Annotated in this window: 104 protein-coding genes and 1 tRNA gene; 53 read left to right on the top strand and 52 right to left on the bottom strand. The window is 68.4% G+C overall.

All coding sequences use genetic code 11. The annotated features are described in order from the left end of the window. Positions 1-92: 92 nt before the first annotated feature. Complete coding sequence (locus Q0P60_RS05780; RefSeq protein WP_294989550.1) at positions 93-1,796, bottom strand: glycosyltransferase family 39 protein; 1,704 nt, start codon at positions 1,794-1,796, stop codon at positions 93-95. A gap of 130 nt (positions 1,797-1,926) precedes the next feature. On the opposite strand from Q0P60_RS05780, the gene Q0P60_RS05775 reads away from it, so the two are divergent. Both Q0P60_RS05775 and Q0P60_RS05770 read left to right on the top strand, forming a co-directional pair. After that, entirely contained in the window at positions 1,927-2,640 is a 714-nt protein-coding gene (locus tag Q0P60_RS05775; protein ID WP_294989547.1) for a response regulator transcription factor, read from the top strand. Then, positions 2,627-3,919, top strand: a complete 1,293-nt coding sequence (locus Q0P60_RS05770) for a HAMP domain-containing sensor histidine kinase (RefSeq protein WP_294989544.1) — start codon at positions 2,627-2,629, stop codon at positions 3,917-3,919. Before Q0P60_RS05775 ends, Q0P60_RS05770 begins: the two co-directional genes overlap by 14 nt. 69 nt (positions 3,920-3,988) lie before the next feature. On the opposite strand, the gene Q0P60_RS05765 is transcribed toward Q0P60_RS05770, so the two are convergent. Next, positions 3,989-4,378, bottom strand: coding sequence for a VOC family protein (locus Q0P60_RS05765; protein ID WP_294989541.1), 390 nt, complete (start codon positions 4,376-4,378; stop codon positions 3,989-3,991). 157 nt (positions 4,379-4,535) lie between these two features. Between Q0P60_RS05765 and Q0P60_RS05760 the strand changes: the two genes are divergently transcribed. After that, positions 4,536-5,786 (top strand): DUF819 family protein, encoded by a 1,251-nt coding sequence (locus tag Q0P60_RS05760; RefSeq protein WP_294989538.1) that lies wholly within the window; start codon positions 4,536-4,538, stop codon positions 5,784-5,786. Positions 5,787-5,898: 112 nt separating this feature from the next. On the opposite strand, the gene Q0P60_RS05755 is transcribed toward Q0P60_RS05760, so the two are convergent. After that, positions 5,899-6,123: a CstA-like transporter-associated (seleno)protein gene (locus Q0P60_RS05755; protein WP_135274731.1), complete on the bottom strand. Its 225-nt coding sequence runs from the start codon at positions 6,121-6,123 to the stop codon at positions 5,899-5,901. Beyond that, positions 6,123-8,204, bottom strand: a complete 2,082-nt coding sequence (locus Q0P60_RS05750) for a carbon starvation CstA family protein (protein ID WP_294989532.1) — start codon at positions 8,202-8,204, stop codon at positions 6,123-6,125. The genes Q0P60_RS05755 and Q0P60_RS05750 overlap by 1 nt, the downstream gene beginning before the upstream one ends. 215 nt (positions 8,205-8,419) lie before the next feature. On the opposite strand from Q0P60_RS05750, the gene Q0P60_RS05745 reads away from it, so the two are divergent. Further along, positions 8,420-9,271 (top strand): pirin family protein, encoded by an 852-nt coding sequence (locus tag Q0P60_RS05745; protein WP_294989529.1) that lies wholly within the window; start codon positions 8,420-8,422, stop codon positions 9,269-9,271. A 125-nt stretch (positions 9,272-9,396) separates the two neighbouring features. Here the strand turns inward: Q0P60_RS05745 and Q0P60_RS05740 are convergent, their stop codons facing one another. The 4 genes from Q0P60_RS05740 to Q0P60_RS05725 all read right to left on the bottom strand — a co-directional run bounded on the left by Q0P60_RS05740 (position 9,397) and on the right by Q0P60_RS05725 (position 14,335). Continuing rightward, entirely contained in the window at positions 9,397-9,855 is a 459-nt protein-coding gene (locus Q0P60_RS05740; protein ID WP_197594652.1) for a hypothetical protein, read from the bottom strand. 197 nt (positions 9,856-10,052) lie between these two features. After that, positions 10,053-10,772, bottom strand: a complete 720-nt coding sequence (aqpZ, locus tag Q0P60_RS05735; RefSeq protein ID WP_294989524.1) for an aquaporin Z — start codon at positions 10,770-10,772, stop codon at positions 10,053-10,055. A 121-nt stretch (positions 10,773-10,893) separates the two neighbouring features. Beyond that, positions 10,894-11,757: a pirin family protein gene (locus Q0P60_RS05730; protein WP_197594650.1), complete on the bottom strand. Its 864-nt coding sequence runs from the start codon at positions 11,755-11,757 to the stop codon at positions 10,894-10,896. Positions 11,758-12,271: 514 nt separating this feature from the next. Beyond that, positions 12,272-14,335: a 3-hydroxyacyl-CoA dehydrogenase NAD-binding domain-containing protein gene (locus Q0P60_RS05725; protein ID WP_294989519.1), complete on the bottom strand. Its 2,064-nt coding sequence runs from the start codon at positions 14,333-14,335 to the stop codon at positions 12,272-12,274. A 235-nt stretch (positions 14,336-14,570) separates the two neighbouring features. Here Q0P60_RS05725 and rpoE point away from each other — a divergent pair, with 235 nt between their 5' ends. The 9 genes from rpoE (at position 14,571) to recO (ending at position 23,239) form a co-directional block, all read left to right on the top strand. Beyond that, positions 14,571-15,191 carry an RNA polymerase sigma factor RpoE gene (rpoE, locus tag Q0P60_RS05720; RefSeq protein WP_006462516.1) on the top strand — a complete coding sequence of 207 codons (621 nt, stop codon included), beginning with the start codon at positions 14,571-14,573 and terminating at the stop codon, positions 15,189-15,191. Continuing rightward, positions 15,188-16,069 carry an RseA family anti-sigma factor gene (locus Q0P60_RS05715; RefSeq protein WP_294989514.1) on the top strand — a complete coding sequence of 294 codons (882 nt, stop codon included), beginning with the start codon at positions 15,188-15,190 and terminating at the stop codon, positions 16,067-16,069. Before rpoE ends, Q0P60_RS05715 begins: the two co-directional genes overlap by 4 nt. Positions 16,070-16,143: 74 nt before the next feature. Continuing rightward, positions 16,144-17,679: a DegQ family serine endoprotease gene (locus Q0P60_RS05710; RefSeq protein WP_294989511.1), complete on the top strand. Its 1,536-nt coding sequence runs from the start codon at positions 16,144-16,146 to the stop codon at positions 17,677-17,679. A 180-nt stretch (positions 17,680-17,859) separates the two neighbouring features. Then, entirely contained in the window at positions 17,860-19,653 is a 1,794-nt protein-coding gene (gene lepA / locus Q0P60_RS05705; protein WP_294989927.1) for a translation elongation factor 4, read from the top strand. Between the two features lie 54 nt (positions 19,654-19,707). Then, complete coding sequence (lepB, locus tag Q0P60_RS05700; RefSeq protein ID WP_014038087.1) at positions 19,708-20,502, top strand: signal peptidase I; 795 nt, start codon at positions 19,708-19,710, stop codon at positions 20,500-20,502. 52 nt (positions 20,503-20,554) lie between these two features. Further along, the gene (locus tag Q0P60_RS05695; protein ID WP_294989506.1) at positions 20,555-20,938 is read left to right on the top strand and encodes a DUF4845 domain-containing protein; all 384 of its coding nucleotides are present in this window, start codon (positions 20,555-20,557) and stop codon (positions 20,936-20,938) included. Continuing rightward, complete coding sequence (gene rnc, locus Q0P60_RS05690) at positions 20,928-21,608, top strand: ribonuclease III (RefSeq protein WP_294989503.1); 681 nt, start codon at positions 20,928-20,930, stop codon at positions 21,606-21,608. Before Q0P60_RS05695 ends, rnc begins: the two co-directional genes overlap by 11 nt. Next, positions 21,605-22,501 (top strand): GTPase Era, encoded by an 897-nt coding sequence (gene era / locus Q0P60_RS05685; protein WP_294989500.1) that lies wholly within the window; start codon positions 21,605-21,607, stop codon positions 22,499-22,501. Before rnc ends, era begins: the two co-directional genes overlap by 4 nt. 18 nt (positions 22,502-22,519) lie before the next feature. Beyond that, on the top strand, positions 22,520-23,239 hold the full coding sequence (gene recO, locus Q0P60_RS05680) for a DNA repair protein RecO (RefSeq protein WP_294989497.1): 720 nt from the start codon (positions 22,520-22,522) through the stop codon (positions 23,237-23,239). Between the two features lie 40 nt (positions 23,240-23,279). On the opposite strand, the gene Q0P60_RS05675 is transcribed toward recO, so the two are convergent. Then, on the bottom strand, positions 23,280-24,008 hold the full coding sequence (locus tag Q0P60_RS05675; protein ID WP_294989494.1) for a hybrid sensor histidine kinase/response regulator: 729 nt from the start codon (positions 24,006-24,008) through the stop codon (positions 23,280-23,282). 127 nt (positions 24,009-24,135) lie between these two features. On the opposite strand from Q0P60_RS05675, the gene rlmD reads away from it, so the two are divergent. From rlmD to Q0P60_RS05630, 9 genes are all read left to right on the top strand, one after another. Continuing rightward, positions 24,136-25,470: a 23S rRNA (uracil(1939)-C(5))-methyltransferase RlmD gene (rlmD, locus tag Q0P60_RS05670; protein ID WP_294989491.1), complete on the top strand. Its 1,335-nt coding sequence runs from the start codon at positions 24,136-24,138 to the stop codon at positions 25,468-25,470. Positions 25,471-25,611: 141 nt separating this feature from the next. Beyond that, complete coding sequence (locus Q0P60_RS05665; protein ID WP_294989488.1) at positions 25,612-26,097, top strand: CYTH domain-containing protein; 486 nt, start codon at positions 25,612-25,614, stop codon at positions 26,095-26,097. A gap of 112 nt (positions 26,098-26,209) precedes the next feature. Further along, complete coding sequence (locus tag Q0P60_RS05660) at positions 26,210-26,908, top strand: DsbA family oxidoreductase (protein ID WP_294989486.1); 699 nt, start codon at positions 26,210-26,212, stop codon at positions 26,906-26,908. Positions 26,909-27,082: 174 nt separating this feature from the next. Continuing rightward, positions 27,083-28,090 (top strand): beta-N-acetylhexosaminidase, encoded by a 1,008-nt coding sequence (gene nagZ, locus Q0P60_RS05655; RefSeq protein ID WP_294989484.1) that lies wholly within the window; start codon positions 27,083-27,085, stop codon positions 28,088-28,090. Beyond that, a complete protein-coding gene (locus Q0P60_RS05650; RefSeq protein WP_005410592.1) occupies positions 28,090-28,644 on the top strand; it encodes a hypoxanthine-guanine phosphoribosyltransferase in 555 nt (184 codons plus the stop codon). The genes nagZ and Q0P60_RS05650 overlap by 1 nt, the downstream gene beginning before the upstream one ends. A gap of 82 nt (positions 28,645-28,726) precedes the next feature. Next, positions 28,727-29,473: an S-methyl-5'-thioinosine phosphorylase gene (locus tag Q0P60_RS05645; protein ID WP_294989480.1), complete on the top strand. Its 747-nt coding sequence runs from the start codon at positions 28,727-28,729 to the stop codon at positions 29,471-29,473. A gap of 88 nt (positions 29,474-29,561) precedes the next feature. Beyond that, positions 29,562-29,768 (top strand): cold-shock protein, encoded by a 207-nt coding sequence (locus tag Q0P60_RS05640; RefSeq protein ID WP_005410590.1) that lies wholly within the window; start codon positions 29,562-29,564, stop codon positions 29,766-29,768. A gap of 98 nt (positions 29,769-29,866) precedes the next feature. Continuing rightward, complete coding sequence (locus Q0P60_RS05635) at positions 29,867-31,135, top strand: NAD(P)/FAD-dependent oxidoreductase (RefSeq protein ID WP_294989476.1); 1,269 nt, start codon at positions 29,867-29,869, stop codon at positions 31,133-31,135. Between the two features lie 183 nt (positions 31,136-31,318). Further along, on the top strand, positions 31,319-31,588 hold the full coding sequence (locus tag Q0P60_RS05630) for a hypothetical protein (protein WP_294989474.1): 270 nt from the start codon (positions 31,319-31,321) through the stop codon (positions 31,586-31,588). Between the two features lies 1 nt (position 31,589). On the opposite strand, the gene pdeM is transcribed toward Q0P60_RS05630, so the two are convergent. The 4 genes from pdeM to Q0P60_RS05610 are packed head-to-tail and all read right to left on the bottom strand — an operon-like array spanning position 31,590 to position 37,279. Beyond that, positions 31,590-32,231, bottom strand: a complete 642-nt coding sequence (gene pdeM / locus Q0P60_RS05625) for a ligase-associated DNA damage response endonuclease PdeM (protein ID WP_294989472.1) — start codon at positions 32,229-32,231, stop codon at positions 31,590-31,592. Continuing rightward, positions 32,221-34,680, bottom strand: a complete 2,460-nt coding sequence (locus Q0P60_RS05620; RefSeq protein ID WP_294989470.1) for a ligase-associated DNA damage response DEXH box helicase — start codon at positions 34,678-34,680, stop codon at positions 32,221-32,223. The genes pdeM and Q0P60_RS05620 overlap by 11 nt, the downstream gene beginning before the upstream one ends. After that, positions 34,677-36,284, bottom strand: coding sequence for an ATP-dependent DNA ligase (locus Q0P60_RS05615; protein WP_294989467.1), 1,608 nt, complete (start codon positions 36,282-36,284; stop codon positions 34,677-34,679). Before Q0P60_RS05615 ends, Q0P60_RS05620 begins: the two co-directional genes overlap by 4 nt. Beyond that, complete coding sequence (locus Q0P60_RS05610) at positions 36,281-37,279, bottom strand: ligase-associated DNA damage response exonuclease (protein WP_294989464.1); 999 nt, start codon at positions 37,277-37,279, stop codon at positions 36,281-36,283. The genes Q0P60_RS05615 and Q0P60_RS05610 overlap by 4 nt, the downstream gene beginning before the upstream one ends. A 113-nt stretch (positions 37,280-37,392) precedes the next feature. Here Q0P60_RS05610 and Q0P60_RS05605 point away from each other — a divergent pair, with 113 nt between their 5' ends. Continuing rightward, entirely contained in the window at positions 37,393-39,030 is a 1,638-nt protein-coding gene (locus Q0P60_RS05605; RefSeq protein ID WP_294989461.1) for an acyl-CoA dehydrogenase family protein, read from the top strand. 104 nt (positions 39,031-39,134) lie between these two features. Here Q0P60_RS05605 and Q0P60_RS05600 read toward each other — a convergent pair whose 3' ends face one another. The 3 genes from Q0P60_RS05600 to Q0P60_RS05590 form a co-directional block, all read right to left on the bottom strand. Further along, positions 39,135-39,545 (bottom strand): hypothetical protein, encoded by a 411-nt coding sequence (locus Q0P60_RS05600; protein WP_294989458.1) that lies wholly within the window; start codon positions 39,543-39,545, stop codon positions 39,135-39,137. Positions 39,546-39,702: 157 nt separating this feature from the next. Continuing rightward, a complete protein-coding gene (locus Q0P60_RS05595; RefSeq protein WP_004153024.1) occupies positions 39,703-40,044 on the bottom strand; it encodes a hypothetical protein in 342 nt (113 codons plus the stop codon). Between the two features lie 122 nt (positions 40,045-40,166). Beyond that, entirely contained in the window at positions 40,167-41,342 is a 1,176-nt protein-coding gene (locus tag Q0P60_RS05590) for a thiolase family protein (RefSeq protein WP_294989453.1), read from the bottom strand. 183 nt (positions 41,343-41,525) lie between these two features. Here Q0P60_RS05590 and Q0P60_RS05585 point away from each other — a divergent pair, with 183 nt between their 5' ends. Next, entirely contained in the window at positions 41,526-44,375 is a 2,850-nt protein-coding gene (locus Q0P60_RS05585; protein WP_294989450.1) for an autotransporter serine protease, read from the top strand. Positions 44,376-44,419: 44 nt separating this feature from the next. Here Q0P60_RS05585 and Q0P60_RS05580 read toward each other — a convergent pair whose 3' ends face one another. After that, positions 44,420-45,517 carry a Glu/Leu/Phe/Val dehydrogenase dimerization domain-containing protein gene (locus Q0P60_RS05580; RefSeq protein WP_294989447.1) on the bottom strand — a complete coding sequence of 366 codons (1,098 nt, stop codon included), beginning with the start codon at positions 45,515-45,517 and terminating at the stop codon, positions 44,420-44,422. 279 nt (positions 45,518-45,796) lie between these two features. Here Q0P60_RS05580 and Q0P60_RS05575 point away from each other — a divergent pair, with 279 nt between their 5' ends. Continuing rightward, positions 45,797-46,873: an HDOD domain-containing protein gene (locus Q0P60_RS05575; RefSeq protein WP_294989445.1), complete on the top strand. Its 1,077-nt coding sequence runs from the start codon at positions 45,797-45,799 to the stop codon at positions 46,871-46,873. A 3-nt stretch (positions 46,874-46,876) separates the two neighbouring features. Here the strand turns inward: Q0P60_RS05575 and Q0P60_RS05570 are convergent, their stop codons facing one another. The 3 genes from Q0P60_RS05570 to Q0P60_RS05560 form a co-directional block, all read right to left on the bottom strand. After that, positions 46,877-48,442, bottom strand: coding sequence for a phospholipase D family protein (locus Q0P60_RS05570; RefSeq protein WP_294989442.1), 1,566 nt, complete (start codon positions 48,440-48,442; stop codon positions 46,877-46,879). A gap of 99 nt (positions 48,443-48,541) precedes the next feature. Then, positions 48,542-49,240: an RNA pseudouridine synthase gene (locus Q0P60_RS05565; RefSeq protein WP_294989439.1), complete on the bottom strand. Its 699-nt coding sequence runs from the start codon at positions 49,238-49,240 to the stop codon at positions 48,542-48,544. A gap of 47 nt (positions 49,241-49,287) precedes the next feature. After that, complete coding sequence (locus Q0P60_RS05560; protein WP_294989436.1) at positions 49,288-49,788, bottom strand: M48 family metallopeptidase; 501 nt, start codon at positions 49,786-49,788, stop codon at positions 49,288-49,290. 62 nt (positions 49,789-49,850) lie between these two features. Between Q0P60_RS05560 and Q0P60_RS05555 the strand changes: the two genes are divergently transcribed. Both Q0P60_RS05555 and Q0P60_RS05550 read left to right on the top strand, forming a co-directional pair. Then, positions 49,851-50,408 carry a DUF2058 domain-containing protein gene (locus tag Q0P60_RS05555; protein WP_294989434.1) on the top strand — a complete coding sequence of 186 codons (558 nt, stop codon included), beginning with the start codon at positions 49,851-49,853 and terminating at the stop codon, positions 50,406-50,408. 171 nt (positions 50,409-50,579) lie between these two features. Further along, entirely contained in the window at positions 50,580-50,846 is a 267-nt protein-coding gene (locus Q0P60_RS05550; RefSeq protein ID WP_294989431.1) for a DksA/TraR family C4-type zinc finger protein, read from the top strand. 454 nt (positions 50,847-51,300) lie between these two features. Here Q0P60_RS05550 and Q0P60_RS05545 read toward each other — a convergent pair whose 3' ends face one another. Both Q0P60_RS05545 and Q0P60_RS05540 read right to left on the bottom strand, forming a co-directional pair. Further along, a complete protein-coding gene (locus Q0P60_RS05545) occupies positions 51,301-51,894 on the bottom strand; it encodes a mechanosensitive ion channel family protein (RefSeq protein WP_080355517.1) in 594 nt (197 codons plus the stop codon). A 36-nt stretch (positions 51,895-51,930) separates the two neighbouring features. Continuing rightward, a complete protein-coding gene (locus Q0P60_RS05540) occupies positions 51,931-52,110 on the bottom strand; it encodes a hypothetical protein (RefSeq protein ID WP_110713099.1) in 180 nt (59 codons plus the stop codon). 126 nt (positions 52,111-52,236) lie between these two features. On the opposite strand from Q0P60_RS05540, the gene Q0P60_RS05535 reads away from it, so the two are divergent. The 3 genes from Q0P60_RS05535 to Q0P60_RS05525 are packed head-to-tail and all read left to right on the top strand — an operon-like array spanning position 52,237 to position 54,237. Next, complete coding sequence (locus tag Q0P60_RS05535; RefSeq protein ID WP_294989424.1) at positions 52,237-52,815, top strand: RNA polymerase sigma factor; 579 nt, start codon at positions 52,237-52,239, stop codon at positions 52,813-52,815. Then, positions 52,812-53,345: a hypothetical protein gene (locus Q0P60_RS05530; protein ID WP_294989421.1), complete on the top strand. Its 534-nt coding sequence runs from the start codon at positions 52,812-52,814 to the stop codon at positions 53,343-53,345. The genes Q0P60_RS05535 and Q0P60_RS05530 overlap by 4 nt, the downstream gene beginning before the upstream one ends. A 10-nt stretch (positions 53,346-53,355) precedes the next feature. Then, positions 53,356-54,237, top strand: coding sequence for a DUF4097 family beta strand repeat-containing protein (locus Q0P60_RS05525; protein WP_294989418.1), 882 nt, complete (start codon positions 53,356-53,358; stop codon positions 54,235-54,237). A 49-nt stretch (positions 54,238-54,286) separates the two neighbouring features. On the opposite strand, the gene Q0P60_RS05520 is transcribed toward Q0P60_RS05525, so the two are convergent. The 3 genes from Q0P60_RS05520 to Q0P60_RS05510 form a co-directional block, all read right to left on the bottom strand. Continuing rightward, positions 54,287-54,469 carry a hypothetical protein gene (locus Q0P60_RS05520; protein WP_005410566.1) on the bottom strand — a complete coding sequence of 61 codons (183 nt, stop codon included), beginning with the start codon at positions 54,467-54,469 and terminating at the stop codon, positions 54,287-54,289. A gap of 11 nt (positions 54,470-54,480) precedes the next feature. Further along, positions 54,481-54,774, bottom strand: a complete 294-nt coding sequence (locus Q0P60_RS05515; protein ID WP_294989924.1) for a YkgJ family cysteine cluster protein — start codon at positions 54,772-54,774, stop codon at positions 54,481-54,483. A 228-nt stretch (positions 54,775-55,002) separates the two neighbouring features. Continuing rightward, entirely contained in the window at positions 55,003-56,364 is a 1,362-nt protein-coding gene (locus Q0P60_RS05510; protein ID WP_294989414.1) for an Hsp70 family protein, read from the bottom strand. Positions 56,365-56,546: 182 nt separating this feature from the next. On the opposite strand from Q0P60_RS05510, the gene Q0P60_RS05505 reads away from it, so the two are divergent. Then, positions 56,547-56,882, top strand: a complete 336-nt coding sequence (locus Q0P60_RS05505) for a zinc ribbon domain-containing protein YjdM (RefSeq protein ID WP_294989411.1) — start codon at positions 56,547-56,549, stop codon at positions 56,880-56,882. 6 nt (positions 56,883-56,888) lie between these two features. Here Q0P60_RS05505 and Q0P60_RS05500 read toward each other — a convergent pair whose 3' ends face one another. Further along, complete coding sequence (locus tag Q0P60_RS05500; RefSeq protein WP_294989408.1) at positions 56,889-58,040, bottom strand: transglutaminase domain-containing protein; 1,152 nt, start codon at positions 58,038-58,040, stop codon at positions 56,889-56,891. 229 nt (positions 58,041-58,269) lie between these two features. Between Q0P60_RS05500 and Q0P60_RS05495 the strand changes: the two genes are divergently transcribed. The 4 genes from Q0P60_RS05495 (at position 58,270) to Q0P60_RS05480 (ending at position 61,134) form a co-directional block, all read left to right on the top strand. Further along, on the top strand, positions 58,270-58,872 hold the full coding sequence (locus Q0P60_RS05495; protein ID WP_294989406.1) for a hypothetical protein: 603 nt from the start codon (positions 58,270-58,272) through the stop codon (positions 58,870-58,872). Between the two features lie 43 nt (positions 58,873-58,915). Then, complete coding sequence (locus Q0P60_RS05490; RefSeq protein WP_294989921.1) at positions 58,916-59,095, top strand: oxidoreductase-like domain-containing protein; 180 nt, start codon at positions 58,916-58,918, stop codon at positions 59,093-59,095. Next, on the top strand, positions 59,092-59,709 hold the full coding sequence (locus Q0P60_RS05485; protein ID WP_294989403.1) for a DUF998 domain-containing protein: 618 nt from the start codon (positions 59,092-59,094) through the stop codon (positions 59,707-59,709). Before Q0P60_RS05490 ends, Q0P60_RS05485 begins: the two co-directional genes overlap by 4 nt. Positions 59,710-59,787: 78 nt before the next feature. After that, positions 59,788-61,134, top strand: coding sequence for an AcvB/VirJ family lysyl-phosphatidylglycerol hydrolase (locus Q0P60_RS05480; protein ID WP_294989400.1), 1,347 nt, complete (start codon positions 59,788-59,790; stop codon positions 61,132-61,134). Positions 61,135-61,346: 212 nt separating this feature from the next. Here Q0P60_RS05480 and mprF read toward each other — a convergent pair whose 3' ends face one another. Further along, positions 61,347-63,911, bottom strand: coding sequence for a bifunctional lysylphosphatidylglycerol flippase/synthetase MprF (gene mprF / locus Q0P60_RS05475; protein ID WP_294989397.1), 2,565 nt, complete (start codon positions 63,909-63,911; stop codon positions 61,347-61,349). Between the two features lie 192 nt (positions 63,912-64,103). Here mprF and Q0P60_RS05470 point away from each other — a divergent pair, with 192 nt between their 5' ends. Then, on the top strand, positions 64,104-64,451 hold the full coding sequence (locus tag Q0P60_RS05470) for a RidA family protein (RefSeq protein WP_005418155.1): 348 nt from the start codon (positions 64,104-64,106) through the stop codon (positions 64,449-64,451). Positions 64,452-64,464: 13 nt separating this feature from the next. On the opposite strand, the gene rnfB is transcribed toward Q0P60_RS05470, so the two are convergent. The 9 genes from rnfB to Q0P60_RS05425 all read right to left on the bottom strand — a co-directional run bounded on the left by rnfB (position 64,465) and on the right by Q0P60_RS05425 (position 73,372). Next, positions 64,465-64,917, bottom strand: a complete 453-nt coding sequence (gene rnfB, locus Q0P60_RS05465) for an Rnf electron transport complex subunit RnfB (RefSeq protein ID WP_294989390.1) — start codon at positions 64,915-64,917, stop codon at positions 64,465-64,467. A 25-nt stretch (positions 64,918-64,942) separates the two neighbouring features. Continuing rightward, positions 64,943-65,533 (bottom strand): HAD family hydrolase, encoded by a 591-nt coding sequence (locus tag Q0P60_RS05460; protein ID WP_294989387.1) that lies wholly within the window; start codon positions 65,531-65,533, stop codon positions 64,943-64,945. 78 nt (positions 65,534-65,611) lie between these two features. Continuing rightward, positions 65,612-67,687 (bottom strand): methionine--tRNA ligase, encoded by a 2,076-nt coding sequence (gene metG / locus Q0P60_RS05455; protein ID WP_294989384.1) that lies wholly within the window; start codon positions 67,685-67,687, stop codon positions 65,612-65,614. Between the two features lie 102 nt (positions 67,688-67,789). After that, positions 67,790-68,233: a DUF2147 domain-containing protein gene (locus Q0P60_RS05450; protein ID WP_006462411.1), complete on the bottom strand. Its 444-nt coding sequence runs from the start codon at positions 68,231-68,233 to the stop codon at positions 67,790-67,792. Positions 68,234-68,382: 149 nt separating this feature from the next. Continuing rightward, the gene (locus Q0P60_RS05445; protein WP_294989378.1) at positions 68,383-68,787 is read right to left on the bottom strand and encodes a VOC family protein; all 405 of its coding nucleotides are present in this window, start codon (positions 68,785-68,787) and stop codon (positions 68,383-68,385) included. After that, the gene (locus Q0P60_RS05440) at positions 68,784-69,854 is read right to left on the bottom strand and encodes a serine hydrolase domain-containing protein (protein ID WP_294989375.1); all 1,071 of its coding nucleotides are present in this window, start codon (positions 69,852-69,854) and stop codon (positions 68,784-68,786) included. Before Q0P60_RS05440 ends, Q0P60_RS05445 begins: the two co-directional genes overlap by 4 nt. Positions 69,855-69,871: 17 nt before the next feature. Continuing rightward, a complete protein-coding gene (locus Q0P60_RS05435) occupies positions 69,872-71,812 on the bottom strand; it encodes a DUF885 family protein (protein WP_294989372.1) in 1,941 nt (646 codons plus the stop codon). Between the two features lie 94 nt (positions 71,813-71,906). Then, entirely contained in the window at positions 71,907-72,692 is a 786-nt protein-coding gene (locus tag Q0P60_RS05430; RefSeq protein ID WP_294989369.1) for a queuosine precursor transporter, read from the bottom strand. Beyond that, a complete protein-coding gene (locus Q0P60_RS05425) occupies positions 72,689-73,372 on the bottom strand; it encodes a DUF502 domain-containing protein (protein WP_294989366.1) in 684 nt (227 codons plus the stop codon). The genes Q0P60_RS05430 and Q0P60_RS05425 overlap by 4 nt, the downstream gene beginning before the upstream one ends. 76 nt (positions 73,373-73,448) lie before the next feature. On the opposite strand from Q0P60_RS05425, the gene Q0P60_RS05420 reads away from it, so the two are divergent. Further along, positions 73,449-74,765 carry a hypothetical protein gene (locus tag Q0P60_RS05420; protein WP_294989363.1) on the top strand — a complete coding sequence of 439 codons (1,317 nt, stop codon included), beginning with the start codon at positions 73,449-73,451 and terminating at the stop codon, positions 74,763-74,765. Between the two features lie 8 nt (positions 74,766-74,773). On the opposite strand, the gene Q0P60_RS05415 is transcribed toward Q0P60_RS05420, so the two are convergent. From Q0P60_RS05415 to Q0P60_RS05390, 6 genes are all read right to left on the bottom strand, one after another. Next, the gene (locus Q0P60_RS05415; RefSeq protein ID WP_294989359.1) at positions 74,774-75,490 is read right to left on the bottom strand and encodes a hypothetical protein; all 717 of its coding nucleotides are present in this window, start codon (positions 75,488-75,490) and stop codon (positions 74,774-74,776) included. A 47-nt stretch (positions 75,491-75,537) separates the two neighbouring features. After that, positions 75,538-75,990, bottom strand: a complete 453-nt coding sequence (locus Q0P60_RS05410) for a DUF4442 domain-containing protein (protein WP_294989356.1) — start codon at positions 75,988-75,990, stop codon at positions 75,538-75,540. Positions 75,991-76,067: 77 nt separating this feature from the next. Beyond that, a complete protein-coding gene (locus Q0P60_RS05405; RefSeq protein ID WP_294989353.1) occupies positions 76,068-77,693 on the bottom strand; it encodes a CHASE2 domain-containing protein in 1,626 nt (541 codons plus the stop codon). Then, positions 77,690-79,390 (bottom strand): FecR domain-containing protein, encoded by a 1,701-nt coding sequence (locus Q0P60_RS05400; RefSeq protein ID WP_345780316.1) that lies wholly within the window; start codon positions 79,388-79,390, stop codon positions 77,690-77,692. The genes Q0P60_RS05405 and Q0P60_RS05400 overlap by 4 nt, the downstream gene beginning before the upstream one ends. A 108-nt stretch (positions 79,391-79,498) precedes the next feature. Next, positions 79,499-80,356: a thioredoxin gene (gene trxA, locus Q0P60_RS05395; RefSeq protein ID WP_294989347.1), complete on the bottom strand. Its 858-nt coding sequence runs from the start codon at positions 80,354-80,356 to the stop codon at positions 79,499-79,501. A gap of 129 nt (positions 80,357-80,485) precedes the next feature. Next, entirely contained in the window at positions 80,486-80,737 is a 252-nt protein-coding gene (locus Q0P60_RS05390) for a hypothetical protein (RefSeq protein ID WP_294989344.1), read from the bottom strand. Between the two features lie 157 nt (positions 80,738-80,894). Between Q0P60_RS05390 and Q0P60_RS05385 the strand changes: the two genes are divergently transcribed. From Q0P60_RS05385 to Q0P60_RS05345, 9 genes are all read left to right on the top strand, one after another. Then, complete coding sequence (locus tag Q0P60_RS05385; protein WP_294989341.1) at positions 80,895-81,494, top strand: DUF998 domain-containing protein; 600 nt, start codon at positions 80,895-80,897, stop codon at positions 81,492-81,494. 108 nt (positions 81,495-81,602) lie between these two features. After that, positions 81,603-84,245, top strand: a complete 2,643-nt coding sequence (gene leuS / locus Q0P60_RS05380; protein ID WP_294989338.1) for a leucine--tRNA ligase — start codon at positions 81,603-81,605, stop codon at positions 84,243-84,245. Positions 84,246-84,381: 136 nt separating this feature from the next. Next, positions 84,382-84,966, top strand: a complete 585-nt coding sequence (gene lptE / locus Q0P60_RS05375) for an LPS assembly lipoprotein LptE (protein WP_294989335.1) — start codon at positions 84,382-84,384, stop codon at positions 84,964-84,966. Positions 84,967-84,975: 9 nt separating this feature from the next. Then, the gene (gene holA / locus Q0P60_RS05370; protein ID WP_294989332.1) at positions 84,976-86,013 is read left to right on the top strand and encodes a DNA polymerase III subunit delta; all 1,038 of its coding nucleotides are present in this window, start codon (positions 84,976-84,978) and stop codon (positions 86,011-86,013) included. Between the two features lie 3 nt (positions 86,014-86,016). Next, entirely contained in the window at positions 86,017-86,682 is a 666-nt protein-coding gene (gene nadD / locus Q0P60_RS05365; protein WP_294989329.1) for a nicotinate-nucleotide adenylyltransferase, read from the top strand. 58 nt (positions 86,683-86,740) lie between these two features. Further along, the gene (rsfS, locus tag Q0P60_RS05360) at positions 86,741-87,151 is read left to right on the top strand and encodes a ribosome silencing factor (protein ID WP_053520119.1); all 411 of its coding nucleotides are present in this window, start codon (positions 86,741-86,743) and stop codon (positions 87,149-87,151) included. A gap of 64 nt (positions 87,152-87,215) precedes the next feature. Further along, positions 87,216-87,686 (top strand): 23S rRNA (pseudouridine(1915)-N(3))-methyltransferase RlmH, encoded by a 471-nt coding sequence (rlmH, locus tag Q0P60_RS05355; protein ID WP_294989324.1) that lies wholly within the window; start codon positions 87,216-87,218, stop codon positions 87,684-87,686. A 22-nt stretch (positions 87,687-87,708) separates the two neighbouring features. Continuing rightward, positions 87,709-87,785 (top strand) — tRNA-Asn (locus Q0P60_RS05350). 138 nt (positions 87,786-87,923) lie between these two features. Continuing rightward, complete coding sequence (locus tag Q0P60_RS05345) at positions 87,924-88,883, top strand: alpha/beta hydrolase (RefSeq protein WP_294989321.1); 960 nt, start codon at positions 87,924-87,926, stop codon at positions 88,881-88,883. Between the two features lie 88 nt (positions 88,884-88,971). Here Q0P60_RS05345 and Q0P60_RS05340 read toward each other — a convergent pair whose 3' ends face one another. The 4 genes from Q0P60_RS05340 to Q0P60_RS05325 all read right to left on the bottom strand — a co-directional run bounded on the left by Q0P60_RS05340 (position 88,972) and on the right by Q0P60_RS05325 (position 95,174). Further along, on the bottom strand, positions 88,972-90,393 hold the full coding sequence (locus Q0P60_RS05340) for a basic amino acid/polyamine antiporter (protein ID WP_294989318.1): 1,422 nt from the start codon (positions 90,391-90,393) through the stop codon (positions 88,972-88,974). A 138-nt stretch (positions 90,394-90,531) separates the two neighbouring features. Continuing rightward, positions 90,532-93,369, bottom strand: coding sequence for a TonB-dependent receptor (locus Q0P60_RS05335; RefSeq protein WP_294989315.1), 2,838 nt, complete (start codon positions 93,367-93,369; stop codon positions 90,532-90,534). A gap of 197 nt (positions 93,370-93,566) precedes the next feature. Beyond that, positions 93,567-94,223, bottom strand: coding sequence for an energy transducer TonB (locus tag Q0P60_RS05330; protein ID WP_294989312.1), 657 nt, complete (start codon positions 94,221-94,223; stop codon positions 93,567-93,569). A 213-nt stretch (positions 94,224-94,436) separates the two neighbouring features. Next, positions 94,437-95,174 (bottom strand): SIMPL domain-containing protein, encoded by a 738-nt coding sequence (locus Q0P60_RS05325; RefSeq protein WP_294989309.1) that lies wholly within the window; start codon positions 95,172-95,174, stop codon positions 94,437-94,439. Positions 95,175-95,303: 129 nt separating this feature from the next. Between Q0P60_RS05325 and Q0P60_RS05320 the strand changes: the two genes are divergently transcribed. From Q0P60_RS05320 to tldD, 4 genes are read left to right on the top strand one after another with little or no spacing between them, the layout of a single operon-like run. Beyond that, positions 95,304-95,912: a Maf family nucleotide pyrophosphatase gene (locus tag Q0P60_RS05320; RefSeq protein ID WP_294989305.1), complete on the top strand. Its 609-nt coding sequence runs from the start codon at positions 95,304-95,306 to the stop codon at positions 95,910-95,912. Next, complete coding sequence (rng, locus tag Q0P60_RS05315) at positions 95,905-97,392, top strand: ribonuclease G (RefSeq protein ID WP_294989302.1); 1,488 nt, start codon at positions 95,905-95,907, stop codon at positions 97,390-97,392. Before Q0P60_RS05320 ends, rng begins: the two co-directional genes overlap by 8 nt. Before the next feature lie 30 nt (positions 97,393-97,422). After that, on the top strand, positions 97,423-101,277 hold the full coding sequence (locus Q0P60_RS05310; RefSeq protein WP_294989299.1) for a YhdP family protein: 3,855 nt from the start codon (positions 97,423-97,425) through the stop codon (positions 101,275-101,277). A 60-nt stretch (positions 101,278-101,337) separates the two neighbouring features. Then, positions 101,338-102,783: a metalloprotease TldD gene (gene tldD, locus Q0P60_RS05305; protein ID WP_294989296.1), complete on the top strand. Its 1,446-nt coding sequence runs from the start codon at positions 101,338-101,340 to the stop codon at positions 102,781-102,783. A gap of 41 nt (positions 102,784-102,824) precedes the next feature. On the opposite strand, the gene yjgA is transcribed toward tldD, so the two are convergent. Beyond that, positions 102,825-103,412, bottom strand: a complete 588-nt coding sequence (gene yjgA / locus Q0P60_RS05300; RefSeq protein ID WP_294989291.1) for a ribosome biogenesis factor YjgA — start codon at positions 103,410-103,412, stop codon at positions 102,825-102,827. 67 nt (positions 103,413-103,479) lie between these two features. Here yjgA and pmbA point away from each other — a divergent pair, with 67 nt between their 5' ends. After that, positions 103,480-104,847: a metalloprotease PmbA gene (pmbA, locus tag Q0P60_RS05295; protein ID WP_294989288.1), complete on the top strand. Its 1,368-nt coding sequence runs from the start codon at positions 103,480-103,482 to the stop codon at positions 104,845-104,847. 87 nt (positions 104,848-104,934) lie between these two features. Then, complete coding sequence (locus Q0P60_RS05290) at positions 104,935-105,309, top strand: DUF4870 domain-containing protein (RefSeq protein WP_075677034.1); 375 nt, start codon at positions 104,935-104,937, stop codon at positions 105,307-105,309. Between the two features lie 88 nt (positions 105,310-105,397). Here Q0P60_RS05290 and Q0P60_RS05285 read toward each other — a convergent pair whose 3' ends face one another. From Q0P60_RS05285 to Q0P60_RS05265, 5 genes are all read right to left on the bottom strand, one after another. After that, positions 105,398-106,276: a farnesyl diphosphate synthase gene (locus Q0P60_RS05285; protein WP_294989283.1), complete on the bottom strand. Its 879-nt coding sequence runs from the start codon at positions 106,274-106,276 to the stop codon at positions 105,398-105,400. After that, entirely contained in the window at positions 106,266-106,526 is a 261-nt protein-coding gene (locus tag Q0P60_RS05280) for an exodeoxyribonuclease VII small subunit (RefSeq protein WP_222388629.1), read from the bottom strand. The genes Q0P60_RS05285 and Q0P60_RS05280 overlap by 11 nt, the downstream gene beginning before the upstream one ends. A gap of 36 nt (positions 106,527-106,562) precedes the next feature. Beyond that, complete coding sequence (gene tilS, locus Q0P60_RS05275) at positions 106,563-107,849, bottom strand: tRNA lysidine(34) synthetase TilS (protein ID WP_294989277.1); 1,287 nt, start codon at positions 107,847-107,849, stop codon at positions 106,563-106,565. Between the two features lie 292 nt (positions 107,850-108,141). After that, on the bottom strand, positions 108,142-108,687 hold the full coding sequence (locus tag Q0P60_RS05270) for a WG repeat-containing protein (protein ID WP_294989274.1): 546 nt from the start codon (positions 108,685-108,687) through the stop codon (positions 108,142-108,144). Next, entirely contained in the window at positions 108,684-110,390 is a 1,707-nt protein-coding gene (locus tag Q0P60_RS05265) for an alkaline phosphatase (protein WP_294989271.1), read from the bottom strand. Before Q0P60_RS05265 ends, Q0P60_RS05270 begins: the two co-directional genes overlap by 4 nt. Before the next feature lie 153 nt (positions 110,391-110,543). Here Q0P60_RS05265 and Q0P60_RS05260 point away from each other — a divergent pair, with 153 nt between their 5' ends. After that, the gene (locus Q0P60_RS05260) at positions 110,544-111,878 is read left to right on the top strand and encodes a dicarboxylate/amino acid:cation symporter (protein ID WP_294989268.1); all 1,335 of its coding nucleotides are present in this window, start codon (positions 110,544-110,546) and stop codon (positions 111,876-111,878) included. Positions 111,879-112,203: the final 325 nt, after the last annotated feature.

The raw sequence follows: 112,203 nt of genomic DNA, 5'->3' as shown, positions 1-112,203 counted from the left end.
GGAATCCGCGGTCATGCTCGTCACCTGGATGTCGGAGAAGGGTCGGACGCTCGTTCGTGCCGGGTTAATGTTTGCCCAGCACGTGTCAACGTTCAGTCTTCTTCAGCGGTCGAACCTGTCCGCTCGGCGTGGCATTCCGGGTCCCATGCGGTGCCGGGCAGCAGTTGCCAACGGTTGCGGTTGGCAACGCCGATGTCGATCACCTTGGCCGGGTCCACGCACGGGCTCATCGCATCGTCCAGCACCAGCAGCCAGCGCTTGTCCGGCGCCTCGGCCAGCCACGGGCCGGCGTCATGCCATTGCTCGGCCCAGGGCCGCTTGAAGCCGAACTCGCGCACCGGCCGGTCGGCCTGCAGCAGGTTCTGCTCACGCCAGGCGACCAGGGCCAGTTCGGCATCGGGGCCGATCCGCGCGCCGACCCGGCGCATCAGCGCCGAGGCCGAGGCATAGGGATCCAGTGCCGGAATCAGCACCAGGCCGTACAGCATCCACAGCATGCCGTGGGTCAGCAGCACCAATGTTGCGGCGCGGCGTACCCGCAGCCATACGATCAGCGTGGCCAGGGCGATGGCGAAGGTCAGCAGGCCGTCGCCGAGCACCGGTAGCAGGGTGTCGGGCATGGCCCGGCGTTGCAGCTGCGCCACGGCCCACGGGTGTTCGGTCATCAGCATCACCCCGAGCACGCCGGTGGCCAGCATCAGCACCACGCTGTAGCCGAACAGGTAGCGGCGCACGCACAGCCGGCGCAGCAGCCCCGGCAGCAGCGGGGCGACGGCCAGCGCCATCGCCGGCAGCATCGGCAGCAGGTACACCTCGCGCTTGCCCGGGCTGGCACTGAAGAACACCAGCACCAGCAACGCCCAGCCCAGCAGCAGCCATTGCCGGCGATCGCCCCGGCGCAGGCGGCGCCACCACGGCTTGAACAGCATCGGCAGCAGCAGGCTGCCCGGCAGCCACAGGGTGAGGATCACCTGCAGGTAGTACCAGACCGGCTGCCGATGGTGCCAGGCATTGGCATAGCGGGTGCCGGTCTGCTTGAACAGCAGCTCGTGCGCGTAGGACTGCAGTTCGGCGCTGGGGGTATGCAGCAGCGCCCAGCCCAGCGGCGCCAGCCAGACCGCTACGCCCAGCAGGAAGGCGGGTATCAGCCACAGCAGCGTTGCCGGGTGCGGGCCCTCCACCTGGTGCCCGCGCCGGCGCTGGTACAGCCACCAGCCGAACCAGGGCAGCACCATCAGCAGCGGCAGGAAGCCCACGCCCTTGGTCACCGTGCCGACGCCGGCGGCGAAACCGGCCAGCCACAGTGCGGGCAGGTTGCGGCGTTCGCACAGGTGGCGCAACAGCCCCCACAGGGCCACGGTGGTCATCCCCACCAGCACCATGTCGATCTGCGCGCGCTTGGCCATCAGCCCGAACTGCAGGGTGCAGAACAGCGCGGCCAGGGCGTAGACGGAATGTCGTGGCGACCACAGCCGCCGCGCCAGATCCGACACCAGCCACAGGCTGAGCAGGGCGCCAAGCAGCGACGGCAACAGGAACGACCACTGCCAGCTGCCGACAATCTCGTAGGCGGCTGCCTGCAGCCACATGAACACCGGCGGCTTCTCTGCGTACAGCTCCACGCCCCGGTGCGGCAGCAGCCATTGCCCGCTCTCGACCATGGTCCGGGCGGCAAGCACGAAGCGCGGCTCGTCCGGCGGCTGCGGCTGCCGAAGGCCGATACCGGCGGCCAGCGCAGCAATGATCAGCAGCCACAACAGGGGCAGGTGCCAACGGCGGGGCAGGGCTACGGGCACGGCAGGCTCCGGGAGCAAAACGGCCATTCTGAGGTGGCAGGGGTGGGAAAAGCGTCAGAGGTGGCCAGGGCGACCGCATTCCGACATGGGCAGCGCTACCATGGTACGAACTTCCGTGGATGTTGCGTGCATGCGTCTGTTGGTGATCGAGGACAACCGCCAGCTGGTGGCCAACCTGTTCGACTATTTCGAGTCGCGCGGGCATGTGCTTGACGTGGCTCCGGATGGCATCACCGGACTGCACCTGGCCGGAAGCCACCCCTACGATGCGGTGATCCTGGACTGGATGCTGCCGCGCATGGAAGGCCCGGAGGTGCTGCGCCGGCTGCGTGCCGAACATGCCTCGGAGGTACCGGTGATCATGCTGACCGCGCGCGACGAGTTGCCGGACAAGATCGCCGGCTTCCGCGCCGGTGCCGATGACTACCTGACCAAGCCGTTCGCGCTTCCCGAGCTGGAAGTGCGGCTGGAAGCGCTGCTGCTGCGCGCACAGGGCCGCAACCCGCGCAAGCGCCTGCAGGTCGGCGACCTGGTGCTGGACCTGGCGACCCTGGAGGCGCAGCGCGGCAACCAGGTGCTGCACCTGTACCCGGCCTGCCGCAAGCTGCTGGAAGTGCTGATGCGTGCAAGCCCGGGCGCGGTCACCCGCCAGCAGCTGGAATTCGCGCTGTGGGGTGACGAGCCGCCGGACGGCGACCTGCTGCGCTCGCATGTCTACGAGCTGCGCCGCAGTGTCGATGGCCCGTTCGCCGCGAAACTGATCCACACCCTGCCGCGGGTCGGCTACCGGCTGGCCGTGACCACGGCCGCCGAGGCCGGCAGGGAAGACGATGAAGGCGCGTAAGCCGGGGCCGTTGTACCGGCGGGTGGTGTGGTGGTTGCTGGGCTACCTGGCACTGCTGTCGATCGCGGTGTTCAGCGTCGGCAACTACGTGCACGAGCACGCCGAGCATGCGGCCTGGCGCGCGCTGCTCAATTCCGAACTGGACAGCATCGTCGAGCATACCGAGCACGAGCCGCACTATCGCTGGCAGGACTCGGACACGCTCAGCCTGTTCCGCTTCGACGAAGGCAACATGCCGGACAGCGTGCGTACGCTGCACCCCGGGCTGCATGACGGCATCCCGATCAAGGGGCGGCAGACCGCGGTGATGGTCCGCGATACCGGCTCGATGGGGCGGCTGGCGCTGGCGCTGGACATCTCCGATTTCCATGACCTTGAACAGTTCGCCACGCGCTGGGTGATGCTGGCCGGGGTGATCATGATCTTCGTCACCGTGCTGATGGCCTCGTTCGGCATGGAACGGATGGTGCGCCCGTTGACCTTGCTGGCGCAGCACATCGCCGCGCTGCGGCCGGGCGTGCAGGGCCAGCGCATCGAGGTCGACCCGCGTGGCAGTTCCGAGCTGCATACCATCGCCGACGCGTTGAACGACTACCTGGACCGCAACGAGCAGTTCGTCGAACGCGAACGGGTCTTCATCAGCACGGCCAGCCACGAACTGCGCACGCCGATCGCGGTGATGACCGGTGCCGCCGAACTGGCGCTGGAGCAGCCGGGCCTGCCCGACCGCGCGCGCCAGCAGATGCAGCGGGTGCTGCGCACGGCGCAGAGTGTGGAGCAGCTGATCGAACTGCTGCTGGTGCTGGCCCGTGATCCGGCGCGATTGGCCGCACGTGCCGAGCGCATCGCGCTGGACCAGCTGCTGCCGGAGATCGTGGATGACCACCGCCACCTGCTGGGCGACAAGGACCTGAGCATCGGCGTGCAGGCGGCACCGGTGGACATCGTCGCGCCGCTGGCGGTGGTGCAGGCGGCGATCGGCAACCTGCTGCGCAATGCCATCGAAAACAGTGGGCGTGGCCACATCGAGCTGCGCCTGAGCGCGTCGGCGGTGCTGACCCTGCAGGATCCGGGGCATGGCATGAGCCCGGAAGAAATCGCCGCGATCCATGCGCGCATGGCCCGTGGCGAGCGCGCCGACCGTGGCGGCGGCATCGGCCTGGACCTGATCGCGCGGCTGTGCGAGCACCTGGGCTGGACCCTGCAGCTGGATCCGTGCGAGCCGCGCGGAACACGCGCCACGCTGGACTTTGGTGCCTCGCGTCCAACCTCACGGTAGTGCCGGCCGCCAACCCGGTAGTGCCGGCCGCTGGCGACCAACCCGGTAGTGCCGGCCGCTGGCCGGCAACTAGGTACCCGCCGCTCGCGCCACGTGCTGGTCGATCAGGATCACGTTGCCGTCAGGATCGGCCAGCTGCAGGTAGCCGGTACCCTGGCCATCGGGATCGGTCCGCACGGCCAGTTCAATGCCCTTGGCATCCAGCTCGGCCTGCACCTCGCGCACGTCCTGGAAATGGGACAGCTCCTGCTTGTGCTGGTCCCAGCCGGGGTTGAAGGTCAGCAGGTTGCCCTCGAACATGCCCTGGAACAGCCCGATCACCGTGCCGTTGCTCCGCATCACCAGCCAGTTCCGGGTGGGATCGCCACCGCTGACCGAGAACCCCAGGGCTTCGTAGAACGCACGCGAGGCGGCCAGATCCTTCACGGACAGGCTGACCGAGAACGCACCCAGCTGCATGGGCCTGCTCCGCAACGGCGATGCGGCAATAGTCGTCAATGCCGGGGAGCGCGGCAAGCAGCGCAGCATGACCCAGCGTGAAGACGGTGTTAATCTCGACCTGCGCCGCTTCATGCGGCGCTTTTTTTTCCCGCTCTTTCGATCGACAGAGGATCCCATGCCGACCGAACCCGCTACCGCCCTGATCAGCAACGACGTCGTTGGACTGGGCCTGATTGCCGCCACCCTGGCCCTGATCTTCTGGGCCGCCAGTGGCCCGACCCCCCTGCTGAAGAAGATCTTCGCCTGGGTGCCGGCGCTTCTGCTGTGCTACTTCATCCCCGCCATCTACAACACCGCCGGTGTCATCGATGGCCACAACACTTCGCTGTACAACCCGGTCGCGCGTGATGTGCTGCTGCCGGCCGCACTGGTGCTGCTGACCCTCTCGATCGACCTGAAGGGCGTGATCAAGCTGGGTCCGAAGCTGCTGCTGGTGTTCTGTGCCGGCACCGCCGGCATCATGCTCGGTGCCATCGTCTCGTTCCAGCTGATGAAGCTGATCCATCCGGAGACGGTGGCCGGCGATACCTGGGCCGGCATGGCCGCACTGGCCGGCAGCTGGATCGGCGGTGGCGCGAACATGGTAGCCATGCGCGAAGTGTTCGGTACCGATGCCACCACCTTCGGCCAGTTCGCGGTGGTTGACGTGGCCTGTGCCAGCCTTTGGATGGCGATCCTGCTGTTCCTGGCCAACCGCGCGCAGCAGATCGATACCCGCAACGGTGCCGATACCCGTGCCATCGACGAGATGAAGGCGCGGATCAGCGCCTATGAGGCGCAGAACGCGCGCATTCCCAGCATGACCGACCTGATGGTGATCGTGGGCGTGGCACTGGGCGGCGTCGGCCTGGCGCATGCGATCGCCGCGCCGTTGTCGGGCTGGTTCAAGGCGCATGTCAGCTGGGCCAGCCAGTTCAGCCTGGACAGCCAGTTCGTGTGGGTGATCCTGCTGTCCACCGCGATGGGCCTGGGCCTGAGCTTCACCCGCGCACGCCGGCTGGAAGCCGCCGGCGCTTCGCGGCTGGGCACGGTGTTCCTGTACTTCCTGATCGCCTGCATCGGCATGCAGATGAACTTGCTGTCGCTGCTGGATCGTCCGTGGCTGTTCCTGCTCGGTGCGATCTGGATGGCCACGCACGTGCTGGTGCTGTGGGGCGTGGCCAAGCTGGTGCGCGCGCCGCTGTTCTTCTTCGCGATCGGTTCGCAGGGCAACATCGGTGCAGCGGCTTCGGCGCCGGTGGTGGCTGCGGCCTTCCATCCGACGCTGGCCCCGGTCGGCGTGCTGCTGGGCACGGTGGGGTATGCCACCGGCACCGGGCTTGCCTACGTGACCGGCCTGATCCTGAAGTGGATGGCGACCGGCTGAGGCCGGGCCGGCAGGCAACAGCAAGGGGCCAGGCGCGTTTTCCAGGGGAAACGATCCTGGCCCCAGATGTATCAGGGGTGCCGGGCCTGCGGCCCGGCACCCGCAACGCAGGTCAGCAGCAGCGGCCGCCGTTGCGCCCGCCGTATCGCGCTTCCTGGCGCTCGCGGAAGAACGTCTTGTAATCCATCGGTTGCTGGTCCGGATGCTTCTCCAGCATGTGCCGGACGTAGTTGTCGTAGTCGGGAATGCCACAGCACAGGCGTGCGGTCTGCACCAGGCGCCGCCAGATGCGGCGGTGGGCCTGGTACTGACCGGCTGGAACCAGTTGCGTGCTCATCACAGATCCACCATTTCATGTGGCTTCAGCGCCACGTACGGAGTCTCGCGGTCGCTGCGCTGCGGGTTGCGGCGCGCTGCCAGGATGGTCTTGATCGAATACACCAGCACCGCGCCCACCACCAGCAGGAACAGCGCGGTCAGGCCGGTGTTGACGTAGGCGTTGACCACGATCTGCTTCATCTGCGCCACCGATTTCGCCGGTGCGGTGATGGTATCGGTGGCCAGGGCGGCCTGGAACTTGTGCGCCTGGGCCAGGAAGCCCTGTGCCGGATTGCTGTCGAAGATCTTGATGAAGCCGGCATAGGTGGTGCAGATCAGCAGCCACACCGCCGGCACCGCGGTGACCCAGGCGTAGCGGTCACGCTTCATCTTGAACAGCACCACCGTGCCCAGCATCAGCGCGATGCCGGCCAGCATCTGGTTGGAGATGCCGAACAGCGGCCACAGGGTCTGGATGCCGCCGAACGGATCGACCACGCCGGTGTACAGCAGGTAGCCCCACAGTGCCACGCAGCCGGCAGTGCCGATGATGTTGGCGGTCCACGATTCGGTCTTCTTCAAGGCCGGCACGAAGTTGCCCAGCAGGTCCTGCAGCATGAAGCGGCCGGCGCGGGTGCCGGCGTCCACTGCGGTGAGGATGAACAGCGCTTCGAACAGGATCGCGAAGTGGTACCAGAACGCCATCATCGCGTCGCTGCTGCTGGGAATCGCCTGGTGCAGGATCTGCGCGATGCCCACCGCCAGCGTCGGCGCACCGCCGGCACGATGCAGGATGGTGGGTTCACCGATCGCTGCGGCGGTTGCGATCAGCTGCTCGGGGGTGATGGTGAAGCCCCAGGTGTTGGTGATGTAGTGCGCGGCCGATGCGGCATCGGCGCCGATCACCGCGGCCGGGCTGTTCATCGCGAAGTAGATGCCCGGATCGATGATCGATGCGGCCACCAGCGCCATCACCGCCACGAACGATTCCATCAGCATGCCGCCGTAGCCGATGTAGCGCATGTGCGCTTCATTGGCCAACAGCTTCGGCGTGGTGCCGGAGGAGATCAGTGCGTGGAAACCGGATACCGCGCCGCAGGCGATGGTGATGAACAGGAACGGGAACATGCCGCCCTTCCACACCGGGCCATCACCGCTGGCGGCGAACTGGGTCAGTGCCGGCATCTTCAGCTCCGGCATCACCACGAGGATGCCGATCGCCAGCGCGATGATGGTGCCGATCTTGAGGAAGGTCGACAGGTAGTCACGCGGCGCCAGCAGCAGCCACACCGGCAGCACCGAGGCGACGAAGCCGTAACCGATCAGCATCCAGGTGATCTGGGTGCCGGTGAAGGTGAACGCCGGGCCCCACACCGGGTCGGCGGCGACCTTGCCGCCGTACCAGATCGCGGCCAGCAGCAGGATCAGGCCGACGATCGAGATCTCGCCGATCTTGCCGGGGCGGATGTAGCGCATGTACACGCCCATCAGGATCGCGATGGGCATCGTCGCGATCACCGTGAACATGCCCCACGGGCTCTCGGCCAGCGCCTTGACCACCACCATCGCCAGCACCGCCAGGATGATGATCATGATCAGGAAGGCACCGAACAGGGCGATGGTGCCGGGGACCTGGCCCATTTCCTCCCTGACCAGGTCGCCCAGCGAGCGGCCGTTGCGGCGGCTGGACAGGAACAGGACCATGAAGTCCTGAACCGCACCGGCCAGCACCACGCCCACCACCAGCCACAGCAGGCCGGGCAGGTAGCCCATCTGCGCAGCAAGTACCGGGCCGACCAGCGGGCCGGCACCGGCGATGGCGGCGAAGTGATGGCCGAACAGCACGTGCTTGTTGGTCGGAACGTAGTCCAGGCCATCGTTGTTGATCACCGCCGGGGTGGCCCGGGTCGGATCGAGCTGCATCACCTTGTTGGCGATGAACAGGCTGTAGAAGCGGTAGGCGACGAGGTACAGCGATACGGCCGCGACGACGATCCACAGGGCATTGATGTGTTCGCCGCGACGCAGTGCCACGGTGCCCAGACAGAACGCGCCGAGCAGGGCGAGTACCGCCCAGCCCAGTTTGGAAAACCCTTTCATGAGGTGCTCTCTCCCGGAAAGACAGTCAAAGAGTCCCGCGTGCCTTCGACAGGGTCAATTGGCACAGGACGAATCGGCGGTAGTACTTTGGTCGTACGGTGGCTGCGCTGACATGCCGCGAACATCAGGGATGGAACAATCGGTTGCGGAGCCATCCATTGGCGTGCGGCCGTGTGGCGTCCATCTTCAGTGGCATCCATCCAACAGGAGTCGCCATGAGCTTTCCCGAACCGGTCCGCGTGCTGCGTACCATCCGTGGCATGCCCACCTCCGACGGTGCCGGCGTGCGCCTGACCCGTGTCATCGGCGGTCCTGCGCTGCCCGACCTGGATCCGTTCCTGCTGCTCGATGAATTCGGCACCGACCGCGCCGAAGACTACATCGCCGGTTTCCCGGAACATCCGCACCGCGGTTTCGAGACCGTCACCTACATGCTTGACGGGCGCATGCGGCATCGCGACAACCACGGCAACGAAGGCCTGCTGACCCCGGGCAGCGTGCAGTGGATGACGGCGGGCCGTGGCCTGGTGCACTCGGAGATGCCCGAACAGGAAAGCGGACAGATGCGCGGGTTTCAGCTGTGGGTGAACCTGCCGGCGCGCGAGAAGATGACCGATCCGAAGTACCAGGAATTCGCGCCCGAGCGGATTCCGGTGGTGCAGCCGGCGGCGGGCGTCGAAGTGAAGGTGATCGCCGGCAGCGTCGATGGCACCTCCGGCCCGATCGTGCAGCCGGCCACTGATCCGCTCTACCTCGACATCACGCTGGCACCCGACCGCGCCTGGACCTATGCCTTGCCGGAAGGGCACAACGCCTTTGCCTACGTGTTCGAAGGCGCGATGACCGTGGGTGAGCAGGATGCCGCGCGCGACGTGGCGCGGCAGGAACTTGCGGTGCTGGGCGGCGGTGAGCAGCTGCACGTTTCGGCCGGCGCTGACGGTGCACGGCTGATCCTGGTTGCAGGCCGCCCGTTGCGCGAGCCGGTCATGCGGCATGGTCCGTTCGTGATGAACACGCGGCAGGAACTGATGCAGGCCTTCGTCGATTTCCAGGAAGGCAGGTTCTGAAGGGGCGCCGGCCGCTGGCCGGCAACCGCTTCGGATCAGCGCGCATCCTGCCGGCCGATGGCCGGCCGTCGCGTGGGATCGCGCCGCTGTGCGGGGATGCTGCCAGGCAGTCATCCCCGTCATGGTCAGCGCCCGGCGGCCACGGCCGACGGTGTCAGGCTCATGCCCTGCGCCAGCTGCTGCAGCGAGCCCAGTTCCTGCGGGCTGTCGGGATACAGCGATATCTGCGCGTAACGCCCTTTGTCGAGCTTGACCACGCTGATCCGCCGCTCGGCATAGCCCGGCGGCTGCTGGCCGCCCAGGTCGGGCTGGTACCAGTACAGCGACTCGCCGCCGAAACTGCCTTTTTCCTGGCGCAGCGAACGATTGAGTGGAATCGACGGGTCACGTGCGCTGAGCATCAGGCTCAGCACCTCGCGGCCATCGCCGGTGCTGGCACGGCAGACCAGGAAATCGGCCTGCACCTGCTGTTGCCATTGCAGGCCACTGCTGGCCGGCAGCGAAGGGCATTCGGTGGGAGCCTGCGCGGCGGCCTGGGCCGCGGCGAACAGCAGGCTCGACAACACTACAGGCGCGAACTTCATGCATCCCCCAAGGTGGTATGTCGTTTGGCGCCGCCTGATGGACCGGCGGACATGGCATCCCATCCCCGGATGCCGCCCCGCCCGGCATGTGCACGGACGGTCAACTCAACCTTAACGGAACGTGAGCGATCGCACAAATTGCGGTTACAAGCGTAACCATTGCGGCCGAAGGTCGGCCGCAATGGCCCGCACGGCACTCAACGGTCGTTGCCGATCCACTTGTAGATGATGCCGCCGATCGCGCCGCCCAGCAGCGGGGCCACCCAGAACAGCCACAACTGGCTGACCGCGCCGCTGCCGGCGAAGAAGGCCACGGCGGTGGAGCGGGCCGGGTTCACCGAGGTATTGGTGACCGGGATGCTGATCAGGTGGATGAGGGTCAGCGACAGGCCGATCGCCAGCGGCGCGAAGCCGGCCGGCGCCTTGCCGTGGGTGGACCCCATGATGACGATCAGGAACACCGCGGTCAGCACCACTTCGCACAGGGAGGCCGCTGCCACGCTGTAGCCGCCCGGCGACAATGCGCCGTAGCCGTTGCTGGCGAACGCGCCGGCCTGGCTGCCATCGATGGCGAAGCCGCTGGCACCGGATGCGATCTGCAGCAGGATGAAGCCGGCCAGCAGGCCGCCGCCGACCTGGGCGATGATGTAGGGCACCAGGTCGCGGGTCGGGAAGCGGCCGCCGGCCCACAGGCCGACGCTGACTGCCGGATTGAAGTGCGCGCCGGAGATATGGCCGAACGCATAGGCGCCGGTGACGACGGTCAGGCCGAAGGCCAGGGCAACGCCGAGGAAGCCGATGCCCAGCGGATTGCCATCCCCGCCGAACTTGGCGGCCAGCACCGCACTGCCGCAGCCCCCCAGGACCAGCCAGAACGTGCCGAGGAACTCGGCGGACAAGCGTTTACCCATGCTCATGTGTTGCACTCCTTTGACGGTCTAAAGTGTGATTTATGTCACATTTCAGTGATCAGCGGGTGACTATCGCGTCAACGCCGGGTGCAGGCATACACCCTCGGATGTGTGCAACACGCGATGCTCAGTACTGCGGCAGAGGGATGAATTCCTTGTCGTCGCCGGGGATGGTGCCGAAGCGGCCGGCTTCCCAGTCGTGCTTGGCCTGTTCGATGCGTTCCTTCGAACTGGAGACGAAGTTCCACCACAGGTGGCGCGGTCCATCCAGCGGTTCGCCGCCGAACAGCATCGCCTTCACCGGAGTCTTGGCGCGCAGGCGGCCGCGCGCGCCGGCTTCGGGAATCACCAGGTGCTGGGCCGGAATGTCCACGCCGTCCAGCTGCGCGTCGCCTTCCAGGATGTACAGCGCGCGTTCGCGATGGCCGTCATCGATATCGATCTCCGCATCCGGGTCGAGATCGATCGCCACGTTGAGCGTATCGGCGAAGACCTTCACCGGCGATTCCTCGCCATAGGCGCGGCCGGCAATCACCCGCAGCCAGGCGCCGTTGCGACGCTGCTCGGGCAGGGTCGCAGCGGCATGGTGGTAGAACGCCGGCTCGATTTCCTCGTGCGACTTCGGCAGCGCCACCCAGGTCTGCATGCCGTGGATCGGATTGTCATGGCCGCGGTCGGGTTGCGGGGTGCGCTCGGAATGCGCGATGCCGCGGCCGGCGGTCATCCAGTTGACGTCACCGGGGCGGATCACCTGGTCCGAACCCAGCGTGTCGCGGTGGCCGATCGCCCCGGACCACAGGTAGGTCACGGTGGCCAGCCCGATATGCGGGTGCGGGCGCACGTCGATGGCCGTGCCGGGATGCATGAGTGCCGGGCCCATCTGGTCGACGAACACGAACGAGCCGATGCTGCGCGCCTGCAGGGTGGGGACGGCGCGACGGACTTCGAGTCCGCCGATGTCGTGCACGCGCGGGGCGATGATGGTGGTCATGCGGGCGTTCTCGCTGGCAGGGATCAGGCGGCCAGCATCGCACGCAGTGGTGACGGGGACATGCCCCGTATGGGTAACAGGGTGTTCCAGCCAACGGCGCAGCCCCTCGTGGCCGGACGATCGGTAGAGTCGACTGTTAGTCGACTTGCGCCCGACCGCTGACAGTTTCCGTGTGCCGTTCAGCCACGGAGAAGAAAAAAGAAAATCAAAATCAAACGCCGGTCGCTTCGCTCCTGGTGGCAACCAAGGTAGCCACCCACCAGTTCGTAATGATCCCCACCGGAGTCGCGATTTACCGACCGTCACCGGGAAACTGTCTGGGGTGGGGCGGTGTCGGGTTGCGGGGTGTCCGCGGCATGGATGCCGCGGCCAAGCCCCCAGGGACGGGTTTACGGCGTCCCCGCCACCCGACACCGCCCCGCCCACCAAACAAAAAAGCCAGAGCCAGCTGCTGCTCCGGCTCTGGCTTTGGCTATGGTTTGAAACGTGGGTGCCGGGCCGCAGGCCCGGCCGATCACACCACCGGTTCGCGCAGGGCCGGGTTGTCCCAGCCCGGGCGCGGCGCGAAACGATCGCCGTGGCGCTGCTGCAGTGCCTTCAACCGCTCGACGATCGCATCGGCACCCACCGCACGGATGTGCTGGATCGGACCGCCGCGGAACGGCGCGAAACCGGTACCGAAGATCACGCCCGCATCCAGCAGGTCCGCATCGGCCACCACGCCTTCGTGCAGGCAGGCCACCGCTTCGTTCAGCAGCGGCAGGATCAGCCGGTCTTCCAGATCGGCCGGCGCCTGGTAGTCGCTGGCCACGTCCGGCTTCTTCGGCTTGCCGTTCTCCCAGGTGTAGATGCCCTGGCCATCCTTCTTGCCGCGCTTGTCAGGTTCCACCGTCTGCAGCGCGGCGGGAATCTGCAGGCCGAGGAACGGTGCCAGCTCGCGGCCCACGCCTGCGGCCACGTCCAGGCCCACGGTGTCGATCAGTTCGATCGGCCCCATCGGCATGCCGAACTTCACCGCCGCCTTGTCGATCACCGGGCCCGGAATGCCTTCGGCGTAAGCGGTGGCGGCTTCCAGCATGTACGGGAACAGCACGCGGTTGACCAGAAAGCCCGGGCTGCCGGCCACCGGCACCGGGAACTTGCCCAGCGCCTTGCAGAACGCAGCCAGGCGACGTTCGGTCTCCGCCGCCATGCCATCGTGGTGGATGATTTCCACCAGCGGCATCTGCGCCACCGGATTGAAATAGTGCAGGCCGGCGAACTGCGCCGGGCGCTGGATGTGGTCGCGCAGTTCCACCAGCGGGATCGACGAGGTATTGGTGGTCAGCAGCGCGTCCGGCTTCATCTTCGGTTCCAGCGTCTGGTACAGCGCACGCTTGGCTTCCGGGTTCTCGATGATCGCCTCGATCACCAGATCGGCCTCGGCCACGCCGCTGCCTTCCAGGTCGGCGCGCAGGCGCGCGGCCACTGCCGGGCGCTTGCTGTCGTCGCGCACCTTCTTGGCGAACAGGGCCTGCGCGCGCTCCATGGCCGGGTCGATGAAGCGCTGTTCGCGATCCTGCAGGGTGACCTCGAAGCCCTTGTAGGCGGCCCAGGCAGCGATGTCGCCGCCCATCACGCCGGCGCCGACCACGTGCACGTGACGGATGCCCGAATCACCGCCGCCGAGGCCCTTCAGGCGTTCGGTCAGGAAGAAGATGCGGATCAGGTTGCGTGCGGTCGGCGTGCTGGCCAGCTTCACCACGGCCCGGCGTTCGGCATCCAGGCGTGCCTGCACCGGCTTGCCGCCGCTGCGCTGCCAGGTACTGATCAGCGCGTACGGCGCCGGGTACTGGTCCTTCTTGGCCTTGCGTGCCACCTGCTTGACCATCTGCGGCGCCAGCAGCTGGCGCGCCGGCCAGGTATTGGTGGCCCAGGCCAACGCACGCTGCTTGAACGGGCGGGTGGTTCCGGACAGCGCCAGCGCCACGGCGGTGTCGAGCACCACCGCCGGTGCCACCACCTTGTCGACCAGGCCGATGCCGCGCGCGGCCGAGGCCGACAGGGTGCGGCCGGTCAGCATCATGTCCATCGCCGCCGGTGCGCCGACCAGCTGCGGCAGGCGCGCGCTACCGCCCCAGCCCGGGAAGATGCCCAGCTGGGTTTCCGGCAGGCCGATGCGGGTGGAGCTGTCATTGGAGGCCACCCGGTAGCGGCAGGCCAGCGCCAGTTCGGTGCCACCGCCCAGGCAGTGGCCGTGGATCGCCGCCACGGTCGGGCAGGGCAGCTCGGCCAGCTTCTGATAGGTGGCCTGGCCGCGGCGGATGGCATCGTTGACGGTGCCGCGGCGATCGAACTCCTGGAACTCCTTCAGGTCGGCACCGGCAATGAAGCCGGCCTTCTTCAGCGACTGGATGACCACGCCCCTGGGCGGGTCCAGCGCGATGCGCTCGAGCAGGTCCCCCAGCTCCAGCAGTACGTCCTGCGACATCGCGTTGACGCTGCTGTCCTGACGATCCAGGGAGAGAACCACCACGCCGTCGTCGCGGATCTCGGGGTGCCAGTGGCTGAAGCGGAGACCATCGAAGCCTGAGAGCATGGACGTTCCATCCGGTTGTGTATGGAGAAGCGGCTATGATCCAGAGGTTGTTTCCCCCGCGTCAAATCCCAATAGCAGGGGAGTGGCGACCCCGGATCCATGGCCGTGGACCTGGACGCTAACGGAACGGTGGTTAAAAGCTGGTGCGGCGCCGGGTGATCGGCGACTGAACTTTTCCCGGGATTGGCAGTCTCATTGCCCGACGTCGGTTGGGCTGACAGGAGTGCGGCCCCTCATGGCCGAGGTTGATACACCACAGGAGCTGGATCTGGAACTGGTCCGGCGCGTGCAGCGCGGCGAGAGCGCGGCCTTCGATGTGCTGGTGCGCAAGTACCAGCATCGGGTCGTGGCCCTGGTCGGTCGCTACATCGCCGACTGGAGTGAATGTCAGGACGTCGCCCAGGACACTTTCATCCGTGCGTACCGCGCGATCGGGAGTTTCCGTGGCGATGCCCAGTTCTCAACCTGGTTGCATCGAATCGCCGTGAATACCGCCAAAAACTACCTGGCTTCACACAATCGAAGGCCACCGACCGATGACATCGACATCGGCGATGCCGAGCAGTTCGACAGTGGCACGCGCCTGCGCGACACCGACACGCCCGAACGCGAGTTGATGCGCCAGGAGCTTGAACAGACGGTGATGAAGGCCGTCAACGCGCTGCCGGAAGAACTCCGGTTGGCGATCACCCTGCGCGAGGTGGAAGGCCTGAGTTACGAGGATATCGCGCAGAAGATGGGGTGCCCGATCGGCACCGTGCGTTCACGGATCTTCCGGGCGCGCGAGGCGATCGACACCGAACTCCGGCCGCTGTTGGACATCGGCAGCGCCACCCGTGAGAAGAGCCGCGTATGACCAGTAAACCGTTTGACGAATCGCAGAACCACCCATCGCCCGCCGGGCAGCGCCTGGACCAGCGCCATCGCGAACAGCTTTCTGCGCTGCTCGATGGTGAGCTGGGGGCTGACGAAGCGCGCTTCCTGCTGCGCCGCATGGAACACGACCCCGAGCTGGCCGGCTGCCAGGAGCGCTGGCAACTGATGGGCGACGTGATGCGCGGGCAGGCGCCGGCGCTGGCACCCGCCGGTTTCAGTGCCGCGGTGGCCGCCGCCATTGCCGCCGAGCCGGTGCCGCAGGCCGAGCCACGCCGCCAGGTGCGTCGCGGTGGCTGGCGAGCCTGGGGCGGGGGCGCAGCGTTGGCGGCTTCGGTCGCTGCAGTGGCCCTGTTCATGGGCGGTGAGAAGCTGCAGCAGGCTGCCCCGGGCGAACCGCTGGCGCCGCAGGTGATCGCCAGCCAGGCCGAACTGGCGCCAGCGCCGACCGCGCCGGCAACGGTCACCGAGGCATCGGTGGATACCGCTGCGATGGCCGTGGCCGGCGTGCCTGCAGTGGCGATGGCCGCTGCCAGCCGCCGCCAGGATGCGCGCCGTGCCAGTGCCACCCGCAGCCAGCAGGCCGCGCGTGCCGCGCAGCGTGAAGAGGCCCCGCAACGTGCGGTGGCTGCCGTGCAGGCGCCGTTGACCCCGACCGTGCCGGCCAACGCCGGCCGCGCCCTGCCGTTCGGTGAGGTGGGCGGGCTGCAGGCACGACCGTGGCCGCGCTCCAGCCTGGCGCCTGCCGCAGGCGGTGCGCTCAATGCCAGCTTCCCGGCCCACGCCGGCGGGGCCGCGTTCTACCCGTTCGAGCCGCGCCTGCAGGACGACCTGCCGGTGCCGCCGCGCCCGCGCGACTGAGCCGGGCGCTTTCACGCCCCGCCGTCGGCGGGGCCCGTATTCCTCTTTCCACCCGATCCGGAGGTTGCCGTCCGATGACTCCCCGACTCCGCACGCAGGCCGTTGGCCTGCTGGCCCTGACCCTGCCGCTGATGGCCTGCGCGCAGGCCCCGGCGCCTGCCGCCCAGACCCAGGCCGCCCCGGCCGCCGCCGCGCCGCGGGCGCCGGCGCAGCCGCTGGTCAGCGGCCTGCCTGACTTCACCCATCTGGTCGAACAGGTCGGGCCGGGCGTGGTCAACGTCGACACCACCATCGTCCGCAACAACCGCCAGGCGCGCGGGCCGATGGGCGGCGACGACGACATGCCGGAATTCTTCCGCCGCTTCTTCGGCCCGGACTTCCCGATGCCGGGGCAGGGCCCGGGGGGCCAGGACGGCGGGCCCAGCATCAAGGGGCGCGGCATGGGCTCGGGCTTCATCATCTCGCCCGATGGCTACGTGCTGACCAACTACCACGTGGTCGCCGATGCCAGCGAAGTGAAGGTCAAGCTGGGCGACAGCCGCGAGTTCAGCGCCAAGGTGGTGGGCAGCGACCAGCAGTACGACGTGGCCCTGCTGAAGATCGACGGCAAGAACCTGCCGACCGTGCGCGTGGGGGATTCCAACACCCTGAAGCCGGGCCAGTGGGTTGTCGCTATCGGCTCGCCATTCGGTCTCGACCACTCGGTCACCGCGGGCATCGTCAGCGCACTGGGCCGCAGCACCGGCGGCGCCGACCAGCGCTACGTGCCGTTCATCCAGACCGATGTGGCGATCAACCAGGGCAACTCCGGTGGCCCGCTGCTGAACACCCGCGGTGAAGTGGTCGGCATCAACTCGCAGATCTTCTCGGCGTCCGGCGGCTACATGGGCATCAGCTTCGCGATCCCGATCGACCTGGCGATGAGTGCGGTCGAGCAGATCAAGAAGAGCGGCAAGGTCACCCGCGGCCAGCTCGGCGCGGTGGTCGAACCGATCGATTCGCTGAAGGCACAGGGCCTGGGCCTGCCCGACAGCCGCGGTGCGCTGGTCAACCAGATCGTCGCCGGCAGCGCAGCGGAGAAGGCGGGCGTGCAGATCGGTGACGTGGTGCGCTCGGTCAATGGCAGCCCGGTCAACAGCTGGTCCGACCTGCCGCCGCTGATCGGCGCGATGGCCCCGGGCAGCCGGGTCACCCTGGGGGTGATCCGCGATGGCAAGCCGCGCGATCTCAGCGCCACGCTGACCGCACTGAGCGAAGACGGCCAGGGCAATGCGCGTGCGGCCGCGGCGGCCAAGCCCGACGCGGCGCCGCAGGCCGGGGCCAACGCCCTGCTGGGCCTGGACGTCAGCGACCTGACCGCACCGCAACGCAAGCAGTTCGGCCTGGATGGCAACGAGGGCGTGCGCATCACCGCGGTCAAGGGCCAGGCGGCGCGGGATGCCGGGCTGTCTCCGGGCATGGTGATCCTGCAGGTCGGGCGCACCCCGGTCGGCAGCGTGGAGGCCCTCAACCGCGCGCTGGCCAGCTTCAAGAAGGACGATGTGGTGATGCTGCTGGTGCGTACCGGCAACGGCAACAGTGCCTTCGTGCCGGTGAAGGCCGGCCGCTGAGGCCCTTCCGGGGCCGCCTGGCGGCCCCTCCGGGTACCCCGAAGCCCCGCCCTGGCGGGGCTTCGGCCGTTCCGGGCCGGCCTGGATGAGGCCGCTTTCGCGGTGGGGCGCCGGGCATGCGATAATCGACCGTTACCCTGACGACGCCGCGCGCCGCCGCCACCTATGTCTTCTGATTCGATGCGGAACATCCGCAACTTCTCCATCATCGCCCATGTCGACCACGGCAAGTCCACGCTGGCCGACCGCATCATCCAGCTCTGTGGTGGCCTGCAGGCCCGCGAGATGGAAGCGCAGGTGCTCGACTCCAACCCGATCGAGCGCGAGCGTGGCATCACGATCAAGGCGCAGTCGGTGTCGTTGCCGTACCTGGCCAAGGACGGGCAGACCTACCATCTGAACTTCATCGACACGCCGGGCCATGTCGACTTCTCCTATGAAGTCAGCCGCTCGCTGGCCGCCTGCGAAGGCGCGCTGCTGGTGGTCGATGCCGCCCAGGGCGTGGAAGCGCAGTCGGTGGCCAACTGCTACACCGCGGTGGAGCAGGGCCTGGAAGTGGTGCCGGTGATCAACAAGATCGACCTTCCCACCGCCGACATCGAGCGCGCCAAGGCCGAGATCGAGGCCGTGATCGGCATCGACGCGTCGGACGCGGTGCCGGTCAGTGCCAAGACCGGCCTGAACGTGCAGGACGTGCTGGAAGCGATCGTGCACCGCATCCCGCCGCCGACGCCGCGCGACACCGAGAAGCTGCAGGCGCTGATCATCGACTCCTGGTTCGACAACTACCTGGGCGTGGTCTCGCTGGTGCGCGTCATGCAGGGCGAGATCAAGGCCGGCGACAAGCTGCAGGTGATGTCCACCGGCCGCAACCACCAGGTCGACAACGTCGGCGTGTTCACCCCGAAGCGCAAGGTGCTACCGGCGCTCCGGGCCGGTGAGGTGGGCTGGGTCACCGCCAGCATCAAGGACGTGCATGGCGCTCCGGTCGGCGACACCCTGACCCTGGCCGGCGATCCTGCGCCGAAGCCGCTGCCGGGCTTCCAGGAAATGCAGCCGCGCGTGTTCGCCGGCCTGTTCCCGGTCGATGCCGAGGACTACCCGGACCTTCGCGAAGCGCTGGACAAGCTGCGCCTGAACGATGCCGCGCTGCGCTTCGAGCCGGAAAGCTCCGAGGCGATGGGCTTCGGCTTCCGCTGCGGCTTCCTCGGCATGCTGCACATGGAAATCGTGCAGGAGCGCCTGGAGCGCGAGTACAACCTGGACCTGATCAGCACCGCGCCGACGGTGGTGTATGAAGTCCTGAAGACCGACGGCTCGATCATCAACATGGACAACCCGGCCAAGCTGCCGGCGGTGAACCAGGTCGAGGAGATCCGCGAGCCGATCATCCGTGCCAACGTGCTCACCCCCGAGGAGTACATCGGCAACATCATCAAGCTGTGCGAAGAAAAGCGCGGCAGCCAGATCGGCATCAACTACCTGGGCAGCCAGGTGCAGATCAGCTACGAGCTGCCGATGGCCGAAGTGGTGCTCGATTTCTTCGACAAGCTGAAGTCGGTCAGCCGCGGCTATGCCTCGCTGGACTACCACTTCGTGCGCTTCGATGCTGGCCCGTTCGTGCGTGTTGACGTACTGATCAATGGCGACAAGGTCGATGCGCTGTCGCTGATCGTGCACCGCAGCCATGCCGACCGCCGCGGCCGCGAGCTGTGCGAGAAGATGAAGGACCTGATCCCGCGCCAGATGTTCGACGTGGCCATCCAGGCCGCCGTCGGCTCGCAGATCATCGCCCGTACCACGGTCAAGGCGATGCGCAAGAACGTGCTGGCCAAGTGCTATGGTGGCGACGTTTCGCGCAAGAAGAAGCTTCTGGAAAAGCAGAAGGAAGGCAAGAAGCGCATGAAGCAGGTCGGCCGCGTGGAGATCCCGCAGGAAGCGTTCCTGGCCGTGCTGCAGATGGACAACAAGTAAGCCCGCACCGGCCCTGCGGGGCCGGTCGTCTGGTGACGTTGCAAAGGACCCTGAATGAAACTGTTTGAGATCCTCCTGGTCGTGCTGACCCTGGCCTCGGGCCTGATCCTGCTCGCGGACAAGCTGTACCTTGCCAAGCGCCGCGCCCAGCGCGCGGGCCTGCTCGATTCCGAGCCGGTTCTGGTGGACTACTCGCGTGCGTTCTTCCCGGTGCTGGCGATCGTGCTGATCGTGCGCAGCTTCATTGCCGAACCGTACAAGATCCCGTCCAGCTCGATGATGCCGAACCTGCTGATCGGCGATTTCATCCTGGTCAACAAGTTCTCCTACGGCCTGCGCCTGCCGATCAGCAACACCAAGATCGTGCCGTTCGGCGAGCCGTCGCGTGGCGACGTGGTGGTGTTCCACTTCCCCGGCCACAGCGACAACGACCCGGCCAAGGGCGAGAACTTCATCAAGCGCGTGATTGGCGTGCCGGGTGACACCGTGGTCTTCGAAGGCGACGGCGTGATCCTCAATGGCGAGCCGCTGAAGTACGACAACAAGGGCATCTACGCCGGCCACAAGGGCCAGGGCGAGGGCGCCAACCTGCTGGTCGAGCACCTGCCGGGCCGTACCCACACCGTGCTGGAGACCGACTACCCGCGTGGCCAGGGCCAGTGGACCGTGCCGGCCGGCAAGTACCTGGTGATGGGCGACAACCGCGACAACAGCGATGACGGACGCTTCTGGGGCCTGCTGCCGGAAGAGAACCTGCGCGGCAAGGCCTTCCTGATCTGGCTGAACTGCCAGGGCTGGTTCTGCAAGGATGGCTTCGAGCCGTCGCGGATCGGCTCGAGCATCAACTGATCGGGCATCAACTGAGCATTTTCACATCCAACGCGTATCTGGGGAGAACGCAATGAAGACGATGAACACGCAGCGTGGCATGACCCTGACCTCGTTCCTGACGGTCCTGATCGTGGTCGGTTTCTTCCTTTACGTCGGGATGAAGCTGTTCCCGATGTACCAGGAGTACTACGCGGTGCGCTCGGCGATGAAGAGCCTGGCCAACGAGCCGGGCGTGGGCAGCATGGAGCCGTCGCGGATCCAGGACCTGTTCTTCAAGCGGCTGTACATCAACTACTCGGAAAACGTGCAGCCGTCCAACGTGAAGTTCGATCGCCGCGACAATGGCTGGACCCTCAAGGTCAACTACGAAGTGCGTCGCCCGCTGATCGGCAACCTCGACGTGGTTGGCAAGTTTGATTCTTCCCAGGACCTGACACGAAGCGGTGACCAGTAAATTCATCCAACGTGGCGACCTGATCGGTCATCCCTTCCGCGATCCGGCCCTGCTCAAGCAGGCGCTGACCCATCGCAGTGCCGGCGCGCCGCACAACGAGCGCCTGGAGTTCCTGGGCGACAGCATCGTCAACATGATGGTCGCCGAGGCGCTGTACCAGCGCTGGCCCAAGGCTGACGAGGGTGCGCTGACCCGTGCCCGCGCCGAGCTGGTGCGTGAAGGCGCGCTGGCGGTGATCGCGCGGAGCCTGCAGCTGGGCGAACGGCTGACCCTGGGCCCCGGTGAAATGAAGTCCGGCGGCCACCGTCGCGACTCGATCCTGGCCGACGCTGTGGAAGCGGTGGTGGCTGCGATCTACCTGGATGCCGGCTTCGAGGCCTGCCGGGCGGTGGTGCTGCCCTGGTTCAGCGCCTCGATGGAGGCCTTGCCGGCCACCGGCCGGCCCGAGAAGGACCCCAAGACCCGCCTGCAGGAATGGCTGCAGGCCCGACAGAAGGCGTTGCCGCAGTATGAACTGGTGTCAGAATCCGGTGACGACCACGCCAAACACTTCCGGGTACGCTGCAACGTAGCTGACCCGGCCGCCAGCACCGAGGGCGAAGGCGCCTCGCGGCGGCTTGCCGAACAACAGGCGGCTGCGGCCGTCCTAGAACAACTGGATTCCAAGTGAGCGAACAAACTCCCCATCATTGCGGCAGCGTGGCCGTCATTGGCCGCCCGAACGTGGGCAAGTCGACCCTGACCAATGCCCTGGTCGGCGCCAAGGTCAGCATCGTCTCCAACCGCCCGCAGACCACGCGCCATCGCCTGCTGGGCATCGCCACCTATCCGGAAGGCCAGCTGGTGCTGGTCGATACCCCCGGCCTGCACAAGGTGCAGAAGCGGGCGATGAACCGGGTGATGAACCGCGCCGCGCGCGGTTCGCTGGAAGGCGTTGACGCCGGCCTGCTGGTGATCGAAGCCGGCCGTTGGGACGAAGAGGACAGCCTGGCCTTCAACGTGCTGCGCGACGCCGGCATCCCGGTGGTGCTGGTGGTCAACAAGATCGACCGCCTGAAGGACAAGGGCGCGCTGCTGCCGTTCCTGCAGGAAGTTACCGCCGGCCGTGATTTCGCCGCCGTGCATCCGATCTCGGCGCAGAAGCGCAACGGCCTGGAAGCGCTGGTTCGCGACGTGCTGAAGCTGCTGCCCGAAGCCCCGCCGATGTTCGGCGAGGACGAGATCACCGATCGCAGCCAGCGTTTCCTGGCCGGCGAACTGGTGCGTGAACAGCTGATGCGCCAGCTCGGCGAGGAACTGCCGTACGCCACCACCGTTGAAATCGAGCGCTTCACCGAGGACGGCAACCTGCTGCGCATCGGTGCGGTCATCTGGGTCGAGCGCGAAGGCCAGAAGGCGATCGTGATCGGCAAGGGCGGCGCCCGCCTGAAGGAGATCGGCGCCAAGTCGCGCCTGCAGATGGAGCGTCTGTTCGGGGCCAAGGTGTTCCTGGAGACCTGGGTGCGCGTGCGTGAAGGCTGGTCCGACGACGAGGCCGCACTGAAGGCCTTCGGCTACGAATAAGCCACGACGGTCGCTTCGATGCTGATCGAGGACGACACCGGCTTCGTGCTGCATGCACGGGCCTACCGCGAGACCAGCCTGCTGGTCGAGGTGTTGAGCGCGCAGCATGGCCGTATCGGCCTGCTCGCGCGCGGCGTGTCCACCGCCAAGGGGCAGGTGCTGCGCGCCGCCCTGCAGCCGCTGCAATGGATACGCTTCAGCGCCCTGCAGCGGGGCGAACTGGCCCAGCTGCGGGGGGCCGAAGCGCTGGATGCGGCGCCGCGGCTGGTCGGCCAGGCGATGCTGGCCGGCTTCTACCTGGGTGAACTGACCCTGCGCCTGGCACCGCGCCAGGATCCGCTGCCCGAGTTGTACCTGGCCTACGGCGAGGCGCGTGCGCGGTTGGCAGTGGGCGCCGGCCTGGCCTGGACCCTGCGTCGCTTCGAGCGCGAGCTGCTGTCGGCCCTGGGCCTGGGTTTCGAACTGGACAGTGCCAGCGATGGCCAGGCGATCGACCCGGCGGCGCGTTACACGCTGGACCCGCAGGAGGGGCCGCAGCGCCTGCTCAGTGAACGGGGCGGCGAACGCCATGCGGCCGCAACCGGTTCGGCACTGCTGGCGCTGGCCGCGGACGAGGAGCCGGGCGCGGCCGACCTGGCCAGCCTGCGCCTGCCGATGCGGCGGGTGCTGGCCCATCACCTTGGGTCGCGCGGCCTGAAGTCCTGGGAACTGCTCGAGCAGCTCGCCCCCAGGCGCTGAGGGGGGAGACGGCAGGGCTTGCAGCCCTGCCGAGCAACCTTCAGTGCAGCAGGGCCGCGACCGCCGCGCGGAACCCGGCCTGGGCCTGCCCGGACTCGGGTGCGTGATGCAGCTGGCGCACCGCACGGCCCAGCCGTGCCGCGCCGACGAAGCCACAACTGGCCTGCAGGCGGTGCAGCTGGCTGCGCAGCTGGCGCTCGTCGTGCTGGTCCACCGCCTGCTCGACGGCGTCGCGGACCCCTGGCAGTTCGGCCAGGAACAGCTCACGCAGGGCGATCAGGTGGTTGCGCTGGCCGTTGAGTGCGGCCAGCGCCGCGGTCTCGTCCCAGTCCTGTACCTGCAGCTCGACCGCTGCCGGCGCCTGCGCCACGAAGATCCCCGCCGGGCTGTTGACCAGGGCGCGGCGTACCGCCTTCAGCAGCTGGTCGCGGCCCAAGGGCTTGACCAGGGTGTCACTGAAACCGGCCTCGCGCAGGCGGGCATGAATGGAGGTGTCGCCGTCGGCGGTATGCGCCAGCGCCGGGGTATCCGGGTGCGAACGGCGCAGTTCACGCAGCAGCTGCGCGCCATTGCCATCGGGCAGGTTGACGTCGATCAGCCACAGGTCATGGGCGCCGGGTTCGGCGCTGGCCAGGGCGCTGGCCAATGAATCTGCGGTGTCCACATCCGCCGGTAACGTTTCCAGCGCCGCTTTGAAAAAACCGCGGCTGATGATGTCGTCCTCGACAAGCAGGAAGCGTGGCCGGCTGGCCCGCGGGGTCATCTGCATCAGGGCTGCCTCCATGTCAGCTGCTGCAATCATCATGCACGGCGGCGGCCGGCGCAAGCGGGTCCGGACCCTGCCGGTCAGGATCTGCGACAATACGCCCCCTTTTTTGCCCGCAGCCTGTTGCCACGTGGCCCGATCCCGCTCCCGCATCGACCGTACCCCGTTCCAGACCGAGATCCTCGACCTCAGCCATGATGGTCGCGGCGTTGCCCGCCGTGAAGGCGAGGGCGGCAAGGTCACCTTCGTCAGTGGCGCGCTGCCGGGCGAGGTGGTCATGGCCGAACAGACCGCGCGCAGCCGTCATTTCGACGAGGCGCGCACGGTGCAGGTGCTGCAGGCCTCGCCGCAGCGCGTGACCCCGAAGTGCCCGCATTTCGGCACCTGCGCCGGCTGCGTGCTGCAGCACCTGGACGAAGACCAGCAGATCGTCGCCAAGCAGCGCGTGCTGATGGACAACCTGGAGCGCATCGGCCATGTGAAGCCCGGCGCGGTGCTGGCGCCGCTGGTCGGCGAGAGCTGGGGCTACCGCCGCAAGGGCCGTTTCTCGGTGCGCCGGGTCGAGAAGAAGGACAAGACCCTGGTCGGCTTCCGTGAACAGGATCCCCGTTTCGTTGCCGACCTCAGCCAGTGCCTGACCGTCATTCCCGAGATCGGCACCAAGGTCGAGGCGCTGTCCACCTTCATCGAGTCACTGGATGGCAAGCGTGACATCCCGCAGATCGAGTTCATCGGCGGCGACCACGCCATCGCCCTGACCGTGCGCCACCTGCAGCCGCTCAGCGACGCCGATCGTGCCGCCTGGGCCGCGTTCGGCCAGCAGCATGGCTTCGCCATCTACCTGCAGCCGGGCGGCGTGGACACCGTGCATCCGCTGGACGGGCAGGGCGTGCCGCTGTCGTTCCGGCTGGCGCCGTGGGATGTGGAGCTGGCGTTCCGCCCGCTGGACTTCATCCAGGTCAACGCCAAGCTCAACGAGAAGATGATCGCCCACGCGCTGGACCTGCTCGAGCCCGGCGCGGACGAGCGCGTGCTGGACCTGTTCTGCGGCCTTGGCAATTTCACCCTGCCGCTGGCGCGCCGCGTGCGCGAAGTGGTCGGCGTGGAAGGTGACGCCGGCCTGGTGGCGCGTGCGCGCGAGAACGCCGAACGCAACGGCCTGGCCAATGCGCAGTTCTTCAGCGCCGACCTGACCCAGGACCAGCGCAGCACCTCGTGGATGCGCCAGGGCTTCGACAAGCTGCTGCTGGATCCGCCGCGCTCGGGCGCGATCGAGGTGCTGCAGCAGCTGCCGCTGAAGCAGTTCAAGCGCATCGTCTATGTCAGCTGCCATCCGGGTTCGCTGGCGCGCGATGCCGGTTACCTGGTCAACGAACAGGGCTTCACCCTGGTCAGCGCCGGCGCGATGGACATGTTCCCGCACACCGCGCATGTGGAAAGCATCGCGGTGTTCGAGAAGCGCTGAGCCGGTCGGCCGGCAGCGGGTCCAGGTGCCAGCGGCCGCCGACCCGCGGCGGGCGCGGGCAGTGAGGGGCGTCCCTGCCGTGAGGGGCGCCCGCGCAGGCCGATGCCCGGACCTGTCATGCCAATCGCGCATAATTGCGCCATGGGCATCGAAATCGAACGCAAATTCCTCGTCAGCAGTGATGGCTGGCGCACCGCCGCGCATCGGGTGATCCCGATGGCGCAGGGCTACATCAACGACATGGGCGCACTGGATCGCGGTACCCAGAACGCCTCGGTGCGCGTGCGCATCGAGGGCGAGCAGGCCGCGTTGAACCTGAAGTCGCGGACCATTGGCCATACCCGCCAGGAGTTCGACTACCCGATCCCGGTGGAGGACGCGCGTGCCTTGCTGGTGCTGTGCGTGGGCGGCCTGATCGACAAGCGCCGGCATCTGGTTGAACACGCCGGCCTGACCTGGGAGGTGGACGAGTTCCTCGGCGACAACGCCGGCCTGGTGGTGGCCGAGGTCGAGCTGGACAGCGCCGACCAGGCCATCGAGCTGCCCGACTGGGTCGGCGCCGAAGTAACCGACGACACCCGCTACTACAACGTCGCCCTCGCCAGCCACCCGTATTCACAGTGGTGAACCCCAAAAAGGGGACGGAGGGGATTAAGTCGTATTTACCCCGCCTGTGCGGAAAGCGACTTAATCCCCTCCGTCCCCTTTTTTCGAGGGCAGGGGGCCCCATGTGGTGGGGATGAGAATCGACATCTACTCCGACGTGGTCTGCCCCTGGTGCTGGATCGGCAAGCATCGCTTCCAGCAGGGAGTGCAGTTGCTGGGCGCGAACGCGCCTGAACTCGACATCCACTGGCAGCCGTTCCAGCTCGACCCGGACGCGGATGCCACGCCGGTGCCGCTGCGCGAGGCGTACGTGCGCAAGTTCGGTGGCGCCGAGCGTACCGAGCAGATCCTCAGCCAGACCCAGACCACCGCGCGTGCCGAGGGCCTGCCGATGGACTTCGGCCAGGGCCAGGTGCGGGTGACCACGCTGCCGGCCCACCGGCTGCTGTGGCTGGCCGGCCAGCATGGGGTGCAGGACGCGGTGGGCGAGGCCCTGTTCCGCGCCCACTTCGAGTATGGCGAGAACCTGGCGGACAGCGCGGTACTGATCAAGGCCGGCGTTGCCGGTGGCCTCGACGCGGGCGAGATCGCCCAGCTGCTGGCCTCCGACCGCGGCCTGGCCGAGGTGGAAGCGAAGCTGGCCGAGGCGCATGCGCTGGGCATTTCCTCTGTACCGACCTTCGTCATCGATGGCCGCTGGGCGATTTCCGGGGCACAGCCGCCGGAGGCGTTCGCCCAGGCCCTGCAGCAGATCGCTGCCGAACAGCAGGGCGCACCGCCCGCCGCTGCAGGCGGTGACGAGGCCTGCGGTCCGGACGGCTGCAAGGTCTGACCCATCCCCGGGTCAGATCCCCAGGGGCTCTGACCCGCGCTTGCCTGTCCGGCCCGGCAGGGCTGGATACGTCTTAATTCCCTCCGTCCCCTTTTTCGGGAGGACTGCGCCTGTCGGCCGGTTCTGCGACAATGCGGCACTGCGCCATGCGGGCGCGTGTTGTGGAGATCGACCATGCTGCTGATCGGCGTTGCCGGCACCGAACTGACCCCCCAGGAACGTGACTGGCTGCAGCACGATGCCGTCGCCGGGGTGGTGCTGTTCAAGCGCAACTTCGCTTCGCGCCAGCAGGTGACCGATCTGAGCGCGGCGATCCGTGCCGCCGCGCCGCGCCCGCAGCTGATCTGCGTGGACCAGGAGGGCGGCCGCGTGCAGCGCTTCCGCGAAGGCTACAGCGAGCTGCCGCCGCTGCAGGACATCGGTGCGCTGTACGCCACCGATCCGCAGCAGGCCCTGGCCCTGGCCGAGCGGCACGCCTGGCTGATGGCCAGCGAAGTGCGGGCCAGCGGCCTGGACCTGAGCTTCGCGCCGGTGGTCGATCTCGGCCGCGGCAACCGGGCCATCGGCAACCGCGCCTTCAGTGAAGATCCGCAGGTGGTGGCGGCATTCACCGCCGCCTACGTGCGCGGCATGCATGCGGTCGGCATGGCCGCCACGCTCAAGCATTTCCCCGGCCACGGCACCGTGCTGGAAGACACCCACGTCGATACCGCGATCGATCCGCGCGCGCTGGACGTGCTGCGCGCGCAGGACCTGGTGCCGTTCCAGGCCGGCATCGCCGCCGGCGCCGACGCGGTGATGATGGCGCACGTGATCTACCCGCAGGTGGCCCCGGAGCCCGCCGGCTACTCGCCGCGCTGGATCCAGGAGATCCTGCGCGGCGAGCTTGGCTTCCGTGGCGTGGTGTTCTCCGACGACATCGGCATGGCCGCCTCGCACAGCGCCGGTGGCGTACCGGCGCGGGTGCATGCGCACCTGGACGCCGGCTGCGACGTGGTGCTGGTCTGCCACCCGGAACTGGTCGATGAAGCCCTGCACGCGGTGCAGGGACGCTCCCTCAATACTGCCGCGCTGCTGGGCCTGCTGGGCCGCGGCGCGCTCGGCTGGGACGGCCTGCTGGCCGATGCCCGCCATGCCGACACCCAATCCCGTCTGCTTGAAACCCTTGGAAGAACCGTCTGATGCCCAACCTCACCATTTCCCAGGCCCTGGCCCAGGCTGACCTGCTGGTCGACCGCCCCACCATCGACAAGGCCATCGCTGGTATCGCCGACGCCATCGCGCGCGATTACAAGGGCGAGGTGCCGCTGTTCCTGTCCATCATGCACGGCGCGCTGCCGTTCGCCGGCCAGCTGGCGCTGGAACTGGGCGCACGCGGCCAGGACGTGCAGTTCGATTACCTGCACGCGACCCGCTACCGCGGTGAAACCACCGGTGGCGACCTGGTCTGGAAGCACAAGCCGGCCACCTCGCTGTTCGGCCGCCGCGTGCTGCTGGTCGACGACATTCTCGACGAAGGCTACACCCTGCAGGGCGTGCGCACCTGGTGCCTGGAACAGGGCGCGACCGACGTGCGTATCGCGGCGATGACCGTGAAGAAGCACGACCGCGCGCTGCCGGACGTGACCGCCGACTACGCCGGCATCGAACTGCCGGACCGCTACGTGTTCGGATTCGGCATGGACGTCAACGAAACCCTGCGCTGCGTGCCGGCCATCTACGCGATGAAGGAATAACGGCGCAGCCGCCCGCGGCGCGTCTTCTTCTGCCGCCGGCATCTTCGGGTGCCGGCGTTCGTCTTTTCATGGAGTGCTTCGAATGCAACAGATCGCCCTGGCCGTGATCGGCGGTACCGGTGTCTACAACCTGGCCAAGCTCGACGACGTGCAGACCCACGAGGTCGACACCCGCTTCGGCCGCCCGTCCGGCCCGGTGCGCGTGGGCACGCTGCTCGGCCATCGCGTGGCATTCCTGGCGCGGCATGGCGAGGGCCACTCGCTGCCGCCGCACAAGATCAACTACCGCGCCAACCTGGCCGCGCTGCAGCAGCTGGGCGCGCAGCGCGTGCTGGCGCTGAACACGGTCGGCGGCATCACCGAGGACTTCGGTCCGCGCGTGCTGGCCTGCCCGGACCAGATCATCGACTACACCTGGGGCCGGATCAGCACCATCTGTGAAGAAGAAGGCACCGATGTGGTCCACGTCGACTTCGGCCACCCCTACACGCCGATGCTGCGCAGCAAGATCCTGGCCGCGGCCAGGGTGACCGGTGTCAGCGTCCACGACGGTGGCTGCTACGGCGCAACGCAGGGCCCGCGTCTGGAAACCATCGCCGAGATCGCCCGCATGCGCCGTGACGGCTGCGACCTGGTGGGCATGACCGGCATGCCGGAAGCCGCGCTGGCACGGGAGCTGGGGCTGGACTACGCCTGCCTGGCGATCATCGCCAACTGGGCGGCCGGCTGCGGCGATGGCGAGGAGATCACGATGGCCGAAGTACTGGCCAATGTGCAGGCCGCGAGCAACGGACTTCCGGAACTGGTGGGCGAATTGGCACGGGGGTGATTGTCTTCCCCGGGCAAGCTTTGCATACTCAGCTTGTGCGCGGGTTCAGCGTACACCACCCATTCATTGCATAAGGTCTCGCATTACCATGCCGAACGGTACCGTCAAGTGGTTCAACGACGCCAAGGGATTTGGCTTCATCTCGCCGGAGGATGGCAGCGCCGACGTGTTCGCGCACTTCTCCGCCATCAACTCCAAGGGCTTCCGCAGCCTGCAGGAAGGCCAGCGTGTCACCTATGACGTGACCCAGGGCCCGAAGGGTGCCCAGGCTTCGAACATCACGCCGGCCGAGTGATCCACTCGACAGTGCGTTGAAAACCCCGCTCCGGCGGGGTTTTTTTTTTGCGCTGCGGCCTTCGAGCCGTTGGCCGTCGGCTCAGGCACAATGCCGCCATGACGGAACGACTGCGCATCGCCGTGATTGGTTACGGCACCGCTGGCCAGGCATTGGCCATCCTGCTCACCCGTGATGGCCACGAGGTGGAGATCTTCGAACGCGTGCCCACGCCGGGGCCGGTCGGGGCGGGCTTCCTGCTGCAGCCCAGTGGTCTGCAGGTGCTGTGGCAGATGGGCCTGCTCGATGCAGTGCGCGCGCATGCGGCGCCGGTCCACCGCCTGTACGGCGACACGCCGTGCCAACGCGCGGTGATGGATATGCGCTACGACGGCCTGGATGCGCGCCTGCACGGCCTTGGCATGCAGCGCGGTGCGTTGTTCTCGCTGCTCGATGAAGCGCGGGCCGGTGCCGGCCAGCTGCATGCCGGTACCACCATCGCCAGCGTGGACGTGGAGCACGGCCGCCTGCGCGACAGCGAGGGGCGCGCGCACGGGCCGTTCGATCTGGTGGTGGCCGCCGATGGCGCGGCTTCGACGCTGCGCGGCACGATCGATGGCGGTGCCGGGCTCGACCGCGTCTATCCGTGGGGGGCGCTGTGGTGCCTGCTGCCGGCAGAGGACTGGCCGCACGTGCACGAGCTGCGCCAGCGCTACGTGGCGGCACGCAAGATGATCGGCCTGCTGCCGGTGGGTACCCGCCCGGGCGATGACACGGCGCGCCTGAGCTTCTTCTGGAGCCTGCCGCGTGCCGACTTCGAGCGCTGGCAGAATGACGGCATGCCGTGCTGGCTGGAAGAACTGCATGCACTGTGGCCGCAGGCCGTGGCGCGCTTCGCCCACCTGCGCGAAGCCGGCCAGCTGGCGCGCGCGGTCTATCGTGATGCGGTGATGACGCGCTGGCACCAGGGGCGCATGGTGCTGGCCGGTGATGCCGCGCATGCGATGAGCCCGCAGCTGGGGCAGGGCGTGAACATGGCACTGCTGGACGCGCTTGCGCTGCGCGATGCGCTGCGCACCCATGGCGGCAGCACGGTCGCGCTGCAGGCCTACCAGGCGCAGCGGCGCGCGCATGTAGCGGTGTACCAGCGCTGGAGCCGCTGGCTGACGCCGCTGTTCCAGTCCGACCGCGACGCCTGGGCGAAGGCGCGTGATGTCCTGCTCGGCCCGATGGGGCGCCTGCCCGGCGGTCGCGGCCACATGCTGCGCGTGCTCAGTGGTACCCAGCATGGCTGGTTCGGATCATTGACGCTGGATCCGGCCTTCATCGACGCCTTGTCCAGTGCAGCCGAACCGCCTGGTGCCATCACAGCCACCGCACGTGCGTGAATCGCATCGTCACGTGAATTAACGGTTGCCTCACTGCGGATATGCGAGAAGAAGGAAGCACGCGACAGCCGCGTCGCCCGTTTCCTTTTCCGTGATCAACATCGCGCATGGCCCCGGGCGGCCCTGCCGTCGCTGCCTGCTGCGGCCCGGACGCGCCGCCGATGTCGAAATGAGGAGGACGCCATGTTGTTCGCGGTCGAAGAGCTGGAATCGGAAATCTGCAAGCTGCGCGGTCTGCTGCAGATGCTGCACGAGGACCAGCCCGACGTACTGGAAGACGTGTTCGAGTTTCATGTGGGCAGCCTGATCAGCCACGCATCTGCAGAACATCACGCGCGTATCCGCGCCTGCGCGCAGGAGATGCTGGAGGCGGTCCAGGCGCTGCCGCGGCGACGTGACGATGACACGCCCGATTTCCGTGTGATGCCGGACCTGCACATCCGCCCGGCCTGATTCAACGCATCGGCAGCGGGACCAGGCCGCCATCCACGCAGGCCAGCATGCGCTCACCGTGGGCAGGAACCGGCACGATCCCGGCGGTGAACGCGGAGAACGCCGGCAGGATGGTGATCCGGTCGCGCAGCCAGAACGCAGGGAAGCGTCGCCGCAGCGGCGGCAGCGCCACCTGTGGGTGCAGATGTCCTGCGATCACGTGCAATGCGCGATCCGGCAGCGGTTCATGGCGAAGCAGGAAGGGCTGCAGCGGGATGTCATCGTGAATCTGCACCTGCAGCTGTGCATGCGCCAGCTGCCGGTCGTGATTGCCGCGTACCACATGCACGTCCACCCCGGCATTGCGTTCACGCCAGCCCAGCCACTGCTGGTACCAGGCGGCACGATGCGCCGGTCCATGCAGGATGTCGCCCAGGATCCACAGCTCGCGACAGGCATGCGTATCGAGCAGCGCCTGCAGGCGCTGCAGGTCTTCGCCGGTGCCGCCGCTGGGCAACGCGATGCCGGCACGGCGGAAGAGGTCGGCCTTGCCGAGGTGCAGGTCGGCGATCAGCAGTGCCCGCCGCGCCGGCCAGTACAGCGCACGCGCACCGACCAGGACCACCGGCTCGCCGGCCAACTGCAGTGGCACTTCATCGGCCATGACGACGTTCCAGTTGCTGTGCCGCGCGCTGCACGCGTGTGCGCCAGTCCTCGTTGCTGAACTGCCCGCGCAGGCGTTCGGCCCAGAGCGGGAAGCCCAGTGGCGTCAGTGACGCCGGGCGCTGCAGCGACAGCGCCTGGGTGCCGATCCGTGCCAGCACCTGCTGCAGGCCGGGCAGGTCCAGGCTGTCGTGCAGGACTTCGCGTTCGGCCAGCGCCAGCAGCAGGTGATCCGGGTCGTGCTCGCGCAGCACGTCGTACAGCAGGCCCGCCGACGCCTGCAGCTGGCGCAGCGAACGCGGCATGCCGCCGGGAAGGCTGGGCACCAGCAGGCCCGCCACGCGTGCGATGCCGCGGAACTGGCGCCGGGCCAGCTCGCCCAGGTTCACCGCCGCGCGCAGATCATCCAGCAGCTGCCGCGGGTCGAACAGCGCCCGCCATTGCGCGGCGTCGAGATCGATGGGGTGTGCCGGTGCCAGCACCAGGCCGTGGTCGTTCACCGCATAGCCGATGCTGTTGCGCTGCAGGCGCGTGCAGCGCAACGACAACAGGGCCGCCAGCGCCTCATGCACGTGACGACCGGCAAACGGATAGGCGAACAGGAACTGTCCCTCGCGGCGGCGCACCTCCTCCAGCAGCAGGTGGTCCGGTCCGGGACGGGCCGACAACTGCTGCTGCAGTGCCAGCAGGGGGACCAGCCAGCGCGACTCCGCGCTGTGGTCGGCGCCCGACAGGACCGCTTCCAGTTCACGCCCAAGAGCCATCGACAGCGGCAACTGGCCGCCCTGCCAGCGCGGCACGATGCCGTTGCCGCGACCGCGTGCCAGCCGCACGAACGCGGTCATGTCGCGCAGCTGCACCAGCTCCAGCAGGCGGCCGGCGAACTGGAAGCGATCACCGCGGCGCAGGCGGCTGGCAAACTGCTCCTCCACCGAGCCAAGCCCGCCGCCGCGCAGGAACTGCACGCGCACGCTGCCGTCGCTGCTGATGGTGCCGATCGACAGCCGATGGCGCAGCGCCTGGCGGCGGTCATGCATGCGGTAGCAGCCATCGGCATCACGCACCACCTTGTGGAAGTCGGGGTACTGGGCCAGCGCCTGGCCGCCCTGCACGATGAAGGCCAGCACCGCCTGCCACTGCGCGTCGCCCAGCGTGGCGAAGGCATGGGTGCGCCGCACCTGGGCCAGCAAGGCATCGCTTTCAAAGCCGCCGGCCAGGGCGCGGCTGGCCGCATGCTGTGCCAGTACGTCCAGCGACAGCGTCGGCGGCCGGCGGGCTTCGACCACGCCTTCGGCCAGCGCGCGGCGCACGGCGGCATACTCGGCCAGTTCCAGCGCATGGCCCGGTATGCACAGAATCGCGCCGCTGCTGCCGGGCTGGTGGCGCGCGCGTCCGGCGCGCTGGCGCAGCCGCGCCACGCCTTTCGGGCTGCCCAGTTGCAGGACCTGCTCAACCTCCGGGAAGTCCACGCCCAGGTCGAGGCTGGAGGTGGCGACCACGCAGCGCAGCGTGCCGGCACGCAGGCCGTCTTCCACCTGCTGGCGCAGCGCCGGATCCAGCGAGCCGTGGTGCAGCGCCAGCGTTTCCGGATCCTCCGGCCAGACCGCCGCCAACGCCTGCTGCCACAACTCCGCCTGCGCGCGGGTGTTGGTGAACAGCAGGCTGCTGCGTGCCTGCATCAGTGCCTGCAGCACGCGCGGCAGCTGTGCCAGGCCCAGGTGACCGGCCCACGGGAAGCGCTCGCCGGGCTCCGGCAGCAGGCTGCGCACGCTGATCGCGCGCGGGCGCACGCCCTGCACAAGGGTGGCATCTGCCTGCCCGGGCAGCAGCACGTCGCGGGCCTCATCCAGATTGCCCAGCGTGGCCGAGAGTCCCCACAGCTGCAATGCGGGCGCGGTATCGCGCAGGACGGCCAGGTTCAACTGCAGCAGGACCCCGCGCTTGTTGCCCAGCAGTTCGTGCCATTCGTCCACCACCACGCAGCGCAGCTGGCGCATGCGCGGCTGCGTATCCGGATAGCTCAACAACAGTGCCAGGGATTCCGGCGTGGTCACCAGCACGTCGATGCGACCCTCGCGCGCCTGCCGGCGTTCGCGATGGCTGGCGTCGCCGCTGCGCAGTCCAACCCGCCATTCCAGTCCCAGCCCATCGATCACGGCCTGCAACGCGCGCGCGGTGTCGCTGGCCAGTGCGCGCAGCGGCGTGACCCACAGCACCTGCAGCGGGCGCACCGCATTGGCGCGGCGTGGCGCCGGCGGCGGGTCGAGCATTGCCTGCAGCAGCGGCCCGCCGAACATGGCCAGCGTCTTGCCGCTGCCGGTTGGCGTGTGCAGCAGTCCTGATTGGCCGGCAAGATAATGCCGCCACATCGCGCGCTGGAACGGCAACGAACGCCAGCCGCGGGATGCGAACCAGTCTTCCAGCCGGCGCAACGCCTGGCTGCGGGTCATCGTGCCAGCGCCTGCAGGGTGGCCAGCTGATCGGCCTCGCGGGCCGGCTTGTCGTGGCGCCAGCGCAGGATGCGCGGAAAGCGCACGGCGATGCCCGACTTGTGCCGGCTGCTGTGGTTGACCGCCTCGAAGCCGAGTTCGAAGACCTGTTCGGCCTGCACGCTGCGCACCGGGCCGAAGCGCTCACGGGTGTTGGCGCGGATCCAGCGGTCGAGCGCGAGGATCTCCTTGTCGTCCAGTCCCGAATAGGCCTTGGCCACCGGCACCAGGGTGTCGCCGTCCCAGACCCCGAAGGTGTAATCGGTATACAGCGTGCTGCGCCGGCCATGGCCGGCCTGCGCGTACAGCAGCACCGCATCGAGGGTGAGCGGATCGACCTTCCACTTCCACCAGTCGCCGCGGCGCCGTCCGGACTGGTAGGGCGAGGTGCGCCGCTTCAGCATCAGCCCCTCCACGCCGCGTTCGCGCGCCTGCTCACGCATCGCGGCAGCCTGTGCCCAGTCGTGCACCGCAACCTCGGGTGAGATCTGGATCCGCGCATCGTCCAGCGCAGCGATGAGCTCGGCGAGCCGCGCGCGCCGCTGCTGCAACGGCCGTTCGCGCAGATCGGTTCCCTCATGTTCCAGCAGGTCGTAGGCGAGCAGCCGGACCGGCGTGTTGCGCAGGGTGGCCGCGCCGGGCTTGCGGCGCTGGATGCGGGTCTGCAGGGCGGTGAAGGCGCGCGGCAGATCGGTGGCCGCGTCCCAGGCCAGCAGCTCGCCGTCCAGCACGCAGCCGTCGGGGAGCGCCATCGCCGCCTGTTCGATTTCGGGGAAGCGACCATCCAGTCGTTCCTCGCCGCGTGACCACAGCGCCACTTCGCCACGCCGGCGCAGCAGCTGCAGGCGGATGCCGTCCCACTTCCATTCCAGCAACCAGTCGTCGATCGCGCCGAGGCGCTCGGCGGGTTCGTCGCCAAGGGGCGAGGCCAGGAAGAACGGGTAGGGCTGCTGCCGGTCCAGCGGCAACTCGTCCGGCGACAATAACTGGCCGAGCAGCCCCGGCGCAGGCACCCACTGGCCGAGCATGCGCTGGGCGATGCGTGCGATGTCCAGCCCGGACCACTCGGCCAGTGCCTGCTGCACCAGGCGCTGCGAAACGCCGACACGCAGCGCACCGGTCAGCAGCTTGTTGAACACCAGCCGTTCGCCGCTGCACAGCTGCTGCCAGCCTGCGACCACCGCTGCGCGGCGGACGGCTTCGGGCTGGTTGGCGACGGCCAGCAGGTGCTGTTCGATCCATTCGGCCAAGGGCCGGTCGGCGCCGGGATGCGCTGGATCATCCAGCAGCAGGGTCAGCGTTTCGGCGAGGTCACCGACCTGCGCATAGCTGTCTTCGACCAGCCAGGGCGGCAGCCCGGATTCTGCGGCGATCCACGCGCGCAGTTCGCCGCTGGCGGCGATCTTCCGGCGTGCGCCGCCGACCTTGCCGCCACTGAGCAGGTACAGCGCCCATGCCGCGTCATGCGCGCGTGCCTGGCGGAAGTAGTCAACCAGCGCTGCACGCTTGTCCAGCGTGGCGGTGCTGCGGTCCAGTCGCTGGTAGAGGGCGGCGAAGGCTTTCACTCCTCGCTCCCGAAATCGGTGCGGAAGGCTTCGGCGGCTACGCCGCGCTCACGCAGGAACGGAATCAGGGCATCGGTATTGCCATGGGTGGCGATCACCCGCTGCGCCCCGGTCTGTTCAATCGTCTGCAGCAGTGCCGGCCAGTCGGCGTGATCGGAGATGACGAAGCCACGATCGACATTGCGGCGGCGGCGATTGCCACGCAGCTGCATCCAGCCGGAAGCAAAGCCCAGCTGGTGGCGGCCGAAGCGGCGCATCCACGGCGTGCCGGCGGCGGAAGGTGGCGCGAGGATCAACTGGCCGGCCGCATCCGGTTGCCGGCCCTGTTCTGCGACCGCCAGCGTCTCCAGCATCGGTATGCCGGCCTGCCGGTAGACCGCCACGCCATTGGCGATGGCGCCATGCAGCCAGGCCGGGCGATCGTCCAGCGCCCGCAGCTCGGCCAGCACCCGCTGCGCCTTGCCCAGCGCATAGCAGAGCAGGATCGCCGCCTCGCCGCGCTGGCCGCATTCGCGGCGCCAGGCCACGATCTCCGCCGCGACCGCCGCGGTGTCCGGCCAGCGGTAGATCGGCAGGGCGAAGGTCGCCTCGGTGATGAAGGTGTCGCAGCGCACGACTTCGAACGGCGTGCAGGTCGGATCGGGCTGGCGCTTGTAGTCGCCAGAGGCCACCCAGACCTGTCGCCCGTCGTCGATGCGCACCTGTGACGATCCCAGCACATGGCCGGCCGGATGCAGCGATACCTGGACCCGTCCCAGGCCGAACCGCACGCCCTCGGCATGCGCGTGCACCGGGACCTCTCCCAGGCGCCAGCGCAGGATCGGCAGGCTGCCCTCGCTGCAGTGGTACTCGCCCATGCCAGGGCGTGCGTGGTCGCCGTGGCCATGGGTGATGATCGCGCGCGGCACGGGTCGCCAGGGATCGATGTGGAAATCGCCGGCGGCGCAGTAGAGCCCCTCCGGGCGCAGCACCACCAGGTCGTCGTTGCCGGTCATGCGACCACTCTGGCCTGCGCCTCGTGCACGGTGTGAGAACCGGCCTGAACACGGGCTTGGCGGGGGATGCGGCACAATCGGGGCGCAGACCTCTTGGCACCAGGATGGACCGCATGAGTGGACCCAGTTTCAGCAGCAACGCCGCCTTCGAAACCCATGTGGTGCTGAACCAGCCGCCGCCATTTGCAGGCCACCAGCTGTGGACCGATGACGTGGCGTTGATGGATGCGGTGCAGCGCGAAGGCGCCGGCAGTTTTGCACCACGCCTGGCCGTGTATGGGGCGCTTGCCGGTGACGAACTGTACCGGCTCGGCTTCGATGCCAACCGCGACCGCCCGCGGCTGCGCACGCATGATGCGCAGGGCCATCGCATCGATACCGTGGAGTTCCACCCGGCCTATCACCAGCTGATGGGCGCAGCGAAGCAGCATGGCGTGGCGGGATTGTCGTGGCACGAGCCGCAGCCCGGTGCACATGTGGCTCGTGCCGCACTGAGCTACCTGCATCACCAGGCCGAGGCCGGCACCAGCTGCCCGTTGACCATGACCCACGCGGCGGTGGCGGTGCTGCAGGTGCAGCCGCACCTGGCCGAGTGGGCGCGCAAGGCGGCCGCGCCGGTCTACGACCCGCGCGATGTGCCGGTAGCGGACAAGGCGGGCATCACCCTGGGCATGGGCATGACCGAGAAGCAGGGGGGCTCGGACGTGCGTGCCAACAGCACGCGCGCGGAACCGATCGATGGCGAGCGCTACCGCCTGGTCGGCCACAAGTGGTTCTTTTCCGCACCCATGTGCGATGGCTTCCTGGTCCTGGCGCAGGCACCGGGCGGGCTGACCTGCCTGTTGATGCCGCGCCGGCTGGCCGATGGTGATCGCAACGCGTTCCGGCTGATGCGCCTGAAGGACAAGCTCGGCGATTGGTCCAACGCTTCCAGCGAAGTCGAGTTCTGCGGCGCGCAGGCGTGGCGGGTGGGCGAAGAGGGGCGTGGCGTGGCCACCATCATCGGCATGGTGATGATGACCCGCCTGGACTGCATGCTGGGCGCGGCGGCGGAAATGCGCATGGCACTGGCGCAGGCACTGCACCATGCGCGCCATCGGCGCACCTTCGGCAAGCCGCTGGTGGAGCACGTGCTGATGGCCAACGTGCTGGCCGACCTGGCAGTGGAGTCGGAGGCGGCCACCGTGCTGGCGATGCGCATCGCACGCGCGGTGGATCGCGCCAGCGTGGATGCCAATGAAGCGGCGCTGGCGCGGTTGGGCACGGCACTGGGCAAGTACTGGCTGTGCAAGCGTGCAGCGGTGTTCGTCAACGAAGCACAGGAATGCCTGGGCGGTGCCGGTTACGTGGAAGAGTCGATGCTGCCGCGGCTGTACCGGCAGGCACCGTTGAATTCGATATGGGAAGGCAGCGGCAACATCCAGTGCCTGGATGTACTGCGGGCGCTGGCGCGCGAGCCGGACGCGATGGCGGCCCTGCGTGGCGAGCTTGCGGCGGTGGCAGACCGCGATGCGCGCTATGCAGCGGCTTTGCAGCGCTGGGCAGCGGCGCCGCCGCCGGAGGAGTCGCAGGCGCGGTTGTTCTGCGAGCGCACTGCGCTGCTGCTGCAGGCGGCGCTGCTGCTGCGTGCACGCAGTCCGATGGCGGAGGCGTTCGTGCGCAGCCGGCTGGAAGGGGAGCACGGCCTGGCGTTCGGGACGTTGCCGGCGGGATTGGATCTATCGCTGGTGCTGGCACGTGCAATGCCGTAGCCGGCGCCCAGCCACGCCATCAACAGCCAAGGCAGAAAACAGAAAAGCCGCGGCCATGCCGCGGCTTTTCCTGTAGCGCCGGGCGCTGCCCGGCGAACGTAGCGTCAGTGCTTGGCTTCTTCCTTGGCCGCGTTCGCCTTGGCGTCGTTGGCAACGTCGCGCGCCTTGTCGGCGACCTTCTGCGCGGCATTGGCGGTGGCGTCGCTGGCATGCGCGGCGGCGTCGGTCGCAGCGTCCTTGGCCTTGTCGGCGGCATTGGCGGTGGCGTCAGCAGCCTTGTCGAGCGCCTGCTGGGTATCAGCGGCGGCCTTCTCGGAAGCGGCAGCGGTCTTGTCGGCGGCGTCGCGGGTTGCGGCGGCCGCCTTGTCGACCGCATCGCGGGCAGCTGCGCCGGCGCTGTCGGCCGCCTGCTGCGCATCCTGCTTGGCCTGTTCGGCTTCCGGGCCCTTGCAGGCGGCCAGGGCCAGCAGCAGGGAGGCGGCCAGCAGGGTGGTGGTGAGCGGACGAATCTTCATGGCGGTCTCCGGTACTGCAATGGATGGGGACGCCAGCCTATTCATGCCGTTGTGAAGACAGGGTCGCGACGCATGCCGGCCAACACCGGCACCGGCGCAAAGAAAAAGCCGCTGGCGAACCAGCGGCTTTTCCAGAACAGCGTGAAGAAAGAAGTTATTACTTCTTGGCTTCTTCAGCAGCGTCCTTGGCCTTCTCGGCGGTGCCTTCGGCAGCCTTGGCAGCGTCGGCAGCAGCGCCGGCAGCAGCGTCGGTGGCAGCAGCGCCAGCCTGGGCAGCAGCGTCGACCGAAGCGTCAGCAGCGGTGGCGGCGGTGTCAGCGGCCTGCTGGGCAGCGTCGGCGGTCTGGGCGCCGGCAGCGGCGGCCTGGTCGGCAGCAGCCTGGGCTTCGGTGGCGGCTTCGTTGGCCGAAGCAGCGGCGTCCTGGGCAGCTTCCTGCTTCGAGCAGGCGGCCAGGGCCAGGGCCAGGGACATCGCGACCAGCAGCTTGTTGATGCTCATTGTGTGAATCCTCGTCGTTAGATTAGGCAACGCGCAACTGCGCGCCGACAACATGATGACAAGCCAAGATTGGGTGTCAAGCGATCCCGCATTCATTTTTGCGAAATCATCGTTAAATCTTTTTAAATCAATTCGATGGCAATTGCCGTTGCTTCGCCGCCGCCGATGCACAGGGTAGCAATGCCGCGCTTGCCACCGCGTGTGCGCAGGGCGTTGACCAGGGTCACCACCAGCCGTGCGCCGGAGGCACCGATGGGATGACCCAGTGCGCAGGCACCGCCATTCACGTTGAGCTTGTCATGCGGGATGCCCAGTTCGCGCATCGGCGCCATCGCCACCACGGCGAAGGCTTCGTTGATTTCGAACAGATCGACCTGGTCAATGGACCAGCCGGTCTTGTCCAGCAGCGTGTGCAGCGCGCCGATCGGGGCGGTGGTGAACCACTCCGGCTCCTGCGAGTGGGTGGCATGGCCGACGATGCGCGCCAGCGGGGTGATACCGCGCTTGGCGGCGTCTTCCTCGGTGAGCAGGACCACCGCGGCGGCGCCGTCGGAAATGCTGGAGGAACTGGCGGCGGTGACGCTGCCGTCCTTCTTGAAGGCCGGGCGCAGGGTCGGGATCTTGGCGATGTCGGAGCGGCCCGGCTGCTCATCGGTGGCAACCTCGACCTCACCCTTGCGGGTGGCGACCTTCACCGCGACGATTTCATCGGCGAACGCACCGTTGGCCTGCGCGGCCTGGGCACGCTTGACCGATTCGATGGCATAGGCGTCCTGCTCTTCGCGGCTGAACTGGTACTTGTCCACCGCGCACTCGGCGAATTCGCCCATCGCCTTGCCGTCATACGCGTTGACCAGGCCATCGTGGGCCATGTGGTCGACCGCCTGGAAATTGCCGAAGCGGTTGCCGGTCCGCGAATTCGGCAGCATGTGCGGGGCGTTGGACATCGATTCCATGCCACCGGCGACCACGATGCGGGCCGAACCGGCCTTGATCAGGTCGTGGCCGAGCATGATGGTCTTCATGCCCGAGCCGCACACCTTGTTCAACGTGGTGGCACCGGCCGACAGCGGGATGCCGGCAGCAATCGCCGCCTGGCGGGCGGGCGCCTGGCCGAGGTTGGCCGGCAGCACGCAGCCCATGAGGACTTCAGAAACGTCGCTGGCCGGAACACCCGACTGCTCCAGGGCGGCGGCGATGGCGGCCGCGCCGAGGGTGGGGGTCGGCACGCCGTTGAACTGGCCGAGGAAGGAGCCGATGGCGGTGCGCTTGGCGGCGGCGATGACGATGTTGGACATGGCAATCTCGTTGATGCGTAAGCAATGTTCGGAAAGGAGACCGGGGGCCGTTGGAAGCGCTCCGGTTTCCCGGCAGACTGCGTGGGGGTCGGCCCAAGTATAGAGGGTCGGGGAGGGCCGTCGCTGGGCGCGGCCGCATGCCTGCCAGGATCAGGGCGGGCCAACGTTCATGGGAAGGAATCGATGGAACGCACGACGATGGTGAGGTCTGGGCTGGCCACCGCGCTGGCGATGGTGCTGACGGCCTGCGGCGGCGGCGGGGGCGGGGGCGGCAGCAATGTGCGTGTCGATCCGCCCCCGACCACGCCGACGCCGCCGACCACGCCGCCTCCCACCACGCCGCCGCCGGCCAAGCCGCAGGAGCCGACGTTCGATGCGCATCTGTCAGTGACCAACGCGCGGGCGGCACAGGCGGCCGGCCTGACCGGGCAGGGCGTGCGCATCGGCATCGTCGATTCCGGCGTGCAGCGCAACGCGGTGGCGCTCAACGGGCGGGTGCTGGCCAACTTCAGCTACATCGACCCGGCCAAGAACAATCTGGGCGTGGACGACGTGGTCGGCCATGGCACCGCCGTGGCCAGCCTCGCCGCCGGCGCGGCGGTAGGAACCTGGCCGGGCGGCATCGCGCCGGGCGCGCAGATCGTCTCCGCCCGGATCATTTCCGATACGTCGCCGACCGATGACGGCAGCGGCCGTGGCAATGCCTTCAGCGGCCCGCTCGGCGTGGCCCAGGTCCACCAGGACCTGATCAGCTACAACGTGAAGGTGATGAACAACTCGTGGGGCGGCCTGTACTGGACCGACCTGCCGACCACCGCGCAGGTGGCCGCCGAGTACCGCCCGTTCGTGGTCAGCCACGGCGGCCTGGTGGTGTTCGCCGCCGGCAATGATGGCCGCAGTGAACCGAGCAGCCTGGCTGCGCTGCCCAGCCAGAAGGGCGTGGCCGGCACGCTGCCGGCGGCCGACCTGGAGCGGGGCTGGCTGGTGGCTACCGCAGTCGATCCGTATACGCCCGGCGCTCTGGCCAGCTATGCCAACGCCTGTGGCCAGGCGGCGCGCTACTGCCTGGCGGCGCCGGGCAGCGCGGTCTACCCGGATGCCAACGGCGGCAGCTACTACTGGAACTACGGCACCTCGTTCGCGGCGCCGCTGGTCTCCGGTGCAGCAGCCCTGGTCTGGCAGCGTTTCCCGTACTTCAACAACGACCTGGTGCGGCAGACCCTGCTCGGGACCGCCAAGGACCTGGGCGCGCCCGGGGTCGACCCGGTGTTCGGCTATGGCCTGCTCGACATCGGCCGCGCGATCAACGGTCCCGGCCGCTTCGACTGGGGCGATGTGGTCGCCAACGTGGACCTGGCGTCGACCGGGTCGATGTGGCGCAACGACATCACCGGCAGCGGCGGACTGGTCAAGCAGGGCGGAGGCACCCTGGTGCTGGGCGGCAACAACAGCTACAGCGGCGCCACCCGCATCGAACGTGGCATCCTGTCGCTGCAGAACGGCGGCGTGATCCGCTCCAGCGTGACCATCCTCGGCCAGCCGGATCCGGATTCGACCGGCCTGCAGTTCAACGGCGGCACCCCGCGCGTGATCGGCAACGTGGTCAACGGCAGCAGCGTGTTCCTCACCACCGGCAATACCACCGGCACCATCGAGGGCGACTACACGCAGCAGGCCGGTGCACAGCTGATGATCGCGCTTGGCGCCAATGCCCTGCAGGTCACCGGCAACGCCATGATCGACGGCGGTGTGCGCGTGCATGGCTTCGTCTCCGGTTACGTGCCACAGAGCGGCACCCGCCAGGACCTGATCCGCGCGGCGGGTAGCCTGAGTGGCACCTTCAGCACGCCGGCCACCTCCAGCGGCCTGCAGGGTCTGTCGCTGCTGCAGAGCAGCTACGGCTATGACAGCCATACGGCCTGGTTGAACGTGACCCAGGTCAGCGTCAGCGCTGCGGCCAGTGGCTTGAGCGCCTCCGCGCAGGCGGCCGCGCTGCGCCTGGATGGGGCGTTCAGCGTGCTCGACAACAACACCGGCCTGCAGGGGTCGGCATTCGGCACCGCTGCGGGCGCGCTGCAGCGCACCGGTGGTGGCGAGCTGGGACTGGCAGCCAGCCTGCAGAGCCTGTCCGGGCAGGCGCATGCACGCGCCGAGGCGGCCACGTTCGACAGCATCGACATGTCACGGCGTGCGATCGCCGAACGCTTCGATCGCGTACAGGCCGCGCCGCGGCTGCGCGGCACCTGGCAGAGTGCGCTGGGCGAGGCCGGGCAGGGTAGCTTTGCCGGCAACAGCGCCGACAGCCGCGGCTGGATGGCGGGCCAGGACCTGGCGCTGGGCAGCAACGGCCTGATGGGAGTGGCGTTCGGCCAGACCCTCAGCAACGGAGGCAGCGGTTTCGACGGTGACCGTGGGCGTGATCGCCAGGCCCAGGCGCAGCTGTATGCCGGCTGGAACCTGGGGCGCGGCTATGCACTGGCCCAGTTCGGCAGCGGCCAGTTCACCCGCACGCTGGACCGCCAGCTGCTGCTGGGAGCGGGAGCCTATGGGGTTTCTGCGCGCTACGGTGGCCGCTTCAGCAGTGCCAGCGTGGAAGGGGGCTATCGCCTGGGCCGCGCCGGCGCGTCATTGACGCCGTACCTGGGAGCCAGTGCCACGCGCGTGCAGACCGATGCCTTCAGCGAGCAGGGCGGGTTTGGATTCGGCCTGCGGGGCGATGCCAATCGCGTGCAGCGCACGCAGATGATGGCCGGCCTGCGCGGTGAACGTGGTTGGGGCCGGTGGACGCTGCGTGGGCATGCCGAGTGGCAGCAACGGCTGGATGGCGGGGCTGGCGACTGGCAGGCCAGCTTTGTCGGCGTCGACGCCTGGGCGCCGCTGGCCGCCTGGAACACGCCGCGTGGCAGCGCGTTGTTCGGCGTGGCGCTGGAATCGTGGTGGGGCCGCAACGGCCGCCTCAGCCTGGGCTTCGACCAGCGCGTGGGCGGCGAGGGTGCGCGGCAGGCCGCGCTGCGCTACAGCACCGGGTTCTGAGCGAGGGGCCGCGCCGGGTCATGCCCGGCGCGACGGCAGCAGGCTCAGCCGCCGCGCAGGTTGCCCAGGCGCGGGGTGCTGCGGCCCAGCGGCATCTTCAGCTTGCCGATCGACAGGATGCGGCTTTCGGCGATGCGGTCGGCGGCACGCTGCGGTGCGATGTTCTCGCGCTGCGACAGTTCGAAGATGCGGGTGAGGTTGTGGTAGATGCTGCGGATCAGCCGCATCGCGCGTTCGCGGTTGTAGCCGTCGATCTCCAGCGAAACGTTCATCACGCCACCGGCGTTGACCGCATAGTCCGGCGCATACAGGATGCCGCGCGCATGCAGCTCGTCGCCGATCTCCAGGCTCGACAGCTGGTTGTTGGCGGTGCCGCAGATGATCTTTGCCTTGATCCGCGGCAGGGTGTCGGCGTTGATCGCGCCTTCCAGCGCACACGGCGCGAACACATCGGCGTTCACTTCGTGGATTTCGTCCGGCTTGACCGCTTCGGCGCCGAAATCGCTGACCGCGCGGTCGACCAGGGTGCTGTCCAGATCGGTGACATACAGCTTGGCGCCACGGTCGCGCAGCAGCTTCACCAGTTCCATGCCGATGTGGCCCAGGCCCTGCACCGCGATGCTGGTCTTGCCGACTTCTTCATGGCCGAACTTGAAGCGCATCGCCGCCATCAGCGCCTGCAGCGCACCATACGCGGTGAACGGGGCCGGGTCGCCGGAGCCGCCATGCACCTGGTGCACGCCGGTCACGTACTGGCTCTCCAGGTAGATGTTCTCCATGTCGTTGACGTCGGTGCCGACGTCCTCGGCAGTGATGTAGCGTCCACCCAGCGAATCGACATAGCGGCCGAAGGCGCGGAACAGCACCTCGGTCTTGTCCACCTTCGGGTCGCCGATGATCACCGCCTTGCCGCCGCCGACATTGAGCCCGGCCAGCGCATTCTTGTAGGTCATCGTCCGGCTCAGCCGCAGCACGTCGGCCAGCGCTTCATCGGTGCTGGCGTAGGGGCGCATGCGCACGCCGCCCAGGGCCGGGCCCAGGGTGGTGTTGTGGATGGCGATGATCGCCTTCAGGCCGGCATCGTGGTTGTGGCAGAACACCACCTGTTCGTGGCCGGTGGTGGCGAGGGTTTCGAATAGCATGGCGTCTCCGATGGCGCGAACAGCGGCGAACTGCAGCGAACGGCCAGTGAACGGTAGGGTCCCAAAAACAAAAAAAGCGACGTCGTCGGTGCAGGGGGACGGGTCGCGCGGCGCCATTCTAGTCCATTCCCCGGGCCGCTGCCGTCGACATCGGTGCCCTTCCGGTTAAAGAAGATGAAAGTGCGGCCGATGCTGCGACGACGGCGGGTGGCCGGATTCGCGTGAAGAGGCAGGGCGGTCAGTGACGGCAAAGGCAGCACAACGACAGGGCAGGCGGCGATGACGCCGGCCTGGTGGCGATCGCTGCGTGGCTGGCTGGCGCGCTCGACCGGGGCGGCCCCCTCGCGCCTGGCCGCGGTGTCGCGGCAGGCGGTGGCTGCGGCGGCCGCCAGCCTGCAGGGGGAGGCGCTGCCTGCGGGCGAGATCGCCGCCCACCTGCAGCGCGGGCTGCACGCGCTGGCGCTGTACCAGCGGCTGGCCGGCGAGCCGGCCGCGCCGCAGGACTCGGCACTGGGCGAGGCGGTGGCCCGCGCGCTGCAGGATCGCGACTGGGCGGCGCGGCACCTGCCCCGCCGCCCGCAGCTGCTGCCGCAGCTGATCCAGACCGTCAACGACGATGCCGCCTCGGCCCGGGTGATGGCGGCGATCATCGGCCAGGACCCGGTACTGACCGGCAATCTGCTGCGCATCGCCAACAGCCCGGCCTACAAGGTGCACGAGCGGCCGGTGGAGAGCCTGCAGCGTGCGGTGACCCTGGTCGGAACCGAGGGCGTGCGCCAGATCATCAGTGCGGTGCTGGTACAGCCGGTGATGCAGGTGCAGTGCGACGTGTTCCCGCAGTTCAGCACGATCATCTGGGAACACGCGCTGCTGGCTTCGCGCGCGGCGGCCGACCACGCACGCACGGTCACCTTCGGTGATGCCTTCGCCGCGCAGTGGCTGGGCCTGGTACAGGGGCTGGGGGCCGCGCTGGTGATGCGCCAGCTGCTGCAGGAAGCACAGGCGCGTGGCGAAAGCGTGGAACCGGCGCTGGCCCTGCAACTGCTCCAGCAGTGGTCGCTGCCGCTCGCGCAGCGGGTGGCCGCGGCCTGGGAACTGCCCGAGCCGGTGCACCAGGCCCTGGCCCCCGAGGCGGCCGGTCCGCTGGCCGACAGCCTGCGCCTGGCCAGCGCCGCCGCCGCGGCCAGCCTGCTGTGCCGGCATGGGCATTCCAGCCAGAACCGGATGCTGGCCCTGCTCGAACAACTGCCGTCGGCGCCACCGCATGCGTTGCGCTGGATCTGGCGGCGCCTGCACGGGCGCAGCGTGGAAACACTGGATGAAGCCGGGCTGGAGGACGCTGGCCCGGCCGCCTGAGCACTACAGCTGTGATTCCACCGGCAGCCAGCTGATCGCCCGCGCAGTCCAGCGCTTGCCAGCGCCGGCGCCGGGTTCGGCGTCGACCCAGTGCGGTGGCGGCTGCCGTTCCAGCCAGCGCAGGCCATCGTCGTGGCCGAGTGCCAGCCACCAGCTGTGCGCCGGGCTGGCCAGGCGCAGGTATTCATCGCGCAGCTGGGCGCCCAGCACGGGATCGTCGAACAGCACGCCCATCTCGGTATTGAGGTAGGCCGAGCGTGGGTCGAGATTGAACGAGCCGACGAAACCGCGACGGCTGTCGTCCACGAACGCCTTGGTATGCAGGCTGGCGCCACTGCTGCCGAACAGGCTGGTATCCGGCTGGCCGTGCGCCTTCAGTTCATACAGCCGCACACCGGCCTTCAACAGCGGAACCCGATAGCCCATGTAGCCGCCGTGCACGGCCGCCACGTCGTTGGCGGCCAGTGAATTGGTGACCACGCCGACCTGCGCGCCACGTGCGGCCAGTGCCGCCAGGCCCTCTACGCCTTCGCTGCCGGGGACGAAGTAGGGCGAGATCAGCAATGCGCTGTGACGGGCCGTCGCCAGTTCGTCGCTGAGCGTGCTGACCAGCCACGTGCGGCGGTCATCGCCACGGTGCTTCATCGGCGGATCGGAGGCAATGCGCACGCCTGCGCTCCAGTGCAGGGGTTCCGGGCCGGGCCGCTGCAGCCCGCGTGATGCGGCTACGCGCTGCAGGTAGGGCTGCGCCTTGGCATGCATTGCGTCCAGGTCCGACTGCCGCACCAGCTGCCGCAGCTGTGCATCGGTATACGAGGCCAGCGCCGAGATCGGGATGGCCGCGCTGCTGTTCCAGTAGTCGTCGAAGATCCGGTTGGCCTGCTGCACCGCAGGCCCGGCCACCACCAGGTCCAGGTCCTGGAAGTTCACATCGTCGCGCGCGCTGAAGTACTCCTCGCCGATGTTGCGGCCGCCGACGATCGCGACGCGGCCATCGGCGATCCAGCTCTTGTTGTGCATGCGATGGTTCACGCTGAAGGCGCGTTGCACCAGCTCCAGCGTGCGCGCGATGCCGCTACGGTTGCGGAACGGGTTGTACAGGCGCAGCTCGATGTTCGGGTGCGCATCGAGCGCCATCATCAGCGCGTCCTTGTCCTTGGCGTTCATGTCGTCGAGCAGGATGCGCACGCGCACGCCGCGCTCGGCGGCGTCATACAACGCCTTGGCCATCAGGTGGCCGACCAGGTCGTCGTGCCAGATGTAGTACTGCAGGTCGAGGCTGCGTCCGGCCTGCGCGGTGATCATCGCGCGCGCCGCGAACGCATCCATGCCGTCACTGAGGAATGCCACGCCGGACTGGCCGGGATGAGCCTGCTGCAGGGGCACGATCTGTTGGTCGATGCGGGTCTGTGCCGGCTGCAGGGGCAGGACCTGTGAAGGCGCGCCCTGGGCCTGCGGGGTGAGATGGTCGGCCAGCAGCAGGCCGGACAGGACCAGCAGCAACAGGGCAGCGATGGCGATCGCAGCGACACGCAGCAGGCGTCGCCACAGGGGCGTGGGCAGGCTCATGCCGCAATGCTAGTAGATCCACGCCACGCGTGGATGCGTAGATGCCGGCTTAAACCGGGGTCAGAGCCCTTTGCTGCGCAAAGGGATCCGACCCCGCGCTCAGAACCGCTCGTCGCTGCCCAGGTAGCGCCACTGCCCCGGCGGCAGCGGTCCCAGCGCCACGCGACCAATACGCAGGCGCCGCACCGCCGTGACCTGCAGGCCGGCGGCGCTCACCGCCACGCGCAGGCCCTTGGCGGTCAGGCCCTTGCCGGCGAAGCGCAGGCGCTGCTCGCTTTGCCAGCTGACCTTGGCGCCGCCGGATTCCTGCTGCAACCGCGCCAGCAGCCAGGGCCCGCGCTCGGGGCCGCCTTCGGCGACTTCGATCAGGTATTCCTGCTCGGTGCGGCCCAGGTTGCGCTGCAGGTGGGCGAGCGTGGCCGGATCCTGGCTGACCACCACCAGGCCACTGTCGCTGGCCGGCAGTGCAGCGGCCAGCTGCAGCCCATGGAAATGGCGTTGCAGCGGGCGGATGGCGCTGGCATCGAGCTCGCTGCGGCTGTCACTGCTGACCAGCGCGCACAGGGTCTCGGCGGCAACGCCGGCCGGCTTGTGCAGCAGCATGCTGACCCGTTCGGCCTTGTCGTCGCTGGCCTGCTCGGCCACCACGATCGATGCGCTGTCATCGACCGGGCGCTGCGGCTGTTCGACCACTTCGCCATTGACCGTGACCCAGCCCCCCTCGATGTAGCGACGCGCTTCGCCGCGCGGGATGCCGAGCAGGGCGGACAGGCGTTTGTCGAGACGGATCGGTTCCATGGCGGGCAGGTCGGGCGTGGGGCGCGCAGTGTAGCTGCTGCGGCCGGTCAGCGCTGGCCGCGATTGGCCAGTTCGGTCAGGTACAGGCGGGTATCGAACTCCAGCTGCAGGTACTCCGGCTCCATGTGCTGGCACAACTGGTAGAAGGCCTTGTTGTGGTCGGTCTCTTTCAGATGGGCCAGCTCGTGCACCACGATCATGCGCAGGAACGCTGCCGGCGCCTGCCGGAACACGGTGGCGATGCGGATCTCGCGACTGGCCTTGAGACGGCCGCCGTGCACGCGGGAAATGGCGGTATGGGTACCCAGCGCGTGCTTGATCACTTCCAGCGTGTTGTCGTAGCAGACCTTGTTGAGCGGCACCGACTTGCGCAGGTAGCGGTCCTTCAGTTCCTGCGTGTAGTCGTACAGCTGGCGGTCGCTGCGCACTTCGTGCAGGTCGGGGTAGCGCTGCTGCAGCCAGGGACCGAGCCGGCCCTGCGCCAGCAGTTCGCTGACCTGGGCGACCAGGGGTTCGGGATAGCCGGTGAGGTACTTCAGGACTGCCATGCAGGGGCGGCGGGGCGTCGGTAGAATGGGGCATCCAAGATTACACGCGGTACGCATCGACCATGGCAAAGCCCAACGCGCTGCAGGAACAATTGCTCAAGGCCGGCCTGGCCAAGAAGTCGCAGGCCAGCGCCGCCGCGCGCGAGCAGGCCAAGGCCCGCCAGGGCAAGGCCGAATCGACGTCGGCCGAGGTCCAGCGCGAGGCTGAACGAGCCCGCGCCGAGAAGATCGAGCGCGATCGCGCGCTGGCGGCCGAGCGCAACGCCCAGGCCCGCCAGGCGGAACAGAAGGCCCAGGCGAAGCAGATCATCACGGCGCATGCCGTCCCCCACAAGGGCGACGACGAGTACCGGTTCAGCGACGGCGCGGCGATCCGCACCCTGCTGATCGATCCCAAGCTGCGCAAGGCGCTGTCGGTGGGCGTGCTGGTCATCGTCGCCCATGGCGAGGGCTACGCCCTGCTGCCGCGCGCCGCCGCCGAGAAGGTGCGGGAACGCGCCCCGGAGGCGATCATCGTCGACCACGGCCAGCCGGGCTCGACCGCCGAGATCTCCACCGGCAACGCCGAGGACGACGCCTACTACGCCCAGTTCCAGGTACCCGACGACCTGGTCTGGTAAGCAAAAAGGGGACGGAGGGGATTAAGCCGCAATCGGCCTGATCAGCTCCGTCCGCCCGCCTGCTCAGCTTGCTGAAGATTTACTGGACGGGGTCCGGCCGACCGGGGGCTCAGCGCTTCCAGTGCAGGTGTATCGTCCCCATATCGGGCGACACACCTGCGGAGCATGGCCATGGCCACCGGTTGGGCGGGAGAGGGCGCGGTCCAGGACCAGATCGACGCCACCGTCGACGATGCGATCGCCCGCGCGCGGCGCCAGCTGCGCCAGGGCCCCGGTCTGGAACATTGCGAGGAATGCGACGCGCCGATTCCGTTGGCGCGGCGTCAGGCGGTGCCCGGCGTTCGCCTGTGCGTGGCGTGCCAGCAGGCGCATGACGAAGAAGAACAGGCGCACAGCGGCTACAACCGGCGCGGCAGCAAGGACAGCCAGTTGAGGTAAAAGGTCTTGTTGCAGGGCTGCGGCCTGCACCTGCCGAAGCCTTCAAGCCAAGGCAACTTCAACGTCAAAAGCGGGCATTCTGTAGGTAGGCGGGACGGTGTGGGTAGGCAGGACACGCCGTAAACCCTTCCATGGGGGCTCGGTGGCGCCATCCATGGCGCCAACGGTCCTGCCTACCCACACCGTCCCACCTCTGACAGTTCTCCGCGATCGGGTAGATCCAAGCCATGCGTGGATGAAATCTGTCAGAGATCGATAGTCAAATTGGGGTCAGAGCCCGTTGCGTAGCAACGGGATCCGACCCCGTGCCGTCCCGGCAGATCGCGGGAAACTGTCGAGCGCCCACCTCAACCGGATCCACACCGCAAACCCAGGGAATGCCGACTTTTGCTGTTGCTCTGGCGGTTGACGTTGCTTCGGCAGGTGCAGGGCGCAGCCCTGCCGAGAACAGCCCTCAGCCGTCGCCCTGGATGCCGCCCGGCGCCTGCGCCGGGTCGCGCCAGCGGCGCACGGTGCGCTGGAAGAACAGGTTGTTCGGCAACTGCAGCACCGTGCCCTCATGGCCGTCGCCGGTCTCCTGCAGGGTGGTGTAGATCAGGTTCACGTCGATCACCCGGCCCTTCAGGCCCGGCTTCTCGCCGTTCTCCAGCACCTCGATGTAGTCGTGCAGGCGGAACGGGCGGGTGGTGAAGATCAGCAGCGTGCAGAAGATGTTGGAGAGCACGCTCCACGCTGCGAAAAAGGCCACCGCGCCGACCGCGGCGAAGCCGGTGAACGCAGTCCACAGCACCGACGGCGACGCACCCAGCAGGCTGAGGATGTACAGCAGCGCGCTGAAATAGACCACGAAGCTGCTGATCCGGCGTGCGCCCATCGCCATCTCCGGCGGCAGCGTGTAGTGCTCGGCGAAGCGGCGGATCAGCCGCCGCGCCAGTACCCGCAGCAGCCACGCGGCCAGCAGGGTCAGCAGGATCTTCACGGCGATCCCCACGTCATGCAGCCACGGGTGGGTCCAGGGCGGCAGGTGATCCTTCAGCGACAACATCATGGGGCAGGTACGGAGGCGGGGGAACGGTCCCTGATGTTACCCGGCGCGTGCGGGGGATTCGACCGCCGGGGTCCAGGCCAGGCACACCAGCTCCTGCCGATGCTGCTGCAGGCAGGCGCGGCCGTTGTCGGGACGCAGCTGCAGCGACAGGCCCAAGGCCTGCAGCACGACGCAGGCGGCGATCACCAGCAGGGCGGCGCAGGATGGGCTGGACATGACGGGGCTCCCGGACGGCGTTTTCGCGAAGGACCCTGCATGGATGCAGCGGCCGCCGAAAAGGTTGCATGGGATTGATCGTCGATCGGCTCTAAACCTTTTTCCGGGCTGCCGCATCCAAGCGATATGCTCGACACCACCATGCCCGCGCCGCCTGCCGCCAACGACACTGTCGACGAACCCGCGCTGGTGCGGGCGGCGGCGGCTGGCGATACCGCTGCCTATGAACAGCTGTACCGTCGCCACGCGCCACGTGTATTTGCCGTGCTCTGGCGGCTGTGTGGCGGCCAGCAGGCGCGTGCCGAAGACGCGTTGCAGGAAGCGTTCCTGCAGGCCTGGAAGGCCCTGCCGGGGTTTCGTTTCGAGAGCAGCCTGTCGACCTGGCTGCATCGGCTGGGGGTCAATGCCGCGCTGATGGAGCTGCGCGGGCGTGGCGGTGGCCACGATCACGACAGCCTGGACGAGGTGGATGGCGGACTGCAGGAACTGGCGGTGCACGATCGCTGCGCCGGCACCGAGCGCGACCTCGAGCGCGCCCTGTCGACGCTGCCACCACGGGCGCGTGCGGTGCTGGTACTGCACGACATCGAAGGCTGGAAACACCAGGAAATCGCCGAACAGCTGCAGATGGCTGTCGGTAGTTCCAAGGCACAGTTGCATCGTGCGCGCGGCCTGTTGCGCGCACGGCTGGGAGACATGACATGAGTACGCACGAGCACGATTCCGACCCCGAACTGCTGGCACGGCTGCGCGCGCTGCCAAGCGAACGCAGCCTGCCCGACGATGGCTGGGCACGCCTGTCGGCGCGCTTGCCAGCGCGTGAACCGCAGGCTGTTGCCGCGCCTGCCGACAACGTGGTGGCGCTGCCACTGCGTCCGCAGCGGCGCTGGTGGCTGCCGGTGGGGGCTGCGCTGGCTGCCAGCCTGGCGGTGTATGCGGTGGCCCCGTGGCGGCACGCACAGCCGCAGGCGCCGGCACCGTCGGCCCTGCAGCAGCAGGCGGCCGCGATGACCGAGCAGTACCAGCAGGCCGTGGCCTCGCTGCCCGATGGGCGGGCGCCGGAGTGGCAGCCGGCCCTGCACGAACTGGATGCAAGTGCAGCGCAGATCCGTGCCGCGCTGGCGCAGGACCCGCGTGCGCCGCATCTGCTTGGCCAGCTCAAGCGCACCTACGCGTTGCGGCTGGAACTGACCCGGCAGGCGGCCTATGCCGCCGAATCCGGCTTGACGACCTGAGGAGACCCCAATGACCCGAATCCTGATGACCTGCTGCGCCGCGCTGTTGCTGGTGCCTGCCGTGGCCCTGGCCGATACGCGCATCGACGAGCGCCACAACGTGGCTGAAGGCGGACGAATCGAGCTGAGCAACGTGGCCGGCAAGGTGACCGTGCGTGGCTGGGACCGCAACGATGTGCAGCTCACCGGCACGCTCAGCGATGGCCTGCAACTGCGCCAGGAAAAAAGCGCGAACCGGGTGCGCTGGGAAATCGAGTATCCGCGCCGCAACAACAACGGTGGCGCCACGCTGGTACTGAACGTGCCGCGCTCGGTGGAACTGCTGTTGAGCACGGTCAGTGCCAACCAGGACATCAGCGGCATTGATGTGCGCCGTTTGCAGGCTGATACCGTCAGCGGCAGTCTGTCCGCATCCGGACGCAGTGGTGACAGCCGGCTCAATACCGTCAGCGGCAATGTCAGCGCGCGCCTGCAGACGCCCAAGCTGGACGTGAACACGGTCAGTGGCCGCATCGAGGCCGGGGGCGGCGTGTCGGGCGACATCGGTGCCCAGACGGTGTCCGGCCGCGTTGATGTCGATGCCGGCCGCGTGCAGCGGCTGGCGGTGGAGACGGTGTCGGGCAGCATCGATCTGGCGGCGAGCGGGTTGGCGCCCGGCGGCCGCATCAGTGTCGAGTCGGTAAGTGCTTCGGTCAGCCTGCGGCTGCCGCGCACGGTGTCGGCACAGCTGTCGGTGAACAGCTTCAGCGGTTCGATCAACAGCGATGCCGGGCAGGTGGAGCGGCCACGCTATGGGCCGGGCAGCCACCTGGACACGCGGCTGGGCGGCGGTGATGGTGACATCCGCATCCAGTCGCATTCGGGCAGTGTGCAGGTTCGCCTGGACCGCTGAACGCGCTCCGGCAGGCCGCGGCGGCAGCGCCGCCGCGGTCGGTACTGGGTCAGCTGGCTTTCTTCAGCGCCCAGGTGGTGCCGAGGACTTCGATCTTGCCACCGGCCTTGCGGAACGCAGCCAGGTCCGAAGCGATCGAATCACTGCTGACCACGGTGCTGGCGGCCGCGCCCTTGCGTTCGCTGCGGATGCTGTTGCTGGCCTTCGCGGGGGTCTTTGCCTTGCGGGGCATGGTTGCTCCTGTCAGGTGGAAGGGGAGGAAAGCGCCCAGGCATCGGCCTGGCGCAGGTAGTCCTGCCGCTCGCGGCGGCAGTCATCGCCGCCCATCGAAAACTGGCGGCAGATCGCCGGGCGCTGCGGGTAGATCGTGCAGCGCAGGTGATAGGGATCGATCGCCGCGCACCAGCCTTCCTCGTTGCGCGCCATCACGGCACGGCCGTGGGCGTCGCGTGACAGGAACTGGCCAGGCACGTGGTCGCCGGGCTGCAGCAGCACGGGCAGCCGGCAACAGACCGCGTCACAACGGCGGCAGTCGATGGGTGCAGGTGCTGCGTCAGGTTGTAAGGCCTCAGGGGCCTGGCGGGTGCCCAAAGCGGGTCTCGATGGCGGCTCGGGTGGTACGCGGACCATGAACGAGCCAGAAGGCATGGCCGCTAGGCCCGCAGGGCGGGCCAGGCTACACGGCGGACACACACCGGCGCGGCCGGTGGAAGGTGCAGCAGGGTTCTAGCCGACCAAGAGTAACTTAGACCGCGTAACGTTTTGTTAATCCCGGCTGGCCGCCGCCAGTGCCAGGCCCTGGACCACGCCCAGCGAGGGCTCGCCGTGGACCATGCGGGCGCCCGGGAAGGCCTCCGCCACGGCCTGGCGCAGGTAGCCGGCGCGGGACATGCCGCCGGTCAGGAACACCGCATCCGGGTCGCCGCCGATGTCGCTGCGGACCTGGGCCAGCAGTTCACGGATCTGCTCCAGATAGCCGTGGGCGGCGGCGGCCAGGCCGTCAGCGCTGCTGTCGGCATGCAGGTCGCGGGCGATGTAGTCCAGCGTGCTGCGATGCTCGCTGGCCGCGCTGAGCGCGATCTTGGCGCGCTCGACGTCGCGGTACAGGCGCGCGGTGTTGCCGGTGTCCTGCAGGGCCTGCAGGCGCGCGCCCCACGGATCGTCGACGTGGTCGTACTTGTGCTGGCGGAAGTCGCGCTGGCGGGTCATGTCCTGCACGGTGGCCGCTTCCACGTAATGGTGGGCGGGCACGCGGGTGATGCCGCGGCCGAACAGCGGCATGTAGCTGGACAGGCTCAGGGCCAGGTCGATGTCGGTACCGCCGCGGGCGATACCCCAGGCGCGGTGGATGCGCGGGGCCGCTTCGCCGCCGACCTCGGCATGGGCGATGTCGGTGGTGCCGCCGCCGATGTCGACGATCACGGCCTGGTGCCGCTCGCGGCTTTCGGCGTGGTAATGCATGGCCGCCGCCGCGGGTTCCTCGAGGAAATCGATCTGGTCGAAACCGGCCTGGGTGGCCGCTTCGCGCAGGATGTCCAGCGCCTGGTCGTTGCCGGCCGCGCCGATCGAGCTGCGGAACTGCACCGGGCGGCCGAGCAGGGCGGCACGCAGCGGCCGGCCGAGCTGGGCGCTGGCCGTCAGCCGGATGTGTTCGAGGATGTGCGCGGCGATGCCGGTGATGGTCTGCTTCGCGCGCGGGTGCAGGTTGTAGCCCAGCATCGACTTCGGGCTCTGCACGAGGTTGCCTTCGTGTTCCTCGAAATAGGCTTCCAGCGCGGCGTCGCCGTAGATCGCGTTCTGCAGCAGGTCACTGGCGCTGCGTTCCTTGCCGGCCCGGGCTTCCATCCATTCGCGGCGCAGCGCGCGCAGCGCTTCGCGGCGCAGCGCCTGCGGTGTGCGTTCCTGGCCGGCGGCACGGGCCGCACGCGCAGCACTGTCGATCATCTGCTGCAGCTGGTGTTCCTGGCCATCGTCGAGCTGGAAGTCATCCGGGTCGGGCACCACGCCGGGGAAGTACACGCTGGTACGGAACTGCTCGGCGTCGCCGAAGCGGATCGGCAGCAGCGTCCCCTCATGCACGATGGCGGCGGCGGAGTTGCTGGTACCGAAGTCGATGCCGAGGCGCATGGGGAGTTCCGGGGGCGATCAGGGGCCGCGCACTCTGCTGCAGTTCGCGGCCGACTGCAAGTTCCCGCCCGTTGCCGTTGCCGATCGGGCCATGGTGACGACGCTGCGCGCTCCCGGGCAAAGGGGCGCCGGCGCCGGGCGGTTACAATGGCGGCTGTTGATTCACTTTGAGGTACTTGCCGATGTCTTCTGTTCCCGCCTGCCCGCAGTGCACCCTGGAAAACACCTATGCCGATGGCGCGCTGTGGATCTGCGCCGACTGCGGCTTCGAATGGACCGCCGGCGACGGCGCCGGCGCGGCCCTGGTCGTGCGTGACAGCAACGGCAACACCCTGCAGGCCGGCGACACGGTTACCGTGATCAAGGACCTGAAGGTGAAGGGCTCCTCGATCCCGCTCAAGCAGGGCACGGTGATCCGCAACATCCGCCTGGTCGAGGATGATGCCGAGCACATCGAAGGCAACTCGGACAAGATCAAGGGCCTGGTCCTGAAGACCTGCTTCCTCAAGAAGGCCTGACCGGCGTCAACGCCTGGCCTGCTGCTGCGCGCGCCAGCGGGCCAGGCTGTCCAGCTTGGCCTGGTAGCGCGCCTGTTCCGGTGCCCCGCCCAGCAGCTGCGCGCGGGTCAGTTCACGGTCGGCGCGCTTGAGTTGCCCCGCCAGGAAGTACACCCGCGCCAGCCCGAAGTGGAACTGGTGCGCGCTGTCGTACAGGCGCACCGCCTGCCGGTAGTAGCGGATCGCGTCCTGCAGCCGGCCCGCCCGCTCGGCCTGGGTGCCCAGCATGTACTGCGCGAACGGATCCTCGCGTTGCACCGACTGCAGTCGCCGGTCCAGCGCATTGGCCTGCGCATCCAGCCCCAGGCGCCGGTACAGCGCGCTGGCATTGGTCAGCGCGGCATCCTGGCGTCCATCCAGCTGCAACGCCCGGTCCAGCGCCCGCTTGGCGGCATCGATGTCACCCTCGCGGCTGTCGAGCACGCCGAGATTGTTCCAGACCGAGGAAAAGGCGCGATCCTGCGCCACCGAGGCATCGAAGAACGCACGGGCGCCGGGCAGATCGCCTTCGGCCATCCGCTCCGCACCGCGGTTGTTGTAGAAGTGGGCCAGCGCGCGCGCGCGGTTGACCGGTTGCGGGCCGTGCCGGTCGTAGAGCACGTTGCGATCGAGATCGACCGTGGCGTAGCGCCCGGAGATCTCCACACCGGCATTGACGTGGCCGACGCTGTAGACCACGCCGTTGTCCTGGTCCTGGTACCACGACACCACCTGGCCGACTTCCTGCACGCGGGCCTGGATGCCGGCTTCACGTGCCAGCGCCACGAACATCAGGGTGAAGGCCAGGCAGTTGGCGCGGCGTTGCTGCCAGACCTGCTCGACGGTGTAGGTCGCATTGGCGTCGTACTGCAGATCCAGGCCATGGCGGTCGAAGATCATCTCCACCAGGGCCTGCAACCGCTGCTCGCGCGATGAGCTGCGCTCGATCACCTGCTTCTGCAGCATCGCGCGCATGCCGGCAGGAATCGCCAGCACCTGTTCCGGCGTCGGGATGCCCGAGGTGGCGGCATCGCCGGCGACCGGTACGGCAGCATCGCCCGCGTGCGCCTGTGCAATGGCAGGCAGTGCCAACGACAGGGCCAGGGTCAGGACGAGAAGGCGGGCGGCAGGACGGCGCATGACGGTTCCCGGCAGCGGCGGGCGCTCCCGCCTGTGGCGAGTGTAGACCCGTGGATGTGCCGATGCAGCGACCGTTGGTCGGCGCCGCCGTTCATCCACAACCGGTGTGGACCAGCGCTCGGCAAAGCTGTGGACAACCGTGCCGACGCCTCGCCTGGCAAGCGGTGTGAGCGCGTGGTGAAAAAACTGCCAGCTTGCCCGGCGCCGGCGCAGGCAGGATGATCCGGGCATGGACTTCTCACCGCTGACGCTTGCTCCGGCGCAGTGGCAGGCGCTGCAGGACAGCTATGCAACGCCGCCACGGGCCTACCACCACTTCGGCCATGTGCGCGCGGTGCTGCAGCACTGCCAGGAGGTGGCTGATGGCCCCGGCTGGCAGCAGCCGGCGGAGGTCTACCTGGCCGTGCTGTACCACGATGCGGTCTACCAGGCCGGGCGCAAGGACAACGAGGCGCGCTCGGCGGCGCTGGCCCTGCAGGCGATCGCGCAGGCGCCGGAACTGGCTGCGGTGGATGCGGCCCGGGTCGAGCAGCTGATCCTGTTGACCGCCCGCCATGGCGAGCTGGGACCGGATGATGTCGATGCCGAAGCCGCGTTGTTCCTGGACTGTGACATGGCGATCCTTGCAGCGCCGGAACCGGTATTCGCGGCCTATGACCGTGGCGTGGCCGAGGAGTACCAGGGCGTGGTGCCGGGCTTCCTGTACCGTGCCGGCCGGCGCCGTTTCCTGCAGGGCCTGCTGCGCGCGCCGCGGATCTTCCTCAGCGGGTTCTTCCACCAGCGCCTGGATGCTGCCGCCCGCGACAACCTGCGTCGGCAGCTGGGCCGCTGAGCCGGCCCGGTACACTGGGGGCTGTCTCCACCGATTGTCGCTTCTGACCGTGTCCGTTCCTGATCCCGATCCCCGTCCGCTGCCGCCGGAAGAGCCCGGTCCCAACGAGTGCTGTGGCAGTGGCTGCCCGCTGTGCGTGCTTGACCTGTATGCCGACGAGCTGCAGCGCTACCGCAAGGCGCTGGCCGAGTGGCAGGCGCGGCACCCGGAGGCGGCGCCTTGAGCCGCGCGCGTCCTGCAGCGCTGCTGGCGCTGGCGGCATTGCTGCTGTTCGTGGCCACCGCGCTGTGGACCCAGTTCGCACGCACCGACCTGGACTGGGTACGCGCCACGCTCAGCCTCTACCTGCATGGACCGTGGGGGCTGGCGCTGCGTGGCGCCTATTGCCTGCTGGCACTGGCCATCGCCGTGCTCGGCATCGCGCTGTACCGCGGTAGCATCGGGCCGCGCCGCAGTGCGGCGGCACCGCTGCTGTTCACGGTCTCCGCGCTGGGCCTGGCAACGGTCGCGATCGGCGACAGCTGGCTGCCTGAAGCAACGCCGCTGCTGGCACCGTTCATTCATGGGCTGGCGGCCAACACCGCCTTCCTGTGTGCCAGCGTCGGCATGCTGCTGCAGGCCTGGTACCTGCGCCGCGAGCCGGGCTGGCAGTCTGCTGCCGGCCTGCTCTGGGCCTGGGCCTGGCTGGCCTTCGTGCTGTTGTGGCTGCACGTGCTGTGGCGTGCCGGGCCGCCGCGCGGACTGGGGCAGAAGGGGGTGATCGTGGTGATCGTGGGCTGGCTGCTGTACCTGGCGCTGGCGCTGTACCGGCGCAGCCGCCGCAGCGCGGCCCACTGAATCCCCAACGGCCTGCACCGGTACGTGCCGTGCACGCGGCGGCGGCGTATCGTGTGCGCATTCCACCGGGGATGCGATATGAAGCGTGCAGGGCTGGGCAGGGCAATGGGTGTGGTACTGGCGCTGGCCGCGCTGCCGGCAACGGCAGCGGCCACCGTGCAGCAGTTCAGCCACGGGCGGTTCGAACAGATTCCGGTGCACATGCCGGCCGGCACGCCGCAGCGGGTGGTGATCTGGTTCCATGAACCGACCGCCGGTGGCGATACCAGCCGGTTGCCGATCGAGGCCCTGCGCGCCGATGGCGCGATGGTCGCTGCCGTGGACATCGCGCACCTGCGCGGGGTGCTCAAGCGCGAGGGTGACCCGACCTGTTCGTTCGGTTCCGGCGATGTCGAGAATTTCTCGCGCTGGTTGCAGGCGTCGCTGCATCTGCCGGGCTATCACCTGCCCCTGGTGGGCGGTGATGGCGAAGGTGCCGAGATGGCCTATTCGCTCGCGGCACAGGCCGACACGCAGGTGTTTGCCGGGCTGCTGACCACCGGCTTCTGCCCGGACCACAGCCACCAGCGCATGGTCTGCGGCGATGGTGTGAAGCGCAACAGGCTGCAGCCTGCCGAACTGAACTTCCCATGGTTGAGCGCAGCCGGTGACCATGGCTGCAAGGTGGGCGAGGCCAGCCAGTTCGTGCAGCAGGTGGCGATGGCGCGCGAGTTCAAGCGCACCGCGCGCGGTGACGCCTCGCCGGGCCTGGTCGCGGCGGCGCGGGTGATCGGTGCACAGGCCGGCGTCAGCCTGGCGCCACCGCCGGCCGCGCTGAAGGGCCTGCCGGTGGTGGAGGAGCCTGCGACCGGCAACGGCGACACGCTGGCGGTGTTTGTTTCCGGCGATGGTGGTTGGGCCGGCCTGGACAAGGACGTGGCGTCGTCGTTGAACGAGCATGGCGTGGCCGTGGTCGGCATCGATTCGCTGCGCTATTTCTGGAGCGAGCGCACGCCGAAGGGCTTTGCTGCCGACCTGCAGAAGATCATCGATCACTACCGCCAGCAGTGGCGGCGCGACAAGGTGATGCTGATCGGCTTCTCGCAGGGCGCCGATGTACTGCCGGCCACCATCAACCAGCTCGATGCCGATACCCGCGCGGCGCTCGACCGTATCGTGCTGCTGTCGGTGGGCAAGAAGGCCGACTTCGAATTCCACGTCAGCAACTGGCTGGGCGGTGGCGGTGACGGCCTGCCGATCGCACCGGAAGTGGCAAAGCTGCCGGCCGGCAAGACCCTGTGCGTGTACGGCCAGGACGACGACGACGCACTGTGCCCCGGCCTGCCGGCCAACGACGGCGTGCAGAAGGTGAAGCTGCCGGGTGACCATCACTTCAATGGTGACTACGACCGCCTGGCCGAAGTGATCCTGAAGGGCGGCGCATAGCGCTGGTCATGGGTAGCCGCCGACCTTGGTCGGCGCAGGTGGGGCGTGTCGACCAAGGTCGACACCTACCAGGCGATGCAGCGCGCTGGTGACGCACGCCGGTCATGGGTAGATGCCGACCTTGGTCGGCGCAGGTAGGTCGACAGCACCGGGCGGTGCGGGATGAGCGTGCCGACCCGGCTCGCCACCTGCCGGGCACCCCGCACAGTGGCTCAGTTGCGGCGCGGGTCCAGCGAGATCAGGCGCGTGGCATCCAGCAGCGCCGCCGGCAGATGCATGCCACCGGGCGCCGCCAGGTAGCGTGGCCGCCACTGCGGGTCGAACTTGGACTTGAAGCGGCGTAGCCCACTGAACCCATAGAAGCGTTCGCCGTGACGCGCCAGCAGACCGGCCAAGCGGTTCCAGCGGCCGGCCAGACGGTGCTGGGCCAGCCCGGAGAGGGGCGCCATGCCCAGCGAGAATCGCGCATAGCCCTGCGCACGGCCCCACAGGAACAGCTCGATGAACAGGAAGTCCATCGTGCCCTTCGGTGCCTCGTTGACGTGGCGCATCAGGTCCACCGACAGCTCGGCCCCGGCCGGCGCCTGCCAGAGGTTGGCGAATGCCACGATCTGGCCTTCGGCCTCGACCAGCGCCACCGGGAAGCGGGCCAGGTAGTCCGGGTCGTAGCTGCCGAGCGAGAAGCCCTTCTCATCACCGGCCTTGTCTTCCAGCCAGGCATTGGAAATCGCATGCAGGCGTGGCAGCAGGCTGGGAATTTCCTCCACCGGCGCGACGCGGAACGTCAGGCCGCTGCGCTTGCCGCGGTTCCAGGCCTGGCGCAGGTCGGCGCGCTCGCGGCCCTCCAGGCCGAAATCATGCAGCGGCACCATCGCCTCTTCCCCCAGCTTGACCAGCCCCAGGCCGAGGTCGAGATAGGTCTGCCAGTAGGTCTCGCCGACCTGGTAGAACACCGGGCGCAGGCCGAGCCGGTCGGCTTCCTCGCGGAAGCGCCAGATCAATGCACGTGCGACCTCCGGCGGCCCGACCGGATCGCCCATCGCAATCAATGACCCGCCATAGCGCTGCATCATCACGAAGCCCTGCTTTGCATCATCGCGCAGCACCGCCTTGTCGGCGGTCAGCACCAGGCAGGCCTGGGTGTCGGTGGCACCGGCGAGGACCGGTGCCAGGGATTGCAGGGTCGGTTCGTCGGCGGGCGGCAGCGGACTGCGCGTGCTGTGCAGCAGTCGCGCCAGGCCGAACATCACCAGCGCGATGGCCACCACCAGCAGTGCACGAAGCGCGCGCGGTGCGTTGCCGGACAGCGCGAACTGCCACCACAGTTCGTTCTGGTACTCGACGTGGCTGTAGGTGAAGAACAACAGCCAGGTGACCGCGACCAGCACCAGGCCGAGGTTGCGCAGCCACGGCCAGGACCAGGCCTCGTCCAGCAGTGCGCCCTGGCGGTAGAACTCGCGGCGTGCGGCCCACAGTGCCATGGCCACCAGCAGTGCCGAGACCGCGATCAGCGGCTGGCCACCGCGCAGCCACAACGGCAGCGGGGTGACCACGCATACCGCCATCGCCAGCATCCACGCGGCATGGCTGCGCCGGGCCAGGCCCTGGCCGATCAGCAGCAGCGCGACGCCGCTGAGGCTGCCGATCAGGTGCGAGGTTTCCAGGATCGGCAGCGAGGCGTTGACCAGATGGCGGCGCGGCGTGGGCAGCGTGCCATCGATGACCAGTGCGGCACCGATGCTGAACACCGCCAGCGCGATGATCTGCGGCAGCCAGGGGCGCAGCGCGTTCCAGCCGGCGCGGGTCGCCCCGGCACTGGCCTGCAGCGGCTGCCGCAGTGCGGGCGCAAGCGCGAGCAGGGTGGCCAGCAGCAGCGGCAGTACGTAGTAGGTCACACGGTAGATCAGTGCCGCCGCCAGTACCGCCGCGGGCGCGACCTGCGGCAGCAGCTTCAGCAGGCTCCACTCGAATACACCCAGGCCTGCCGGCACTGTCGAGACCAGCCCGGCCAGCACCGCGACCAGGTACAGGCCGACGAAGCCGGGCAGGCCGGTCGGTGTGGAGTCGGGCAGCAGCACGTAGAAGGCGGCACTGGCCAGCACCAGCTCGACCACGCTGAGCACGGTGACGCCGATCATGGTGCGGCGGTCGGGCAGCCACAATGCATGCCCGAACACGCTGAACTGCCGTCCTTCGCGGCCGACCACCAGCACGGTCGCCAGATAGGCGAGCAGGGCGGCGATGCCGACCATGCGCACGGCGTCCGGATCCAGCGGCAGCGCCAGCGCCGCCGCCGCCGGTTCCATGCACAGCGCCACGCTGATCAGCAGCCAGGCACCGAACACGAAACCGAGCGTGCTCATGAGCACCACCTGGCCGATCTGCGCCAGGTCCAGGCCGGCGCTGCGGTAACCACGCAGACGCACCGCGCCGCCGGTCAGGGCGGCAAAGCCCACGGTCTGGCCGAGTGTATGGGCAAGGAAGGCGGTGATGCCGATGCGCGCCGGATGCACGCGGATGCCACTGCGGCGTAGGCCGATAGCGTCAAAGCCGATCAGGCAGGCGTAGCTGGCCAGGCCGAGCACCACGGTCAGCGCGATCTGCGTGCCGCTGAGCTGGCGGAAGGCCTGGCGGATGGCGCGGTAGCCATGCTCATCAAACTCGCTGGCCAGGCCATGCAGGGCCAGGGCAAGGATCAGCAGCGGAATGACGATGGTGAGGACCCGCTTCCATGCCGGGGTGGAGGAAGCGGTGGCGGGGTCGGTGGCTGGGGTCATCGGCGCAAGGGTGCGTCAGGAAGGGCTAGGGCGGTGTCAACGCGGGCGTGGCGCATCGTGCGCCTGTCGTCGGCATTTGACCAGCATGCGTGTCGGAGCCCGGTAGTGACGCTGCACGAAGCCGGCCCGTGCACCCACCGTTGACCGCTTTGGGGGACAATGCAGGCCTGATCACCCGCAGGAGCCACGCCCATGATGGAGCGTTACGACGTCGGACCGCGCATGTCCGAAATGACCGTGTACAACAAGGTCGCCTATCTCTCCGGCCAGATTCCGGAAGACACCAGTCAGGACATCACCGGGCAGACCCGGCAGGTGCTGGCGGAAATCGACAAGCTGTTGGCCCTGGTGGCCAGTGATCGCCAGCACGTGCTGCGCGCGGAAGTGTTCCTGGCCGACATCGCTGATTTCGATGGCATGAACAAGGCATGGGACGAATGGGTCGTCGAAGGTGCGACCCCGGCCCGCGCGACCTTCGAGGCCAAGCTGGCGCATGCCGAATGGAAGGTCGAGATCGTGGTGACGGCCGCCGTGCCGTAATCCCTTGACGGGGTCAGATCGCGTTTCCAGAGGAAAAGGGATCTGACCCCGGCTGTGCCGGCAGCAGCTCGATGCAGTCCACCGGGCAGGGCGGGATGCACAGCTCGCAGCCGGTGCACAGATCGGCAATCACCGTGTGCATGTACTTGGCGCCGCCGACGATGGCATCCACCGGACAGGCCTGGATGCACTTGGTGCATCCGATGCAGTCGGCCTCCACGATCAATGCGACCTGCGGCGGCTTGTGTTCGCCGCGCGCGCGATCGAACGGAACCGCAGCGACACCCAGCACCTGCGCCAGTGCGCGGGCGCCGGCATCGCCCCCCGGCGGGCAGCGCTCGACCCCCACTTCGCCACGCGCCATGGCCTGCGCGTACGGGCGGCAGCCGTCATAGCCGCATTGCCCGCATTGGGTCTGCGGCAGCAGGCGGTCGAGGCGTTCGGTCAGGGGTGGGATCAGGCTCATGCGTGGCGAAGGCTGCGCGTCAGGGTCATTTCATCGGTTTGCCGCGGAACCAGCGCTCGTGCGCCAGCGCCAGCATCGGCCGGTCCTCGGAACTGTCACCGTAGGCATGGATGCGCACGTAGCGCGACAGATCGAACTGGCGGCGGATGTGCTCGACCTTGCGCGGACCGCAGTCACCGCCCGCATAGCGGCCGGTCAGGCGACCGTCCTGGCTTTCCAGCCGGTTGCAGATCAGCTGCAGTCCCAGCTGTTCGCACCACGGTCTGAGGTACAGGTCCAGTGAGCCGGACACGATCACCACGGTGTGCTGCTGCTGCTTGTGCCAGCGGATCTGCTCCAGCATTTCCGGGCGCACCACGTCGGGCAGGAACTCACGCGAGAAACCGTCGGCCAGGGTGGCGATGTCGTCACTGTGGCGGTCGCTGAAGGTCAGGCGGGTCACCCGTGCGCGGATGCGTTCGGCCGAGATCAGCTTCAGCTTGTACGCTGCCAGCCATGGGCCGACTTTCCACCAGGCCTGCGCCAACTGCTCGGCGGTGGCCACGCGGCGCAGGAACCGGCCATAGGTATCGCAGGTGGTCACGGTGTGGTCGAAGTCGAACAGCGCCAGTTCCATTCCGTCGTCTCCCTCGCGATTGCTGCCGTGGCCGGTGCTGGCAGCGGGCGCGGCCGGGGCCACGCCCGCTTGCGGGCATCAGCGGACCGGCATGCCCGGCTGTGCACCACTGTCGGCGTCCAGCAGCGCCAGCGCGCCACCGTCGAAACCGGCCGACAGGATCATGCCTTCGCTCAGGCCGAAGCGCATCTTGCGCGGCGCCAGGTTGGCGATGAACACCACGCTGCGGCCGACCAGCGCTTCCGGCTCGCCGTAGCTGCCGCGGATGCCGGAGAAGATCTGGCGCGTGCCCAGCTCGCCGGCGTCCAGTTCAAAGCGCAGCAGCTTGTCCGAGCCTTCCACGAACTCGCATGCCAGCACCTTGCCGATGCGCAGGTCGAGCTTGGCGAAATCGTCGATGCCGATATAGGCCGGAGCGGCGGCGCTGTTGGCTTCGTCCTTGGCCGGGGCGACCGGCTTGGCGGCTTCAACCTTGGCGGCGGGGGCGGCAGCGGCGGCCGGCTGCAGGGTGTCCTTGGAGGCGTCGATCATGGCGTCAATCTTCTTCGGGTCGATACGGGTGAACAGCGGGGTGTACTCGGTGATGCGATGGTCCAGCAGGGGCTGCACCAGGTCGGTCCAGTCGCTCACCGGCGCAGCGAGGAAGGCCTCGGCCTGCACGGCGGTGGCCGGCAGCACCGGCTTCAGCGCGGTGACCAGCACGCGGAACAGGTTCAGGCCCTGGCTGCATACGGCCTGCAGCTGCGCGTCCTGGCCCTCCTGCTTGGCGATGACCCACGGCTTGACGTCGTCGATGTAGCGGTTGGCTTCGTCGGCCAGGGTCATGGTCAGGCGGATCGCCGCCGCCGGATCGTTGCGCTCGTAGGCCTCGCGGATCGGCGCCAGGCCATCGACGAAGCGCTGGTACTGCGCTGCATCGGGCAACTGCGCGGCCAGCTGGCCGTCGAAGCGCTTGCTGATGAAGCCGGCGCAGCGGCTGGCCAGGTTGACGAACTTGCCGACCAGGTCGGCGTTGACGCGGGCGATGAAGTCGCCCAGGTTGAGGTCGAGATCGTCGACGCCGCCGCCGGACTTGGCGGCGTAGTAATAGCGCAGCGCTTCCGGCTCCAGGCCGGCGTCGAGGAAGGTGCGTGCCATCACGAAGGTGCCGCGCGACTTGCTCATCTTGGCACCGTCCACGGTCAGGTAGCCGTTGACGTGCAGGCGGGTCGGCGCGCGGTGACCGGTGCCGTGCAGCACGGCCGGCCAGAACAGGCCGTGGAAGTTGACGATGTCCTTGCCGATGAAGTGGTGCAGCTCGGTGGCGGTGCCGGCGCGCAGATGCGCCTCGAAGTCTTCGCCGAGCTTGCCGCACAGAGTCTGGAAACTGGACAGGTAGCCGATCGGCGCGTCCAGCCAGACGTAGAAGTACTTGCCCGGCTGGCCGGGAATCTGGAAGCCGAAATAGGGCGCATCGCGCGAGATGTCCCACGCGCGCAGGCCACCGTCGGCATTGAGCCACTCACCCAGCTTGGCCTTCACGCCGGGCAGGGCCACGTCGCCGGCCAGCCATTCGCGCAGGAAGGCGTCGAAATGGCCGACCTCGAAGAAGAAGTGCTCCGAATCGCGCATTTCCGGCGTGGCACCGGAAATGACCGAGCGCGGGTCCTTCAGGTCGGTCGGCGCATAGGTGGCGCCACAGACTTCGCAGTTGTCGCCGTACTGGTCGGGGCTGCCGCAGTTCGGGCAGATGCCCTTGACGTAGCGGTCGGGCAGGAACATGCCCTTGGCCGGGTCATAGAACTGTGCCACCGAGCGGCGGCTGATGTGGCCGTTCGCTTCCAGCTTCAGGTAGAACTGCTCGGTCAGCGCCTGGTTGGCTGCCGAGTTGGTCGAGTCGTAGTGGTCGAAGGCCACGCCGAAGGCGGCGAAGTCACGTTCGTGGCTGGCCTGGATGTTGGCGATGAAGGTTTCCGGGGTGACCCCGGCCTTTTCCGCGGCCAGCATGATCGGCGTGCCATGGGTGTCGTCGGCGCAGACGAACCAGGCCTTGCCGCCGCTCATTCGCCGCGCACGCACCCAGATGTCGGCCTGGATGTAGCCGACCAGGTGGCCCAGGTGCAGCGGGCCGTTGGCGTAGGGCAGGGCGGTGGTGACGAGCGCGGTACGGGTCATGGTCGCGGGGTGAAGCCGAGGGGAACCGCAGAGTATCGCATGCCCGCAACGAGGTGACCCGGCCGAAGCCGGGTCACGGGGATGAAGCGGGGGCCGGGGCGCTTATTCGCGCTGCCAGGTCTGTGCGCGGCAGATGAAGGCGATGCAGCCGGACACGTCCAGCTTGGTGCCGCCGGGCTGCAGCTCCATCTTCGACTTGTAGGTCTTGCCGTTGGCCGGGTCGAGGATGGTGCCGCCGGACCACTTGTTGGCGCCGTCGGCCTTCAGGTTCCAGAGAATGGTCATGCCCTTCACCGGCTTGTTCTTGTTGGCGCCTTCACAGCCGTCGCAGACCGGATTGGGACCCTTGTCCGAGTGCAGGATGTCGACCACCTTGCCGGTCAGCGTGCCGTTGGCGGCCTGGGTGATCTCGACGATCGACTTCACCTTGCCGGTCTTGTCGTCGATGGTCTTCCAGCGTCCGGCGGCGCCGTCGGCGGCCTGCGCCGAAAGTGCGGCCAGGCACAGCGGCAGCGCCAGCAGCAGGGTCTTGAAGGTCTTGCGCATGGTCCCCTCCCAGGGTTCATTCCGGCACGGTGCCGGTATACGCCGACTGTATACCCATTCGGCGGGGTATGGGGAAGGGGGTTGGCCGGATTGGGATGACCGGGGTCAGATCCCTTTTCCAGAGGAAAAGGGATCTGACCCCATCGCGCTCAACCGGCTTCGTACAGCTCCAGCGGGAGGCCATCCGGGTCAGCGAAGAAGGTGAAGCGGCGGCCGGTGTATTCGTCCACCCGGATCGGCTCGCAGTCCACGCCCTGGCTGGCCAGGTGCTGGATGAACGGTTCCAGCCGGGCAACCCGGAACGCGAGGTGGCGCAGGCCCTGGGCCTCGGGGCGGCTGGGACGGGGCGGCGGCGCGGGGAAGGAGAACAGTTCCAGTTGGCTGCCGTCGGGCAGTGCCAGGTCCAGTTTCCACGAGTCGCGCGCGCTGCGATGGTTCTCGGCCAGCACGCGCAGGCCCAGCACGCGCACGTAGAAGTCCCTGGAGCGGGCGTAGTCGCTGCAGATCAGCGCAGCGTGGTGGAGGCCCAGCAGGGGGGAGGCGACGTCGGTCATTGCAGGCTGTCCAGCCAGCGCTGGGCGATCGCCCGCGCCAGCGGATAGGGTTCGGGGTCGTTGCGGTTACTCAGCACGATCACGGTCAAGCGCTGTTCCGGATGGCGGACGATCACGTTGCGGAAGCCGATGCTCTCGCCGCTGTGCCACTGCACCGGGCCGTTCAGGCGCCAGCCGAAGCCGTAGTGCGGCACGTCCGCTTCGGGCGTGGTTGTCGCCGGGCTGAACATCGCGCGGCGCGAGGCCTGGGTCAGCAGGCGATCGTCGTACAGCGCCGCATCCCAGCGCGCGAGGTCGTCCAGCGAGGAGTAGATGCCGCCATCGCCAAGCACGGCGCTGGTGGTGCTCTGGTCGGTGCGCTGCCAGTGGCCGTCGATCCAGCTGTAGCCATAGGCGCGTTCGGCGACGATATCGACACCGTCCTGGTGGGCCACGGTGTGGGCCATGCCGAGCGGGCCGAAGATGCGCTGCTGCAGGAACTCCGCGAACGCCTGGCCGGAGGCACGGCTGACGATCAGCGCCAGCAGCGCATAGCCGCTGTTGCTGTAGCGGTACTGCGTCCCGGCGGCGAAGTTCAGGCGCGGCTGGCGCGACAGCAGGGCCAGCACATCGGCATCGTGGACCTGGCGGGTGTCGGCCGGATCCATCAGCTCTTCATAGTCGAGCAGGCCGCTGGTATGCGACAGCAGCTGCCGGAGGGTGATGCCTGCTGCGGCCGGCGGCAGTTCCGGCAGCCAGCGCCGGGCCGGCTGGTCCAGGCCGAGGCGGCCGTCTTGCACCAGCAGCAGTATGGCCGCCGCGGTGAACTGCTTGCTGACCGAGGCCAGCCGGAAGTTGCTGGCCGCGGTGACCGCGGTGCCGTCTTCCACCACCGCCAGGCCGTAGCCACGGCGGAACACCGGCTGCCCATCATGCAGCACCAGCACGGCGGCGCCGGGCACCTGTCCATCGTATGCCTGCATCAGGCCATCGATGCCCGCATCCGGCGGGGTCAGCACCGGTGCGGCGGAGCTGGCCAGCGGCAGCAGGCCCAGCACGGCGGCGAACAGGACGGCGGCAGGGCGCATGGTGGCTCCGCTGGAGGTCAGGGCGAAGGGGCGGGGGCGGTGCTGGGCGGCTGGGCCATCCAGCGTTCCATCTTTCGATCCAGCACATCCAGCGGCATCGAGCCGTCCTTCAGCAGTTCGGCGTGGAAACGACGCAGGTCGAATGCCGCACCCTGGCGTGCCCTGGCCTTGTCGCGCAGGGCGACGATGGTGGTCAGGCCGGCCACGTTGGACAGCGCCTGGCCGGGCTGGGCCATGATCCGCTCGACTTCGGCGTTGGCGTCTTCGCTGCTCATGTCCACGGTCTTCTGCAGGTAGGCAACGGCCTGCTGCTTGCTCCAGCCCTGCGCGTTCACGCCGGTATCGGCCACCACGCGGGCGGCGCGCAGCAGGCGCGAGTACAGGTAGCCGATGCGGTCGTAGGGATCGGTGTAGATGCCCAGCTCCTCGCCCAGGGTTTCGGCGTACAGACCCCAGCCTTCGACGAAGGCGAGGTCGCCGCCCAGACGGCGGAAGCGTGGCAGCTTGGCCAGTTCCTGCTGCAGGCCGAGCTGCACGTGGTGTCCGGGAATCGCTTCGTGCAGGTATTGCACCGGTACGTTCCAGCGCTTGCGGCTGGGCAGGTCACGGGTGTTCACATAGAGCACGCCCGGCTGCCCGGCCGGCGACGGCTGGTAGGCCGCCGCCGCCGCGGTCAGTGCCCGCTCCGGTTCCACCGCGCGCACTTCCAGCGTTGACCTGGGCAGGGTGTCCAGCACCTGCGGCAGGCGTGCGTTGACCTGCTGCTGCACCTGGCGGTAACGGCTGATCAGCGCGGTGGCGTCGCCGTACTGGAACTGGCGGTCGTTGCGCATGCTGCGCAGCAGCTTGGTCTGCGTGCCCCGCAGCCTGGCGTCCTTCATCACCGTGGCGATCTGCGCCTGCAACTCCTGCACGCGCTGTTCGCCCAGCGCATGCAGCTGCGCTGCGGTCTGGTCGCTGGCGGTGGTCTGCACGATCAGGTTGGCATACCAGGCCTGGCCATCAGGCAACGCTCCAAGGCCACTGCTGGCGCGGGTGGCGGGCAGGTACTCGGTGGCGATGAAGCCGCGCAGGGCGCGGTAGGCGGGCATGATGCGCAGCTCGATCATGCGCTTGTACTCGGCGCTGATGCGCGCCTTGTCCTCGGCCGCGATGGTGGCTGGCATGGTGCGGATCGGCGACCAGAAGATGCTCTCTTCCGCGCTCGGCTTGATCACCGCATCCAGCTGCGGCAGCACTTTCTCCATCAGGTCGCGCGGCTGCACCACGCCGGCCTTCATGCCCTGGCGCATGTTGTCGATGGCCTGGTCGAACAGCTCGGGAATACCGAGCGAGCGACGCGACCAGGTGTCGTAGTCCTGCACCGTGTTGAACGGTTGCGCGCCGGCACCGGAGCCGAGGATGGCCATGATGCTGCCGACGTTGTAGTACTGGCTGATCGGCATCATCCAGCTCGGATAGCGCTCGGCGGCCAGCGATGCGCGTGCATCGCGCACGAAGATCTCGTAGCTGAGCAGATCCTGGCCCTGCAGGCCGTCACTGCCGAGTTTCTCGACCTTGCCCAGCCATTCGGTGGTGAAGTCGTGCGACTGCTGGCGCCAGGCCGCGGACAGGATGTTGGGCAGCTGGTCGTTGTAGCGTGGTTCGCCCTGGAAGGTGGCCTGCAGCGGGTTCAACCGCATCGAGGCATCCCAGTATTCGTCATACAGGCGCTCCAGCTGCACCTGCTTGGGCACGGCACGGGCCGCTGCGACCGGGCGCGGCGCGGCGCGGCGCGCCGAACTGCCACGGGCCGGCGCGCTGGCGCGGGCGGGCTTGGCTTTGGGCTTGGCAGCCTGGCGGGTCTGCGCGGCGGCAGGGCGGCTGGCCTTCTTTTTCGCTGCTTCGGCCGACGGAACGGCGCTGAACAGGAACAACGCGGCGATGGCGGCGGCCAGGACGCGGGTGGGATGCGGCATCAGGAGCTTCCGTGGAACACAGACCGTGGAGCTTGCACGATCCGGCCGCGTACGGCCAGCGTGAAGGCGCAGTCAGCTTGCCGTCGCTGGGGCTTCAGTCAGCCGCGGCCGCGGTGCGCAGCGCGGCTGCGCGCTCGGCGCCCAGATAACGGGTGATCGCACGCCGCATCAGGTACAGCAACGGGATCAATGCGATCGCAAAACCCATCTTGTAGATGTAGTTGACGCTGGCCACCGCCAGGAACAGCGAGGTCGGCCAGTGCTGCGGGCCCAGCACGAAGGCGATCCAGATCACCACGAAACTGTCCACCACCTGCGAGATCGCGGTCGAACCGGTCGCGCGCAGCCACACATGGCGCTCGCCGGTCGCCCGGCGGATGCGATGGAACACCGCCACATCGATCAGCTGGCCGAGCAGGAACGCCACCAGCGAACCGGCGATGGTCCACATGCCCTGGCCGAACACCGCCGCGAACGCGGCCTGGTAGTCGGGGACGCCGTGGCCATCCATCGAGGTCACCCACCAGCTGGCCGGCGCCAGTGAAATGGCCGCGAACGCGAACAGGAAGCCGTAGCCGATCAGCACCACCGCCAGCCACGAGATGAAACGTACGCCCCGCTTGCCGAAAAACTCGTTGATGGTGTCGGTCATGATGAACACCACCGGCCATAGCAGGGTGCCGGCGGTGAAGCTGAGCGAGCCGGTCTGGCCGAACAGGTTCCAGTTCAACGGGTCGATGCCGAGGGTATCTTCCAGTGCGAAGATCTTCACTCCGATCAGCTCGGCCAGCACCGCGTTGCCGCAGAAGAACGCGGACAACACGATGAACAGCAGGACCGCGCGATCCTGCAGCGGGCGCTCGACCGGCGCCGGGGTCATTCGGCGCGGTCGCCGGCGCGGGTGAACGGTACGCTGGACGGCGCTACGGCGCCGCCGGAAATGATGAAGCTCATCGCCTGGTCGACGGTCCAGTCGGTCGGCGTCAGCAGCTCCACCGGCACGATTTCCAGGTAGCCCGAGGTCGGGTTCGGCGTGGTCGGCACGTACACCGCGGCCAGCTCACGGTCGCTGCCGTGTTCCTTGATCACGCGGGTCACCAGCCCGACCGATTTCATGTCGCGGTGCGGGAAGTCGATCAGCACCACGCGCTGGGTACTGCCCGGTTCGGTCTGCAGCATGTCCAGCAGCTTCTTGGCACTGTCGTAGATGATGCTGGCCAGCGGGATGCGCTTGATGACCGCGCCGACCCAGCGCAGCAGGCGCTGGCCGAGCACGCGGCGGCTGGCGACGCCCACCGCCAGGATCACCAGCAGGGTGGCCAGCAGGGCGATGGTGTCCTGGATCCATTCGGCGCGGACCCAGCCGAGGTAATGCGGGAAGCTGGTCGCGATCTGTTCGGACAGCGGTACCACCAGCGGGCTGGAAATGCCCGACAGCAGCACGAACACGAACTTGACCACGACCCAGGTCAGCCAGATCGGCAACAGGGTCAGCAGGCCGGTCAGGAACAGGCGCTGCAGGGAGGGGCGGGGAACCAGGGCGGGGGCTTCGAGCGACATGTGCGCATTGTAGCGGCCAGCACCGGTCGATTACGCTGGGCAATCGACGACGGCAACGGCACATGGAAGGGACGCTGTGTTGAAGATCCTGCGCGGACTGGGCTGGACCCTGGCGGGCCTGCTGGTGCTGGCCATCGTGGTGTGGTGCGCCTCGCGCATGTGGCCGGTGCCGGAATCGCGGCTGCAGGCGCAGCAGCGGCTGGAAGCCCGCCTGCCGGCTGCGGGGCGTAATGGCTATCCGCTGCTGTGGACGCTCGCCTTCGACGATCTCGATGCGCGCGAGCGCGAGCAGGCGCTGGCCGACGATGTGCGACGCTGGGAGGCCGCCCCCGGCAGCAACAGCATCCCCCGGACCCTGCTGGCCACCCGCCACCCCGAACTGCGCTCGCGTGCCGCCGCCAGCTGCGGCCCGGGCGCCCTCGACTGCCTGGCACAGGTGCGCGCCGATCCGCAGCGGTTTGCCGACGCCCACGCCGGACACCAGCAGCTGCACGCGCGCCTGGAACGATTGGCCGAGGCGGATCACTTCGTGTCGCCGTTCCTGCCGAAGGGCGAGGGCATCCTGGTGCCGTTGCCGGATTATGGGCTGATGGTGGATGCCACCAGCGCCCGCGCGCTGGCCTATGTGCAGGGCGATGTCGACGCCGCGTTGCGCGGCAGCTGCCGTGACCTGCAGCTGGGACGACGGCTGCTGCCGGGTGGCAGCTATCTGGTCGAGAGCATCATCGGTGCCAGCCTGGTCCAGGCCAACGCGCAGCTGCTGGCCGACGTGCTGGTTGAACTGCCGCCCGACCACTCGCTGCCGCCGGAATGCGAACGGGCGATGCAGCCGATGCGGGCCGAGGAGCAGAGCCTGTGCCGCGCGATGCAGGGCGAGTATGCGATGAGCCGGGCGGCGATTGAGGGTTCGGGGCGGGAATTCGGCGGCATGCTGGTGCTGGACCGTGGCAGTACGCTGGCACGCGTCGCCGGCAACCTCGGCTGGGCCTGCGGCGCGGTGGCGATGTCGGCGCTGGAAGCGGATCGCCCGCTGCCGGTGCCGGCACCGCCGCAGCATGACTTCGGCTGCCTGTCGAACGTGATGGGCTGCGTGCTGACCGATATCGCCGGCCCGGTCTATCCCGGCTATTCGTCGCGCGCCCAGGACGCCGCCGCGATGCTGCGCCTGCTGGGCGCACAGCGCTGGCTGCGGCAGCAGCCGGAAGACCCGATGGATGCGCTGCAGCGCCTGCCGGCGCAGTTCCGCTCGCCGGTACGCGCGCCACGCTTGTCCGCCGATGGCCGCCACCTGCAGGTACCGCGGCGTTCGCCTGCGCGCGGCCGTGACGAGAGTCCGTGGTTGTCGGTGCCGCTGCAGGCCGGGGCCGGGGCCGGAGCCGCTGCCCGCGAGTGAGCCGTGGCTCAGTGGTTGCCGGCCAGTGGATCGAACGCCCAGCCATCGCCGACGGTCTGCAGCGTCCAGCGATGGCTGCTGCGCAATGGCTGCCAGCGCACGCTGTCCTTGTCGTCTTCGATATTGCCTTCGGTCCGCTTCAGCCTGCGCGTGGAGAAGTTCACGCTCAATGACTCGGTCTGCCCCGAATTGCGCATCACCGAATCCTGGTCGTAGCCGATCAGCGCGAAGGCGCCGTCCTGCCAGCGGAAAGTGAAGGCGGTCGTTCCCATCGACCAGCTGCCGGCGCTGGCAAATGAAAACAACGCGACCCTCAGGGTGCCACGCTGGATGCCGATGCTGCCCTCTTCGAGCGGATCGCTCATCACCGGGTTGTCCGGGCGCGGAATCAGCTGGTGGTCCTGCACCGCCAGCACATAGCCGGATGGACGCGACCACGCGACGGCGAGAATGCGTGGGTTGCTGTCATAGGGCGAGGGGTCGAAGCCATCATGCTCGATGACATTGCGCGGGTCCTGCTGGCGCAGCACCAGTACCAGGTCGGCTCGACCATCCTGGTCGAGATCGCCTTCAATGCTCGACTCGAGCGACCAGCCCTCGGGCACGAAGCCGGTGGCGCTGGTGGCCTGCGCGGGCAGCACCGGGTACCGCACGGGTGGCAGCTCCAGCGAATGCGCAGCGAAGGACAGCGGGATCAGCAGTGCAGCAACGGCGTACGGGCGCATAGGAGCCTCCATGGCAAAGCCGCACAGGATAGCGCCCGCGCGCTGGATCAGCGTGCGTGCGGCTTCAGCCGCAGGTAGACCTGCTTGCGCACCTGCGCGACCACTTCACCCTGCTCATCAACCACGTCGTTGCTGAACCAGCGCAGCACCTTTTCGCCGCTGGCCGCTTCGGTGCGCAGTTCCTCCAGCAGCGCATCGTCGATGCGGAACGAGGTGCGCACCGTGCCGCGGCCGGGTTTGAGGAAATCGATCGCACCGGCCCGGTCCCACACGTAGTAGTCGCGGCCGAGGATATGCAGCAGGCCCAGCATCCAGAACGGATCGGTCATGGCGAACAGGCTCCCGCCGAAGTGGGTGCCGACGTAGTTGCGGTTCCAGGGCCGCAGCCGCAGCTCGACATCGATCTGCCGGTAGTCGGGGGTAATGCGGGTGACATGGATGCCGGTGAACAGGAACGGCGGCCAGAGGTTGATGCCGAAGCGGAACAGGCGGGCGTTCATGCGGGTCCGGGAGCGCGGGGGGCGAGGCTTACAGTCTAACCATTCGCATGCGTATGTTGCACCCCGCGGGCGGCCGGTCAGTAGCCGCCGTCGATCACATAGCCGTCGCGGCCATTGGCCTTGGCCTGGTACAGCGCGGTGTCGGCGCCTTCAACGAAGTGATGTGGCTGCAGTTCGCCGTCCGGCACACGGGTGAACACACCGATGGTGAGCGTGACCCGCGCGCTGCTGCCATCGCCAGGCGCCGGCAACGCGTGCACGCCGGCGATCAGGTCGTCGATGACCTGGCGCGCGCCCTCGGCCGGGGTGTCGGGCAGCACCAGCGCGAATTCATCGCCGCCATAGCGTGCGGCCATGTCGCGTGGGCGCCGTGCATGCGCGGCGATCAGCCGGGCCACGTCGCACAGTACGCGGTCGCCGGCCTGGTGGCCGTGGCGATCGTTGTGATGCTTGAAGTGGTCGACATCGATCAGTGCCAGACTCAGGGGCTTGCCATTGCGCCGGGCAGCGTCGCACTCCTGCTGCAGCGACTGCTCGAAGCGCAGGCGATTGCCGAGGCCGGTCAGCGCATCGCGGTTGGCCTGGCGGTGCCAGGCCGAGACCCGCCAGATGGCCCATGCCAGCAGCACCAGCGCGACGCCGAGCAGGGCCGTGGCCGGTGCCCACCACAGGTTGCAGGCCCGCAGCAGCAGCCAGCTCAGCAACGGGGCGGCCGGCAGCGAGGCCAGTGCCGCCAGCCAGGGCAGGCGAAGGCCGAGCAGGATCACGCACAGGGCAACCAGCACGCCACTGATGGCGTGCTGCCAGAACCGGGGCAGCACGTTGATCTGCTTGTGCTGCAGCAGCATCGAGGCGATGTTGGCCTGGTACTCGCTGCCGCTCATCCAGAATTCGCGGGTGGTCGGCGTCAACAGGCGCGGTGCGATGCCGCTGGCGGTCATGCCGACGACGATGCGCCGCCCGTGCAGCATCGCCATGTCGACGTGGCCATCGAGCACGTCGGCATAGGAAACCTGCGGCAGCTGCTCGGGTGGCCCGGCGTAACGCACCCGCACGTAGTCGTCGCGCCGCCATTGGTAAGGCGAACCCACGTCCGGGTCGGGGTCGGGCAGGCCGCGCACCGCTGCCGGCGGCAGGCCGGTCAGGGCCAGGCCCAGCGCCGGCCAGTGCGCCTGGCCGATACCGGCATGCAGGTACACACCGCGGGCGACGCCGTCACTGTCCACCTCCACGTCGGTATGGCCGATGGCCGCAGCACTCGCGGCGATCTGCGGCACCGGCAGCATCTCCTCGGCCATGCGGTCACCGGCCGCAGGCGCGGCCAGCACCGGCAGCACGACCCGGCCGTTGCGGCGGATGGCCGTGGCCAGAGCTTCGTCCTGGCGGCTGTCGCGGCGGTCCGGCTCGGACAGCATCAGGTCCAGCGCCACCCGCTCGGCGCCGGCATCGGTCAGGCGATCCAGCAACCGCGCATGCACCGAACGCGGCCACGGCCATTGCCCGATGCGCTGCAGGCTGCCTTCGTCGATGGCCACGATCAGGATGCTGGGATCGGGACGATAGTCCCAGCTGCCGACCATCGCGTCATAGACGGCCTCGTCCTGTCGCCACAGCCACTGGCCCTGGCTGGCCAGCAGGGTCAGTATCGCGGCCAGCACCGCAAGCAGGAGCCGCTTCGGCCACGGCAGCGGCGAGCGCCTCACAACAGCAACCACAGCAGCAGCGCACCGCCACCGGCGCCATAGCAGAGGCGGCACGGCAACGCGATCTGCTGCGCCGGTGAGAATTCACCGGCATGGCCGTCATCGTCGATGTACTGCACGCGTACGTGCAGGGTGCCGTGCCAGGGGCGCTTGAAGCTGACCTGCGGCTCGGCCACGGTCTCGTCGACCAGCGGCGCCTTGAAGTCACCGTGGCGATCGACCTGCACCCGGTAGCGCTGGCCCTCGCTGCCCGCCTGCCAGCGCAGGGTGAGTTCACCGTGCGCCGCTTCGGGCGGCTGCAGGGCCGGATCGACCGGCTCGTTGCTCAGCTGCAGGGGCAGCGCCTGGCCGTAGCGGCCCTGGTGGCCATTGCCATCGCGTGAAGCAACGCGCCAGAAATACTGGCCGGGCGGCAGCGGCTGGGCCAGGCGCAGATCGGTGCCATTGGTGGCCTGTTCCTGCAGTGGCTGCAGGAACACGGGATCGGCGGCGATCTGCAGCACGCTGCTGCGCGCGCCAGGCGCCTGGCTCCAACGGAAGCGCGGGCGGTCGCTGTTGATCGTCTGCCCATGCAGGGGCGCCACGGTCAACGGCGGCGGAGGCTGGTCGCCGAGCTCGAAATCTGCGCTGGCGTCGAGGCCTTCCACGCCCTGTGCGTCCACCGCGCGCAGCAGGACGCGCAGCTTGCCTGGCGGCAAGTCAGCGATGGCCAGGCGGGTATCGGTGGTGGTGGCGGCGAACAGCAGGATGTCCGGCAGGGCCGCCTGCACCACCTCCACCCGGTAGTGGGTGGCGCCGGCCACCGGCGCCCACGCCAGCACGGTCGGCAGCGGTGCCAGGCGCAGTTCGTCGTTGCGCAGCTGCGGTGCAGGCAGCAGCACGGAGGCCGCTTCCGGTGCGCTGTCGGCGCTGCTGCTGCGGCTGGCCTGACCAGGCCGGACCAGGCGCTGGCCATGGGTGTTGCCGACCTGCACCTTGCCCTGCAGTACTTCGGTGGCCGCGATATGGCCGGTATCGCCCGCGCTGACGCGGAACACGGTGCCGCGCACGCTGCTGGTCGCGGTCGGCGCATCGATGATGTAGCGCGACGCGGGGCCGCGGGCGGGTGTCACGCGGTTGCTGGCGCGCCCCTGCTGCAGGCGCACGCGGGTGTCGACCATGCCGGTGTGGCCATAGCGGCTGAGCTGGTCCAGGCGCAGGCGCGAATACTCGCGCAGCTGCAGGCGCGAGGCGTCGGCGAATTCGAGAGTGACGCTGGATTCGCCTTCGGTCTGCACGGTGTCACCGATGTGCAGCTGTTCTCCGGCCTGGAGGGCGCGGGTAGCGCTGCCATCGGCGCCGGACAGTTCGACCCTGCCACGCACGGAGAGCACCCGCGCCGGCGCAGGCTCGGTGCGCAGCCAGCTGATCGGGAAGCGCAGCAGCCGGCCGGGAGGCAGCTGGTAGGGATTGTCGATGCGGTTGTGCTGCTGCAGCTGTTGCCAGGGCACCGAGGGTTTCAGGTAGGCACCGCCGAGATCCCACAGGGTGTCACCGGGACGGACCCGGTAGTTCCAGTCCTGGGCGCCGGCCAGCGCCGGCAGCAGCAGGAGGGCACATAGCAGGGCGCCCTGGAAGCGCATGGCGAACGACAGCGAGCGGACGAAGGTCACGGTTTGCAATCCCGGCAATGCGGGGGTGCAGCTGCAAGACCCCATGGCCCCGACCTCATCCCCCCCGAACGGATCGTGGCGGCCGAACGGCCGCCATCGCGCGCATTATTGCCCGCGTCCAGTGCAGGGATTCTGAACGAACCCGCCTCCCGTTCAGAACAGCAGGGAGGCCATCCGGCGGCGGTACTGGCCGACCAGGTCCTCGTCGGAGATCACATTGAAGGCATCGATCAGGGCCTTGCGCGGCAGTCCTTCCTCGAACGTGCGGTCGATCCGCAGCATTTCCAGGAACTGCGCCAGCGCCGCCTCGTCGTGGCCCGCGAGCAGCAGCTGCACGCCGCGCAGGTGGCGGGCCTTGAGGTCGTTGCCGTCGGCAGCGATGCGCGCGTCCAGCACATCGGCGGCGGGGGCATCCTTCAGCGCGGCGGCGAAGGACAGCCGGGCACGGGCGCGCACGGCGCGGTCGTCGGTGGCGAGATTGGCCGGCAGGCCGTCGATCAGCATGCCCGCTTCGTCCACGCCGCCGATCTGCAGCAGGGCCAGGGCCAGGTCGAGTTTCAGCTCATCCTTGTCCGGCTCGGCGGCGATCTGCGCACGCAGCACGTCCACCTGTGCCTGTGGGTCCAGCGGGGCCTCGTCCTCGGCAGCGCTGTCACCGACGTCGGCGGGCACGATGCCGTGCTGGGCCAGGAACTCGCGCAGCTGGCCTTCCGGAATCGCGCCGGGGAAGCCATCCACCAGCTGGCCGCCCTTGACCAGGAACACGGTCGGTACCGAGCGGATCTGGAAGGCCGCCGCGATCTGCTGTTCCTGGTCGACATCGACCTTGGCCAGCTCGAAGGCACCGTTGTACTCGGCAGCCAGCTTTTCCAGCATCGGGCCGAGGGTCTTGCAGGGTCCGCACCAGGTGGCCCAGAAGTCGACCAGCACCGGCGTCTGCAGCGACTTCTGCAGGACTTCGGCCTCGAAGGTCGCAGTGGTGGCGTCGAATACGTAGGTCGTCTCGGTCATGGGGGAGGCATCGCTTGGCATCTGGAGACCGATTCTATGGTGACGATCGATGCCGGTCTCAACCCTGCCATCACGCACCGCGCCCCCCCGCGCGGTGTTGGCGGGCCCCCAGGCCCGCCAGGCCAGCGCTTATCCGCGCGGCACGCAGTACAGCTCCTGGATGACCCAGCGGCCGGAGCTGACCGGCTGGGTCGCCGAGGCGCGCTTGAAGTACTCGGCCTCGGCTGCCGGCAGGTCGGCGGCGCTGACGCTGCCCATCAGGGTGCCTCCGTTCTGGGTACCGGCGGGGCCGATCTTGGCGTAGCAGTTGAACTCGGCGGCCTGGGCGGTGCCGGCCAGGCCCAGGCTGAGCGCGGCGGCAATGAGTATGCGTTGGATCATGGGGGAACTCCCGACATGGCGGAACTGCCATGCCCCGAGCATCGAGGGGGGGCGTAGCGGCTGGATATCAAATTAATTGGAAATGCGCGGTGCTTGGCGCATCGCGCCGCTGCCGCGACAATGCGCCGGTCGATTTCTTTTCGGGTGATTGCGCACGATGTCCGTGGTCCGGCTTGATCGTTGGGTGGGGCTGTTTGCCGCCGCCGTGTTCGTGCTGGCGGTAGCCGGCTTTGGTGCGGGCCTGGACGGCTACGCGCAGGCCCGCCACCCGGTGGCACTGCTCGGTGCGCACGGCGTGCCCCATGCGCTGGCCTTCAACCTGCTCGGCTTCGTACTGCCGGGCCTGCTGGCGGCACTGGTGGCGGAGTGCCTGCGGCGGCGGCTTGCGGCCACGGCCGGCTGGGCGCCGCGGGTGGGCAGCCAGATGCTGCTGCTGGCGGGGCTGGCGTTTGCCGCGATGGGCCTGCTGCCGCTGGATGTGGACGACCTGCACGGTCCGGCCAGCCAGCTGCACGCCAGCGCCTGGATGATCTGGGTGCTGGGCTTCGTCGCGGGTACCCTGCTGCTGGGCATCGCGCAGCTGCGCCAGGCGCACGCTCGCGCCGCGGGCGCGCTGGCGGTGGCCTGCGGCGCAGTTGCCGCGCTGGCGGCCTTTGCCCTGCAGGGGGTGATGCCGGCGCCGCTGGCGCAGCGGCTGGCGTTTGCCTGCTGGGCGGCCTGGCTGGCATTGGCCCTGCCGCTGTCGCGGCCGCGCTGAGACAGGCTTCGGGCACTGTCGGCGGCGGCGGCGGTCGGCAGGCAGGATTGGAGACGTTTGCCGCACTGCGGTACGCTGTACCGCTTTGCCGCCGCATCCGCGTGTTCCATGACCAGCGCTGAAACCAACGCCTACGACCCGCAGCAGGTTGAATCCGCCGCCCAGCAGTACTGGGACGCCACCCGTGCCTTCGAAGTCGACGAGACTTCGGACAAGCCGAAGTACTACTGCCTGTCGATGCTTCCGTACCCGTCCGGTGCGCTGCACATGGGCCACGTGCGCAACTACACCATTGGCGACGTGATCAGCCGCTACAAGCGCATGACCGGCCACAATGTGCTGCAGCCGATGGGCTGGGACGCGTTCGGCCTGCCGGCGGAGAACGCCGCGATCAAGAACAAGACCGCGCCGGCGGCGTGGACCTACAAGAACATCGACCACATGCGCAGCCAGCTGCAGTCGCTGGGCTATGCGATCGACTGGTCGCGCGAGTTCGCCACCTGCCGCCCGGACTACTACGTCCACGAGCAGCGCATGTTCACCCGGCTGATGCGCAAGGGCCTGGCCTACCGCCGCAACGCGGTGGTGAACTGGGACCCGGTCGACCAGACCGTGCTGGCCAACGAGCAGGTCATCGACGGCCGCGGCTGGCGCTCCGGCGCGCTGGTCGAGAAGCGCGAGATTCCGCAGTGGTTCCTGCGCATCACCGACTATGCCCAGGAACTGCTGGATGGCCTGGATGAGCTGGAGGGCTGGCCGGAATCGGTCAAGACCATGCAGCGCAACTGGATCGGCCGGTCCGAAGGGCTGGAAATCCAGTTCGACGTGCGTGACGTCGATGGCGCCGTGCTGGACCCGCTGCGCGTGTTCACCACCCGTCCGGACACCGTGATGGGCGTGACCTTCGTGTCGATCGCCGCCGAGCACCCGCTGGCGCTGCACGCCGCCCGGAACAATCCGGAGCTGGCTGCGATGCTGGCCGACCTGAAGCAGGGCGGCGTGTCCGAGGCTGAACTGGAAACCCAGGAAAAGCGCGGCATGGACACCGGCCTGCGCGCGCTGCACCCGGTCACCGGCGAGCCGGTGCCGGTCTGGGTCGCCAACTTCGTGCTGATGGGCTATGGCACCGGTGCGGTGATGGCCGTTCCGGGCCATGACCAGCGTGACAATGAAGTGGCCAACAAGTACGGCCTGCCGATCAAGCAGGTGATCGCGCTGAAGGATGCGCGCAGCGACGAGGAACGCAGCTGGGACGGCAGCCGCTGGCAGGACTGGTACAGCGACAAGAGCCGTGCCTTCGAGCTGGTCAACTCGGCCGAGTTCGACGGCCTGGACTTCCAGGGCGCCTTCGAAGCCCTGGCCGAACGTTTCGAGCGCAAGGCCCAGGGCCAGCGCCGCGTCAACTACCGCCTGCGCGATTGGGGCGTGAGCCGCCAGCGCTACTGGGGTTGCCCGATTCCGGTGATCTACTGCGACAAGTGCGGTGCGGTGCCGGTGCCGGAAGAACAGCTGCCGGTGGTGCTGCCGGAGGACGTGGCCTTCTCGGGCACCGGTTCGCCGATCAAGACCGATCCGGAATGGCGCAAGACCACCTGCCCGGAGTGTGGCGGCGCGGCCGAACGCGAGACCGACACCTTCGACACCTTCATGGAGTCGAGCTGGTACTACGCCCGCTACACCTCGCCGGGCGCACGTGATGCCGTCGACAAGCGCGGCAACTACTGGCTGCCGGTCGACCAGTACATCGGTGGCATCGAGCACGCGATCCTGCACCTGATGTATTTCCGCTTCTACCACAAGCTGCTGCGCGACGCGCGGATGGTGGACAGCAACGAGCCGGCGCGCAACCTGCTGTGCCAGGGCATGGTGATCGCCGAGACCTATTACCGCCCGAACCCGGACGGCTCGAAGGACTGGATCAACCCGGCCGATGTGGAAGTGCAGCGTGACGAGCGCGGCCGCATCACCGGTGCGACCCTGATCGCCGACGGCCAGCCGGTGGTGGTTGGTGGCACCGAGAAGATGTCCAAGTCGAAGAACAACGGCGTGGACCCGCAGGCGATGGTCGGCAAGTACGGCGCCGACACCGTGCGCCTGTTCTCGATGTTCGCCGCACCGCCGGAACAGTCGCTGGAGTGGAACGAGGCCGGCGTGGATGGCATGGCCCGCTTCCTGCGCCGTTTGTGGGCGCAGGTGCAGAAGCACGCGGCCGACGGTGCCGCCCCGGCACTGGATACGAGCGCGCTGGATGCCAACCAGAAGGCGCTGCGCCGCAAGACCCACGAGACCATCGGCAAGGTCGGCGACGACTATGGCCGCCGCCACAGCTTCAACACCGCCATCGCCGCGGTGATGGAACTGATGAACGCGCTGGCCAAGTTCGACGATGGCAGCGAGCAGGGGCGCGCCGTGCGCCAGGAAGCGCTGCAGGCGATCGTGCTGTTGCTGAATCCGATCACCCCGCATGCCAGCCACGCGTTGTGGCAGGTGCTGGGCCACGGCGAGACGCTGCTGGAAGACCAGCCGTTCCCGCAGGCCGACGCCGGTGCGCTGGTGCGCGATGCGCTGACCCTGGCCGTGCAGGTCAACGGCAAGCTGCGCGGGACCATCGAAGTGGCCGCCGACGCCGCGCGCGAGCAGGTCGAGGCGCTGGCCCTGGCCGAGCCGAACGCCGCCAAGTTCATGGAGGGCCTGACGGTGCGCAAGATCATCATCGTCCCGGGCAAGATCGTGAACATCGTCGCCGCCTGATGTACCCCGCACCGGCCGCCCATGCGGCGGCCGGTGCCATTCCGATGCAGGGCCACGCGCTTGATGGCCCTGCATTCACGCGGCTTCGGGCAGGCTGTGTGTTGCCGTGATCGCCCGGCTCCGCCAGACTGTCTCCATGACCCGAATCCTGCTTGCCCTCGTTCTTGCCCTCGGCCTCGCCGGCTGCGGTTTCCATCTGCGCAACAAGCTGATGCTGCCGACCGATACGGCGCCGGTGAAGGTGGTCTCGACCGCGCCGTACAGTGAGCTGGTGAAGCTGCTCAACCGCAGCCTGCTGGCGTCAGGTGCCAAGCTGGCAGACGAGGACAGCAAGCAGCCCAGCACCCAGTTGCAGGTGCTGTCCGAACGCTGGGGCGACCTGCCGATCGCCATCGACTCGCAGGGCCGTGCGCAGGAATACAGCCTGCGCTATGCGGTGATCTTCATCTTCCGTCGCGAGGATGGCAGCGAGCTGGTGCCGCAGCAGGTGATCGAGCTGTCGCGCGACTACGTGTCGCCGCCGACCGACGCCACCGGTACCACCACCGAACGTGAAATCCTGGCCACTGAACTGCGCCGGGAAATGTCCGCTTCGATCATCCGCCGCATCGACAGCGTGGTCCGTGCCGAGATCGAGCGGGGCGGCAGCCTGTCGGCACCGAAGGCCAAGCCGGTCGAAGGCGCGGTACCGGCCGGGCCGGCTGCTGCAGGCAAGCACTGAGCCGCGGCGATGGAACTGCGTCCGGAGCAGCTGGCCAGCCAGGGCGCTGATACCGCGCTGGCGCCGGTCTATCTGATTGCCGGCCCGGAAACGCTGCGCGTGCTGGAGGCGGCCGACGCCATCCGCGCGCGTGCACGCGCCAGCGGCATCGGCGAGCGTGAAGTCTTCGACGCCGATGGCCGCGATTTCGACTGGAACCAGCTCGACGCCAGTTTCAACGCGCCCAGCCTGTTCAGTGCCCGCCGCCTGGTCGAGGTGCGCCTGCCCAGCGGCAAGCCGGGCAAGGACGGTGCCGAGGTGATCAGCCAGTTCTGCGCCAACCCGGCGCCGGACGTGGTGCTGATGATCACCGCCAACGAATGGAGCAAGGCCCACCAGGGCAAGTGGGCCGAGGCGGTCAACCGCATCGGCGTGCTGTCGGTGGCCTGGGCGATCAAGCCGCACGAGCTGCCGGACTGGATCGAGCGCCGCCTGCGCGGCAAGGGCCTGCGCGCCGACCCGGCAGCGGTGCAGCGCCTGGCCGAACGGGTGGAAGGCAACCTGCTGGCCGCCGCCCAGGAGATCGACAAGCTGGCGCTGCTGGCCGATGGCCAGCCGCTGGATGTGGAACGGATGGAATCGCTGGTGGCCGACGCCGCACGCTATGACGTGTTCCGGCTGGTGGAGGCGACCTTCTCCGGCCAGCCGCCTGCGGTGCTGCGCATGCTGGCCGGCCTGCGTGGCGAAGGCGAGGCCGTGGCCGCGCTGATGCCGATCGTGATCCGCGAGCTGCTGGCCGGTGCCGGCCTGGCCCGGGTACAGGCGCGGGGCGGCAACCTGGCCGCCGAGATGAAATCGCGCGGCATCTGGGAGTCGCGGCAGGCGCCGTACAAGCGCGCACTGCAGCGGCATCCGGAAGGCAAGCGCTGGGAGCGTTTCGTCGCCGAAGCCGGACTGGTCGACCGCATTGCCAAGGGACGCGCCGACGGCGATGCCTGGCTGGCGCTGGAGCGCCTGCTGGTGGCGGTGGCAGAGCCGCGTGCCGTGCGCCTGCTGGCGCGGGCCTGATCAATGAGCCTGCGGATCTATTACGGGGGCACCTTCGATCCGGTGCACCTCGGTCACCTGGCGATCGCGCGCGCCGCCCGTGACGAACTGCAGGTGGCGGTGCGCATGCTGCCGGCCGCCGATCCACCGCACCGTGCCGTGCCGGGCGCCACCGCCGAACAGCGCTGCACGATGCTGTCGCTGGCGATCGGCGACGAGCCCGGGCTGCTGCTGGACCGGCGCGAGCTGGACCGCGCACTGCGTTTCCCCGGGCGCCCGTCCTATACCGTGGACACCCTGCGCGAGCTGCGCGGCGAACTGGGCCCGAGCCGGCCGCTGGCCTGGCTGGTCGGGGCCGACAGCCTGCTCGGCCTGTCCAGCTGGCACGAATGGGAGGCCCTGTTCGGGCTGGCCCACTTCGTGGTCGCCGAACGGCCGGGCAGCCCGCTGCAGGCCTCGCTCGACGGCGAGCTGGGCCGGGCGCTGGAAGGGCGCTGGGCCGACAACGAGCAGGCTCTGTTCGCCAGTGCGGCCGGGCGCATCCTGCGGCTGCACCACCCGCTGCGCGAGGAATCGGCCAGTGCGGTGCGTTCCCAGATCGCCGCCGGCGGTCCCTGGCGCGCCCTGCTGCCGCCGGCCGTGGCCGACTATGTCGCTGCACACGGGCTGTACCGCCCGGCCACGCCGTGAATGGCGCCGCCGCGCCATCCCCGTATAATCGCCCCCACGTTTATCGAGTCGATCCACTTTGAGCAACCAGACCCAGCCCCAGACCATCAAGGTCGATCTGCCCAGCCCGCCGCCGTCCGTGCCGGAACTGCTGGCCAGCGTCCGCCAAGCCACCGAAGACCTGAAGGCCAAGGACCTGGTCGAGATCGATGTGCGCGGCCGGTCCAGCGTTGCCGATTACCTGGTGATCGTCTCGGGCACCTCGACCCGCCACGTCAAGTCGATCGCCGATGAAGTCGTGCGCTTCGCCAAGAAGATCGACGTGATGCCGCTGGGCGTGGAAGGCGAGCGCGAAGCCGAGTGGGTGCTGGTCGACCTGGGCGACGTGATCGTCCATGTGATGCTGCCGCGCGTGCGTGAGTTCTACGCCCTGGAGCGCCTGTGGACCGTTGGCGACCAGCCGCCGTCCAGCGACGACGAAGTGGCCTGAGCCGCACGTTGATGCATCCCTTCGACGGCGCCGATGGCGCCGTCGACGTTTTGGAGGACCGTTGATGAAAGCCCGCCTGATCGCCACCGGTGAACGCGCGCCCAGCTGGGTTGCGCAGGGCTTTGCCGAATACCAGAAGCGGCTGTCGCACTGGCTGCCATTCGAACTGGTGGAAATCGAGCCCGGCCTGCGCGGCAAGGGCCGCGATCCGCGCCGCGCCACCGAAGACGAAGGCAAGCGGGTGATCGCGGCGCTGCCGAAGAATGCCTATGTGGTGGCGCTGGATGTGCCGGGCCGCCAGCTCAGTTCCGAACAGCTGGCGCAGCGGCTGGAGCATTGGCGCGGGCAGGGCAGGGACCTGGCATTCCTGATCGGTGGCCCGGAAGGGCATTCGCCGGACGTTTCCGCGCTGGCCGACGAAAAGTGGTCGATCGGACCGCTGACGTTGCCGCACATGCTGGTGCGGCTGGTGGTAGCGGAGCAGCTGTATCGGGCTGCCGCAATGATTGCGAATCACCCCTACCATCGCGCGTGAAGAGTGGTTATACTAGTCGTCTGCCCGAATAGCTCAGCCGGTTAGAGCACTTGACTGTTAATCAGGGGGTCGTTGGTTCGAGTCCAACTTCGGGCGCCACCTTGAAGAGACCTGCATCGCAAGATGCAGGTCTTTTTTTTGCGCCTGTTGTAGCGCCGAGCCCACGCTCGGCTGCATCCTCGAAGCCGAGCATGGGCTTGGCTCTACAATCTGCTGCTTCAACCGTGGATGCCGATCATGCGTGCGCTCCTGTCCTCGGGCTTCCTGCTGCTTGCGCTGTTGCCGTTCGCTGCAGCAGAGGCTGCACCGTCCACCTGGCATCCGGGCCAGGGCGCTACGCAGATGCCGTTGTGGCCCGAAGGCAGGGGAATGGCGCCGCCAAAGCTGAAAGGCCCCGAGCAGGTCGGTGAAGTGACCTCCACGGCCAGTGGCGAACACTGGATGATGCTGCAGAACGTCGCGGTGCCGACCCTCACCGTGTATCCGGCGCAGGGCAGCGCCAATGGCACTGCGGTGATGGTGGTGCCCGGCGGCGGTTACAACGTACTGGCGATCGACCTGGAAGGCAGCGAAATCTGTGACTGGCTGGTCGCGCAGGGCATTACCTGCGCGCTGTTGAAGTACCGCGTGCCCGCGTCCGGTCCGAACTGGGACCGCGAGTGCAACTGCCGCGACATTCCAGCGGTACCGATGGCGCTGCAGGATGCACAGCGCGCGATGGGGCAGCTGCGTGCGCAGGCGGAACGCTGGCGGATCGACCCTGCGCGGGTGGGCGTGATCGGCTTTTCCGCGGGCGGACATGTGGTGGCGGGTTTGAGCACGCATGCGCGGCGCAGCTATGCAGCGGTCGATGCGGCGGACCTGCAGCCGAGCCGGCCCGATTTCGCGATGGTGATGTATTCCGGGCACCTGTGGGCTGGGCACGGGAAAGGACTGTCGCTGGTCAAGGACATCGTCGTGGATGAGGCGGTGCCGCCGACCTTCATCGCACAGGCCACGGATGACCCGACCGACGACGTACGCGAATCACTGGCCTACTACCAGGCCTTGATCGATGCTGGCGTGCCAGTGGAGATGCACCTGTTCGCCCGTGGCGGCCATGCGTTCGGGCTGCGCATGAGGGATGCGCCGGTCGCGGTGTGGCCCCGGCTTGCCGAACGCTGGATGCAGGACATCGGCATGCTGCCGACGCCTTGAACTGCGGTTGCAGGCCCGCCCCGCACCCGGTCGGGAGCACCGCGCCTGCTGTAGAGCCGAGCCTACGCTCGGCTGGCTGCACTTGACCCTACAGCGTGAGATCGCCCTTCGAGAACGCCACCAGCGTGGCGATCGCCACCGCCAGGATCGTGCCGAACAGGACCCATTCCCAGCGCGTGAACACCCGCTCGCCGCGCTGCCGCCGGGTCAGCGCGAACAGCACTACGCCGGGCACATACAGCAGCACCGACAGCAGCAGGTTGTCGAGGCCGCCGGCGTATACCAGCCACAAGGCATAGGCGCTGGCCAACAGCGAGACAGCGAAATCGCGCCAGCGTGCGCCCGGTGCATCCGCATACGCGTGCCCGCGCCAGGCCAGTTGCACGCCGAAGGCGGTGGACAGGAAGTAGGGCACCAGGCTCATCGAGGCCGCCAGCAGCACCAGGCCGGTGTAGCTGCCGGCGTTGACCAGCACCAGCAGCAGGAACAGCTGGATCAGGCCATTGCTCAGCCACAGCGCGTTGGCGGGCACGCCGCGCGCATTCTCGCGGCCCAGGAACGCCGGCATGGTGCCGTCACCCGCGGCGGCGTAGAGCACTTCGGCACACAGCAGCACCCAGGCCAGCAGCGCACCAAGCACGGAAATGATGGAGCCGATGATGATCACCGTCGCGCCCCATTCGCCGACGATGGCGCGCAGCACATAGGCCATCGATGGATTGGGCAGCCCAGCCAGTTCGGCCTGCGACAGCACGCCCATCGACAGCAGGCTGACCAGCACCAGCAGCAACCAGACACCCACAAAACCGATCACGGTGGCGCGGCCGACATCGGCGCGGCGCGCGGCACGCCGCGAGTAGATGCTGGCCCCTTCGATGCCGATGAAGACCCACACGGTGACCAGCATCATGCCGCGCAGCTGCTGGCCGAGGTCGCCGAGCGCGGGCGTGCCGAGGAAATCGGCACGGAACACCTCCATGCGGAATGCAGCGGCGGCCAGGATCAGGAACAGCGCGATCGGCAGCAGCTTGGCCACCGTCACCAGGCCGTTGACGATGGCCGCGGTGCGCAGGCCACGCAGCACCAGCAGGTGCACGGTCCACAGCAGCAGTGATGAAGCGGCGACGGCGGCGGCAGTATTGCCTTCGCCGAACACCGGCATGAAATGTCCGAGTCCACTGAAGATCAGCACGAAGAAGCTGGCGTTGCCGAGTACCGAGGCGACCCAGTAGCCCCACGCGGCGGAGAAGCCGATGTAGTTGCCGAACCCCTCGCGCGCATAGGCGTAGATGCCGGTATCAAGGTCGGGCCGGCGGTTGGCCAGCGCCTGGAACACGAAGGCCAGCATCAGCATGCCGGCGCCACTCACCGCCCAGCCGATCAGCGCCGCGGCCGGTCCGGCGCTGCGCGCCACGTTCTGTGGCAAGGAAAAGATGCCGGCACCGACCATCGAGCCGACCACCAGAGCGGTCAACGCGGGCAAGCCCAGGCGTTGCGATGTCGCAGCCATGCAGATCCCCTGCGGCGGTGATGCCGCGTGCACACGGTAGCGGTGGCTCCGTGAACATGCCTGCAAGGCGTGCAACGACGAAGGCCCGGGCAGATGCCCGGGCCTTCGAAGCTACCGCGTCTAACGGTAAGGCCTGTATTACTTGAAGGTGTACTTCGCGCCGACGGTGAAGTAGCGGCCGATGGCGCCGCTGAAGTGCATCGGGTTGTAGTTCACGCCGCCATAGGTCAGCGGATCCAGCGGAGCGATGCGATCGAACACGTTCTCGACCGAGGCGCTCAGTTCAAACTCGTCGGTGACCGCCCAACGACCCGAAAGGTCGAAGGTGGTGAACGAGGAGATCTTCTTGACCGGCGTACCGTCGAAATAGAAGAACTGGTACTTGCCGCCGCGCTTGTCGGTGTTGTCCATGCTGGAGATGTAGTTGGCAACGCCACTCACGCTCCACGGGCCCTGCTTCCAGGTGGTGCCGAAGTTGATGCGATCCTTCGGCGTACCGATGCAGTTGGTCACGTCGCAGTTGCCGTGCGTGCCCAGGAAGTCATCGGTGCTGCCACCGCTGGTGCGCTCGAACTTCAGCAGGTGACTCCACTGCAGGTCCATCTCCAGCTGGCCCGGGCCAATGTCGAAGGTCTGGCGGATGTCGGTGTCGATACCGCGAACGCGCGAGGAGCTGGCGTTGATGTAGGCGGTGTTGACGGCCAGGATGCTGCCGGTGCCGGCGACGCCGTTGAGCAGGTTGTTGTCGCGCAGGACGTTGCCGGCACGGATCGCATCATCGGTGTCACCCTGGGCGATCTCGTTGGTGCGCTTGATTTCCCAGGCATCGACCGTCAGCGAAGTGGAGCGGGTCGGCTGCAGCACGATGCCCACCGAGTAGCTCTTCGACTCTTCCGGCTTCAGGTCCTTGTTCGGACGGGTGATGATCGCAACCGACTGCGAACCGCAGTCGTCCGGCGAAGCGCCCGGTGCCGGGGTTTCACCGCCAGGGCAGCGGATCGGATCCGAGGCGGTGGAGAAGGCGGCCAGGCCACCGTCGCCGTTCTCGGCCGGGTTCGGGGCGCGGAAGCCTTCGGCGTAGCTGGCGCGCAGCGCGATCCAGTCGGCCGGGGTCCACTTCACGCCCAGCTTCGGCGTGGCCTTGCCTTCACCGCTCTCGTACTTGTCGTAGCGCAGTGCGGCGGACAGTTCCAGCTGTTCCAGCACCGGGGCGGACAGTTCGACGTAGCCGGCATACACGTTCTGCGTGCCGTCGTAGGCCGAGTAGCCCAGGCCGATGATGTCGCCCGTATCCGTATAGGTCTGCGGGGTCAGGCTGTTGCTGGTCTTGCGCCATTCGGTACCGATCGCCAGGCCCAGCGGACCGCCCTTCAGATCCATCAGGCTGCGCGACACGGTGAAGTCGAACATGTCCAGGCTGGACTTGGCGCGTGCGCTGATCTTCGGCGAGATGTAGTCGTACAACGCCTTGGAGTTCAGGTTGGCATTGTCACCGATGCGCCACACGCCACCGGCGCAGTTCGCGTCGCCCAGCGCGCACTTCACCGCGCTGTAGCGCAGGAAGCCGGTGCGCTCGTTGACCAGGTCGGTGCCCGAATGCAGGTAGGCGGTGTCGTAGCTCCAGTCGCCCCAGTTGCCCTTGACGCCGACCAGGAAGCGGTTGAACTCGTTGGTGTTGTCGGTCACGCGCGGGCCGACATCCCAGGCGCTGTAGCGCAGGCGCAGCGGGCCGTTGCCCAGGCCGGCAGGCCGGTCAGGATGATTCGGGCCGAGCACCACGGCACCGTCGCCGCTGTTGGCGTTGACCGGGCCACCCGGGTAGCCCCAGCCACCGGAAACACCGGACGGCGTGTTGCTGAAGGTGGTTTCCTTCTTCGAGTAGCCGATCTCGGTATAGATCTCGCCGCCCTCGCCGAAGGCGAAGCTGGCACGTCCGAACACGTTGACGTACTTCTCTTCCGGCGAAATGTCGCGGTACAGCTGCGCCGGATCCCACAGGCAGCCCTGCGCGGCCACCGAAGCATCGGTCTGGCCACCGATGGTGGTCAGGCCCTGGCAGCCCGGCAGCGGTACCAGCGTCGCCGGATTGGTGTCGGTGACATTGCGGTCGTCATACACCGAACCGTTCGGTCCGACACCGCCACGGGTCCTGCCGCTGAGGAAGGCGCCGCCCAGGAACTGCGCATTGTTGCCGTAGCCCCACTGGCGGGTGTCGCCGGTGCCGATCCACTTGCGGTTCTTGCGGTCGCTGATCTTGATCGCGTCGCTCTTGCCGACGTCCAGGCTGAAGAAGGCGTTCCAGCCGTCGGTGGCCATGTCGCCGGTACCGGCGGTCAGGGTCGCCTTGCGGGTATCGCCGTCGCCGTCGCCGGAAACGCCATAGGAGCCACGCAGGATGGCGCCCTGGAAATCGCTGCGCAGGATGATGTTGACCACGCCGGCGATGGCATCGGAGCCGTAGATCGCCGAGGCGCCGTCCTTCAGCACTTCCACGCGTTCAACGGCGTCGAGCGGAATGGTGCTCAGGTCGGTGAAGACCTTCTGGCCATCGTCGGCCAGGCCATAGGTCGCCATGCGGCGGCCGTTCAACAGCACCAGCGTCGAGCCCGCGCCAAGGCCGCGCAGCGAGATGCCGGCGCCACCGCCGGCGAAGCCGTTGCCGAAGGACTTGGGAATCGAACCGGCACCGTTGGCGGTGATGGTCTGCAGGTATTCGGCAACCGTGGTCTTGCCGGTGCGGTCGATTTCCTGGCGGGTCACCACCTGCACCGGCGAAGGCGTTTCGGTGTTGGTACGCGGAATGTTCGAACCGGTGACCGTGATGCGGTCCAGGTTGGTGGCCTTTTCCTGCGCGAAGGCGGAGGTGGAAGCCACGGCGCCAACCAGCAGCAGGGTGCCGCCGGTAAGGATATGGGTGATGGACGATGCCAGGGTGGTGCGGCGGCGGCTGGCGGGCCGTTGGATCAGGTGTTTCACAGCTTCTCTCCTAACTGGAAAACCGTAGCGTTGAGGGCTGTCTCCGGAGCGTCCGGGACGGGCCAATCTAGGTTTCCGACGGGTGACGAAGTCGTGAAATTTTGCTTAATCCGTAACGTTTGAAAGCAGACTTTGCTGAATCTGTCCTTTCGCGAGCAAAAGCCGGCCCGGCGCAGTGCCGGGCCGGCGCGGGAGCCTTACTCCGGCAACGAGAACTGCACCGGTACCAGGCCGATGGCCGGGACCGCCACGCCCTCACGCTGGGCCGGTTCGAAGCGCCAGCGCTTCAGCACCTGCTGGCGTGCGGCCTGGTCCAGGCTGCGCGAGCCACTGCTGCGCTCGATGCTGACCGCGACCGGCTGCCCGCTGCTGTCGACCTCTACCCGCAGCAGCACGGTGCCCTGCTCGTGGTTGCGCAGTGCCGGTACCGGGTAGGCCGGCGGCGGTGCGCTGCGGTACTGCAGCTGGGCACCGGCCAGCGGTGTCGTGCTGTCGACGGACGGCGCCGACTGCACCGGCGCGGGTTCGGCGGCAGGCATGACAATCCCCTGCGCTTCCTCCAGTGTGGCGGTGGGCGCCGGCAACGGCGGTGTGACCCGGGGCACCACGTGCTGCCTGGGCACGACCTGTGGGGGCTCCGAACGGGGCGGCAGCCTGGGCGGCAGCGGCTCGGGCAGTTGCGGGGGAATCAACCGCACCGCGGTGTTGTCGCGGGGCAGGGCGGTTACGGCCTGGTAGGTTGCCGGAATCAGCAGCAACAGGAAGGCCAGCAGATGCAGGGCGATGGCCGCGCTCCAGGCGGCAACGCGGGCGGGGTCGAAGTGCGGGGAAGCAACGGGATACGTACGAACCATGGTCCACCTCCATGCCAGTGACGAAGTCCTCAACGCACCAGGGACCGTGGCGGGGTTGCCGCACGCGGCTGGCAGTGCATCAGTAGCGCGGCGCAGCCGCTACTGCCTAGAGGCAGGGGCGGAATCGTTGAGCTGGGCTTCAGCCAGCGGCGGCGCACATGAAAAAGGCGGGCCCCCTGCGGGACCCGCCTGCGTGCGCGGCAATTGACGCGATCAGCGTCCCAGTTCGAACACCACGTCCAGGTTGACCGAGACCGTGGATTCGCCCGGTGCGACCGGCGTGGCCTTGTCCATCGCGGCGCCGGCGGCCATGGCCCGCATCATCGGCATCGGGCGGTAGCCGCCCCCGGCATTCTCGGAAATGCTGACGATGCGGCGCACCTGCAGGCCGAGCGACTTCGCATAGGTCTGGGCGCGGGCCTGGGCCTTCTTCAGCGCGGCCAGGCGGGCTTCGTCATAGACCGGTTCCGGCTGGTCGATCTCGAAGCTGGGGCCATTGATCTGGTTGGCACCCTGTGCGGCCAATGCGTCGAGCACCTTGCCGAGCTTGGCGATGTCACGGACCTTCAGGCTGACCGTATTGCTGGCCTGGTAGCCGGTGATCTTCGGGGCCTCGTTGTCGGCATAGCGGTACTGCGGGTTGAGGCTGACGCCGCTGGTCTGCACGTCGCGTTCGGCAATGCCGGCGGCCTTGATCGCGGCCAGCACCTTGTCCATCTGCTGGGCGTTCTGGCGCATCGCGCTGTTGCCATCGACGGCCTGGGTGACCACGCCGGCGGACAGGGTGGCCACGTCCGGCACGCGGGTCGCTTCGGCGTTTGACGAGATGTTCAGCAGGGTGCCTTCGGCCGGGGCGGCGATCGACGGCGACGACGGAGCAGCATGGGCGGTCATCGAGGTTCCAAGGGCGAGGGACAGGGCAAGCAGCAGCGGGGTGGCGGTCAGGCGCATGGGAACTCCTTGTTGTGTGACGAGGGTGGTGTCGTAGCGATGAACGCGCTGTGAGCCCGTTCGGGGTTGAATGCGTTCCTGGGCAGGTTGCCGACGATTCAGGTGGCGGCCTCAGGTTATGCTGTGCCGATGCTCTATCTTGCTTCCCGCTCCCCCCGACGCAACCAGTTGCTGGCCCGACTCGGACGCCCCTTCCAGGCCCTGGACCTGGAGGTCGTCGAGCAGCGCGCCGCGACCGAGAGCGCCGAACAGTATGTATGCCGGGTCGCCGCCGACAAGGCGCGCGCCGGGCTGGCCCGGGTGCTGGCCGATGACCCGCAGGCGCGGGTACTGGGCTCGGACACCGAGGTGGTGCTGGACGGCGAAGTATTCGGCAAGCCGGCCGATGCCGCCGATGCGCGGGCGATGCTGGCGCGCCTGGCCGGCCGCACCCACCAGGTGATGACCGCCGTGGTGGTGGTCGGCGCGGACGGCCTGGACAGCGAACTGGTTATTTCCGAGGTGACCTTCGCGCCGATCGATGGCGCGCTGATCGCCGCCTACGTGGCCACCGGCGAACCGCTGGACAAGGCCGGTGCCTATGCCATCCAGGGGGGGGCCGAGCGCTGGATCGAGCACCTGTCCGGCAGCTACTCCGGCGTGATGGGATTGCCATTGCTGCACACCGATCGTTTGCTGGCCCGCTGCGGCGTGCCGGCCCCCATTGCCGATGCCGCCAGGGAGGCTGCAGATGTCTGAGGAAATCCTGGTCAATGTCACCCCGCGCGAGACCCGGGTCGCAGTGATCGAAAACGGCATGCTGCAGGAACTGCACATCGAACGCGGCTGGCGCCGGGGTGTGGTCGGCAACATCTACAAGGGCAAGGTGCAGCGGGTGATGCCCGGCATGCAGGCCGCCTTCGTCGAGGTCGGGCTGGAGCGCGCCGCGTTCCTGCACGCCAACGACGTGGTGCGCCCGGCACCGGTCGCCAGCGCCGATACCGAGAACACCACCCTGCCGCCGCCGGCCAGCGTGCCCATCGTCGAGCTGCTGCGCGACGGCCAGGACATCGTGGTGCAGGTGGTCAAGGACCCGATCGGGACCAAGGGCGCGCGCCTGACCACCCAGATCAGCATTCCCTCGCGCTACATGGTGCTGCTGCCGCAGTCCAAGGTGGTGGGCGTGTCGGCGCGGATCGAGGATGAGACCGAGCGTGCGCGGCTGAAGGCGCTGGTGACCGAGCTGTCGGCCCAGCACGGCGGCTACGGCTACATCGTGCGCACCAATGCCGAGGGCCAGCCGGCCGAGGCCATCGCCGAAGACATCGCCTACCTGTCGCGGGTGTGGAACGTGGTCGAGCGCCGCGGCCGCGAGGCGCCTTCGTGCAGCATCATCTATGAAGACCTGAGCCTGCCGCTGCGATCGGTGCGTGACCTGATCCGCAAGGACGTGGACAAGGTCAAGGTGGACTCGAAGGAGACCTTTGGCCAGCTGCAGGCCTTCGTCGCCAAGTACATGCCGGTGCTGGCCGAGAAACTGGAGCTGTATGCCGGTGATCGTCCGATCTTCGACATGTTCGGGGTGGAGGACGAGATTGGCCGGGCGCTGGACAAGCAGGTGCCGCTGAAGTCGGGTGGCTACCTGGTGATCGACCAGACCGAGGCAATGACCACCATCGACGTCAACACCGGTTCGTTCCTCGGCCAGCGCAACCTGGAAGAGACGGTGTTCCGCACCAACCTGGAGGCGGCGCAGGCCGTGGCGCGGCAGCTGCGGCTGCGCAATCTGGGCGGCATCATCATCATCGACTTCATCGACATGGACGATGCCGAGCACCGCCGCCAGGTGCTGCGCACCCTGGAAAAGGCGCTGGCGCGCGACCATGCCAAGACCACGGTGTACGATTTCTCGCCGCTGGGCCTGGTCGAGATGACCCGCAAGCGCACGGTGGAAAGCCTCGAGCGCCAGCTCTCGGAAACCTGCCCGCAGTGCAGTGGCCGCGGCAGCATCAAGACCACCGAGACGGTGACCTACGAGATCTTCCGCGAGATCACCCGAGCGGTGCGCCAGTTCGATGCTGCACGCCTGCTGGTGATCGCCTCGAGCAAGGTCGTCGCGCGCATCACCGACGAGGAATCCTCGGCCGTGGCCGAACTGGAAGAGTTCCTCGGCAAGAGCATCCGCTTCCAGGCGGATGAGCAGTACCTGCAGGAGCAATTCGATGTTGTTCTGCTCTGATCCTCGCCGGCCGCACGCCGGCGGTGGCCGATGAGCGCGCCGCCGCGCCTGCGACTGCGAAGGATCCGCCGTCATATCATTGCCGCCTGTGCGGTGGGCCTGGTCGGGCTTGCACTGCTGGTGGGCACGCTCAGCCAGCTGTTGCCCCTGGCCGAGCGCCATCCCGACAGGATTGCCGCCTGGCTGAGCGAACGTGCCGGCCAGCCGGTGCGCTTCGACCAGCTGCAGACCGCCTGGACCCGGCGAGGGCCGCTGCTGCAGCTGAAGGGCCTGCGCATCGGTGCCGGGCAGGGACTGGCGATCGGCGAAGCCGAAGTGCTGGTATCGATGTACAGCGGCCTGCTGCCTGGCCGCTCGCTGACCGAACTGCGCCTGCGTGGCCTGGCGCTGGACCTGCAGCAGGGCGAGGACGGCCGCTGGTCGGTGCGTGGCCTGCCGCAGTCCGACCACGGTGGTGATCCGCTGGATGCGCTGCGCAGGCTGGGCGAGCTGCAGGTGATCGGCGGCCGCCTGGGCGTGCATGCGCCGGGCCTGGGCATCGACACCACGCTGCCGCGCATCGACCTGCGCCTGCGCGTCAACGGCGACCGCCTGCGCGTGGGCGTGCGCGCCTGGGCGCAGGCCGATGCCCTGCCGCTGACCGCGGTGCTGGACGTGGACCGCGTGCGCGGCAACGGCGAGGCCTGGCTGGGCGCCGATCCGGTGGATTTCCATGCCTGGTCGCCGCTGCTGGCGGCGGCGGGCGTGCGCCTGCGCGAGGGCAAGGGCGAGCTGAACCTGTGGCTGACCCTGAGTGATTTCGCGCCGGTGGCGCTGACCACCGATTCGGACCTGCGCGAGGTGCGCATCGACGGTGCGCCGATGCCGGAGCTGGCGGCACCGCAGTTGCAACTGCAGCGGCTGCAGGCACGCCTGCGCTGGCAGCGCCAGGCGGATGGCTGGGCCTTGCAGGTGGCGCGCCTGCGCCTGAAGACGGCAGATGGCGAGCAACAGCTCGACGGCCTGCAGCTGCAGGTCGGCAAGCAGCTGCGGGTCAGTTCCGGTGCGGTACAGGCCGGTACCGCGCTGCGCGCGCTGGCGTTGAGTGATCGCCTCGATCCCGGCCTGCGCCACTGGCTGTTCCTGTCCAGACCGCAGCTGGAGGTACGTGAGCTGCAGCTGGCCGGCGAACGTGATGGCCTGCTGCGTGTACAGGGTGAACTGCAGTCGCTGGGCTTCGCCAGCGTGGGGCACTCGCCGGGCCTGCGCGGCCTGGGCGGCCGCTTCGAGGGCGATGCCGATGGCTTCAGCCTGCAGCTGCAACCGGACCGGCAGCTGCAGTTCGATTGGCCGACCGGCTTCGGCGTGCGCCATGACCTGCACCTGGCCGGCCAGGTGGTGGGCTGGCGCGACGAAGGTGGCGGCTGGCGCATCGGCACTGCGGCGATGCGCGTGGAAGGCACCGACTATGCGGCCGATGTGCGCGGCGGCGTCTGGTTCCAGGGGGACGGCACGCGGCCGTGGCTGCAGCTGGCGGCCAAGCTGGACGATGTGCCGATGACGGCGGCCAAGCGCTTCTGGATCCATTCCAGGATGAGCAAGGGCGCCACCGACTGGCTGGACATGGCGCTGGCCGGCGGCCAGGTGCGCAATGGCGTCGGCCTGGTCAGCGGCGACCTCGACGACTGGCCGTTCGACAACAACAATGGCCGCTTCGAGGCCACCGGCCACATCACCAATGGTGATATCCGCTTCCAGCATGACTGGCCGCTGATGAGCCAGGTCGATGCCGATATCGCCTTCATCGGCCCCGGTTTCGACATGCATGGTCGTGGCGACCTGGCGGGCGTGGCGGTGCAGGCGTTCGAGGCCGGCATTCCGGACTTCGGGCAGCAGCCGCTGTATGTGCGTGCCGATACCCAGAGCGAGGCCGGCAAGCTGCTGGCGATGCTGCGGCAGAGCCCGTTGCACAAGGATTATGGCGACACCCTGGACAACCTGGTGGCCAGCGGCCCGGCGCACGTGACCTTCGATCTGCTGCAGCCGCTGCACCTGGACGAAGGCGAGGGGCACCTGCAGGGCACGGTCGACCTCAACGGCGTGAAGCTGGTCGACAAGCGCTTCCAGCTGGCGTTCGACAACATGCATGGGCAGGCACGCTACGGCAACGGCGGTTTCGATGCCGAGGAACTGGCGGTGCGCCACCTCGGCCAGGACGGTCGCCTGAGCCTGCGTGCCGGTGGCTACGTGCACGACAGCAAGCTGGCGTTCGAATCGAAGCTGACCGCCAGTCTCGACGCCGGCGTGCTGATCGACCGCGCGCCGGAGATGGCATGGCTGAAGCCCTATATCAGCGGAACCTCGGCGTGGACCATCGCCGTCAACCTGCCCAGGGTTGCGCCGGGCGCGCCTGCTCCGCCCAGCGAACTGCGCCTGGCGTCGGACCTGGTCGGCACCCGCCTGGACCTGCCGGCGCCGCTGGACAAGCCGGCCGGCGAACCGCTGGCGACCACGGTGGCCGCGCAGCTGCCGATGGGCGCCGGCCGCATCGACGTGGCCTTTGGCCAGCGCCTGGCGCTGGCCGCGCGCAGTCACAACAACCGTACCGGCGTGCAGGTCACCCTGGGTAGCGACCATGTCGATCGCGAGCCACCGGCGAGCGGGCTGACCGTCAATGGCCACAGCCCGACCCTCGATGCACTGGAATGGATCAGCCTGGCCCGTGGCGGCGGCGACGATGACGGCATGCCGCTGCGTGCGGTCGATGTACAGGTGGGCAAGCTGATGCTGATCGGCGGCGTCTTCGAACAGACCCGCCTGCAGCTGCAGCCGGGGTCGCAGGCGCTGGACGTGCGTCTCGACGGGCCTTCGCTGGCCGGTCACCTGACCGTTCCCAACGCCGAAGGCGGCACCATCAGCGGCCAGCTCGATCGCGTGCATTGGCAGTCGCTGCCGCCGGCGCCGGGCGCGGCGGCGCCGGCGCGGGTGCAGGCCGGCGCCAATGACATGGACCCGGCCAAGCTGCCGCCATTCGCACTGGACATTGCCGACCTGCAGTTCGGCAAGGTGGTGCTGGGCCAGGCCGTGCTGCGTACGCGGCCGCTGGGCAATGGCCTGAACGTGGACGAGTTGCGCTTCCGTGCACCGGACCAGGAGATCGACATCAGCGGCCGCTGGTTGGGCCGCACCGGCGGAGCGCGGACCGAGCTGACCGCGCAGGTGCGCAGTGAAGACCTGGGCGGCCTGATGCAGAACCTTGACTACGGCGGCCAGCTGCGCGGTGGCTCCGGCCAGGCGCAGCTGCAGGCCTCGTGGAGTGGCGGGCCTTCGGACTTCCAGCTGGCCAACCTGCAGGGCCGCCTGGACCTGCACGCGCGCAACGGCCAGCTGCTGGAACTGGAGCCGGGTGCCGGCCGCGTGCTGGGCCTGCTCAGCGTGACCCAGCTGCCGCGGCGCCTGATGTTCGACTTCCGTGATTTCTTCTCCAAGGGTTTCGCCTTCAACGAGGTCGACGGCAGCGTGCAGTTCGGCCAGGGCATGGCGCGTACCGACAAGGTGCTGATCGAAGGTCCGGCCGCCAACATCACCATCCGTGGCCAGGCCGACCTGCGTAACCAGCAGTTCGACCAGACCATCGACGTCAACCCGCGTGCCGGCAACCTGCTGACCGTGGTTGGCGCGGTGGCGGGTGGTCCGGTGGGAGCGGCGCTGGGTGCCGCCACCAACGCGGTGCTGTCCAAGCCGTTGGGCGAGATCGGCGCCCGTACCTACAAGGTGACCGGCCCGTGGAAGGAGCCGAAGGTGGAAGTGATCGAACGCAGCCGCGAGAAGGCACCGCCGGCGCCGGCACCGCCCCCCCCAGTACCGCCGACCGTTACCGACCTGCCACGCACGCGTACGCGCTGAGCGTGGCTTTCCTGTTCACGGGGGTTGCCTGGGCGCCCCCGCATCCCCAGATCGAGAACCATGACTGATATCGCCCTGACGCTTGCCCAAGACCGCCTGCTGCGCCCCGGCGGCCTGGATACCGCTGGCCTGGAGCGCACCTTCGGCCAGTTGCTCGGCCCCGGTGTCGACTTCGGCGACCTCTACTTCCAGCATGCCCGCCGCGAGAGCTGGAGTGTGGAAGACGGCATCGTCAAGGACGGTGCCCATTCCATCGAGCAGGGTGTGGGCGTGCGCGCGATCTCCGGCGAGAAGACCGGTTTCGCCTATTCCGATGACATCCATGCCGACGCGCTGCTGACGGCGGCACAGTCGGCGCGTGCGATCTCGCGTGAAGGCGGGGCCCAGTCCGGGCGCTCGCTGCTGCGCGGCAATGCACGCGCGCTGTATCCGGCGCTGGACCCGATCGACGGTATCGGCAACGAGGCCAAGGTCGAGGTCCTCAAGCGCCTGGACGGCTACCTGCGTGCAGCCGACCCGCGCGTGAAGCAGGTGATGGTCAGCCTTTCCGGCGGTGTCGATACCGTGCTGATCGCCCGCAGCGATGGGGTGCTGGGCGCCGACGTGCGCCCACTGGTGCGCCTGAACGTGCAGGTGATCGTCGAGCACAACGGCCGCCGCGAATCCGGCTATGCCGGGGGTGGTGGCCGCTATGGCTATGCCGAACTGTTCGCCGACGGGCGCCCGGAAGCGTTCGCCCGCGAGGCGCTACGCCAGGCGCTGGTGAACCTGGAGGCGGTACCGGCGCCGGCCGGCGTGATGCCGGTGGTGCTGGGCCCGGGCTGGCCCGGGGTGCTGCTGCACGAAGCGGTTGGCCATGGCCTGGAAGGCGACTTCAACCGCAAGGGCACCAGCGTCTACGCCGGCCGTATCGGTGAACGCGTCGCCGCCGCCGGGGTGACGATCGTCGATGACGGCACCCTGGACGGCCGCCGTGGTTCGCTGAACATCGACGATGAAGGCCACCCGAGCCAGTGCACCACGCTGATCGAGGACGGCATCCTGGTTGGCTACATGCAGGACAGCCTCAATGCGCGCCTGATGGGCATGGCGCCGACCGGCAACGGGCGCCGCGAATCGTTCGCGCACCTGACCATGCCGCGCATGACCAACACCTACATGCGGGCCGGCCAGCACGATCCGCAGGAGATGATCCGTTCGGTGAAGAAGGGCCTGTATGCGGTCAACTTCGGTGGTGGCCAGGTCGACATCACCAGCGGCAAGTACGTGTTTTCGGCCACCGAGGCCTACCTGATCGAGGATGGCCGCATCACCGCGCCGGTGAAGGGCGCGACGCTGATCGGCAACGGCCCGGAGACCATGCAGAAGGTGCGCATGGTCGGCAACGACCTCGCCCTCGACGAGGGCGTGGGCATCTGCGGCAAGGACGGGCAGAGCGTGCCGGTGGGCGTCGGCCAGCCCTCGCTGTTGATCGAAGGCATCACCGTCGGCGGTACCCAGGCCTGAGCCGGGCCATGGCCAGCAGCAGCGCCCGGGCCGGCGCGGACTCAGTCCTCGCCGGCGTCGTCGGCGTCGCTGTCGTCGATGTCCTCGGCGCTGGCCTTCAGGCCCAGCGCCGCCGGCAGCATCAGCCCGCGCAGTACCTGGTAGATCTCGCGGTAGGCGCGCGGCGGCTTGTTCCTGGCCTTTTCGGCCTGGGCATTGCGTACCAGCGTGCGCAGCTGCTGGCGGTCGGCCTGCGGATAGTCGTCCAGCAGGGCGGCCAGCGCCTTGTCGCCATCGGCGAGCAGGCGCTCGCGCCAGTCTTCCACGCGGTGCATCATCGCCACTTCGCGGCGGCCGGTCTCGCTGTTGGCATCCAGCGCATCGCGGATCGCCTCCAGGGTCGCTTCGTCCTCGCGGCGCATGTGCTTGGCCAGGAACGCCAGCTGGCGCTTGTGGGCGATGTGGGCGGTGATCCGCTTGCACTCGGCGATGTGCGGCAGCAGGTCCTCCGGGATCGGCAGGCGCGCCAGCTGGGCCGGGGTCAGCGACACCAGCTTTTCACCCAGGGCCAGTACTTCCAGGGCTTCGCCGCGCTTCTGCTTGCGGCTCTTGTCAAGGAATTCACCGGTTTCTTCGTCGCGTCCGCGCATCGTCCACACCTGATTTCAAAAAAGTCGCCCGGCGTGATGCCGGGCCCAACCTGTACAGGATAAAGCATTGAACGTGATCGCCCCTGAAGTCGCCGTTGGCGACGACAGCCCGGCCCGGCTGGAACGGCTGGCCGACCTCTCCCAGCAGCTGCTCGACCGCGCCCGCGCGCTGGGCGCGAGCCAGGCCGAGGTCAGCTGCAGCGAGGATCGCGGGCTGGAGGTCAATGTCCGCCTCGGTGAGGTCGAGACCGTGCAGTCCACCCGCGACCGCGGCATCGCCGTTACGGTCTATTTCGGCCAGCGCAAGGGCAGTGCCAGCACCGGCGACCTGAACGAGGCGAGCCTGGCAGCGACGGTCGAGCAAGCCTGCGCGATCGCCCGCCACACCGAGGACGACCCGGCCGCGGGCCTGGCCGAGGCGGCGCTGATGGCGACCGACTTCCCGGACCTGGATGGCTGGCATCCGTGGGCGCTGCAGGCCGACACCGCAGTGGACCTGGCCCTGGCCTGTGAAAACGCAGGCCGTGAGGCCGATGCACAGATCCGCAATTCCGATGGCGCCTCGGTATCGAGCATGCAGAGCCTGTCGGTGTATGCCAATTCGCATGGCTTCATCGGCCGCGAGCGCGGCACCCACCATTCGGTCGGCTGTGCGCTGATTGCCGGGCAGGGCGATGGCATGCAGCGTGATGGCTGGTACACCAGCGCGCTGGCCCGCGAGGACCTGGAGGATGTAGGCCTGGTCGGTCGCCGTGCCGCCGAGCGCACGGTCGCCCGCCTGCAGCCACGCTCGATGGCCACCGGCAGCATGCCGGTGCTGTTCGCCCCGGAAGTGGCACGCAGCCTGGTCGGTCACCTGCTGTCGGCGGTGTCCGGCGGCGCGCTTTACCGTGAAGCCAGCTTCCTGCTGGACAGCGTCGGCCAGCGCCTGTTCCCGGAGTGGATGCAGATCGAGGAGCTGCCGCACCTGCGCCGCGGCCTGCGCTCGGCCGCCTTCGACGGTGATGGCGTGGCGACCCGCGCCTCGGCCCTGGTCCGAGACGGTGTGCTGCAGCGCTATGTGCTGGGCAGTTACTCGGCACGCAAGCTGGGCCTGCAGACCACCGCCAACGCCGGTGGCGTGCACAACCTGCAGCTGGCAGCCAATGCCGGCTCCCTGCAGGAGATCGCCCGGCAGATGGGCGACGGCCTGCTGGTGACCGAGCTGATGGGGCAGGGCGTGAACGGGGTGACCGGCGACTATTCGCGGGGAGCGGGTGGCTTCCGGGTCGAGAACGGCCAGATCCAGTACCCGGTGGACGGCATCACCATTGCCGGCAACCTGCGCGAGATGTTCAGCAGCATCGAGGCGGTCGGCAGCGATGTGGACCCGCGCTCGCACATCCGGACCGGTTCGATCCTGCTGGGACGGATGACGATCGCCGGTAATGATTGATGGCATTGATGGCGTAAGCTATGCGCGCCTGACGCAACCAGCTGGGTGCTGGTTGGTCAAGACCACCCAATGAAAAGGAGTTTTGTCGTGAGCGAATTCGATAACGTCCCGCCGCCGCCGCCGGCCACCACCGATGTGCCGGCCGACCAGCGCACCATGGCCCTGGCCGCGCACCTGCTGGGCATCTTCACCGGCTTCATCGGCGCGCTGATCATCTGGCTGATCAACAAGGACGATGCCGGCAAGGCCTTCGTGACCGACCAGGCCAAGGAAGCGCTGAACTTCCAGATCACCGTGACCATCGCGATGGTCATCAGCATCATCCTGATGATCGTGATCATCGGCGGCATCCTGGCGCCGATCGTGGGCGTCATCAACCTGGTGTTCTGCATCATCGCTGCAGTGAAGGCCAACAACGGCGAAGCCTACCGCTACCCGTTCACCCTGCGCCTGATCAAGTAAGACTGGCCGCATGTGCAAATGAAAACGCCCGGCATTGCCGGGCGTTTTTTCTTGCCAGCGGGGCGCGCTCCAGGCCCGCCACCGGCGATCAGTGATCGCGCTCCACCGCGAGCGTGGCCAGCGCACGCAGCGCATCGGCCTCCTCGCCATATCCAGCCAGCACCGCCTGCATGCGTGCGGCAAGTTCGTGCAGCTGCGCCTTCGCGCCATCCATGCCGAGCAGGGCGGGGAAGGTGCTCTTGTCCTGTGCCTGGTCCTTGCCGGCGGTCTTGCCCAGCTGTTCGGAGCTGGCTTCGACATCGAGGATGTCATCGCGGACCTGGAAGGCCAGGCCGAGCGCGTCGGCGAAGCTGTCCAGCTGGGCCAGCTGGGCATCGTTGGCATGGCCGCACAGCGCACCCATGCGCACCGCCGCGCGGATCAGCGCGCCGGTCTTCAGGGCGTGCATGCGGGTCAGCGCGGCCAGCGTCTGCTGCTGGCCGGTGGCATCGATGTCCAGCGCCTGGCCACCGCACATGCCGGCGGCGCCGGAGGCATGGCACAGGGTCTGCAGGCAGGCCACGCGCAGGGTCGCCGGCAGCGGTGCATCGGCCAGCAGGCCGAACGCACGGGTCTGCAGCGCATCGCCGGCCAGGATCGCAGTGGCTTCGTCGAAGGCGATGTGGGTGGTCGGCTTGCCACGGCGCAGGGCGTCATCGTCCATGGCCGGCAGGTCGTCATGCACCAGCGAATAGGCGTGGATCAGTTCGACCGCCATCGCCGCGGCATCCAGCTGTTCCGGCTGCGCGCCGAACAGGTGGCCGCTGGCATATACCAGCAGCGGGCGCATGCGCTTGCCGCCGCCGAGCACCGAATAGCGCATGGCCCGGTGCAGGCCCTGCGGTGCTTCGGCAGGCGAGGGCAGCGCCGCGTCGAGCTGGCTTTCGATCCGGTCGCGCCAACGCGCGAACATTGCCTCAGCCGTCATGGCTGGGCGGATCGAAGGGCTCGGCCGTTTCCGGCTGGGCCGGATCGCTGAGCAGGCGAACGCGCAGTTCCGCCTGCTCCAGCGCCTGCTGGCACTGGCGGTACAGGCCGACGCCTCGTTCGTAAGCACTGAGCGAAGCTTCCAGGCTCAGCTCGCCGGTTTCCATCTGCTCCACCAGCTGCTCCAGCGATTCGAGCGACTGCTCGAACTGGGCGACCGGGGAGGCGTTTTCGGGGGACTTCTTGACCATGCCACAAGTGTGGACGGGCCGCGCGCGGGGGTCAATTCACCAACCGCCGGGACGCCACTGCAGCTGCGCCTGGTGGGCCTGCAACCAGGCCTGCAAGGGCGCGGCGATGACCACGTCCGCGGCCGCGAGCAACTGCGCGCCATCGAACACCAGCGGCAGCTGTGCGCGCCGCCATGGCGCCAGGTGTTCGCGTTGCAGGCAGTCCTTCAGCGCGTGCGAATGCTGGCGACCGGGCAGCAGGATGCGCTCGCCGCCCACGCGTGCGCGCACCTGCAGCGGGCGGTCGAAGGCCGCGCCTCCCTGCAGGCACAGCTGGCCGCCGTCGGGCAGCGCCAACGGCGCACGCCCGTCCCATTCGGCCTGCCAGTGGTGGGGCAACGCCGGCAGCTGGGCCGGCAGCAGGTAGGCGTGGTCGCGCCACTGCTGGATGGCATGGTCGTGCCAGCGCACGCGCGCCTGGCGGTCGTTGCCGGCGGGCAGCAGTTCGTCCAGCACCTGCTGCAGTACCGTGGCCGGCAGCGGTGCCGCAGCGTGGCCCTGCACCCAGGCGCGCAGCACGCGCGCGGCGCGGCCGGGCGAGACCTGGCGCAGCAGCGACAGTGACAGCACGCGCGGAGCCACTTCCAGATGTGCGACCAGTTCGGCGTCTTCCTCGTCCAGCAGTTCGCGGGTCTGTCGGCAATGCGTGGCGCTGGCAGCCAGGGCCGCGCCTGCATGTGGCCAGCGCTCGCGCAGCAGCGGCAGCACCTGCAGGCGCAGGAAGTTGCGATCGGCGTGGTCGTCGCCATTGCTGGGGTCTTCGATCCAGCGCAATGCGTGGCAATGGGCGTAGGCGAGCAGGGCGCTGCGCGGCACCGGCAGCAGGGGGCGCCACAGCGGATGTGCGCCGAGCCGGCTGTCGGTGGCCATCGCCGCGAGGCCGTCGACGCCGGAGCCGCGCAGGGCGCGCAGCAGGAAGGTCTCGGCCTGGTCGTCCTGGTGCTGCGCCAGCACCAGCGTCTCCCCGTCGCGCAGCTCGGCCGCAAACGCGGCACGCCGTGCCTGCCGCGCGGCGCCTTCCAGTCCCAGGCCGCTGCCGTCTTCAACCCGCACGCGATGCACGGACAGTTCGATGCCCAGTGCCGCGCATTGCTGCCGGCAGTGCAGCACCCAGTCATCGGCGGCGGATTGCAGGCCGTGATGCACGTGCACCGCACGCAACGAGGTTGCGGATGCCTGGGCGCAGCGGCACAGCCAATGCAGCAGTACGGTGGAGTCGACCCCACCGCTGTAGCCCACCAGCAGGGGAGCATGCAGTGGAACCAGGGCAGGGAAGGCAGTCACGCCGCAAGTATAGGGGGTGGGGTTACCTGGCAGGGCGCAGCCCTGCCCGCTGCTGCTGGTGGTGCCGACCCCGCTGCTGCGGGTGGTGGGTGCCGACCGTTGGTCGGCACGGGGTCCAAGCAAGAATTTATTTCGATATCTGACAGATTTCATCCACGCATGGCGTGGATCTACTGCGAAGGTGGCACTGTGGGCTTGCGGGGGGAAGCCCCCATGGACGGGTCTACCGTGCCGCCGCAGATGCCGTTGCTTGAAGCTTCGGCAGGTGCAGGGCGCAGCCCTGCCGAAACACCTATTTCAGCCGCCGACCCTTGCGGTCGATGCGGAACCGGTCGCCGCCTTCCATCGGTGTGTGGCCATTGGCATCGGGCGTCCCGCGCCGGCAGCCATTGCAGACCTCGGCGACGCCTTCCCGGAAGGGCCAGGCAAAATCGAAGGTGCCGGGCACCCGCTGCTGGAACTTCAGGTCGAAGAACGCCACGCGATTGCCGACGCGGGCACGCAGCAGGCCTTCCTGCGGCGTGTCCGGGCCGTTGTCCCAGGTCAGTACCGGCAGGCTGCGACCCTTGCGGTTGACGTAGTGGAAGCCTTCACCGGCGTAGACCACGGCCAGGCCGTGCTCGTCGTAGTTCAGGTCCTTCAGCGTCGTGGCGGCGATCTTCGGGCGCGCGTTGACCACCTCGCAGTTGGGCAGCGGCCACAGCCCGTGCTCATCGGTGAGGATCCTGCACTCCGGCCCCTGCGCCAGCACGCTGCCGCTGGCGAGCATGCCGAGCACGACCAGCGACCGCGCAAGGCGGCCGCTGGCAGAGGCAGGCCGGGCCGGCTGCGGGGTCACTTGGCTTCGGCCTTGCGTTCGAACGCGGTCGGCGCCGGCAGCTGCACCGGCACGCCCTTGTCGTCGCAGGTACCGGCCTGGCACAGGCGCTCGCGCAGGGCCGGGGTGGCCTGCACGATCATGTGGTAGATCGCGTTCTGTTCCAGCGTACCGCGGATCGCCTTGCTGCCCGGGCCGCGCGCCCAGATGCCGACGTCCTCGCCACCATGCGACTCGGACTTCATCGGCACCAGTGCTTCCTGCATGTAGTCCGGGTGTTCGGTATCGACCTCACGCAGGTTCGGGCGGCCATTGGCCGGCTCGAAGCTGCTCGGGTTGTGCGGATAGCGCTTGGCGCCTGCCGGCTGCTGGTTGCTGCTGCCGGTGTGGCCCGGGCCGTTGGCGTAGCTCAGCGTGGTGTACGGCTGGCCGGTACCGTCCAGCGCATAGTCGAGCTTGCCGGCGCCGTCTTCGCCGCCCTTGTCCTTGACCTTGCCCAGGATCGGGTTGCCGCGGGCCGGGTAGCCGACGAAGTTCAGGGTGTGCGAGTGATCGGCGGTCACGATGATCAGGGTGTCGTCGGCCGAGGTCAGCTCATTGGCCACGCGTACCGCGTCGGACAGGGCCACGGTCTCGGTCAGTGCACGGTAGGCGTTGCCGCTGTGGTTGGCGTGGTCGATGCGCGCGCCTTCGATCATCAGCACGTAGCCTTCCTGGTGGCGCGACAGGTTCCTGATCGCGGCGGCGGTCAGTTCGGCCAGGCTCGGCTCGCCGCCCGGATCCTGCGGGCGCTCGTACTCGTAGCGCATGTGGTCCGGTTCGAACAGGCCGAGGATGGCCGGTGCGTTGGCGGCGGCCGCCAGCTGCTTGCTGTTCCAGACATAGGCACCCTGCGGATGGGCCTGCTGCCATTCCTGGACCAGGCTGCGCCCGTCCAGGCGCTGGCCGACCTTGTCGTCGTATTCCGGATCACGCTCTTCCACGGTGGTGAACTCACCACGGCCGCCGCCCAGGGCGACCAGCGGGCCACGACCATAGCGCGAGGTCGACAGCAGTTGCTGGGCGATGTCCTTGCAACCGGCAGCCTTGGCCGCTTCGGTCAGGTCGGTGTCGTTTTCCCAGTTGCGTTCGGGCGAATGCGCGTAGGTGGCGGCCGGGGTGGCATGGGTCAGGCGCGCGGTGGACACCACGCCGGTGGCCAGGCCCGCGCTGTCGGCCAGCTGCAGCCAGGTCAGCAGGCCCTTGGACAGGCTGTCGGCGCAGTCGGTGCGGCTGCCGGCGCTGACACCGATCGCGCCCATGTGGGTCTTCACGCCGGTGGTGATGGCGGTCATGGTGCCGGCCGAATCCGGAGTCTGCGAGTCGGTGTTGTAGGTCTTGCTGAACGCCGTTGCCGGGAAGCGCTCCCACGACAGCAGGTTCTCTTCGCCCGAGCCGCCCTTCTGCTGGCCCTCGTAGATGCGCGAGGCGGCCACGGTGGTCAGGCTCATGCCGTCGCCGAGGAACAGGATCACGTTCCTGGCCTTGCCGGACATGGCACCGTTGGCCGCAGCCTGGGCAGCGCCGCTGCGATACCACCACTGCGGGGTCTCGCCGGCCGGGTGGGCGACCGGATCGACGGCAACCTTGAGGCCGGCCGGAGCGGACGCGGGAGCAGTGCTGGCGCAGGCGCCGAGCAGCAGGGTGGTGGCACAGGCGGCCAACAGGGAGACGGAACGACGCATGGACGCTGGGATCTCACAAACTGTAACGGGACGTTCATTATGCCCGCCCTCGCAAGGCACGCCGATGACACACTGATTTGCCGGCGGGGCGGTCGTTCCGCGGGCCGCCTTGGGCTATCGTGCCAGCATCCCTTCCTTCCCTCTGGATTGCCTATGAAGCTGGTCTCTGCCTGGCTGCGGATTCCATTCTGGCAGCGCGTGGTCGGTGGCTTCGTGCTCGGCGCGCTGGCCGGCTGGGCGCTGGGCCCGGCCGCGGAAACGTGGTTCGGCCCGCTCGGCGAGCTGTACGTCACCCTGATCAAGATGATCGCGGTGCCCCTGGTGTTCTTCGCGGTCATCAACGCGATCTCGTCGCTGCACGGCCAGAAGTCGGTTGCCGCGCTCAGTGGCCGCACCTTCCTGTGGTTCGTGATCACCGCGGCACTGGCGGTCTGCGTCGGCCTGGCGGTAGGCACCGTGCTGCAGCCCGGTGCCGGTGGCCTGCAGCTGTCGATGGCCAGTAATTACGTGCCGCGCGAAGTGCCGAGCGTGGTGCAGGTTCTGCTGGACGTGGTGCCGGCCAACGTCTTCTATGCGTTGTCGGGCATCGGCACCAAGGTCAATGCGGCCGGTGAAACCGTGCTGGCCGCCGGCCGTGGCTCGATCCTGCCGGTGATCTTCTTCGCCGGCCTGGTCGGCTTCGCCATCGTCAAGCTGGGCGAGAAGGTGACCGAGGCGCGCAAGCTGGTCGGCCAGATGAGCGACATCATGATCCAGGTGACCCGCTTCGTGCTGGAAGTCACTCCGATCGGTACCTTCGGCCTGATCGCCGGCCTGGTCGGCAGCTACGGCTTCGAGAAGCTGCTGCCGCTGGGTCACTTCGTGCTGGCCCTGTACGTGGCCTGCGCCCTGCACATCGTGGTGGTGTACAGCGCGCTGCTGCTGGCGCATGGCCTGAATCCGCTGAAGTTCTTCCGCGGCGCGGCGCCGGGCATGCAGGTGGCCTTCGTCAGCTCGTCCAGCTTCGCCGCGATGCCGGTGGCGCTGCGCTCGATCACCCACAACCTGGGCGTCAACAAGGACTACGGTTCATTCGCGGTACCGCTGGGTGCCAGCATCAAGATGGACGGCTGCGGTGCGATCTATCCGGCGCTGTGCGCGGTGTTCATCGCGCAGTACAGCGGTGTGCCGCTGACGCCGGAGCAGTATGTGGTGGTGCTGATCGCCTCGGTACTGGGCAGCTTCGGCACCGCCGGCGTGCCGGGTACCGCGGTGATCATGGCCACGGTGGTGCTGAGCGCGGCCAACCTGCCGCTGGAGACGATCGGTTACCTGTATGCCATCGACCGCATCCTGGACATGATGCGCACGATGACCAACGTGACCGGACAGATGCTGGTGCCGGTGCTGGTGGCCAAGGAAACCGGGCTGCTTGACCAGGCTGTGTATGACAACCCGTCCAGCAACGTGGGCGTGGACGATCCCGACCCGACACCGCCGCGCGCGTGAGGCGCTGCGGTGACGAAAGGCCCGCCTGACCGGCGGGCCTTTCCATGAGTGGATCCAGGCCATGCCGACCAACGGTCGGCACCGGGCAGCAGTAGATCCACGCCATGCGTGGATGGGAAGGGCCGTGCCGACCCACGGTCGGCACCCACCACAGCCCTGCAGCAGTAGCTCCACGCCATGCCTGGATGGGAGGGCCGTGCCGACCCACGGTCGGCACCCACCGCAGCCCTGCAGCAGTAGATCCACGCCATGCCTGGATGGGAGGGCCGTGCCGACCCACGGTCGGCACCCACCGGCACCCACCGCAGCCCTGCAGCAGTAGATC

It is taken from the genome of uncultured Stenotrophomonas sp. (genome assembly GCF_945952405.1).
GTDB lineage: Bacteria > Pseudomonadota > Gammaproteobacteria > Xanthomonadales > Xanthomonadaceae > Stenotrophomonas.
Note: the sequence above shows the minus strand (reverse complement) of the source record. Positions and strands in the feature narration are given on the sequence as shown.

Excerpts from the sequence above, each read along its gene's own strand:
- Q0P60_RS05775 (WP_294989547.1), top strand. The coding sequence starts at position 1,927 with ATGCGTCTGTTGGTGATCGAGGACAACCGCCAGCTGGTGGCCAACCTG.
- Q0P60_RS05640 (WP_005410590.1), top strand. The coding sequence starts at position 29,562 with ATGCCGAACGGTACCGTCAAGTGGTTCAACGACGCCAAGGGATTTGGC.
- Q0P60_RS05550 (WP_294989431.1), top strand. The coding sequence starts at position 50,580 with ATGGCCACCGGTTGGGCGGGAGAGGGCGCGGTCCAGGACCAGATCGAC.
- Q0P60_RS05590 (WP_294989453.1), bottom strand. The coding sequence starts at position 41,342 with ATGTCCAACATCGTCATCGCCGCCGCCAAGCGCACCGCCATCGGCTCC.
- rnfB (WP_294989390.1), bottom strand. The coding sequence starts at position 64,917 with ATGAGCCTGATCCCACCCCTGACCGAACGCCTCGACCGCCTGCTGCCG.
- rpoE (WP_006462516.1), top strand. The coding sequence starts at position 14,571 with ATGGCCGAGGTTGATACACCACAGGAGCTGGATCTGGAACTGGTCCGG.
- Q0P60_RS05575 (WP_294989445.1), top strand. The coding sequence starts at position 45,797 with ATGACGCCGGCCTGGTGGCGATCGCTGCGTGGCTGGCTGGCGCGCTCG.
- Q0P60_RS05525 (WP_294989418.1), top strand. The coding sequence starts at position 53,356 with ATGACCCGAATCCTGATGACCTGCTGCGCCGCGCTGTTGCTGGTGCCT.
- Q0P60_RS05725 (WP_294989519.1), bottom strand. The coding sequence starts at position 14,335 with ATGCTCTCAGGCTTCGATGGTCTCCGCTTCAGCCACTGGCACCCCGAG.
- Q0P60_RS05400 (WP_345780316.1), bottom strand. The coding sequence starts at position 79,390 with ATGGGGTCTTGCAGCTGCACCCCCGCATTGCCGGGATTGCAAACCGTG.
- Q0P60_RS05425 (WP_294989366.1), bottom strand. The coding sequence starts at position 73,372 with ATGTCGCTCGAAGCCCCCGCCCTGGTTCCCCGCCCCTCCCTGCAGCGC.
- Q0P60_RS05385 (WP_294989341.1), top strand. The coding sequence starts at position 80,895 with ATGTCCGTGGTCCGGCTTGATCGTTGGGTGGGGCTGTTTGCCGCCGCC.
- Q0P60_RS05545 (WP_080355517.1), bottom strand. The coding sequence starts at position 51,894 with ATGATGTTGTCGCTGAAGGATCACCTGCCGCCCTGGACCCACCCGTGG.
- Q0P60_RS05770 (WP_294989544.1), top strand. The coding sequence starts at position 2,627 with ATGAAGGCGCGTAAGCCGGGGCCGTTGTACCGGCGGGTGGTGTGGTGG.
- Q0P60_RS05585 (WP_294989450.1), top strand. The coding sequence starts at position 41,526 with ATGGAACGCACGACGATGGTGAGGTCTGGGCTGGCCACCGCGCTGGCG.
- Q0P60_RS05665 (WP_294989488.1), top strand. The coding sequence starts at position 25,612 with ATGGGCATCGAAATCGAACGCAAATTCCTCGTCAGCAGTGATGGCTGG.
- Q0P60_RS05750 (WP_294989532.1), bottom strand. The coding sequence starts at position 8,204 with ATGAAAGGGTTTTCCAAACTGGGCTGGGCGGTACTCGCCCTGCTCGGC.
- Q0P60_RS05555 (WP_294989434.1), top strand. The coding sequence starts at position 49,851 with ATGGCAAAGCCCAACGCGCTGCAGGAACAATTGCTCAAGGCCGGCCTG.
- yjgA (WP_294989291.1), bottom strand. The coding sequence starts at position 103,412 with ATGCGCGGACGCGACGAAGAAACCGGTGAATTCCTTGACAAGAGCCGC.
- Q0P60_RS05325 (WP_294989309.1), bottom strand. The coding sequence starts at position 95,174 with ATGCGCCTGACCGCCACCCCGCTGCTGCTTGCCCTGTCCCTCGCCCTT.
- nagZ (WP_294989484.1), top strand. The coding sequence starts at position 27,083 with ATGCTGCTGATCGGCGTTGCCGGCACCGAACTGACCCCCCAGGAACGT.
- Q0P60_RS05265 (WP_294989271.1), bottom strand. The coding sequence starts at position 110,390 with ATGCGTCGTTCCGTCTCCCTGTTGGCCGCCTGTGCCACCACCCTGCTG.
- Q0P60_RS05570 (WP_294989442.1), bottom strand. The coding sequence starts at position 48,442 with ATGAGCCTGCCCACGCCCCTGTGGCGACGCCTGCTGCGTGTCGCTGCG.
- Q0P60_RS05580 (WP_294989447.1), bottom strand. The coding sequence starts at position 45,517 with ATGCTATTCGAAACCCTCGCCACCACCGGCCACGAACAGGTGGTGTTC.
- Q0P60_RS05540 (WP_110713099.1), bottom strand. The coding sequence starts at position 52,110 with ATGTCCAGCCCATCCTGCGCCGCCCTGCTGGTGATCGCCGCCTGCGTC.
- holA (WP_294989332.1), top strand. The coding sequence starts at position 84,976 with ATGGAACTGCGTCCGGAGCAGCTGGCCAGCCAGGGCGCTGATACCGCG.
- Q0P60_RS05535 (WP_294989424.1), top strand. The coding sequence starts at position 52,237 with ATGCTCGACACCACCATGCCCGCGCCGCCTGCCGCCAACGACACTGTC.
- Q0P60_RS05560 (WP_294989436.1), bottom strand. The coding sequence starts at position 49,788 with ATGGCAGTCCTGAAGTACCTCACCGGCTATCCCGAACCCCTGGTCGCC.
- Q0P60_RS05470 (WP_005418155.1), top strand. The coding sequence starts at position 64,104 with ATGATGGAGCGTTACGACGTCGGACCGCGCATGTCCGAAATGACCGTG.
- Q0P60_RS05450 (WP_006462411.1), bottom strand. The coding sequence starts at position 68,233 with ATGCGCAAGACCTTCAAGACCCTGCTGCTGGCGCTGCCGCTGTGCCTG.
- Q0P60_RS05440 (WP_294989375.1), bottom strand. The coding sequence starts at position 69,854 with ATGCGCCCTGCCGCCGTCCTGTTCGCCGCCGTGCTGGGCCTGCTGCCG.
- Q0P60_RS05500 (WP_294989408.1), bottom strand. The coding sequence starts at position 58,040 with ATGCGCCGTCCTGCCGCCCGCCTTCTCGTCCTGACCCTGGCCCTGTCG.
- Q0P60_RS05650 (WP_005410592.1), top strand. The coding sequence starts at position 28,090 with ATGCCCAACCTCACCATTTCCCAGGCCCTGGCCCAGGCTGACCTGCTG.
- Q0P60_RS05635 (WP_294989476.1), top strand. The coding sequence starts at position 29,867 with ATGACGGAACGACTGCGCATCGCCGTGATTGGTTACGGCACCGCTGGC.
- rng (WP_294989302.1), top strand. The coding sequence starts at position 95,905 with ATGTCTGAGGAAATCCTGGTCAATGTCACCCCGCGCGAGACCCGGGTC.
- Q0P60_RS05280 (WP_222388629.1), bottom strand. The coding sequence starts at position 106,526 with ATGGTCAAGAAGTCCCCCGAAAACGCCTCCCCGGTCGCCCAGTTCGAG.
- lepA (WP_294989927.1), top strand. The coding sequence starts at position 17,860 with ATGCGGAACATCCGCAACTTCTCCATCATCGCCCATGTCGACCACGGC.
- Q0P60_RS05260 (WP_294989268.1), top strand. The coding sequence starts at position 110,544 with ATGAAGCTGGTCTCTGCCTGGCTGCGGATTCCATTCTGGCAGCGCGTG.
- Q0P60_RS05445 (WP_294989378.1), bottom strand. The coding sequence starts at position 68,787 with ATGACCGACGTCGCCTCCCCCCTGCTGGGCCTCCACCACGCTGCGCTG.
- Q0P60_RS05460 (WP_294989387.1), bottom strand. The coding sequence starts at position 65,533 with ATGGAACTGGCGCTGTTCGACTTCGACCACACCGTGACCACCTGCGAT.
- Q0P60_RS05390 (WP_294989344.1), bottom strand. The coding sequence starts at position 80,737 with ATGATCCAACGCATACTCATTGCCGCCGCGCTCAGCCTGGGCCTGGCC.
- Q0P60_RS05480 (WP_294989400.1), top strand. The coding sequence starts at position 59,788 with ATGAAGCGTGCAGGGCTGGGCAGGGCAATGGGTGTGGTACTGGCGCTG.
- Q0P60_RS05520 (WP_005410566.1), bottom strand. The coding sequence starts at position 54,469 with ATGCCCCGCAAGGCAAAGACCCCCGCGAAGGCCAGCAACAGCATCCGC.
- Q0P60_RS05610 (WP_294989464.1), bottom strand. The coding sequence starts at position 37,279 with ATGACCGGCAACGACGACCTGGTGGTGCTGCGCCCGGAGGGGCTCTAC.
- Q0P60_RS05605 (WP_294989461.1), top strand. The coding sequence starts at position 37,393 with ATGAGTGGACCCAGTTTCAGCAGCAACGCCGCCTTCGAAACCCATGTG.
- Q0P60_RS05430 (WP_294989369.1), bottom strand. The coding sequence starts at position 72,692 with ATGACCCCGGCGCCGGTCGAGCGCCCGCTGCAGGATCGCGCGGTCCTG.
- Q0P60_RS05595 (WP_004153024.1), bottom strand. The coding sequence starts at position 40,044 with ATGAGCATCAACAAGCTGCTGGTCGCGATGTCCCTGGCCCTGGCCCTG.
- Q0P60_RS05675 (WP_294989494.1), bottom strand. The coding sequence starts at position 24,008 with ATGCAGATGACCCCGCGGGCCAGCCGGCCACGCTTCCTGCTTGTCGAG.
- Q0P60_RS05310 (WP_294989299.1), top strand. The coding sequence starts at position 97,423 with ATGAGCGCGCCGCCGCGCCTGCGACTGCGAAGGATCCGCCGTCATATC.
- tldD (WP_294989296.1), top strand. The coding sequence starts at position 101,338 with ATGACTGATATCGCCCTGACGCTTGCCCAAGACCGCCTGCTGCGCCCC.
- Q0P60_RS05715 (WP_294989514.1), top strand. The coding sequence starts at position 15,188 with ATGACCAGTAAACCGTTTGACGAATCGCAGAACCACCCATCGCCCGCC.
- Q0P60_RS05345 (WP_294989321.1), top strand. The coding sequence starts at position 87,924 with ATGCGTGCGCTCCTGTCCTCGGGCTTCCTGCTGCTTGCGCTGTTGCCG.
- Q0P60_RS05630 (WP_294989474.1), top strand. The coding sequence starts at position 31,319 with ATGTTGTTCGCGGTCGAAGAGCTGGAATCGGAAATCTGCAAGCTGCGC.
- Q0P60_RS05710 (WP_294989511.1), top strand. The coding sequence starts at position 16,144 with ATGACTCCCCGACTCCGCACGCAGGCCGTTGGCCTGCTGGCCCTGACC.
- Q0P60_RS05620 (WP_294989470.1), bottom strand. The coding sequence starts at position 34,680 with ATGACCCGCAGCCAGGCGTTGCGCCGGCTGGAAGACTGGTTCGCATCC.
- nadD (WP_294989329.1), top strand. The coding sequence starts at position 86,017 with ATGAGCCTGCGGATCTATTACGGGGGCACCTTCGATCCGGTGCACCTC.
- Q0P60_RS05410 (WP_294989356.1), bottom strand. The coding sequence starts at position 75,990 with ATGAACGCCCGCCTGTTCCGCTTCGGCATCAACCTCTGGCCGCCGTTC.
- rlmH (WP_294989324.1), top strand. The coding sequence starts at position 87,216 with ATGAAAGCCCGCCTGATCGCCACCGGTGAACGCGCGCCCAGCTGGGTT.
- Q0P60_RS05740 (WP_197594652.1), bottom strand. The coding sequence starts at position 9,855 with ATGAAGTTCGCGCCTGTAGTGTTGTCGAGCCTGCTGTTCGCCGCGGCC.
- Q0P60_RS05645 (WP_294989480.1), top strand. The coding sequence starts at position 28,727 with ATGCAACAGATCGCCCTGGCCGTGATCGGCGGTACCGGTGTCTACAAC.
- Q0P60_RS05600 (WP_294989458.1), bottom strand. The coding sequence starts at position 39,545 with ATGAAGATTCGTCCGCTCACCACCACCCTGCTGGCCGCCTCCCTGCTG.
- Q0P60_RS05755 (WP_135274731.1), bottom strand. The coding sequence starts at position 6,123 with ATGAGCACGCAACTGGTTCCAGCCGGTCAGTACCAGGCCCACCGCCGC.
- recO (WP_294989497.1), top strand. The coding sequence starts at position 22,520 with ATGCTGATCGAGGACGACACCGGCTTCGTGCTGCATGCACGGGCCTAC.
- Q0P60_RS05660 (WP_294989486.1), top strand. The coding sequence starts at position 26,210 with ATGAGAATCGACATCTACTCCGACGTGGTCTGCCCCTGGTGCTGGATC.
- trxA (WP_294989347.1), bottom strand. The coding sequence starts at position 80,356 with ATGACCGAGACGACCTACGTATTCGACGCCACCACTGCGACCTTCGAG.
- Q0P60_RS05510 (WP_294989414.1), bottom strand. The coding sequence starts at position 56,364 with ATGCGCCTCGGCATCGACTTCGGTACCAGCAACTCCGCCGCCGCCATC.
- Q0P60_RS05320 (WP_294989305.1), top strand. The coding sequence starts at position 95,304 with ATGCTCTATCTTGCTTCCCGCTCCCCCCGACGCAACCAGTTGCTGGCC.
- Q0P60_RS05435 (WP_294989372.1), bottom strand. The coding sequence starts at position 71,812 with ATGCCGCATCCCACCCGCGTCCTGGCCGCCGCCATCGCCGCGTTGTTC.
- pdeM (WP_294989472.1), bottom strand. The coding sequence starts at position 32,231 with ATGGCCGATGAAGTGCCACTGCAGTTGGCCGGCGAGCCGGTGGTCCTG.
- Q0P60_RS05530 (WP_294989421.1), top strand. The coding sequence starts at position 52,812 with ATGAGTACGCACGAGCACGATTCCGACCCCGAACTGCTGGCACGGCTG.
- Q0P60_RS05730 (WP_197594650.1), bottom strand. The coding sequence starts at position 11,757 with ATGACCACCATCATCGCCCCGCGCGTGCACGACATCGGCGGACTCGAA.
- Q0P60_RS05565 (WP_294989439.1), bottom strand. The coding sequence starts at position 49,240 with ATGGAACCGATCCGTCTCGACAAACGCCTGTCCGCCCTGCTCGGCATC.
- metG (WP_294989384.1), bottom strand. The coding sequence starts at position 67,687 with ATGACCCGTACCGCGCTCGTCACCACCGCCCTGCCCTACGCCAACGGC.
- Q0P60_RS05415 (WP_294989359.1), bottom strand. The coding sequence starts at position 75,490 with ATGCGCCCGTACGCCGTTGCTGCACTGCTGATCCCGCTGTCCTTCGCT.
- Q0P60_RS05695 (WP_294989506.1), top strand. The coding sequence starts at position 20,555 with ATGAAGACGATGAACACGCAGCGTGGCATGACCCTGACCTCGTTCCTG.
- mprF (WP_294989397.1), bottom strand. The coding sequence starts at position 63,911 with ATGACCCCAGCCACCGACCCCGCCACCGCTTCCTCCACCCCGGCATGG.
- lptE (WP_294989335.1), top strand. The coding sequence starts at position 84,382 with ATGACCCGAATCCTGCTTGCCCTCGTTCTTGCCCTCGGCCTCGCCGGC.
- leuS (WP_294989338.1), top strand. The coding sequence starts at position 81,603 with ATGACCAGCGCTGAAACCAACGCCTACGACCCGCAGCAGGTTGAATCC.
- Q0P60_RS05330 (WP_294989312.1), bottom strand. The coding sequence starts at position 94,223 with ATGGTTCGTACGTATCCCGTTGCTTCCCCGCACTTCGACCCCGCCCGC.
- Q0P60_RS05760 (WP_294989538.1), top strand. The coding sequence starts at position 4,536 with ATGCCGACCGAACCCGCTACCGCCCTGATCAGCAACGACGTCGTTGGA.
- Q0P60_RS05495 (WP_294989406.1), top strand. The coding sequence starts at position 58,270 with ATGGACTTCTCACCGCTGACGCTTGCTCCGGCGCAGTGGCAGGCGCTG.
- lepB (WP_014038087.1), top strand. The coding sequence starts at position 19,708 with ATGAAACTGTTTGAGATCCTCCTGGTCGTGCTGACCCTGGCCTCGGGC.
- Q0P60_RS05745 (WP_294989529.1), top strand. The coding sequence starts at position 8,420 with ATGAGCTTTCCCGAACCGGTCCGCGTGCTGCGTACCATCCGTGGCATG.
- aqpZ (WP_294989524.1), bottom strand. The coding sequence starts at position 10,772 with ATGAGCATGGGTAAACGCTTGTCCGCCGAGTTCCTCGGCACGTTCTGG.
- Q0P60_RS05340 (WP_294989318.1), bottom strand. The coding sequence starts at position 90,393 with ATGGCTGCGACATCGCAACGCCTGGGCTTGCCCGCGTTGACCGCTCTG.
- Q0P60_RS05765 (WP_294989541.1), bottom strand. The coding sequence starts at position 4,378 with ATGCAGCTGGGTGCGTTCTCGGTCAGCCTGTCCGTGAAGGATCTGGCC.
- Q0P60_RS05505 (WP_294989411.1), top strand. The coding sequence starts at position 56,547 with ATGTCTTCTGTTCCCGCCTGCCCGCAGTGCACCCTGGAAAACACCTAT.
- Q0P60_RS05285 (WP_294989283.1), bottom strand. The coding sequence starts at position 106,276 with ATGACGGCTGAGGCAATGTTCGCGCGTTGGCGCGACCGGATCGAAAGC.